Raw genomic sequence first — 115,343 nt, 5'->3', positions numbered from 1 at the left:
CAACAAATTTGTGAACACAATGAAGCAAGAGCCAACGATCGAACAGTTATTACCTTTGCCAAAAGCTGAAGAAGAAGTATCAGCCCACGCTTGGGATTACTTATATGAGCCGAGCCCAGAAGCGATCTTAGAGACGCTACTGGTACGTTTCATTGAGTCACAGGTGTACCAGGGTGTAGTAGAAAATGCTGCATCTGAACAGGCTGCCCGTATGGTTGCGATGAAAGCCGCAACTGATAACGCAGGCGACCTAATGGATGAGCTGCAACTTGTTTACAACAAAGCACGTCAGGCTGCAATCACACAAGAAATCAGTGAGATTGTTGGCGGTTCGGCTGCTGTATAACGCTTCGGCAAAGTTTAACGAGAGGAATAGACATGAGTTTAGGTAAGGTCGTCCAAATTATCGGCGCCGTTGTGGACATCGAGTTCCCACAAGACAACGTGCCAGCCGTATATGACGCACTAAAAGTTACAGAAGGCGACCTAGCTGGTTTGACACTAGAAGTGCAACAGCAGTTAGGTGGCGGTGTGGTACGTGGTATCGCACTTGGTACTACAGACGGTCTACGTCGTGGTATCTCAGTAGAAGGCACAGGCGAGCCAATCAAGGTTCCAGTTGGTACAAAGACCCTAGGTCGTATCATGGACGTATTAGGTCAGCCTATTGATGAAGCAGGTCCAATTGGTGAAGAAGAGCGTATGTCAATTCACCGTGCTGCGCCTTCATACGAAGATCAATCAAGTTCAGTTGAGCTACTAGAAACAGGTATCAAGGTAATCGACCTTGTATGTCCGTTCGCAAAAGGTGGTAAAGTTGGTCTATTCGGTGGTGCCGGTGTTGGTAAAACCGTAAACATGATGGAACTTATCCGTAACATCGCAATCGAGCACAGCGGTTACTCTGTATTCGCAGGTGTTGGTGAGCGTACGCGTGAGGGTAATGACTTCTACCATGAGATGAACGACTCAAACGTACTAGACAAAGTATCGCTAGTATACGGTCAGATGAACGAGCCACCGGGTAACCGTCTACGTGTTGCACTAACGGGTCTAACGATGGCTGAGAAGTTCCGTGACGAAGGTCGTGACGTACTTTTCTTCGTAGATAACATCTACCGTTACACGCTTGCAGGTACTGAGGTATCAGCACTACTAGGTCGTATGCCTTCAGCGGTAGGTTACCAGCCAACTCTTGCAGAAGAGATGGGTGTACTACAGGAGCGTATCGCATCGACTAAGACTGGTTCAATCACTTCAATCCAAGCGGTATACGTACCTGCGGATGACTTGACTGACCCGTCACCAGCTACAACGTTCGCGCACTTAGATGCAACAGTTGTACTTTCACGTGACATCGCGTCTCTAGGTATCTACCCTGCGGTAGACCCACTAGATTCAACTTCACGTCAGCTTGACCCTCAAGTAATCGGTAACGAGCACTATGAGACAGCACGTGGCGTTCAGACTGTACTTCAGCGTTATAAAGAGCTGAAAGACATCATCGCGATCCTAGGTATGGACGAGCTATCTGACGAAGATAAGCAAGTTGTATCTCGTGCACGTAAAATCCAGCGTTTCCTATCTCAGCCGTTCTTCGTTGCTGAGGTATTCACAGGTGCACCTGGTAAATACGTATCTCTTAAAGACACAATCTCTGGCTTTAAGGGCATCCTAAACGGTGATTACGATGATATGCCTGAGCAGGCATTCTACATGGTTGGCTCAATCGACGAAGCAGTTGATAAAGCTAAAAACATGTAATTTAGGAGGTTGTTATGGCAATGACAGTACACCTTGATGTAGTAAGTGCAGAGCAGAATTTATTCTCTGGTGCTGTGGCTACAATTCAAGTGACAGGTAGTGAAGGTGAACTTGGTATTCACCCTGGCCACGCGCCACTCCTGACTGGCCTAAAGCCTGGTATGGTACGTTTGGTTAAAGAAGATGGTGCTGAAGAGTTCATCTACGTTGCAGGCGGTACGCTTGAAGTTCAACCTAAGACAGTAACTGTTCTAGCGGACGTTGCTATTCGTGGTGAAGAACTTGACGAGCAGGCTGCTGAAGAAGCTAAACGTGAAGCTGAAGCACAGCTTGCTTCAGGTACTGCAAGCGAGCTGGATTACCAGCGTGCCGCTATGCAGCTTGAAGAAGCGCTTGCCCAGCTACGACTACTTCGCCAGCTGCGTAAATAAGCAGCCACCTATCTGGTTTGAAACCCACATGCTGACAAGCATGTGGGTTTTTTTATATCTGTTGCTTTATCTACATTATTTATTACAGTGTTTTGGTTAATTTTGGTAAGTGATCACAGATACATTGAGAAGTTGATGCATGTATTGTGAATAAAAAACGAACCGGTAACTTATTACTTTTTAACACAATCCTCTCGTACCAGTTACATCTATTCATATATTCGCTTGAGTAAAACATGGCTTTGAGTAAAATGGGTATTCGTTAGCAGCCTACTCGTTTAATACTCACCATGAATGAAGTAAAATTTTCTAGGCAAGTAAAGGAAGTCAAATTTGGCGAATGGGTGCTTGATCCTAAGCGCCAATGTATTTGTGATGGTGACACTACTCGTGAGTTGGAACCGTTATTATTTCGCTTATTGTGCTATTTGATAATTAACAATGAGCAAATTATTACGCGGCAAGACTTGGTAGACGATGTATGGAGCCAGAATTATGTTGATGATAATGCGATTAATCGTGCCATGTCGGAGTTGCGAAAGATTTTGAAATCTGACAAACAACGCGGCATTGTCGTAAAAACGCATTATCGTAAAGGGTATAGTTTTTTTCTTGAACCTGAAATCATATACTATTCTGATAAGCCCACCCAAACTCACTCAGATTCTCATTCAGGCAGTGTCTCTGCAAGCATACCACCAGTCTCTAAAATTGAACCCACCAGTGATAGTGAAAGGGCGCCTAGTCGTTTTACATGGTTATTTAAAGGGGCTGCACTGTGCTGTGTTGTTGGGCTAACTGTCGCGGCAGGAATAAAGCTTGGTGTTGATGAGCAAGAAACAATCACGCCCAGTATCGTTACTCAAGATCAACCTATAAGGGAACACGTTCTGTCATGGGTGCAAGGCCGCTATACTTTACTTAATCTATCTCCTAATGATGCCATGGTGGCCTATTCCTTTATAAAACGCGATACTAACTATTATTCATTGGTGGTCAAAAACCTAAAAAGTGGCCACGAGCGCAGGTTGGGTGAGCAAGGCGTCAACTATTACCCGGTAGGGTGGTCGGTGGACTCCAATACCATTTATTACAGAATAGTGGATGGTGATAAGTGCCAAGTGTGGCAATTAAATGCGGACTTTAACTCAGGCAGTGAGTACTTATTTGACTGTAAAATAAATAGTATGACAGGTGGCGAGATTAATCAGGGGCGCCTTGTTTATGCTAAAAGTGGCTATCGCAATAGGGATGAATTATCTGCATTAACTAACCGGGATTTGGCTACTGGAGAGGAGTTTCAAATTACTTCTCCAAATTTGAACTCCTATGGCGATCGCTTTTTAACTTATATTCCAGAAAAAGAAATTATCTTGTTTGAGCGACGTCAGTACGATACCAATGAACTGTATATGACGGATCCTGATGGGGGAAATCAGGTTAAAATTTATGATTCACCATCGCGTATTTGGGGGCTCAACTATGACGAAAAGACGGAACAGTTAGTATGGTTCAACAATATTGAGAATGTTGTTTATGGCTTTTCTCTTAGTGAAATGCGTTTAGTAAAAGCGCAGAAATTGTTGACTGATCAGTCTTATGCAAATTATGAGATACTCAATAGCCGCGATTTATTAATGACAAGTTATCCATTCGTATTAGATATCTATAGCTTAAATACACAAGGTAGCGCGCTTGAGCCACTCATTAATAGCAAGCGCGAAGACACCAAAGCGGTAGAAGTCCCTGAAGGGTTTTTGTTCTTAACACGTTTAGGTGATGTACAACAAATACATCAAATGAGCCGTGATGGCAAAGTTAAACTTCTGGGTTTACCAAATGCAAAATATAAGGCGTTGCGCTACAACCAGGCAACGAATGAGATATTGGTTCAATATGCGCGTAAAATTGAAGTGTATAGCCTAAGTGATTTATCTCTAACTATGTCAAAGTCTGTCGATGGCACACTGGTATCAGTAGAGTATTTAAGTGATGAAGAAATTAGCTATACCGTGATTGATGAGCAGAAGGTCAATAGCAGTGCATACGTGTGGTCTAGCGTGGACGGGCATGTGAGAAAACTTCCAATGCAAAGTACATTGTGGTTGGATCGTCTAGATGAAGATACGCTTATTACGCTCTCCTCTAACGACATTATTTCAGCATTTGATTTGCTCAGTGGTGAGGTGATCCATCGCGTGGAATTGCTTCCTGCAAAATATAAGCATTCGGTTGCTATTTTAGACGGGACTGTCTATCACTCAAATGGCAAGCGCATTTTTAAAATTGACTTTTCGTCGGATGTGCCAATTAAGACAATTTACACAGTCGATGACCCTAAACTATTTATAGAGCAAATACGAGGTTCTAAATCAGGTCAACTGATCGCCGATATTATAAAGACTGTAGACAATCAATTGCTAAAAGTGTCGATGATAAACTCAAACAAAGGTCTTAATTAGCTTGGATAGCTCGGCCTTTGTGTGATGGGGTTCCACGGTACTTTATCGCGAATATCTCTTTGAAGGTCTGCTTAGGGCGGCCTTCGGGATGAATTGATTTACTGACCTCTTTTTGGCTTACATTGTGATATTCGCTTGAGCAAGAGAAAAGCCACTAACTAAACAGTGGAGCTCTGGTTACTCGACCGCCAGCTTCCTCATGTTTTGTAGCACGTCTTGTAACCCTGTGTTGTTAACTGCCACCATCTTATTCCTTATCAAAAGAAAAGAGGGCGTAGGTGTGTTAACAAGGCAGTCAAAACAGCTATGGCCAATAACGAATGAGCGATAATCTAAAAGAGGTTCTTGTAGATAAAGACAAGCTTAAAATAGTCGGTACAGTCAGGTTTTTTATAACTCTGTCGTAATATTGTTTGTTTTACTGATCCCCATTCACTATCAAATACATTGACCATAAATCGCGTGCTGTATCCCAAATTATTTTTTGTGCTTTCACTTTTTGCTCAGTTTGGGGGTTGGCACTACCTTCTTTATTCGACCTAGATAACATTCTAACCTAAAGGATTGTCTTTTGTTCTGTCTAAGCACCTATGAATAATGTAACGGCTAAGTGTGGCTACAGGTATCTTTTCTACTTATCGATAAACGGCACTATAAAGAGAGTGAAAAGTTACCTTTTTGTTTTTTGAGCGCTTGCTTCATTGCCTTTGTTGATTTCATTTGGAGAAATATCAGCCTTTTTCTAGGAGGCTATGGCTTTTTTATCGAGTTTTGCACTTTGACTACTCACTTTGTTCACAGCGCCATTTTGTAATAAATCTAGATTTTTTAATCACTTCCCTTTAACGGTATATCCTTACCAAGTTGTGTTTTTTTATTTCCATATTAATCAGTGGTTTATGAATTATTACGAGATATTTCATAAGATTTGATATGTACCAATGTGACTGCGGGTACGCTAATGTAGAAATCACTGAAGCACACGAAGATGTGCAAAAACAATTAATATAAAAACTATCAAGGAACTAAAGCATGTTACTTTCTCTAAAAACAAAAACACTTAAGATTCTTTCTCAAAATGCACAGATTGGCGCAAAGCAAACAAAGCTAATTGGTGGAGGGACTCATTACACTGCACCTAACACAGATACTGTGACACAATTTGCCGTTCCTAACACAGATACTGTGACACAATTCTCTGCACCTAATACAGATACTGTGACACAAATTAAAGGCTAAATAGACTTTTGCTGAATAATGAAAAACAAGCTGTTAGTAAATCAGAAAGTCCCGTGCGGCTTTAAGTAAGTTAAAGTCGTAACACATCTGCATTACGCCTAGGCATCTAAATAGCATATGAATAGACAACTTATAGGAGTTGCTTATTCATATGCTTTATAGATGCCAATCTGCTATTTCAAATATGATATTTAATCAAACTCAGGACATTTATTAAGGAATGATATGAACAGTTTACTGGCTTTTTCTCTTATCTTACCCACTTATGATGCACCTATGGTTGGACAGTTATACTTACAGGCCCCAGCGGTAGAGTATTATTTTACTCGTGAGACAGGAGTTGCGATACGAGCAGAGAAATTAGAAGTAGGTAAACTTGTTGAAAAAGGAGAAGAGTTAGCTAGATTTAAACCAGATACTGATAGTGGCACAAGCAAAGTGTATATCTCTAACATGAAGGGATATATTGAGTTTATCAATGACACACAGTCTTTGCTCGAATCAGGTGAGTTGGTAGCTAAAGTGTCTTCTGATCACGCATTTGGCAATTATTACTTTGACCAGCATTATGACTTAAGTAATATCTCTCAGAGCGTGTGGTTATGCACGGACAAGAAACCAGTTAAATTTAATGTCGATGGTGTATTAAAAAATAGTCTACTGGTATCTGTTGAATTAGCACAAATTAAATACAGTGAATTGACTGAGCTCTCCACTGGTAAGGTGCTTTTATATACAAACTTAAGCGATTGCGGATGATCTATAACTCTGTTACATCCCTACTTTGAATTAACCTCTTCTTTTTTAATCGAGCTTTCACCTCAATACCTTATGCGGCTGTTTAGCTTGGTGAACCAACACTTTCCTAGCATAATTTGTATGTTAGATTACTTTAAATTTACGTTTAACCAATAGCTCTTTTCAACTGTTTATCTAAAACATCAACTAACATATTAACAATGCACAAGAGTGTGTTAGTCCAAGTCTAGGATCCTGATTGTAAAGTGCTTTGACTTAAGTCGCAGAGTGCTGATTCTATAACCTCAAGCGACTTTGTTTGTGCGCTCAGTTTTTCCCCACTTATATTCACCTACATTTCTGATACTCTACATAGGTTATACGAAGGATTTTGATCTAGATAATCCCAAACGGTTTTGCTTGTGTGTTTGTTTTTTGTCCGCTTTTAGTCACGCACGTTTCAGTTACTCTTCACGGGTTATGCGAAGATCCTCGATTTTATAGCCTGAATAATGTGATGATTAGATTTTACGTACATTCACTTTTCCATTTTATCGATAACCAGCAATTACGAAGCGAATCTAATGCTGTTTATCTGTCTTTTTACATTTTCCTCATCGGCTTTTCCAAGTTCTGCTTAGAAAAGTATCCGCTTTTTTAGAGGACGCGGTGCTTTTTTTTGAGCTTTATTCCTTGTATATCCTTTTTTCATTACATCGCTTTGTCGTAAATATGATTTTTTTTTACCGCTTATCAGTAATTGTATTTGCTTATTAAACTGTGTTTTTTTATTTCTTTATTTATCAGTGTTTTATTAAATATTACGAGATGTTTCATAAGATTTGATATGTACCAATGTGACTGCGGGTACGCTAATGTAGAAATCACTGAAGCACACGAAGATGTGCAAAAACAATTAATATAAAAACTATCAAGGAACTAAAGCATGTTACTTTCTCTAAAAACAAAAACACTTAAAATTCTTTCTCAAAATGCACAACTTGGCGCAAAGCAAACAAAGCTAATTGGTGGAGGAACTTATCACACTGGACATAATACAGATATAGTGACACAAATTTCCGCTCCAAATACAGATACGGTGACGCAATTTGCTGCACCTAATACAGATACTGTGACACAAATTAATGGCTAATTTAGTTTTTGCCGAGTAATGAAACATACTCTGTAAATAAATCAGAAAGTTTCGTGCGGCTTTAAGCAAGTTAAAGTCGTAACATATCGGCGTAACGCCTATGCATCTAAATAGCATATGAATAGGTCACTTCCAATGAGTTACCTATTCATATGCTTTATAGATGCTAATCTAATACTTCATCAAACGTAGAGTACTTATTTAAGGCTGATATGAAAGGCATAATCGCTTTTAACTTAGCTTATCGACTTACTGTACTCTTATCATCAGACTGCGATTGCAGTCGAGTATCATTTTATTCAAAAGGCCGGTATTGGCACACAAGCTGAAACTTTAGGGGTGGCGTAAACTCATTGAAAAAGTAGGAAGTTATTTTGATTTAAACCTGATAACGACAGTAGCTTAAGTAAAGTGTATATCGCTAACATAAAAGGATGTAGTGAGTTTCGCCCTTGCTGGAAGCCGGCGAATTTGTGGTTAAAGTGTACAGGGGTCATGCCTTTAGAAATAGTTCCTTCTTGAAGCCTTTTGATTTTACACGTATCGCTCAGAGCAGATGGCTATGCACGAATAAAAAACCAGCCTACTGGTATCTAATATAAATTAGAAACAGTGAATTGGTTAAATTGTCCACAGGGGGAGTGGTGCCATATACTAAATTAAGTGATTGTGGGTAATCGACTGCTCAGTTACATTTCCATATTGAATTAACTCCTTTTTCTAGTAAATCTATACCTCGTTTTAGATATCCTCAATAATGGCCGTTCAAGTTGCTTAGGGATAAATCTGCCAGCAGTAGGCGCTGCTTTATTTTGACATTTTGGCCGCAGGGCTATCAATTATGGATAGGCTAGTTGGCTGTTGTTGATAGTTTACCTATTTACTTAATTATTTGTCGTTGCATGTAGAGTTTTCTTTTTCTAAGCTTTTGTTTTTTCAATGGTTAATTTGGTGGTGGTACACCATGTAACACTCAATGTAGTCAATTTAATAATCACATATCTGCTTAGATTCTAACGAGTTGTTTACTATTTGCTTGTAATTATATGAAAGTGTTTATGAGAAAAGCGCTTAGTATGCGCTTTTACTGTCCATTATTAAACAATACAAAGTTAATTTTAAAGCGAATGTTGTGATTTAAGGCTATGATTTTATTGGTTTTATTTTTTATTTTAATGCTTTGACGGTCGCGGTTTTAAAAGATAAATTAAGGTCTATTAGAATAAAGAATATCCAACACCTTTGAATGTGAGGGAAAAATGAAGCCAACCGAACAAGATAGCTATAACCCATTTAGTGATGTTCAGTCGATCAGAGCTGCAATTGACTTATTTGAATCAATCAGCCAATCAGAGCAATTACAAGATGCTTTAAAAACCATTGCAAATGATGTCGGTTATGATTGCCTGGCATTCATTGACTATTGCTCTTTACCAAAAAAAACGAATCAACTAAAGGTATATGGGCAATATGAAGATGAGATTATGATGCACCTTGAAAATGAAAAGGTGACTTTACATGCGCAATCAGGTATTAGAATTTGTTCTTTAGCTAAGCTCGCAGATACGGATAAATTAGGGACTCATTTGTTTGTATTGCCGCTTAGAGGAATAAAAGGCATTGTTGGTGCTTTGGTATTTAGCATGCCAAAAAATCAACCTGTGCAGCTCAGTGCCGAAGTGATTGATTGGTATTGGACTATTCTATCACCCTATTTATTGAATGCAGCACTAAGATGTCGAAGGGCAAAGTTAGGTATTACTAAACGGGAACGGGATTGTATGTTTTGGGTTTGTCAGGGAAAAACATCTTGGGAGATAAGCCAAATATTAGGGATCAGCGAACGTACTGTTAATTTCCACCTTACTAATTGCATTGAGAAAACACAAAGTGCTAATCGTCAACAAGCGATTGCTAGGTGCATAATTAATAATTTGATTTAGACTGGTTTTTTATAACTCGAGTTAGGTAATATCAATAAGGAAAGTTGTGTTACTAACCAAGTTATGTTCATTGGCTGAGCCCGCCGCTTATTTTTATCAAACGCTGGCCATATTATTCTCTATGAGCTTGAAAAAGTAGGGGATGTTCTAAGTTTCTTTGCCTCGCTCGCCTTCATATTTACTCAGTTAATAATGATGCACCTCTAAGTCGCGTTTACATTTCCTTATGATGACCTTGTTAGTCAGTCAAATATGTATTGGTAATCTTTCATTGATAAGACGCAAAAAGTGGCTTATTTAGTATTACTGTCGTTACGTGTAAATCAATGTGCACTGGTCAGTGAGTTCGTCAATAGCCTGTCGCGATGAGTTACTTAGGCTGTTAATTGTTAATGTAGTGACTTCCCATATCTCCCGTTAGCTTTATCCATTTTTTAGCGAAATGATACTGTGATATTTAACAAAAGATAGCTGGTCAGCATGATAGGCCCATAAGGTATGCAAAGTCTTTAGCCATAAGGTCCCAAAAAAGGTGATATGCACGATAAATTATAAAAATAAAATAGGCTTTGCTTCCTTGCAAAGCCTGTTAGGACACTCGGGTCTGAAGTTATCAATTCGCACAACTAATATTGTGAAAAGGCTTCCTTGCAAGTTCTACCTTGAACTACATACACATGAGAGAAGATCATTCCTTGTATTTGCATTTATTATTTTTAGTTATGTCTTTTATAGTTAGGTGATGTATGAGGGTTGATGGGCGGATATATTACTTATATCTTAGGCCTTAAAAAACCGTCAGTTATTACAGGTAAGTATTTGCGACTGTGTCTCGAACTTGGTGAGGTATCAGGCAATAAAATAATTTTGGGGGAAAAGAAAGGCAACAATACAGCGGGTTCAGCCTCATCGCTTAGTCATAGCTAATAGCGCTAGCTCAATATTTTGTCTGAATTATTCGATGTAGATGCCTTATGACTATCAATTTCGATAAATCTAGTTAAAATATCGGCAATAATTTCTGTGTGATATTGCGTGCTGCGCCTTAGTTTGATTGGGTACATGGAGTGGCAATCTTAAAGTAATCAATAGCGCATAGAAATAGAAAGTTAAAAAAAGGATCCCTCACTGATGGCATTAAATACAGTTATTCTTGCGGCGGGCAAAGGCACCCGTATGCGCTCTAAGTTACCCAAAGTTCTACATTCGGTTGCCGGTAAACCCATGGTTCAGCATGTAATCGACAATTCAAATGCGCTGGGTGCAAGAGCAACAAACCTTGTGTATGGTCATGGCGCAGAGCAATTAAAAGCACACTTATCACATAATGATGTAAATTGGGTCTTACAAGAAGATCAGTTAGGTACGGGTCATGCAGTGGCAGTTGCCAAAGACTATATTGATGATGAAGACACTGTACTGGTTTTATATGGGGATGTCCCATTAACTAAGCAATCAACGCTAGAGAAGTTATTGGCGGTGACACCTGAAAAAGGCCTGTCTGTATTAACAGTGACGCTCGATAACCCAATGGGTTATGGTCGGATGGTGCGCGAAAATGGCAAGCTCGTTGGTATTGTAGAGCAAAAAGATGCGTCAGAAGAGCAGCTTAAAATTCAAGAGATAAATACAGGCATTATGGCAGCAAATGGTGAGCTGCTAAAAAAATGGTTGGGTCAACTTTCCAATAACAATGCCCAAGGTGAATACTATCTGACGGATATTGTGGCGATGGCGCATGCTGAAGGGATTGAGATCACCTCGGCGCAACCTGATGATAAGATGGAAGTTGAAGGTGCAAATAATCGTGTTCAACTGGCTGCACTGGAGCGTGCATATCAAGCTCGCCAAGCGACAGAGTTGATGATCAACGGTGCAAGTTTAGCTGATCCTGCGCGCATTGATGTACGCGGCAAAGTAACAACTGGTCAAGATGTTGAAATTGACGTCAATGTTATTTTTGAAGGTACAGTGACCATTGGCGATAATGTGCGTATTGGTCCGAATTGTGTTTTGAAAGACTGTACGATTGGTGACGGAGTTGTAATTAAAGCAAATTCGGTTGTTGAAGAAGCACAAGTGAAAGCAAACTGCACACTTGGACCATTTGCGCGACTTCGTCCAGGCGCTGTGATGGAAGAAAATGCCCATGTTGGTAACTTTGTTGAGATGAAAAAATCTCGACTCGGCTCTGGGTCAAAAGCCAACCACTTTACTTATCTGGGCGATACGCAAGTCGGAGAGAAAGTGAATATTGGCGCAGGTACCATCACATGTAATTATGATGGCGTGAATAAGTCGCAAACTGTGATTGGAGATGGTGCATTCATAGGTTCTAATTCCTCGCTCGTTGCGCCTGTAAAAATAGGTGCTCAAGCAACCATTGCAGCCGGCTCGGTGATCACCAGCACTGTCCAAGATGAGCAGCTGGCAGTGGCCAGAGGCAAGCAACGCAATATTGCCGGATGGCAAAGGCCTGTGAAAAAGTCTTAATAAGAAAATAAAAAGGGAAATGTGTTTCCCTTTTTTTGTACCTGATTCCTTTCTGGATTCTAAAGTGATACATTAACTTCGAGGTTAATTAAAATTTAACAATAAAAACAATTAATTCGGGTGTACAAGTCATTATGGAAAATCTCTTTCGCAAAGAAGTACTTGAGAATAAGCGACACCGATTAGAAGGAGCTGTGAGTTTAGTTCAGCCACCGGTGTTTAAAACACTCACCTTTCTGATCCTATTTGTGGTGGTTATCAGTATTATTTACTTAACCTTGGGCAGTTATGCACGTAAAGAGCGCGTAACGGGTGTACTTGAGCCTAATACCGGCGTATTGAGCATGGTTGCATCACAAGAAGGGGTCATTTCACAGGTATTAGTCGAAGAAGGTGAGTTGGTTGAAGCCAATCAACCCATTTTACGGATTGCATCTGCCAAGCACAGTACCCAAGCGCTTGAGCTTAACCAAGCTTTACTTAATCAATATTCATTTCAATTACAAAACCTTGAACGATTAATTACACAACAAGAGAAACAGTATCAACTTGACTTGGCTGAGCTTCAACAACAAAAAGAAACGGCTCAAAAGCGCTTGGTGGAATTAGACAATCAATCGCAAACATTTGCCAAGCGTCTTGAGTTAAATGAGCAAATGGTCGGCCAAATCAGCACCCTAAAAGGGACTGGTTATATCTCTGAATTAGAGCTACAAAGGCAAAAGGATACACTTTTGTCATTGCAGCAGCAGTCCTCTAGTATCCGTTCAGAAAAGCTGGGACTTCAAGCGCAAATTGAACAATATGATATGCAATTGGAAAAGTTGCCTTTACAGCATGATGAGCGTATTAATCAGCTAAATTCTCAGCGTGCTGATATGGAAATTCAATTATCTTCGGTTGAGCAGCAGCGTTTAGGTGAGCTAAGAGCACCTAAAGCAGGTGTTGTGACTGGTCTACTCGCAAAAGTGGGTAAAAACGTGGTTACTGGTGAGCGATTACTCAGTGTGATCCCTGAAAATAGTCAAATGCAGGCGGTGATCTATGTGCCTACATCCGCGTTTGGTTTTATCGAGTCTGGGCAGGCGACAAAGTTGCGCTATCACGCTTTCCCCTATGAGAAGTTTGGTATTTATAGCGGCGAGATCAAGCAGATAAGTAGCTCTTTGATTTTACCTGAAGAGGCCATTATTCCCGGGATGATCACTGAACCCGCTTATCGCGTCGTTGTCTCTTTATCTGAACAGCATATTCAGGCGTATGGTAAGTCGACACCGCTGCGTGCAGGTATGATGTTAGATGCAGATATCATTATCGAGGAGCGATCACTACTTCGTTGGTTGTTTGATCCAGTATTTAGTATTAAAGGACAGCTGTAGCTGCAATAACGATAATAAAAAAGGCTTTATATGCACCAGGAAGATAACTCACCGGTACAAAAATTACAGTTTTGGTCAAGGAATTCGCTGCCGGTTATTTTGCAATCTGAAGCAGCAGAATGTGGCTTAGCAAGCCTCGCGATGGTCGCGGCATATCACGGCTATCATAGTGACCTCACGACATTGCGACAAAAATTTAGTATTTCTATTGAAGGCGCTACGCTGCTCGACATCATGCATTTTGCAGAGCAGTTGGAGTTGAGCTCGAGGCCGCTTCGAATAGAGCTTGAGGATCTCGACGCACTGCAAACACCGTGTATTCTGCATTGGGATATGAACCACTTTGTGGTACTCAAAAAAGCCAATGAAAAACGCATTGTGATCCATGATCCCGCTTATGGTGAAAAAACCTATACCATTGAGGAAGCGTCTAAACACTTCACGGGTGTCGCACTTGAATTAACACCTACAAAAAGCTTTGAAAAGAAAGAGAAAAAGCCGACTTTACGCTTTGCGGACTTTTGGAGTCGTATCACAGGCCTAAAGCGCTCATTGCTCCTGATATTTTTACTCTCCATCCTATTGCAGGTTTTCACGCTTGCGGCACCTTATTATATTCAGTTAGTGATAGATGATGTTGTACTCACCGGTGATACCAACCTTTTGACCGTGTTGGCGACCGGCTTTTTCCTCGTACTTGTCTTTGAAATCGCCACCAACGCACTGCGAGGGTTTACGTTGCTGCACTTTGGTAACCAAATGAATATTCAGTTGGGTGCTAACTTATTTCATCATTTAGTGCGTTTACCTATCTCTTATTTTGAAAAGCGACATATGGGGGATGTGGTATCTCGATTTGGCTCACTGCAACAGGTGAAACAGATCTTAACAACAGGGGTAATCGAAGCAATCATAGATGGTTTAATGGCCATTATTACCCTTGCGATGATTTTCTTTTACAGTCCAACTTTGTCTGTGGTTGTGCTCGCTGCTGTCATTGCTTACGCATTAGTTCGTATTGCCATGTACAAGCCATTTAGGAACATTAGTGAGCAAGAGATCATGGCCCGTGCAGAAGAAAACTCTAACTTTATGGAGACCGTACGCGGTATACAAACGATTAAGTTATTTGGTTCTGAGGTTAAGCGTGAGGGGCAATGGCAAAACCGTTATGCCAATGCAATTAACCAAAGTATTCGTTTGGGTAATTTTCAAATTGGCTACGATGCGATTAACCGCGCTTTGTTTGGAATTGAGAACATTCTTGTCGTTTACCTAGCAGCGCACTTGGTGCTTGAGGGCGGATTTAGTACCGGGATGTTATTTGCTTTCATGTCGTACAAGCGCCAATTTATGGATAAGACGGCCAATCTGATTGAAAAGCTCATTGAGTTTAAAATGGTCGGTCTGCATTTTGACCGTATTGCCGATATCGCCTTAACGGATAAGGAAACACTTCAACCTGAGCAGCTTAAGAAGCATGATGTTAAAGGTAAAATCGAGCTGAAAAATATCTGTTTCTCTTATTCAGATGCGACACCTAATGTACTGCATAATTTGAATTTAAACATTGAACCTGGTGAGTCAGTGGCGATTACTGGCCCATCAGGGTGTGGTAAATCAACCTTACTTAAAATTATGCTTGGCCTAAATGACGCGAAAAGTGGTGATGTACTGATTGATGATGTGCCTATCGATCAAATTGGCGCGCGCCAGTATCGTCAGCAAATTGCAGCAGTGATGCAAGATGATGAGCTATTATCGGGCTCTGTTGCAGATAATATTGCATTTTTTGATACCCCAATTGATATGGAACGTGTCGTCTATTGTGCACAGCTTGCCTCGATCCATGATGATATCAGTCAAATGCCAATGGGCTATGAAAGCCTGATAGGAGACATGGGTTCTTCACTTTCTGGCGGTCAAAAACAGCGTATTATTTTAGCGCGAGCGCTGTACAAACAGCCGAAGATTCTATTTATGGATGAAGCAACGAGTCACTTAGATACAACGTTAGAGTCTGATATCAACGAAGCAGTAAGCCGTTTGGACATGACCCGAGTGATCATTGCCCACAGAAAGGAAACCATCGCTTCAGCAGACAGAGAAATTAGGCTGCAAAAAGTACTTGCTGAGGAACTAGAACCTCAAAACGATTAATTCTTAAAGGCAAATCATCTTCATATCAGGTGTTTAGATGTAGGTGATTTGCGCTTAATTGAAAAATGCAGTTACAAACAATATCAGCGTTCAATTGTAGGTAACAAGAACAACCCTCTTGAGCTACAAGATGAATTGCGTTAGCTTTTATTGATAAAAGAAAAAAAATAAAGCTTTATTTATTAAGGAAGACAATGTCAGAGCAACTATCAATCACAGATAATCAACGTCAAGAAATAGGTGAAATTATCACCGTTCTTGCTCAAGAAGTCAGTCGTAATATTCAAACCGATGCGGAGTTAAAAAACGGTCTACTGAGTGGTCTTGCAGGACAGCTTTTGTTCTTATTTAAAGCGTATCAACTGGATCCAAGTACGGTTGATGAGGCGCTTTTCTCAGAAAAGTTGGAGTTATTGCAAGAGCAGTTGGGGGATCAAAGCTTTGAGCTTAGCAATGGTTTGGCTGGCCAAGCTTGGGTTTTGGAGTACTTAAATCAAGCGGATCAAGAAGATTATGATCCTGAGTTACTTGAAGATGTTGATGATCTCTTCATACAGGCGCTTGATTACAACCCGTGGCCGGGAGAAATCGAAATGGTGCTGGGGTTATCGGGCTATGCGCCTTATGCATCCAGACGCAACAAGTTTTCAGACCAATCAAAACTGTTCGAGATTATTGTTAGGGGACTAGAAAGTACCGCTACGCACTTTGATAATGGTCACATCGCTTGGTCACAGCCGAGCAATTCAGTGTATCGTTTTGATACTGACGACAGAGAAAAACCTGAATTTAACCTTGGGCTTGCACATGGTGTACCGGGCATGATTGCGGCGTTAATACCTGCGATGGAAGTACCTGCTTTAAAAGAGCGTGCTGCAAAGTTGGTGTCTGGTGCTTGTGATTGGTTACTAGAGAACCAAACAGGACATGAGCATACCCATCACTCTTGTTACGGCTCATGTGCTGGAGAAAATGATCCAACTTCTCGTCTTGGGTGGTGTTATGGTGATATCACCATCGCGTTGATTTTAGCACGAGCGGGTCAAGCACTAGATCGTCCAAGCTATGTCGATAAAGCCCGTCATATCGCACTGCATGCCGCGAAGCGAGATGATAAGAGCGGTTATATCAATGATGCAGGTTTATGCCATGGTTTTGTTGGTTTGGCTGTGATCTTCCAAATTGTTAATAAATTCATACCGGATCCCAAGTTCGTTGAAGCGGCTCAATTTTGGATAGACTATAGCCTGAACGCTTATAAAGAGCATGGAATAAAGGGAATGTATTCATACAATGGCCTGACTAAAGAGCATGAAGCTGATTTTGGCTTTTTAATGGGGTATGCCGGTGTCGGCTGTGGTTTGATAGGCTTATTAGATGATGATGTGAGCTGGACTGACTGTTTGTTGATGGTATAGGAGTACAAGAATGTCTAGCAAGCAACTAAAAAATGATAACTTTTTTGTAATTAGAACACCACGCCTAGCACTTGAAGAGCTGGTGGCATTTGGTGATGACAATCAAGATACCAATACCTTATTGAGCGCTTGGTTAGCCACGCCAGGTGTTGAAGAAGCGATTTATTTAGCGAGTCCATCATTGCTAGAGCGCATCGAGCAGTGGCGCACTAAACCGGACTCTAAGCAAGGCAAAAAAGTCGCACATGCGTTGATTAAATATATGGTGCGTATGTGTTCTCGACCAACGCCGTTTGGTCTATTTTCTGGCATTCATCAAGGTCAAATCGATAGCCAAACGACGCTAACGCCTGCGCAACATGTGAAAGATACCCGTAAAACGCGTCTTGATATGTTTTACTTATCCGCGCTAAAAGAGCACTTTATTAAACATGCTTCACGCTCAGAGCACCTCACTTATAAGCCAAACTCATCTCATTATTTTATCGCTGAGCAATGCCGTTACATTGAGACCTATCTGTCTGATGACACCATGCAATATCGCTTAAGTGCGGTTGAAAGTGATGAATACTTCAAGTTCGCCTTAGAGCTTGCAAAGCCTGGGTTGAGTTTTAACGAATTAGTGACGCGTTTTTTAGCGCATTACGACGAGGCTGAACAAGAAGAAGTTGAAAACTACATTCAAGACTTGATTGATGAGGGCGTGTTGCTGGCAGATATCCCGCTGCCATTGACCGGAAACTCTCCTGATCTGGCTTTACTTAAATCGATCGAAGGCATTAAGGAGCTCGATGCTGCAGACAAACTGGCAACGGCGTTGAGCCAAATTGAGCAGTTAGATACTAACCGCAGTGGTGAGATCACCCCTTATAAGCAGCTATTGTCTCACTTAGAAAGCTTGCCGGTTAAAGCACAAGAAAACAAATTATTCCAAAGTGACATATACCGTGCATTTGAGCAGTGCCAAATTTCCGAAATGGAAATTAAGCGTGTGCAAAAGCAACTTGAAGTGATTGCAGGACTCACGATTACCAGTTCGGGTTCTGCTTTGAGCCAATTTATGACGCAGTTTAACAGCCGTTTTGAAGGGCAGTTTGTCCCTTTAGATGTCATTTTGGATGATGAGTCAGGCATTGGTATTTCGACAGAGACAGGTTACGAGGCGCCGCTGGTGGCTGGGCTCAACCTTGCGCGCAGTGGCTCAAATCAAAATACGGCGCCTGAGATCAGCATGATTGATAGCATTGTTGAGCGTGCCTTAAGCTTGCCGGAAAATCGCGGTAAAGATTGTATTGTGCTAAAGAGCAAAGAGCTCAAAGGCAAGATCAACAACAAAGATGCAGTGAAGAGCTTCCCGTATTCATTTGCGACCATGATGAGCTTATATCAGGATGATAGAGGCAATCCAATATACAAATTCAATGGCTGTTATGGCCCTTCTGCAGCTAATTTACTTGGCCGTTTTTGTCACCTTGACGCACAGTTAAAAACATCGGTGACGGCGCATTTAGCACAAGAGCAAGCACACAACGAAGACGTTATTTTTGCTGAAGTGGTACACATGCCTGAAGGTCGCCCAGGTAACGTGATTGCACGTCCACACTTGCGTCAGTATGAAATTGTGTTTATGGCTGACAGTGCATTGAGTGATGAATACCAGATCCCGCTCAGTGATTTACACGTTTGGGTTGAAGGCCAAAAGGTGAAGCTGTGGAGTAAGCGATTAAACAAACAAGTCGTGCCGCGCTTATCCAGTGCGCACAATTACTCCGCACGCAGTTTAAGTGCATATAAATTTTTATGTATGCTGCAACACCAAGAAGGTCGTGCGCCTCACTTCAGTATGCCATCGAGCACTGAGCGCGCTGCATTTGTGCCACGTGTCATGCTAGATAATTTGATTTTGAGCGAAAAGGTGTGGCGTATAGAGCGCAGCGAGCTAGAAGCGGTGAATAAAAAAGGTCAATTTAACCGTGAACTGCTAGATAGCTTGATGCAAAAGTATCAGCTCGATGCACAGGTAAGTTTTGCGATGTCAGACAATGTATTGCAGCTTGATATACGCAATCCTGATATGTTCTCGATTTTATTGGGTGAGACCAAAGGCCAGACTACGGTTGAGCTCAAAGAAGTATTAACGAGCAGCTATCGCTCCCGTGTTGTCGACAGTGAAGGTCGCCATTACAACAACGAAGTCATTGTGCCATTTTTCAATGAACATGCAGCGGTACATGCCCATTACTCAGACGACCCCTATGCCAATATCACGGCCACGCCGATTAAGCGTCGCTTTAGCGCGGGTTCTGAGTGGTTAAGCTTGAAGATATACTCAGGTAACTCATTGGTTGAGCAATTACTGACAGAAGAACTTTTACCTCTGATTGAAGAAAATAGCGAATTGTACGACAAGTGGTTCTTTATTCGTTATGGCGATCCTGATTGGCATATTCGTTTGCGTTTCCATGGTGATCCGAGCTTGTTATGCGGTCAATTACTGCCGCGTTTGAATGCATTATTAGATCCGAAGATTGAGTCTGGTGAGCTGCACAAAGTTGAGCTAATGACCTATGAGCGTGAAGTCGAGCGCTACGGCGGTCCTGAGTCAATGAGTTTGGTGGAATCTTTGTTTATGCTCGATAGCCGTTTAATTGCACAAACTTGTGGCTTAATTGATGAGTATGGTGAGGATGTGCGTTGGCGTGTGGCGTTGGCGTGTACACATAGATTGTTTAACCTTTTTGAGTACTCAGATGAAGCTCGTTTTGCCTTGGTTAGCCAGCTGCGCGAAGGGTTTGGCCGAGAGTTTAATGAAACCAGTCTGTTACGTAAGCAGCTAGGTAATCGTTATCGTGATTATCAGCAGAAGCTCGATGATGACTTTGTTAAATTGGTGCCGGAAAACGCGGCCGATTGCGATGAAGTACAGTCAGCAATATTGGCGATTTTAGAGCAGTGGCAAGCCAGTGCAGCGCCTGTGATAGAGGAGCTAAATCGTTTGATTGCTGAAGATCAATTAAATTGTACAAAAGACTCGTTGCTGAACTCTGTTTTGCATATGCATAACAACCGTATGTTTAAAGCTTATGGTCGTGAGCAAGAGTTAGTCATACACGATTTGATGCGTCGTAAATACTTCTCAGCAGATAAAAAATCGTAAAATCATTCATAATTAAAAAAGCGCTCAACTGAGCGCTTTTTTTGTGCTTTGCCGCAGGGCGCACTAGAGTTGAATGCAAGCAAACTCATTTCAGTTAAGTAAGGAGTGACATGATGCGAGCGCTAAAATGCCTTGTGTGTGCAATCTGTTTCTATAATCCGCTTGCTTGGACGGCGGAGCTCGCCAAAGAGTTGAGCGTGTTCTCCCCCTACTTGGGGACTTGGCAAGCCCGTTTTAGCATGGCGGCAGATACGCCTGCAGTGGAAGATATCAGCCATTGGGAGCGGGCTTTGAATGGTACGGCTATTCGGACCTTACATTCTATCAATCAGGGGGAGTATGGTGGCGAGTCGCTGATTTTTTGGGATAAGCAAAAGCAGTCCTTGGTATTTTATTATTTTACGACAGCAGGCTTTTATACCTCTGGGCGAATTGAGGTGATCAGTGACTATGAATTTGCTGCTTATGAGCAAGTTGTGGGCGACCAAAACGGTATTACCCAAGTGAAGTCAACAAGCCGCTTTAAAGATGGTCAGTTCAGTGTCGCAACTCAGTACTTTAAGCAAGGTAAATGGACAGCGCCGCAAACACGTATTTATACGCCAAGCAAAAAGGCAGTGGTATTTAAATAATGATAGGGAAGCGACTGTTTTTTGGTATTGGCTTAGCACCTGAGCAAACGGCACATATTCAACACTGGCTAGATACCTCTGTTATTGCCACTAAAGCATCGACACTGCCGCATAATTGGCATCTGACATTGGCATTTTTGGCTCAGACAGATGCGAGCGCTGAAGAAAAGGTGATCGAATTTGCCCACAGTATAGTGCTGCCATCTTTTCAACTGCGTTTTGATAGCACGGGGTATTGGTCGCACAACGGATTATTTTATTTGCGGCCCGATCACATTAATGAGGCGTTGTGCGGTATTGCAGAGCCTTTGCGCAACTGTGGGGAAGCGCTGGGCTTGTATCGTAACCCCTATCCATTTTCTCCTCATATCACTTTGTTTCGCGGGCTCAAAGCTGAGCCGTCAGTATGTGCCCCCCTAGTGCCATTTACCTTGGACGTCACTGAGTTTCATCTTTATCACTCACACCGGCTTGAAGATGGTTTGCACTATACGCCAATCCACTCATTTGCGCTTAGCGCTTAAAACGAGCAAGGGCTTTGGTCAAAAGAAAGTGGCCAAGTCGCTTAAGTAAACCCACAGAACCGCTTTGTGCGAATAACCGTGCGGTGGCTTGATTGCGCGCAGCGCTGACATACTTGCGTCGACACTCTGTGGCGGCAAGCTGCCAGTTTTCATGGCGAATGGCTTGCAATAGATTTGGCCATGCTCGACTTAAGTTAGGAGTACCTAAATTATAGGCCATATCGAGTAATGCTAGTTGCACATTCGACGGCATACGGCGAAATGGCACATAGCCGTTTTTCGCGCTAAATAGGGTGTCCAGCTCAGTTTCGAATTCGGCGATCTTTTTTTCTAGTAACTTTACGCATGCTGGTTGTGGTAAATACAGTTTGCAGTGGGATTCATACCAGCTTGCTAAGCGTCCTGATGGTAATTTGGCTATGTGTTCAAACTCTTGAATTTTCGCTGCGCGACTTGCCGCTTTTTGTGTCGACTTTTCACGCAGAGGGAGCTTGCTGAGCGCTTTGGCACTGGTAATGTGAAAACCCGCTCCCAAGGTGACATTGCCGCGGGTATCGACATATAAATGGGCAATGACCCCTTCGTATAAACAAATGTGTTTAGCCGCTTTTCGGCGGTTTACTGAGTTAAGTTGGAACAATTCGCAACCTTTTTTACTTCCGACGCTTTATTAACTGTGTAGCATTGCTTGAGCAAAGAGCAATAGCAAGTATTTACTTCAATATCATGGGCGATCTCTCCAATTTTTTCCCACAAATTATTATTAAACTTGCTGCGCACCATAGAAAATAAGACTAAATCATTGCCATCCGCTAATAGAGAGTTGTTTGGATTGCTCGTGACATACCAGCCAAACTGCTTGAGGTAGTTAATATCCCCATTATCGGATTGAACTTCTTTTAGTGCATCTCGATAGGCATTGAGGCTGCAGCAATCGTTTAGGAGCTCAACGAGGGTGTTGTACTGTTCGCCTTGATATGCAAAGTGCATGGATTTGATAAGTGCAGGGCCAGTACCAGAGTTTTTCACTTTAACAGTCATATGGGCGCGCTCAGCTTCGATATCATAGTCGCTATAACTGACCTGCAACCAAGGCCAAGTTTCTGCGTAAAGTTGTCGCTCTGCTGCGGTCACTTGTTCTTGGGCTGCTTTGGCTTGCATGTAAGTGGCATAAAAGGAGGCTGCGGAAATTAAAATCGCACACAGGGCTAAAATGCTGTTCATTTTAGAGCGTGATAATTTTAGCTTGAGTCTAGGCGCTTTAGGTCGCAGCGCTTCTGTTGGCTGATGTTGTTCTTCTATCTTTTGGTCGTGTTCAGATGACATGGTAAATTCCTTTTTATGTACTTATGGCGCCGTTAAAAATAAAGTAAGCTCTTTGCCAATTTGCAGTGTTGAGCTGGATAGCGCGTTCCATTGCTTTAACTTATTAACGGAAACATTAAATTGCTTGGCAATGCGCCATAAGCTATCGCCAGACTTGACGGTATAGGTGTAGTGTTTATCGGCCAGTACGGGTAACACCAATTGCTGACCAATGCGTATGGTATCGGAGCGCAGTTGGTTAAATGACTTGAGCTGCCTAACACTGAGCTCGTAATTGGCTGCAATCACACTCAGGCTATCGCCACGACGCACTGTGTAGGTTTGCCACTGATCACTTGGCATGGTTGGGAGGTTTTTGGCATAGTCCGACCATTGCTGGGCTTTGTCGATTGGCATAATGAGGCGATTGGGGCCGCCAAGCAAAGCGGGAAAGCGTGCGTACCCAGTATTGAGCTCGGCCAGCATCGACCACTGAGGATCTCGGTCTAAAATAGTGGCAGTGGGTAAAGAAACTGTGGTGATGGCTGGGGTGTTGGCAATGGCCGGAAAAGGCATTAACTGCTGTTTGAGTAATTGCGTGGCAGCGATAAGTTTAGGGACATAGTGACGTGTTTGGCGCGGTAGCTGTAGCGCAAAAAAATCTGTTGATTTACCTGCTTTACGGTTGTTTTCTATGGCTCTTAAGACTCTGCCTTCCCCCGTATTATACGCCGCAACCGCGTGGTACCAGTTGCCGTCAAAGCGCTTGTGCAAGTAGGTTAAAAAATCAAGCGCGACACGGGTTGAGTCAATCAGATCTTGGCGACCATCGTACCAAGGGTTGATCTCAATGCCATAATGTTTGGCGATCAAAGGCGTTAATTGCCACAGTCCCGAGGCATGCTTGTGTGAATAGGCTTGCATATCAAAGTCAGTTTCAATCAAAGGCATGAGTGCCAGTTCAATGGGTAAACCGCGCTTTTCAATTTCAGTCACAATGTAATACAGCAAAGGGCCTGCACGTTGGCTGATGGTATCCATATAATTTGGGTGCTGTAGGTACCAATTGACGCGTCGTAGTACCCTAGGGTGGCTTGAGGGGGCAAAGCTAATTTGCTGGCGGATCCGCTGCCAGACATCCTCTTCATGAATGGGCGCGGTTGGAAAAGGTCTTGTCTTGGTCACGCCTGTCGAAGTTTGAATTTGGGTTGGTTTAATATGGGCTTCTTGCATTTGCTGATCAGAAGCATCAGCTTGTGCAGCATCTTGTGTCGTCTGACAGGCCGTAAGAGATAAAAAGCAGGCAATGAGAAGCGGTCGTTTTAGCATAGCGGCACCGGGTTATTATTATTCTTATTACGCTATTTTATAAGTTAGTGAAATAAATACACAAGTTAAAATAATTGGGACATAGGGAGCCTGAGAGATAGTTTCTGTTTGTTTTTTGAACTAAACTGGGGTTGAGTGCGTTTAAGTAGGTAGTTCCACTGTTGAGAGGTGTTTTATGGACCGCACAGAATTGAAAGAACAATTTGAACATAGCTATATGGATCCGGTCATACTCAGTTATGCAGACTCAAACCATTATCTTGCGGGTGGTTTAGATGTGTTGGGTAACTATCATTTGATAACCGATAAAAAAGGTAAAATCGTTACTTACAACTCGTTGCGAGAGGCCGAAGTCGAGTTGGCAGATCTTGGCGCGACAGAAGCCACGCTTGATATGGAAACCGCCTACGATGAGATGGTGGGCAGCGTCAGTGACGGACACTGCCGATTTAAATTGCCGCTCGTCCACTAAGAGAAAGGTGGGGCGTTATGCCCCATTTACAGTTGCCCTAACAGAGATAGTGTCACAACGGGGTCGACTCGTTCATCAATACGACGATTCCCTGTGTATTTGCCAAGTCTATTGGCATCAAAATACTGCTGCACATAACTATACTTTGCCGTATTTAGAGTTGCTATGGCACCACGCACTCTCAGCCGTTTAGACACTTGATACTCCGCGAAAGCACTGAGTTCAATTTGGTCTTTCTCCATGTATATTTCGTCAACGTAATAATTGGTTTCAGTCAGAGGAAGATAGAGTTCGAGCCCCCAGTTATAGGTGCTGCCATCTTGGCGAAATTCAACTGAGGCATCATGTGGGGTGAGCCCGTCAGTGGGCCGTGACCCGGTCAATGGGTCGTCAAATCGGGCACTTGCAAAATCATAGCTTAAGTTAAATTGACTTCCTGTTAGCCACTTTGTGGTATCCCATGTCGCGCTGAGTGCGCCACCCAGCTGTTGCGCTGCACCGGCATTACCTATCATGGTATCGCCATTGGGCAGTTGTATAAATTCATGAATGTCTTTTTGCCACTGATGATACAGATTTAAATTGAAAAATAAGCTATCAAACAATTGCACGTTGAGCTGGGTTGCCAGCTCTGTGAATTGACTTGGCCTGAGGGAAAGGTTGCCTGATTGAGCGCGATTAAACTCTGCATCTTGGCTTTGTACAAAATCATCGAAATCGAGCTGATCAACCTGGTGCTGGGCCGTCATTGTCATATCCCAATTAGATTGAGGATCATAACTGAGCCTAATTAGTGGCTTAATAAAGCCCAATTGGGCTTTATGGTTTTGGTTGGCGCGGCTCTTAAGGACGGTACGCTCTGCATTTAGGCGTGTATACAGCTGCCACTGCTGATTTATTTCGCTGGAGAGAGCGGCATATGGTTGATATCTGACTTCACTCACTTGCGCCTGTTCAAAGTCCCCGTCATTGTTCGTCGTGGCATCCAGTTGGTTGCGACTGATCTCAATGCCAAATTCTGGTGAATAAGTGGTATTTGGCAAAGTGATATTGAGTTGAACCACCTGTTCTTGTTGTGTTTTGTGCTGTTGATAGGGCGTTGCTACGGGAGCGTGGTCAAAAGTAGCACTGTGAATATGTTCTAATTTTCGGTTGTGTAGTGCGATGATCTGCCACTGGTTTTTGTGACGACTTTCTTTTTGCCAGTCCACAGCCATTTCATATTCAGAACGAGACTCAGATTCATCTAATCGCCATAAAAAAGGGCTGCTGTTGTCTCTGGTTTGCTCGATTTGAAAGTCATCGAGGACAGCTTTGGTTGAAAAAACAAGGCGGCCGTCGTCATCGAGATCTGGTTGGCTGGTGAGCGACAATAGCCGGCCATTGCGTTTTTCAAAAAACGCTTCATGACCCTGTTCTATCATGCTGCCAAATGCGTCTATCTCTTGGAATTGTGAGGTAGATTGGCTGCGATCATCTTGATAATGCAGATTAAGCTGATGCTGCCATCCTTCGCTGGGGAGGGCGATTTGCGCAGCCAACTCGCTTGGGCGATAGGCGTGATAAGCGGAGGTCAACTTGCTTCTGGCTTGCCAGTGTGCGCCAAGTTTGGGTGAATGCGTGATGATATTGACTAATTGATTAAATTGGCTTGCCGTACTGAAGGGGTGACCTGCGCTGTAAAGGTGAATAGCAGCGATTTGGTCACTGGGCAACTGCCTTAAAATATCAGACAGAGACTCAGATTTAGAAACCGCAGTTGCGCCATTGATAAGCACGTTTCCGCCTGCGGCACTCAGTCCGCGCTGCTGGTTACTTTGCACTAGCGTAAAGCCGGGTAATTGGTTCACTTTTTCTAATGCGTTTTGTCCGTGTAATGTTTGCAGGTTGTCATTGTCATAGTGTGTTGCAGCAAACTGTTGTTGGTGTGTTGTTTTTGTATCGCTTGCTGCGGCAGTGATACTGAATGTATTGGCACAAAAACCAAGTAATACCATGGTTGAACAATAGGCTTTCATCGAGAGTTGACGTCCATTTTTAACTGACTTGCTGAGTCTATTGAAATAAATCAATCTATTACTATCAATAGCCTAGGGATAGCTGGTGGGTTTTTGGGACGAATGGACTGGGATTGTTCACTCGTCCCTATGGGCTTGGGACGAGTGCAATGTTGCGGGTTAAGCGACGTTTTTTAACTTGGCTCTTAATACCGGTTTAAATGCTTTGCTCAGCGCCACTGATTGACCACTTTTTAGTAGCACTAAACCGCTACCAGAGGGTTTTATATGTATGCGCTCAATGTAATCTAAATTGACTAAGTGTGAGCGGTGCGTGCGTATAAATTGTGTATCTGGGAGCTGTTGCTCAATTTGCTTTAACGTGATCCGCTTTAAATAATGGTGTTGCTCTGTATGTAGCTCAACATAATTACTGGCTGAGTTGATATGGGTGATATCACTAAAGCGTAACCGCGCCGTGGTACTGCCCGTTTCCACTTCTAATGTATTGTGATGAAGGGGTTGCTCAGTGCGTAAAAACGTGTGCCAAAGATAGCTTAAAACAAACAACACCAGTGGGTGAGCAGGCGCAAAGTACAACATGGTGTAAGGGATGGCATCACACAACACCCAGAAGTCAAATATGGCTTGATAGGTCATGGAAATACATAACATCAAAGCAAGGATGCAGATAAATTTTTGCTTAGTCAGGCGGTTTGCTTGATGGTGCTGTGTGAGGAGGCGAAAAACCACGGGCGTTAATAAGTACCAAATTCCCCACTCTTGTAAAGCCCACCAAGGGCGATTATTAATCTCTTCAGCCGGTGGCATGGCCCAATCATAAAGCACATAAGTGGCAGACATGAAGAAGATAAAGGCACTCCACCCTGCAAAGGAGATGAGCCATTCCTTTTTAAGTTGTGCTGTCATCATATAACCCTGAATCAGAAACGCAGTGATAGTGTACGCGAATAATTTAATTTGCCTACATAAAGTGGTGGCATTTTAACCTATTCACTATCCAAATACGCAGCGAAAGCAAGCCCCTTCAGAACGATGAAGGTAAAGCAGTTCGCCTCCGTGTTGCACCATGATCTGTTTTGATAAGCTCAACCCGATACCAGAACCTTGTTGCTTGGTAGTAAAAAAAGGCACAAACATCATTTTACAGGCTTGCTCTGTTATTCCTGGGCCGTTGTCACACACATCCACACAGAGTTGGCCATGTTCATTGTGCAGTGCAATAAGGCGAACTTTTGGTACGGTATTGGGCATAGTGGCAACCGCTTCAATGGCATTTTTGCATAGATTGATCAGTACCTGCTCGATTTGCTTGACGTCAAGCGTGCACATGATATGTGTTATACCACTGACCTCAATATCAACATCTGGGTGTTGGCTGGCGAACAGGTGTTTGGTTGTATCGAGTAAGTCGCAAAGTTGTGTCGCGTGCAACTGCGGTATAGGCAGGTTACTTAACTGTCTAAATTCGCGAATAAAGTCGCTTAGATGGCTACTTCTGGATGCCAATGTGGATAGAGCGAGTGTTAAGTCGTCTTTGTCTTCCTGCTCATCAAATTGCAGCGTATCCGGTATCAGTGCTAAACAGGTTTGCGCCATCGACGCCAATGGCGTGATGGAGTTTGCGACTTCATGGGTAAGGACTTTTGTAAGCTTTTTATAGGCTTGTTGCTCTTTGGCATTGAGTTGCTCGGTGATGGATTGTAGTGTGATGACTTTATACTGAAGGTATTGCACATGTAGTGTGCTTACTTGTACATACAAGGTCTCTGGTTGCTCATTTTTATGCCAATGAAAGGTGCCATGTTGGTTGGTGGTGGCCACGCTGACAAACTCAAAAATGTCTGGGTTACCCTGTTTAAGTGCCTCTAAGTGATTCATCTTAGTACCCAGTTGCTTATTTACAGCGGTGCTTTGCTCAATCACTTGACCGTGTTCATCGCAGATCAACATGGGTAGATTGATATGATTGAATAACGCATTGATGATTTGTACTTGCCTTTGTGCATCCAGTTGGGTGGCTTGCATTTTGCTGCGAGCTTGCTCGTAGTCTTTACGCAGTGGATGGGCTGTGGGCAGGCCTAGAGTATGGTCGCCATTGGCCAGTGCACGAAATAGTTGCTCTGGAAATTGTTGAGCCTGTTGAAACAAGCGAGAGAGCCACATTATTTGAGCGATGATTAACAGGATCATTAACGCAGTGATGGCACTTAATTGATAGTGCATGGCCGCGACAAAGAGTAGCATGCCACTGAGGAGCAAGCTTACTCCACATAGTGTAGCTTTGAAGCGCATGTTCATCACTTACAGTCCATACTTTTCTAGGCGACGATACATCGCACCACGGGTTAGGCCTAATGCTTTGGCAGCATGACTGACATTGCCTTGATGGTGTTTCAGTGCTGCGCGAATGGTACGTTGCTCAATGGTGTCTAAATCGAAGGTATCTGGCGTGTGCTCGGGCGATGAGTTTTCAGGCGTTTGCATTTGGCTTGGGGTGACTAAGACTGAATGAATTGCGAGCTCATTGCCCTCGGATAAAATAACCGCACGCTCAATGGTGTGGGCTAATTCTCGGACATTACCCGGCCAGTGGTATTCGCATAAAGTACGCAGTGCACTAGCGGGAAGTGTTAGCTCGCGACGGTATTTTTGCTGATAAATATCTAAATAGTGCTGGACTAAAAGTGGAATATCCGCTGCCCGCTCTCTCAGTGGTGGGAGACGAATTTCAATGGTATTGATGCGATACAAGAGATCTTGTCTAAATTGCCCTTGGGCAACAGCTTCAGGTAGAGCTTCATTGGTTGCACAGATGAGCCGTATATCTGTGTCAATCACTTGATTGCTACCTATCGGGGTGATCTGTCGATTTTGAATAGCGGCTAACAGCTTCACTTGCTGTGCTAAAGGCATATTGCCCACTTCATCTAAAAATAAGCTGCCGCCATGGGCCAACTCAAAGCGCCCAACACGATCTGATTTGGCATCGGTAAACGCCCCTTTTTTGTGACCGAATAACTCACTTTCAAACAAATTACCCGACACGGCCCCCATATCTAGACTAATAAAAGGCATCTGGGCGCGTGGGCTTTGTGCATGAATGGCATGCGCGGTAAGCTCTTTACCCGTGCCACTTTCACCGGTTATTAAAATATTGGCGTCCGTTTTAGCTGCTTTTTCAAGGGTGTCAAAGACCTGCAACATGGCATCACTTTGCCCTAAAAATTCACTTTGCGGCGTACTGAGCGCTTGGCTTAAGCCTTGAGTTTGCCTTGATAGTTTGTTGAGGGCTTTTTTGTCCTCGGCGTGTGCTAATGCTGTGGCAATTACGGTGAGTAGTTGGTCGTTTTGCCAGGGCTTGGCAACAAAATCAGTCGCGCCGTTTTTAATCGCTTCGACGGCCAGTTGCACATCACTGTAGGCGGTCATGAGGATCACCGCGATACTGGGCGCTTGGTGATGGATTTTCTTCAGCCAATAGAGCCCTTCTTGGCCACTGATGGCATCGCGATCAAAATTCATATCAAGCAAAATGACATCTATTGGGTGGTCATTAATTAAGGACTCAACGTCAAACGGATTGTCTGTGGTGAGGATTTTTTTATGGTGTTTCTTTAAAAGCAGCTTGGCTGCCAGTAAAACATCGGTGTTGTCATCGACGATGAGGATCGTGCCTTGCTTTTCCATGCGCTGAGCTCGTTATTATTATTTGACCAGCACAGCTTAACGTAAAACGCCTAAAACTGTCCATATATGGACAGGAGACTGTGCCATTAACGGACACTTAAAGCCGAAGATATTTTGCTTTAATTTTCAAGTGTATGATTTTGTTTGTTTTTATTTTTGGCATCAATCTTGATTTAGTAACAGTATCTAAGCCAAAGGAGCTGATGCCATGGACAAAAAAATTACTAACACAACACACCGTCGCTTTTTAAAACCTGCACTTGTAGCTGCGGTTGCAGTGTCAATTGGATTCGGTGCGTATAGCATGAACTACTCCGCTGAACAGGGACAATCTCAAACGGTCAACCTTGCTGGGCTTACAGTTAGTGCGGTGGTCAGTGGTGAGTTCAAAAATGCGTTAAGCGTACGTGGTCAAGTGGTGCCTAAAACCACCATATTTTTAGATACCGTATCCGGCGGCCGTGTTGAAGCCAGACTGATTGAGCAGGGCACTTATGTTGAAAAAGGCCAGCCACTGGTGCAACTGTCCAATACCAATTTACAGCTAGATGTGATGAGTCGCGAGGCACAGGTGACTGAGCAACTTAACTTCTTGCGTAACACGCAAATGACGATGACAACCAATGCACTGAATTTAAAACGTGATTTGTTAGATATTGAGCTAAATATAAGCCATTTAGAGCGTAAATTGACGCAGACTGAGTCATTGCTGACAAAAGGGTTGGTGAGCCAAGAGGAAGTGGACGAAATTCGTGAAAACTTACAGTACAACCGCGATATTCATACCTTGACCATCGAACGCCAAGCACAAGAAAACAGTATTCGTAAAGTCCAGCTGGCGCAGTTAGAAGACAGTGCCAAAATGCTGCAAAGTAATTTAGAGTTTGCCCGTAAAAACTTGGAGAGCTTGCAAGTGACGGCCCCAGTATCTGGGTATTTGAGTGAGCTAGATGTGCAAGTGGGTGAGTCAAAGCAAGCAGGTGCTCGCCTTGGCCAAATTGATATACCAGATGAATATAAGTTATCAGTGAGCTTGGATGAGTTTTATTTAAGTCAAGTTACCTTGGGTATGACCATGGAGATCAATCATGGTGGTCAAACCTTGCAGGCAAAGGTGACCAAAATTGATAGCCGTGTGAGTAACGCACAATTTCAAATAGAGGCTGAGTTACCAGCCGGAACGCAAGACATTAAACGTGGCCAAGGGTTGGATGCGCAATTGATGTTCAGCGATGAGCAAACACAGGCAACTTTACTGCCGCGCGGGGCATTCTTTAGCGCCAGCGGCGGACACTGGGTATTTGTATTGAGCAGTGATGGCACGCAGGCCGAGCGCAAGGCGATTCGGTTGGGCAAGAAAAACCAACATTTCTACGAAGTGTTATCGGGGCTGGCGCCGGGGGATAAAGTGATCACTTCCCATTACGGCAACTTTGATAAAGCCGATGTTTTAAATCTAAGTAACTAATAAGAATATAAAGGACAGAACAATGATTAAGCTCTCTCAATTACACCGAGTATTTAGAACTCACGATGTGGAAACAACGGCGCTGGACGATATCAATTTAACCGTCGATAGCGGTGAATTCGTGGCGATTATGGGCCCTTCTGGGTGCGGCAAGTCAACCCTACTGTCGATATTAGGCCTGTTAGATGGCCCCTCAAGCGGCAGTTATTTATTTGATGGTACAGAAGTCGCTGGATTCAGTGAACAGCAAATGGCGACTTTACGAAAAGCATCTATTGGCTTTGTATTTCAGAGCTTTAACCTTATTGATGAGCTAACTGTGTTTGAAAATGTCGCGCTACCTCTACAATACCAAAATGTCTCTAAAACAGAGCGTAAGCAACGTGTGGACGCCATTCTAAAGCGTGTCGGCATCGATCATCGGGCGGATCATTTACCGCAACAGCTCTCGGGGGGTCAACAACAGCGTGTTGCTGTGGCGCGTGCATTGGTTATTAATCCAAAATTGATTTTAGCGGATGAACCAACGGGAAACCTTGATTCCAAAAATTCTCAAGAAGTAATGACTATGTTACGCGAGCTTAACCGTGAAGGCACAACGGTGATCATGGTGACGCACTCAGAAACCGAAGGCGAATATGCTGACAGAGTGATCCGTCTGCTGGATGGCCGTATTTTAGTGGATAAGGCAAGCCAAGTTACCCAATCAAGTCATGTGGCTTAAGGAGATATTATGTTTTCGAGTTATATCACCACAGCAATGCGCGCGTTTGCCAAACACAAGCAACATTTTGCATTGAATGTGATTGGCCTGAGTATCGGATTAGCGGCGGCGATTGTTGTTGCTTTGTTTGCGGCTTATGAACTTTCTTTTGATCATCAACATCCTAATGCTGAGCGCGTTTATCGTGTGCATACAGATTACCGCAGTTGGGGGCTACAGCTCATTGGTAATGCACGATCTCAGCACCCGATGCAAATGAAGCAACAGAGTCAGGTTGAAGATGTACTGATGCTCGCAGATGCTGAAAGTATTGAATATAACGGCGGGTCTTTACCGCTGACAGTCAAAATATCCGATAGACAAGTGCAATTGCCGCACTTCTATGCGGCAAGTGGCAATTTACTGGATTTTGTGTCGCTCAATGTCCTTTCGGGCTCAGTACAGACAGCGGTTACGTCGCCGAATCAACTGGCGTTGAGTCAAAGCACTGCGATCCGTTTATTTGGGCACGATAATGTCGTGGGCGAGCGATTAATTCATGACGCAGGCACCTACACGATTGCCGCTGTATTTGCAGATCTGCCAGACAATACCCACTTTTATTTTCATACACTGACCGCAATTCCTGCGAATGCGCAAAATAATGTCAGTGGTTATGTATATATGCGCATGGTGCCCGGTGCCAATGTTAATAACATACAAGCCGATTTAAATGCGCTGTTTACTGAGCACGCGACAGGTCGTGAAAAGACCTTATCTTTGCATTTAATCCCTTTATTAGATGTCCACTTTAATAGCCGTGGTCCATTTGAAATGAAGCAAGGTGGTTCAAAGCAGGTAATGCTGGTGAGTGTTGCTTTGGCTTTAATATTATTACTGGTGGCGAGCACCAATTTCATTAATTTAAATATTGCAGCCGCGGCCAAGCGCGCAAAAGAGGTTGGCGTACGAAAAGCGCTCGGCGCGACTCGTTTTCAGTTGATCCAACAATTTTTAACGGAAGCATTATTGGTGGTGGGCTTTGCGGGGTTAATTGCATTAGCCATGGTTGAGCTGTCTTTGCCTATGGTAAATCAAGTGCTAGATAGATCATTAAGCTTAGACTTCTCTATGTGGTTTTTAGCGGCTGTTGCCGGTGTCATTGTTCTGGTTGGCATCTTATCGGGGTTATATCCTGCACTGTTTATTTCTTCTTTCAGTGCTAAGCGTGTACTCAGTGGTGATTTACAACGTGGTCAAACCGCGATTTGGGTACGTAAGCTGACTTTGTATTTTCAAAGTGTGTTGTCTATTGCCTTGATCATTGCGGCTGTGGTGATTTACAAGCAAATGGCGTTGGTGAATACACTGGATGTTGGTTATGCAAAAACGGACAGGCTATTGGTGAAAGACTTGCCAGCTGAGCTTATCTATAAGGCTGAAAATAACCGTTTATTTGACAGTATTGGTGGTGTTGCGGGTGTGTCATCTGTCACGGTCAGCAATACCAATCTAACCGTAGACATGAATGCGGGATTACATTTAACTTGGCCTAATGGGGAGCGCTTGCAAGGCACTCAACCTACGGTTTCAACGGGCTACTATGCTGTTGAAACACTGGGCTTAACTTTGCTCGCAGGGCGTGATTTTTCTCCTCAATTTGGGAGTGATTGGTTTCGCCGTGATGGGCAAGATATTCACCGTTATGCTGTATTAGTCTCTGAAAGCTATATGAAAATGGTGGGCTACAGCAATCCAGAAGAAGTGATCGGTAAGCAAGCTACATCGCACAATGGTCGCACGCAAGTCACGATTGTGGGTGTGGTGGCAGATGTAAAAATTGGTTCAGCTAAACAGCAAGCGTTACCGATTTCATTTCGCGCAGGTGTGGTTAGTCGCCCATTTGCAGATATCGTCGTCAAACTCGATGGTACCGTGTCTGCACAAAGTGTATCTGCCCAGATCCGCGATTTGGTGTCGAGTCAGCTGAAGTTACAAGAAGTCTCGATTTCTCGTATTGAAGATGAATATGAACGTGCGCACATGAGCGAGCGACGCATACAGCAGTTGGTTTTATTTTTCAGCGCATTAGCGGTTGCATTAACGTGCTTGGGTGTATTGGGGCTCGCTTCTTTCTCAGTGCTGCGCAGGCAAAAAGAAGTGGCTGTACGCAAGGTCTTGGGTGCATCACGCGTCAGTATTGTAAACTTATTAGCAAAGGAGTATGTGGTGTTGATTGGTGCGGCGGTATTGCTGTCTTTCCCACTCAGTTACTGGGTACTTGATGGATGGCTAAACCATTTTAACGAGCGTATCTCACAGGCGCTCTGGGTGTATGTACTGAGTGCTGGGTTTGTGGCGCTAAGTACTTGGCTTACGGTTGCTATTTTAGCCTTTAGAGCGGCAACAATCAGGCCATCGCAGATCTTACGCTACGAGTAACAAACACAGCCAGCGCGATAAGCGCTGGCTGTTTGGCTTAAAGTTGCTCTTTTGGTACACCAACGTGTAAATTTCCGTTTTTGAGGTCCATGGTCATCACAAAGTGTTTGAATACATCGTAGCCGATAGTGCCTTTGACTTTAGCTCCTTTAACATGGCTGCTTGAGTGACTATACTGGCTGGAAACCTTTACTTTACTGCCTTTTTCTGGAAAAGCGACTTTAACATTCGACAGCGTATAAGGACCAAATTTTACTTCTTTTGCTCTGACAGTTTCCATTGACTCTACGCTGTTAACGCCCGCAAAATCTACCCGCTCATTTTCAGTGTCAAGCCAGCCAAACTTTTTTGCAAAGCGGCGCTCAATGATAATACCCCCTGAAAAACCGGTATCGAGTAACATCCAAGCTGATTCACCCTCTAATTCTACTTTCACAATGGGCTGATCGTATCCTTTTTGCATTTTGAAGCCGATATTTTCAAACTTTTTCAAGTCAAGGTGGTCGTGTGTTAGCAGTCTTATACGTCGATTTGGGTAATCAATTTGAGTATTGAATAACTTAAAAAAGCCGCGACCAAAAAGCAGTGAATTTTCAGGTTCGCCAATATCTACTTCTGTAATATGCTCAAGCTGGGTCTCAATACCAAAAAACGACACAGGTACTTTTTGATATACCTTGTTGCGTTTGACATCGAATGCCCCTTGGATATTTACATTGCCGCTGTGGGTATAGGTAAGTTTATTCGCTTCAATAAAGTTTTGATTGATTGAATTGTCTGAAGCACCGGTATCTAGCACCGCGTAACTTTCAATGCCTGATACTGTTACAGGTATCGTGACCAGTCCATTTTGATAGGTAAAGTCTAACCAGGGTGTAACCGCTGCGTGAGCATATGCGTTAAACAATAGTCCAAGCGAGAGTAGTGTGTATTTCATGTGATGATACTTATATACATGTTTTGTTATTTTTATTATTGCTATTTTAGGTATTGCTTGGAGGCGTATCAACGCATTTTCGTGGTTGCGGAGTATCTTTAGCATTGGCATTTAATTCCTTTTTAAATGTTGTGGGTAGCCGCCGTGATTGATGGCTTCATAAAATTGTAAATTATTTAAGCAAATTTAAACTTGAATAATCTTCAATATTTCGACTAGAATACACGTAAATTTCGAATCGAAACTTATGTGAAAGATAAATGACCAAACGCAACACTCAGCAGCGCCGCCATACCATAGTTAGCCGTGTAAACAGCGAAGGTGAAGTCAGTGTAGAAGCTTTGGCTGCTGAGTTCGAAACATCAGAAGTTACGATTCGAAAGGACTTAACCGCTCTAGAAAAAAGCGGCCTATTACTGCGTCGTTACGGTGGCGCTGTGGCGCTGCCCAAAGAGATTGTGGCAACGGGGGGCGATAAGCAAGATCCGCTGCGTAAAGTCGCGATTGCCAGCGCTGCCGCGGCTTTGATCCGCGACCATAACCGCATCATTATCGACAGTGGCAGAACAACCGCGGCTATGATCCCAGAGCTTGCGACCAAGCGTGGCCTTGTCGTTATGACCAACGCCATCAATATTGCTAACCGCTTATTATCACTCGAAAATGAACCCACCTTATTGATGACCGGTGGTACTTGGGACCCGCATTCTGAGTCCTTCCAAGGCCAAGTTGCCGAACAAGTGCTACGCTCATATGACTTTGATCAACTGTTTATTGGTGCTGATGGCATTGATGTGGCGAGGGGAACCACCACATTCAATGAGTTGATCGGGTTGAGTAAGGTGATGGCGGAGGCCGCAAGAGAAGTTATTGTGCTGGTTGAGTCTGAAAAAATTGGTCGAAAAATTCCAAATTTAGAGCTGCCATGGCAGCAAGTCACCACCTTGATCACCGACAACACCTTGGCACCAGAGATGCGCCAAGCGATTGAGGCACATGGCGTAAACGTGATCTGTGCAGAGATCACACAAGAGTAAACACACAAACGTGCAACGAATGGAGAGATTATGTGTGGCATCGTAGGAGCTGTGGCAGAGCGCCCGGTTAACCGAATTCTAATTGAAGGTTTAAAACGTCTAGAATACCGTGGCTATGATTCAGCAGGTGTAGCACTGAGCAGTGCTGGCACATTAAACACGGTTAAAGCAGTAGGTAAAGTGGCTAATTTAGCCAGTGCACTTGAACGTGCAGAAGTCAAAGGCACGACCGGTATTGCGCACACGCGCTGGGCTACACATGGTGGTGTAACCGAAGCGAACGCTCACCCACATTTATCTAATGAGCAAATTGCATTGGTACATAATGGCATCATTGAAAACCATGAAGCACTACGCCATGCGTTAAAAGAAGATGGCTACACGTTCTTATCGGATACAGATACAGAAGTGATGGTGCACCTTATTCACCAATTGCGCCAGCAGCATGGTAGCTTGCTTGAGTCTGTACAAGCTGCAACTAAGCAGCTTGAAGGTGCATACGGTACGGTTGTTTTTGACAAAGAAAACGACAATGAAATCATTGTGGCACGCTCAGGCAGCCCGTTGGTGATTGGTCTAGGTCTAGGTGAAAACTTCATCGCCTCTGATCAGCTGGCGTTATTGCCTGTGACACGTAGTTTTATCTTTCTAGAAGAAGGTGATGTTGCACGTATTACTCGCGATACGGTTGAGATTTTTGATGTAGATGGCAATCCGGTAGAGCGTGAAGTCGTTGAGTCGAACATTACGCAAGATGCATCAGGTAAGGGCGAATATCGTCACTACATGCTAAAAGAGATTTACGAGCAACCGTTGGCTGTGCGTAATACCCTTGAAGGCCGCCTTGAGAACGACCGTGTGACAGTGGATGCGTTTGGTGACAGTGCAAACCAAATTTTTAAAGATGTGAAGCACGTGCAGATCATTGCCTGTGGTACGTCTTATCACTCTGGTATGGTGGCGCGTTACTGGCTTGAGCAGTTAGCAGGGGTAAGCTGTAATGTCGAAATTGCCTCAGAATTCCGTTATCGTGAGTCGTTTGTACACGAAAATAGCTTATTAGTAACGATCTCTCAATCTGGTGAAACAGCGGATACGTTAGCGGCATTACGCTTAGCAAAAGAGCAAGGTTATATGGCGTCTATGACCATTTGTAACGTACCTGGCTCATCACTGGTACGTGAATCTGATTTGGCGTTTATGACCAAAGCGGGCGCTGAGATCGGCGTTGCTTCAACCAAAGCGTTTACAACGCAACTTGTTGGCTTATTAATGCTAACTGCCTCTATCGCGCAAGAAAAAGGTCGCGATCAGAGCGTGATTGTTAATGCTATTAAGACTTTACCTAACAAGCTAGAAGAAGCGCTAGGCATGGCTGAAGGCATTGAAGCATTAGCAGAAGAGTTTGCAGACAAGCATCATTCTTTATTCCTTGGCCGTGGCTCACAATATCCAATCGCAATGGAAGGCGCATTGAAGCTTAAAGAGATCTCTTATATTCACGCAGAAGCATACGCAGCAGGTGAATTAAAGCATGGTCCGCTAGCGTTGATTGACGCGGATATGCCAATCATTGTTGTGGCACCAAACAATGAGCTACTCGAAAAGCTGAAGTCTAACGTCGAAGAAGTACGCGCACGCGGCGGCATCATCTATGTATTCGCAGACAAAGACTCTGCATTTGCATCAGATGATACGATGCGTGTCATGAACGTAAACCACGTTGAAGACATCATTGCGCCAGTTGTCTATACAATCCCGCTACAGCTGTTGTCATACTATGTGGCTGTCATTAAAGGCACTGACGTTGACCAACCGCGTAACCTAGCAAAATCGGTCACGGTTGAGTAATTAAGGTTGAGTATGTTTTCGATATTGTGGCTTAGGAATAAAGAATCATACTAAGTATTAAAGTATCATCCTAAGTAATATAGTTTCATACTGCATTGAGAGAAAGCCGATTAAGATGTAATCGGCTTTCTAGTTTGATATACCCTCTTATTTTCGAACGGCTAGTGCAGCCTTCATTGGTAAATCCAGTGCTAGGTTACCCCAATTTTCAAAATAGGGACTGGTTGCATTTCTTGCTGTTTTTGGGTGCCTAATAGCCCACTCTTGAAGATGTAAAAAGAGTTCCGACTCCGTAATTTTTTTGAAATACGGTTCCAAAGGTGAATTTAAATCTTCCGTAACAAAATCAATAAGTAAATGTTCAGATAAATTGTATGCCACTTGTTTGCTTAATAGGGCGAGAGGTATGCGAGGTTCCCCACTAGAATATTTGCATATGTGTAGGGCGAATAAATCAATATCTTTGTCTCGACGATTAAGTGGAGAAGGATATGTGATTTTAAGCATGTCACCATATGACACGCTACCTAAAGCGTATTCAGTTGACCTATGGACACAATATAATGGGGAGTTATAACCAGTTATAACTAAATCTCTAATATTGCTATTTGGATACCCCCTACCTACAGACAGAGAAAAGACTAAGCCATCTAGGCATACACGGTGAAACTCATCTTTCTGCACTGGTATTCTGCATGCATAAATGATTTCTTCAATGTTGTGCAGTGCAAGTCTCTCAGCAGCTCTTCTGTAAGCGACTTCGAGTTCAATGCCTTCTTGTTTCCGAAGTTTTCTGCTCAGATTTATAACTTTAAGTAGAGTGTTTGAGTTGAATGTCAGAAATCCAGAATGATGTTGGTTTGAATAAACGCCATTGCTCTTCAATTCGGCTTTAAGTGTATTGATATTATAGTTGTCAGGTTTCCCAGGTAGAGACTCTGCTACCATAGCAGATAAAAAAGTAGGCTTTCTACGGTATTGCCCATTTGAGCCATCTATTAACTTTTCATTTAGGGCCGAAATAAACTCTTTAAATGACTCATTACATTGAGGAAAAATAGAATTTTGCACAGTGTTCACTCTTTAATTAGTGAGAATTTGTCAAGGTGGCTTTGGTTTTCAACTCAACATTTCTCAATTAAAGAAACATAGTGAATTAGAGCTTAAGAAATTTACCAAAATCCAGTTTTCTGGACCCAAAGCAATACGCAGGCTTGTGAAACCTACTTCAAAACGACCTAACGCAGTAGTGGATAGGCGGTTAGAAAAGAAGCATAGTTAGACTAAACGGCTTAAAAGAAATGGTCAATACTTAACCTTTACATTGCTACTAAGTTCTATGTTTTTTATTTTATATTAATGCTATTGTTTTAACTTTGCTGGGGTTTCAATCAGTTATAGCGGTATATTATGTCTAGGAAGATTGGCCATACTGAGGCCCAATATCGTAAGTGGATTAAAGAAAAGCGTGGCTTAGGTGAGTATCAGGACTATAAGCCTTGGCTCACAGTTTATGACGACCCTTCAAAAGGTCGTGTACATCGGGTTTTTGGTTATAAATCCAAACGCACTCATCATTTATTATCCGATCTGGAACTCTCTATGTTCTATTTGCTCGAGTGGCGGCAGGATGTGCTGCAGGTCAAAGAGCAATTCCCACTTGAACGAGAGATTACATTAGAACTTGCTGAATCGGCTGGTATCAAGCACCCAAATGTTCGTGGTGTTGACCAATACCTTTCAAGTGACTTTCTTGTTGAAACAACCTCAAGGGACCTTCCTTACTTTGCGCTACAAGCTAAATATGTCAGTTCATTTGAAGATCAGCGAAAAATAGAAATACTCGAGCTCGAGAAACGCTTTTGGCTTGAAAAGCAGATCCCCTGGCAAATAGTCACTGAGCAAGAGATCCCCAAAGTGGTTAAAGCGAATGTTGAATGGATTTATCCATTACAAGGGGAACATGAAACAGCTGAAGACTCCGCAGTTGCGCAAACCAGATTCTATGCTGATTACTTTGCAAAGCACCCTACCAAAACACTTATCAATGCCTGCAAGGAGATAGATACTGCTTATGGGCTAGACTTAGGGGAGTCGTTGTTTGAAATAAGAGCTTTACTGGCTGATCGTTACTTTACCTTCGATATTTTTACGCCAGTGCAAAAGCTGCAAGTTGGCCATTTAAAACTAGGTGATGTTGAACACATTCAGGAGGTGTTTCGTGTTTCAAATCAATGAAGTATTGCAATACGATCAAACCTTATACCGAGTCCTCATGGTGTTTGATTATTATGTGCTTTGGATAAAAGTTCATAATGACAAAGCCTTTCCTGAGTTTGTTGAAATAGCGGAACTAGAGCAAGGCTTTCAAGATGAAGTACTCACACGTACAGATGACCCTTATGGTGATATTGTAAAAGTTACGCCAGAGTTTGGCTCTACTGCTCAAATAAAACGAGACGATAATTATGCTGCGATTAGACCATTGGTAGAATTAGAAGACTGCTATGAACCTAAAGCTCGTGGCAGGATGGTAAATCAAATCGTAGCTGAAACAGGCAAAACGAAGCAGTCTATTTATCGTTTTGCACGTAGGTATTGGCAAAGAGGACAGGTGCCAAATGCATTGCTGCCTGATTATAAGAACTCTGGCGCGAAGGGTCAGAAACGTAGAGCGACAACTAAAAAGTTGGGTCGTCCACGTAAATATATGCCTGGCATAGGTGCTTTGATTGATGACTTTACTGAAAAACTATTTCGAATAGCCATTGAACGCCATGTACTGACCGACAAAGGTAAATCATTTACCTATGCACATAACCGCCTTAAAGATATATATACCCAGTACTTTCCTGAACTACCTGAATCGGAATTGCCGACGTATTGGCAAATGGAGCATTTCTATAAACGGGAGTACCGCCAGGTAGAGAAGATTGAGAAGCAAGCTGGTGATATTAAACTGAACAAAGATATTCGACCGCTAACAGGCACCGCTGCCGCGGATGTTTTGGGCCCGGGAATGCGCTACGAGATTGATGCCACCATTGCAGATATTTATCTAGTCTCTGATACAGATAGGGGAAGTATCGTTGGTCGCCCAGTGATTTATATGGTTATTGATGTATTTAGCCGTATGGTAGCTGGGTTCTATATTGGTTTTGAAAACCCCTCATATGCGGCCGCTATTCAAGCGTTACATATGGCTTCTACAGATAAATCTGAATATTGCTGTGAACAGGGCTTTGAAGTATCGCCTGAGCAATGGCCATGCATTGGATTACCTTCCGCTTTATTAGCTGACAGAGGTGAACTAATGGGCCACCAAATTGAATGTTTGGAAAAAGGTTTTGGGGTGCGCCTTGAAAATACGCCTCCTTTTAGGAGTGAGGCCAAAGGCGTTGTTGAAAGGTCATTTCGCACGTTTCAGCAAGCGTTCAAACCATTTGCTCCAGGTGTGGTTACCGGATCTAAAATTAAAAAACATGGCGACAGAGATTATCGCCTAGATGCTAAATTGACGATTAAAGAGTTCACCAAAGTAATATTAGCTTCAGTACTTTATCACAATCAATATCACGTAATGAAAGATTATGACAAAGCTGCTGATATGCCCACAGACTTACCAAACAACCCCCTAGCCATATGGAATTGGGGTTTGCAGTATCGCACGGGTCGTTTGAGAAAACCTGAAGCAGAACATCTCCGTGTAGCATTAATGCCGAGAACACGTGCAACCATTTCCGATTCAGGAGTCTGCATATTTGGCGTGTATTACACCAGTGCAGAGCTATTAAAATTGGGCTGGATGCACCGCGGTAAGGAAGTTAAACGTCCTAAAACAATTGAAGTAGCATATGATTTGGCTATAGCTGATTACATCTACCTTTATCCCGGCTCGAATAAAAATGAATACTTTGTATGCCAGCTTGCAACGCGTTCAAGACAGTTTACTGGGGCTAGTTTCTGGGATGTATGGCAGCAAAGTGATGAGTTAAAACAAACGCATGCCGAAGCAAAATTGATAGCTGATGAGCGTAAGCGAGCGCTAGAGCGTCAAGTGATCGAGGTGGTTAAACAGGCAGAAAAGGCCGCGCCAAAACATAACGGCTTGTCAGATGCAGAGCGTATTCGCAATATTCGTGGCAACCGTGCAGAAGAAAAAGACAAAGAACGTAAAGCACGGGCTTACAAACCCGTAGAGATCGATACCAGTCAGTCAGCCGAGGTGCATTATCTTGCAGAGCCGGATGACGATTTAGATTTTCCGGATTTCTCAGCTCAACTTTTTAAGGATGATGAAGACTCATGAACTTGCCAGCTAATATCTTCCGCGCGATGTATCAGGAGTCTGAGATTGAGCGCTACAAAGGCAATCCGTTTATCGAAGCTTTACCCAGAGTGAGCAAAATAGAGGAGCTAAAAACCAAGTTGGAGGGTAAAGTAAAATACAATCCCGCAGCAGGTTATTTAGATGCAAGGCAGCGTGCTCATGAATTATGTGGCTTGCTTGATGACTTTTTTCAACCTTTGTCGATGCATGTGGCGTTAGAAGAAAAAATAGCGCTGATGATCCGTGGTGGCTATGTTGCCAGAAACATCGCTACTGGCCAGCTACAACAACATTTACAAAATGGCTACGAGCGGCTGATGACGGGAGACATCAGTAGCTTTCGTTTTGCCGAAGCGCCCTCAACGGCACGTTGTTTATCGCTTATTGGTTGCTCTGGATGTGGTAAAAGCTCCAGTGTGCTAAGAATATTGGCCACTTACCCGCAAGCGATCTATCACGAGCAATATAATACTTACCAACTCACCTATCTGCGTATCGAATGCCCTGTGGATGGGTCATTGAAAAGCTTATGCTTAAATTTCTTTCAGGAGGTCGATAAACATCTGCACACCGATCTTACTGAAAGGTATGGACGCAAACGTCACAGTACTGAGGTGCTGTTGTCATTTATGGGGCAAGTTGCCAATCAATACGCCATTGGCGTGTTAGTGATTGATGAAATTCAGCGTTTAGGCCGTAAGCAAAAAGAAGGGCAAGAACGAATGCTCGAGTTCTTTGTGGCCTTGGTGAATATTATTGGTGTGCCGGTGATTTTAGTTGGCACACCTAAAGCAAGGCCCATATTTGAACTTGAGTTGCAATCTGCAAGGCGTAGTACTGGGATTGGCTCTATGGTGTGGGAACCCCTGCCACAGCATAAAAATAGAATCGATAAAACAACGGGTAAGCCAAAGCCCACCGAGTGGCGATTGTTGACCGATAAGCTTTGGCAGTATCAGTGGCTGATCCATCGTGATGAGCCGCTCACAGAAGAGATCCGCAACACCTGGTTTGAGTTGTCTCAAGGTGTGCTGGATATCGTGGTTAAGTTATTTGTGCTTGCACAACTTCGTGCAATTATCACGGGGGTTGAACGGTTATCTTCAAAGTTACTTGTGAAGGTGTATGAGTCTGAGCTTCAGCCTATTCATCCGATGATTGAAGCACTTAAATCGGGTAAAGTAAGAAGTATCGCCAAATATTCAGATTTGAAATACAAAGAGATTGATAAGCGATTGCTAGAATTGAGCAAACAGATCTCTGAAGTTGCCGCTACAAAGTCAGACTCATTGCCTTTTGCCAGCGACTCAGAGGCCATGCGGCTGTATAACCTTTTGCTAGGTATGGGATGTGAATCCGAGTTATTGGTCCCGTTAGTGCAAAGAGCCATTGAAGATTATCCAAACCTTCAGGTAAGAGGGCTTATTCCACTCGTTCTAGAATGGTATGAGCAAACGTCAAACGAAGTGGAAGAACCCAAAGAGAAGCCTGCACTCATCAAGCTTAAGGAGTGGCACACACTGCCTAGCGACGATTTGCGTTTTGGTTACTCTCAACACAAAAAGCAATCGGGCGAGCTTTACCAATATTATAAACAACAAGGAAAGATATTTGATATGACAGCTTGGCTGAAGCAAAACGTGTAGTATGGCGTGCTTACCTATACCTTATCGTGATGAACTGGTTTTTAGTGTCATTGCAAGGTTTGGCGTATATAGCTTATCGCTTTCTTCTAAGCTGTTATTAGATGATGTCTTTAGGAGTACAACAGTAGTGGCTTCAGTGGCTCTACCAAACCACTTACAACAGATAGCCGCTCATTATCAACACAACTCTCAACTGACAGCTGAGAAGTTATTAAGAAAGCATACTCTCTACCCATTGTACTCCCCATTTGTTCATCCTGATATTGCAAAGCGTGCCAAGAGCAATATGCTATTTGGTTGCGAAAGTTCGGCAGAATTGCAGCTTGGCAAAGCTGCTTCCATTGTAAAAAGCCCGCTGTTTTTAAAGTACTGCCCCCAATGTTTAGCTATGCAGCAAGATGTTCATAAAGAATGGTACTGGCATCGCCTTTGGCAAATGCCTGGTGTGATGAGTTGCCCGCACCATGGGACACTTTTAAATAGTAAGGTGTATGTGCACTCAAATCAGAAGCATGCTTTTTCACCTGTAAATCCAGTTAATGTACAAACGGCCATAGCCCAAAGGGCATCTAAAAATCATCAACGACTTTCCAAGCATGTTCAAACTTTGCTAAATGCACCTGAGGTGTATATACATCCCAAACAATGGGGTTCTTTTTATCGCACAGTGGCACATACATTGGGCTTGCATCACGGTAAACATATAGACCACCAAGGATTAAGTTGCTTGCTAAACACATATTGGGGCAAGCCTTTTTTAACTCAGTTAGGATTGAATATTGATAATAACGTCGAGTCAAATTGGCTGAGAACTCTGTTTAGAAAGCACCGGAAATCTTTTAGCTACTTGCAGCACTTATTGGTATGGCAAGCATGTTTTGAGGAACACCTAGACCCAATTGCATTACTGAATGATGTGGCAAAGGGCGTGTATGCTGAGGACCTTAGTCGGCAAACAGCTTTACCTACCCAATTAGTCGATCAAGATAAACGCGAACAATGGCAGCAAGCTGTGATTGATTTTGGCGTAAAAGGTGCTCGTAAGAATGGATTTTCAGGGCTGTATATCTGGCTTTATCGTTATGATAGAGACTGGCTTTTGTCATTTAACCAATCATATACCCAGCAACGTACGAAGCGACTAGATAAAGTCGACTGGCACGAACGTGACCTGATTTACGTAAAGCAGTTTATTAAGTTGCGAAATGCCATAGAGCTGAACCTTCAAGCCCCTCGACTTACAAAAAACTGGTACTTTTTGCAGTCTAATATTTCTTTATCTCAGATCAAACACCTAAAAAAGTTACCCTTATGTAAATTGTTTTTAAATAAATTTTGTGAAACTATAGAGGAATACCAATGCCGTCGTATCGCTGTGGCATGTATTTTTTGTGATCAACATCATCAAAATTATAGACATTGGCATATTCAGCGTTTAGCACGGCTCAGTAAGGATAGGATCCGCCCTTTAACGGCGGAATTATTGGGATGTGTTGTATCGAATGTATCAAGCGGATAGGTTTAAGAAGCTGCCAGACAACGCCAGAATTCAAGGGCTAGGCAATCTATTTAAGTACCATGGACGAAAAACATGGGATATTGGCGTACGTATTCATAATACGACTCGTGGATCTTTGAAGTTTAGCCAGCTTCCATACTTAAGCCGACAGGTCGTGCTTAACCAAACTGTTTCAGCTACCCCACTAGGTTTCCCAGTTGAATTTAATTTCCCCGATCGCGCTACTTGGCAAACCGCTTTTGTGAGAGACAGTGGGTTAGTAAAGTTTAAGTTGGGAGATGAACAATCGCAAAAATGCTTTAAGTTTGATAGTGAAGAAAAGACCGTTTACTTACCTCAGCTAGAGCTTGCTAGGGCTTTGTTCTTTACAAATAACTATTTAGCAAATGCAGCGTTAATTAATAGTGCGCTGGATTTTGAATTTGACGTTGATTATAGCCCTAGAAATGATGATGAAGAATTCCCTCTCGATATCGTGATTAATGCCCTACCGACAACACAATGCCCAAAAGTATTATTTGAAAACGAAGGCTTTAGGCATCAAATCGCTTGGATATTACTTAACAGCGATATTAAAAGCGCATTTAACAGTATTTATCAGTATTTTTCGCAAGAGTTAGTGACAACACCTAAGCATCAACGTTGGACGTTCCGATTCGATCCTCCCCAACTTGAAGGGGTAAAAGTTGCTGCAAGGGGTTGGAAGTCTCCAGATGAAAATAAATGGTTTATCAATAGAGTAGAGTTACTAGAGGGGTTGTACTTTCCTGACATCACAGATATTGGCTTTTCGCATCCCAATGCGACTGAAAGAAAGCCAGACTCTGGTAAAGGAAAAGGGGGCACCTATCCTCAGTTGCCCACACAGAGGGAAATAGATGAAGAAAGCGATGGCAGTGAAGACAATGAGTCTGCATTGATTTTTTGTGAAGCTACGCAGCGCATATACAACAGAGTCCCACGCACCCGCAAAGTTAATGCAAAACCTAGAAAATCCTCTGGGGGTAAAGAAGATGAAGATAAACCCAGCGCCTTACCACCCGAAGTCAGCACCGATGATCCGAATTCTAGAGGTGATACACCTAGGGCTGCTGTCGATGGTTTAGATGATCAAACAGATAATGCCCATTTATATCTCAACAAATTCGATAGCTTCTTCAAAATGCTGGATATATTAGAAAAAGAGCACGGAGTTAAACAAAGTAAGCCCATCGTTCGCAAGCTACCAGAAGTTGGCCGCAGTGAGAGTCACCTTATGGTAGATGGTTCGCCTAGATGTATGGCTATTGTGCGGATTGAACATCAAAGCGAAGGTTATTTTTTATTAGAGGTGGATACCTCGGATGGCAGAGCTTCCATAGCCACCAAAATCATTTTAGTTCGAGCATTAGCGCCAAAAGGCAAGTTACGAGACTTTATACCCGAGATAGAAAGAAGATTGCTCAGCAATCAGTTTTGTTGGCCAAAGAAATACTTTGATGAACTGGTTGGTGAAGGCAATCACAAGAGCATTTCGCATCAGCAGTCTAAGAGTGAAGGTCGGCTGAGTGAGGTGGATGTGAATAGGTGGGCTGAGCGATTATTTGTAGTCGCTCATATTCTATCTGCCACTAGAGCTTGATAGATTTAAACTTTCTCAGACCGCTTTGTGCAAACAGAGGGGTTGTCATGATAATAAAGGTTTATTGATTAAGTTGTAAAAAGCTGACGGATGATCAACCAACTCATTCCTATCCAAAAGTTCATTTATGTAAAGGTCTACTAATTAAGTTATGTTGAATTGTCAGCAACCCTAAACATAGAAAACAGGTGGCTATTGACGTAAATTGAACCACATCTTATTTTTTTATTGCTTGAGAGGGGTTTACTTTTTAATCCAAATGGAATAGCCTTGATGAGTATTTTATTTGAGATTTTTATGTTCAAATCACTTTCACAAGTTTTAGTAGTCACGGCTATGCTTATTACCTTTTTAGGTCAAGCATTGGCGTATTCTTCTATGTCTTGCGAAATGTCTAATGGCTCACACGAGTCTCATATGAATATGAGCCATGGCTCTATGGACCATTCTGTTATGAGTCATGCCTCGATGAATCACTCTTCTGTTGACCAAAGTGGGCAACAAAACCATGAAGAGTGCTGTGGTTCAGATTGCGTATGTCCAGCCAGTGCGTGTATGAGTATTAGCATTGTGGGCTCTGAACCCAAAACTGCATATTTGGCTCGTTTAAGCGAAAGTGTATCTGTCCAACCACTTAACCAAACTAAGTCACGCCCCACTTCTCTATATCGTCCACCGATTTTTGCCTAACACAGGATCAGTGCGCCTGCTTTATTCGTTAAAGCGCTCTTTCTCGCACACTCTTTATACAAAACGTTAAACCTCAAACAAACATTTCTTCCGAAGTTTTGTTTGAAATAATCCAGAGTAATCTGGGGGCAAAATGATTATTAGATTTTTTAGCATTGCATTGTTTGTCATGCTTTTACCTCTATCCGCACAAGCTGAAGAGAAACGACAAGAAGAAAAGTTATTCGAACTATTGGTTTACAAAACCCCAACCTGTGGTTGCTGTAAAAAGTGGATAAGCCATATTGAAGAAGAGGGGATTGTTGCCCATTCAAAAGACTACCGCAGTATAAGCTCTATCAAGAATAAATATGGTATCAAGCCAAACTACCGCTCTTGCCATACAGCCGTGAGTCGAAGTGGTTTTGCCTTTGAAGGCCACGTCCCGGCAAAGTTTATCAAACAATTTCTTAGCGAAAATCACGCTGATGCTATAGGTCTGTCTGTTCCAGCCATGCCTGTTGGCTCCCCAGGAATGGAAGTGGACGATCACTTTATGCCATTCAAGATCTTTGTCCTTTTTAAAGACGGTACTAGTAAGGTTTACGCAGAAGTTAATACTTACGAGGAACAATTCTAATGAAGACTTTCACCTCAACCGGCAAGACGTCGACTATTTCAACATTGGCTTTAAGCTTAATGTTAGGCACGTCAGTCTTCTCTGCTCATGCACAAAAGACGATATCACTCGATCAAGCAATAGCTCTTGCAGAGCAAAATGATCCTTGGTTGCATGGTAGTAAGCTAAAGCAGTCTGCTGTGGAACATCGAAGTGTCGCAACAAACTCTCTACCAGATCCTAAAGTTTCAATAAGCATGATGAATTTGCCTACTAATTCATGGGACTTCGACCAAGAAGGTATGACGCAGTTTAAAGTTGGTGTATCTCAAATGTTCCCTCGAGGGGACAGCTTAGAGATCAAAGAAAATCTGTTAAAAATGGAAGCTTCTAAATTCCCGTTAATGCGTGAAGACCGAAAAGCAAAGTTAAAGACTAAAGTATCTGAGCTTTGGTTAGATGCTTATCAAGCACAGCAAACGATCGAGTTTATTGAGTCAGATTGGGTGCTATTTGAACAAATGGCTGAAGTAGCGAAGGCTAGCTATTCGAATGCAGTAGGTAAAACAAGGCAGCAAGATGTCATTAGAGCACAACTAGAAATTGTTCAGTTGGAAGATAGGCTTACAGCCCAAAAGCAAAAGCTCGAAACGACAATTGCTCGTTTGAATGAATGGTTGCACGTATATGACAGCAGCAATTTAGAAGGCACGTTTGATTTTGATTCGCAACCGAATGCATTTGGGGTATCAGATCAGCTCCCGACAATAAGGCTAGAGAACCCATCTCTCTTGAAATCAATAAGGTACTCAAGAAATAAGCTTGCGATCGAGTTTTCAGACCACCCTGCAATATTAGCAATTGATGTGAAGAGGAAGGTTGCAGAAAAAGGGATTGAACTCGCGAAACAACAGTACAAGCCTCAATGGGGTGTTAATGCAAGTTATGGATATAGAGATGGTATGCCTTCGGGTGATGAACGAGCAGACCTATTTTCTGTAGGTGTATCGTTCGATTTGCCACTATTCACCGAGAACCGGCAAGATAAACAAGTTGCTGCATCGATTGCTGAGTCAGAAGCGGTGAAGACGGAGAAGTTATTGCTGACAAAGCAAATGATTAGTGCGGTTGAGAAAGAGTTAAGACAGCTCAGTCGTTTGTCGGAACGTCAGTCACTCTATAAAGATCAATTATTGAAACAAATGCATGAACAAGCAGAAGCTTCGTTAACCGCTTATACCAACGATGATGGTGATTTTGCTGAAGTGGTTAGGGCCAGAATTGCTGAATTGAACGCCAGAGTAGCTGCATTAAAAATTGACGTAGAAACGCTAAAAACAGTTGCACGAATCAACTACTTTTTCGCAGCCGTGCCTTCACATCAGATTGGTGACGGATTTAAAAATGGCTCAAGTGCGAAAGTTGGAGACAAATAATGTCAAACAGTAAACCTCAATTCAAATTAATTACCGCAGCCATAATTGGTGCCATTTTAGGTGCTGGGGCATTGAATATGTTCCAAAGTTCGCCCATTTCATCTGATCAAAGAGAAGCGTCTGGCGAGAAGAAACCTTTGTATTGGGTAGCACCAATGGACTCTAACTATCGAAGAGACCAACCGGGTAAATCGCCGATGGGGATGGATTTAATTCCGGTATATGAAGAAGGATCGAAGAATGACGACTTTGGTCCAGGAGCGGTTACTATCTCTCCTCATGTCGTCAATAACCTTGGGGTTAGGACATCATCAGTTGAGTTGAAAACAATGCGCTCAGAAATCAACACGGTGGGCTACGTTCAATATGATGAAGATCAACTCGTACATATTCATCCCCGAGTTGATGGTTGGATTGAAAAACTATTTGTTAAAGCAGCTGGTAACCCAGTTGAGAAAGGGCAGCCCTTATATACACTTTACTCACCTCAGCTCGTTAATGCGCAAGAGGAGCTGCTAATAGCGTTAAATCGTAACAATAAGTCTTTGATTTCTGCTGCTAAAGATCGCCTTAAGGCACTGCAATTATCTAACGAATTTATTGAACAGTTATCGCGAGATCGAAAAGTTCAACAAAGCATCACGTTCTACTCACCTCAATCAGGCGTAGTTGATGGATTAAAAATCCGTGAAGGATTTTTCGTCAAGCCAGGAAATACGTTATTAAGTATTGGTAAATTGGAACAAGTTTGGGTCGAAGCCGAAGTCTTCGAGCGAGACGCAGCATTAATCAAAGAAGGGCTGCCTGTTTCAATGACACTTGACTACCTACCTAGTCAAGAGTGGGCAGGCATTGTTGATTATGTTTATCCAACCTTAAACAGTAAAACAAGAACACTTAGAGTGAGATTGAAATTTGATAACCCGGAGCATCAATTAAAACCCAATATGTTTGCACAAGTATCTATTAATGCTAACCAAGGCGAAAACGTAGTTTTGGTGCCTAAAGAAGCGGTTATAAGAACGGGCAAACAAGATCGCGTAGTACTAGCTCTAGGTGATGGGCAGTTTAAATCTATTGAAGTTTCAATTGGACAGGTGGATCAAGAGAGCATAGAAATTCTGGAAGGCTTAAATGAAGGCGATGTTGTTGTAACATCAGCTCAATTCCTTATTGATTCAGAATCTAGCAAAAGCTCTGACTTTAAAAGAATGACACATGAAGAAGTTCCTGAGTCAGTTTGGATGGAAGGAGAAATAAATAGTGTTATGGCTGGACATAGAATGGCCAACATTACTCATGGTCCAGCTGAAGCTTGGGATTGGCCAGAAATGACGATGGATTTCAATGTAGCTGATAGTGTTGATATCGATTCATTAAAAGCAGGCCAAATATTGCACTTCGAAGTGTCAAAAACAGACGACGGAGGCTATGAAGTTACGGGTATTCATATCATGTCAGAGCCAGAAGTTTCATCAGCAACAGTAACCGGAACAATTAACTCTATCGAATCCACATCTCGCACGCTAAACATTAGTCGAGGCCCAATTGAAAAGTGGGACAGAGCTGCTGCAACAATGGATTTTTCATTGGCAGATGACCTTGATATTTCAAGCGTTAATGTCGGCGATGAAATTAGTTTTACATTTGAAATTAGGGATGATTTTGTCATTACAGAGATATCTCTTAATGCAACTATGCCGCATTCGAATGAACAAAACAGCTCTGCTGTTGAACACTCACATCACTAATACGGAGACCAGTAATGATTGAATCAATTATTAGGTGGTCTGTGGGCAATCGATTTTTCGTTGTACTCATAACGTTAATCATTGCCTTCGGCGGACTATTTTCATTAAAGAATACTCCTGTTGATGCGATTCCTGATCTATCGGATGTGCAGGTGATCATTAAAACTAGCTATCCGGGTCAAGCACCACAGGTTGTGCAGGATCAGGTTACATTCCCGTTAACAACAGCCATGTTATCTGTGCCAGGTGCTCAAACCGTTCGAGGTTACTCGTTTTTCGGCGACTCATACGTTTACATCATATTTGATGATGACACGGACTTGTATTGGGCAAGAAGCCGGGTTCTAGAATACTTAAGTCAAGTAACCTCTAGTTTACCTGATTCGGCCAAACCGCAATTGGGGCCTGATGCTACAGGTGTGGGTTGGGTATACATTTATGCTTTAACGGATAAGTCTGGTAATCACGATTTAAGCCAACTAAGAAGTATTCAGGATTGGTTTCTAAAGTATGAACTTCAGACTGTACCCGGTGTGTCTGAAGTCGCCGCAGTGGGCGGAATGGTTAAGCAATACCAAGTTCAAGTTGACCCTGACAAGCTGAGAGCCTACAACGTACCATTAAACCATATTCAAATGGCGCTTAAACGAGGTAATAAGGAAACTGGTGCATCAGTTGTCGAAATGGCAGAAGCTGAGTATATGGTTACCGCTACAGGTTACATCCAATCTGTACAAGACATCGAGAAAATACCATTAGGTATTAATGAGCAAGGCACACCACTTCGTATAGGAGACGTCGCAAACGTCAACCTAGGCCCTCAAATGCGTCGAGGGATAGCCGAACTTAATGGTGAGGGTGAAGTTGTTGGTGGTGTTGTAGTAATGCGCTTTGGTGAAAATGCGCAGCAAACTATCAATGGTGTAAAAGAGAAACTTGCATCACTTAAATCTTCACTGCCTGAAGGCGTTGAAGTTGTCCCTGTTTACGATAGATCTAAGTTGATAAACAACGCTGTAGACAACCTTTGGAAAAAGTTACTCGAAGAGTTAGTCGTTGTAGCCTTAGTTTGTGCAGCATTTTTGTTTCATCTTCGTTCTTCAATGGTCGCCGTAATCACGCTGCCGTTAGGCATCTTGGTGTCTTTCATCATCATGTATATGCAAGGGATTAACGCAAACATCATGTCTCTTGGCGGTATTGCTATTGCAATTGGTGCTATGACAGATGGTGCAATTGTCATGATTGAGAATATGCACAAACACATGGAGGCTCTTAATAAAAAGGGAATACCTTTGACCGATGAGAACAGGTGGCAACTCGTTGCTAAAGCGGCAAGTGAAGTTGGACCTGCACTGTTTTTCAGTTTACTTATTATCACTGTCTCATTCTTGCCTGTATTTATCTTGGAAGCTCAAGAAGGAAGAATGTTTTCACCGCTCGCTTATACAAAAACGTACGCAATGGCAGCATCTGCTGGTCTAGCAATTACATTAGTGCCGGTCTTAATGGGTTACTTTATCCGAGGGAAAATAGTCTCTGAAAAGAAAAACCCGTTAAACAGGTTGCTTATTGCCATGTATATGCCGGTTTTAAGATTGGTGATGAAGTTCCCGAAATCGACTATTGTCGCAGCTATTTTAGTGACAATTGTTGGCTTCTGGCCTGTTGATAAAATCGGTAGTGAGTTCATCCCCCCGTTGGATGAAGGCGATTTAATGTATATGCCTACCACTTATCCTGGCATTTCAATTGGTAAAGCAAGGGAGTTGTTACAGCAAACGGATAAGCTTATCCGCACTGTACCTGAGGTTGAAAACGTATTTGGTAAAGTTGGCCGAGCTGAAACAGCAACAGATCCAGCACCATTAACCATGATTGAAACCTTTATACAACTTAAGCCAAAAGATCAGTGGCGTGAAGGAGTGACAACCGACTCATTGAAAGCTGAGTTTGATAAGTTAGTAAAATTTCCGGGCTTAACCAACGCGTGGGTAATGCCAATCAAAACACGTATCGACATGCTTGCTACTGGGATTAAGACGCCTGTAGGGATTAAAGTTGCAGGTCCTGATTTGAATACCATTCAGGATATTGGCCAGCAAATAGAACAACTGCTGCCGCAGGTTGCAGGTACAGCCTCAGTGTACTCTGAGCGCGTTGCCGGAGGTCGATATATTAAAGTTGATATATCCCGCGATAAAGCGAGTCGCTTTGGTCTTAATATCGAAGATGTTCAACAAGTTGTATCTACAGCAATAGGCGGAATGAATGTTACCCAAACCGTTGAAGGACAAGAGAGGTACCCCGTCAATTTGCGTTATCCGCAGGATTATCGTGATTCTCCAGAGCAGCTTGCGAGGTTGCCAGTTGTTACGCCTAACGGTCAACGAATAGCACTAGGTGATGTTGCAGACATTAGAGTTGAAAACGGGCCTCCAGGTATTAAGAGTGAGAATGCTCGAATTAATGGTTGGACATTTATCGACATTGATGGCGTAGATGTTGGTACTTATGTTGAAAATGCAAAATCTTATTTGGGCAATAATCTAGAGCTTCCAGCTGGTTACTCGATTACATGGGCTGGTCAATATGAGTATATGGAACGTGCTAAAGAGAAGCTTTCATACGTATTGCCACTAACCTTTGCAATCATTGTCATATTGCTTTACCTAAATTTCCGTTCATTTAGTGAAGTGGCGATTATTATTGTTACCTTGCCTATGGCCATGATTGGAGGCCTATGGTTGATGTATTTAGAAGGTTTTAATTTCTCAGTGGCAGTGGGTGTTGGTTTTATTGCTCTAGCTGGGGTGGCTGTGGAAATTGGGGTATTAATGCTCGTTTATTTAAATCAAGCCCTTTCGGATCTAAAAGAAAAAGCCAAAGAGAATAAAGTACAAATATCAGATAACAAATATAGAGATGCATTACTACATGGCGCTGGTTTACGTGTTCGCCCGGTTATGATGACTGTAGCAACAATTATAATTGGTTTGCTTCCAATATTATATGGTACAGGCACGGGGTCTGAGGTTATGAGCCGAATTGCAGCTCCTATGGTTGGTGGAATGACAAGTGCAGTAATACTAACTCTTATTGTTTTACCCGCTATATATTCAATAGTTAAAAAATCGGAAGTAAATTCCTTTAATAATGAATTATCAAACAAAGAATAACTTTTTCGTAGAGTTGAGGTCGATATATGGATAACTTGAATTAACTATGGGCGACTGTTTTTGACTAACGAAACCATATTAAAAATAGTTTAGTTGTTAATTAAATTAAAAAGAGGTAATAACATGAATACATTAATCAAAATTCTAATCGTTGTTAGTATGACATTTAGCATAAGCGCACTGGCTCATGTCAGCTTAAAAGAGTCTATGCCTGCGAATAATGCAATGCTTATGAAGTCTCCAGAGGCCTTATCTTTAAGCTTCACTAAAAATGTAAAGATCGTAAAACTGTCACTTAAAAATAAACAAGGTGAAAAGATTAAGTTTGGTTTTAAGCCGACGAAGGATTCAAATAATGAATTCTCATGGAAACTCCCTAAATTGGCACCTGCAAGTTACATCGTTGAGGCCACATTTTTAGGTAAGGATGGCCATAAAATGAAAGAAAGCTTTGGCTTTATGGTTCATTAATTTGGAGTGGTAAATTCTATGGAAATGTATATCTGGAGTACGCTAATTGTACTGTCAAAATTTTCGTTTTACCTTGGCTTTGCAAGTATCTCTAGTTATACATTTCTTGGAGATAGTATTGCTACAATCCAAAAGAAAACGACAACAACACGTTCGACCTTTTTAATGCTAATCAATGGTACGATTTTTGTTGGACTCGTAGCCAATTTTATATGGTTTATAGCTAGCACAGGCGCAATGGCTGAAGACGGTATTAGAGGAGCTCTGGATAAGGACATGATTGAGATCATGTGGGACTCCTCTATTGGCGAAGTGACGTTTTATCGCTCTATTGGCTTTACAGTTGCAATATTTGCATTTGTATTTTCTGTATATACTAAACCTACCAAGATAAAGCGCTATGTTCTTTGCTTACTTTATTTGTGCAGTTTGATAATATTGGGGTACTCATTTTCATTATTGGGACATGTCTCCGAATTAGCTTGGCTAGAAAGAATAACCCTAATTTTTCATGTCCTTTTAATCGCATGGTGGATGGGGGCATTGTTACCATTGAGGTTGGCTTGTAACGTTTTAGCGCATAATGAGCTTTTTATATTAATGGAAAAGTTTGGCAAGCAAGCCGTTACTATGGTAGCACTGTTACTTATTGCAGGCCTTTGGCTATCGATTCAGCTTGTAGGCAGTATTGCCGCTCTTGTGAGTACGTCTTATGGGCAAGTCCTTCTCTTCAAATTGATTTTAGTTATTTCAATTTTATTACTAGCAGCAATGCACAAATTTAAGCTAGTTCCTGCACTTAAAAATTCAACTGGCAGAGAAACGTTATCAAAATCTATTTCTATTGAAATAGTGATAGCGCTCGCCATTTTATTAACTACGTCAGTGCTAACAAGTTTTGTTGGTCCTGAAAGCTACCCGTAAAAGAGAAATAAAAAATGAAAATAATAAAGATAATACTTGGCTTATTAGTGACAACTAGTCTACTAGCCAATGCACATGGTGATAAAAGTAAAGAGCAAGGTTTATTTAAAGGGGTAGATACTCCGGCTGCGAAAGTAGTTGTTGCATTTCATCGAGCACTAAAAACTGGCGACAAAAAAGCAGCGAGAAGTCTGTTAGCAGATGATGTCACGATATATGAAGGGGGGAGTGTGGAAAGAAGTGCCAATGAATATGCACATCACCACATGCTGTCAGATATGAAATACCTAGCTGCTGTCGATAGCAATACATTAGAACACCAAGTGACTATTCTTGGTAATATAGCGATATCTGCTTCACGTTCTCACACTAAAGGTTCCTACAAAGGCAAAGATCGCGATTATCAAGGTATGGAAACTATGGTGCTTGAAAAACAAAGTGGTGAGTGGAAAATCAAACACATTCATTGGTCACATTAGACCCATAACTTAAAATTAGTATTGACCTGTGCCCATACACAGGTCTTGACTCAACTTAACTACCCAAATATTTTAGGTTACGAGGTTTTATGAATGCCCGAACGAGCTAAGGCTTACGACACAATGCCAGCTACAGTAAGGTATTACACGCGTTTGAAGTTGTTTCACTCCTTAAAGTCGGAAAATGGCTACAAATATCATCCCACTTACAGAATTTCCCTATTTAAGTTTCTCTTAAGCGCTAGGTAATTTGGCTTTTCTGCGTCCGATATTCAGCAAGTAGTTGATGAAGTTGGCTGTGGCAAAGCTGTGTACACACCAGTTCGAACGCTTATTAAGAAACGGTTAGCTGAAACAGAAAACCAATTTCAGGCAATGCTAAAGATACGTGAGAATATGAGTAGTGCCCTAGAGTAATGGGAATGCAAAGAGGGAAAGGTAACTTATCATCGAAGGCTCAGGTAGTGCTACCAAAATGGAATTCGTAATTCAAGCAACAGTGGGTGTTGCTTCAGCTGAAATGAACTTTGTAGATAGAACTGTTGTAACTTCTAGCTCAGTGAAAGTAAGTGAATTAATAAAAGCGGTCGAGCCTGTTTACTATAATGCAAAACTATTAGATAACTCTATAGTTGAACAAGTATTGGATGAGAAAGAAGTGCTAGCTGGGGGCTTTGCAAGAAGTTACTTCGAGATACTTTTATTGCGCACTCTGTAGGTATTTCGCTGGTGATTTATAGATTATTCATTGGTGAGACGGCCATTGTTACAACAACTGAAATAATATCATGACATGACTTATTCTAGGTATTGCCACTTTGGGTGTAATGTATTTTTTTAAGGTGAAGCTCTTTTATGTTGATAGATGGAGTAGTTTCAAAAATCACTTTACCAATATGAATACACTTATTGCATTAGGTACAGCTTGAACTTATTCAATGGCTATTGTGCTTTCATCTGACGTACTTCTCTTAATAGCTTGCTATGTATGCATCGAAGCCAGGTACTAAGTTATTCATGAGGCTTTTAGTATGATACTTTATTGCTCAATATATTAACGTTTCTACTGAAAAGAAAAGTTTAGTATGAATCTTTATTTTAAAAATCATAAATAATGTAACAGTAAAGTAAGCTCTGTTGAGAAGAATAGTATGAAACTATATTACTGGATTACAGATATTGTGGGTGAACAATAAAGATATACCTACTCTCCAACAGATATGTATTTATAAAGTGCGGGGCCACAGATGGTGTGGCTTAGGAATAAAGATATACTTATAAAGTACGGGCCCACAGATGGTGTGGGTGAATAATACAGTTTAACCCGTAACAAAAAGGTCTCATACTGACTGTATATCGGCAATTGCCCAGTTTCTATAGACTACTGGGCAATTTTTTTATGTTCACACAGTCATTAAGTTAAGAGCGTGCTGTAAAACCAAATCTGGATACTTCCCTAAAAGGACATTGTTCATAGTCCATAGGTGAACAATTACCATGACTTTCTGAATTGTCATAGTACTTATCCGCATTACCGTCTGTCTATTTACACTTGGGCTGTTCTAGGCTCACTGCTACTCGCACTTTTTGTTCTATGACATTCTGGTAGCTGAATTATGCTTTGTTACCAAAGTATCTTTTACTATTCGAGTAGACTATCAATTTGATGACCGAAGGGTACACATAATGAGCTGATAAAGTGTGCCTGCCTGAGTTTTTAGCAAATATATTAATAGTTTAAGCGCGCTCATTGGTGTTTTTTAGGTAAAATATAGCCTTGATAACTTTTGAGGGCGGCCAAGGTTTCTTCATAGCCTGTGATTGGTTGGCCGATACTGCGATTATATTCAATTCTGCGCTCTAAAGTGCCCAAATAGTCTTTGTTCTCGACTCCAACAAGTGTATTCCCTGTAAACTCAAATTCTTCAAACGGGATTTACTGCCATATGCGATCATCTCCGGTGATTTTCGCTAATGTTCTGATGTCTTCTTGAGACACGTTTCGCATATCGAAGCCATTGCTATACACAGCTTTAGTATTTGCTATATTCATAGAGATCTCCTTTCGTTTTGCCCTCAATTTGCACGCAAAAATCACGCTTTTTTTGTCAGGAGTGACCTAGTTTCTCTTTATTTCCCTGAGCTTGTTAGCATGTATTTTGTGTCCATTTTAAATAGTGAATTACTTGCTATTTTCTTAAAGCTAATTGAGCGCTAGATATGAAATAATACATTTTTCCTACTTTATAAATGCATTTATAAATTACTAATATAAATAGAGTTTTTTGTTATGGCTTTGTTGATTTGCAAAAAGGGTGCTGATAAGTTGACACCACCTGTTAAGGAGGAGAAATCAGTGTGACACCCAATTCACGGCAGATAAAAACTGAAAACTTTAGGGCTTATGTGCAGCGCTCAATGCGGCGTTTAAGAAAGGAAAAAAAATGGACTCAAGAGCAACTTGGCAAGAAGCTTGGCGTTGATCAAGCGACCATTTCTAATTATGAGTCGGGTAAAACCGACATGACCTACATTCATCTCTTTGAGCTATTTTTAATTTTTGGTAAGGACTTTTCAGCAGTATTTGACCTGTTTAACGTGACGACTCACACATCTTCGGCTGATATAAAGCAAAAAAAGGAGTAACAAGATTATGAAAGAGTTTTATTCGCTTGTTGAGTTCTTGCCTTTGACTGTGATCACTATATCGCTACTCTTAACATGGAAAGTACCTACGGCTAGGTGGTTTTTAATATGTTATGCAGTATTGGATATCGTGATTATTTTATTACACCCTATCATAATGCAGTGGAGGACACATTATTATCTGGCAGATCTTTTCATGTGCATTGCTTTAGTCTTACCGATAGTTTATCGAAGACCACTGGCTCTATTCTTGTATGAAAAGACCCAACTAAATTACTTTTTACTTGTGTTTAATAGGCAGGTATTCACTTTACAAGAATGTGGCATTATTTTACTCATGTTATTTGGCGCATTCATCAATTTAGTGTCTTGGCTGGAAATTTTAGCCTATAAGTATTATTGGATTGATGTACCTTATTTCAAACTATACGTTCGCAACAATGCAATGATATTGGTCCATGTCGGTGTTTGTTGTGCGATATTTAGTTATTCATTAAAAGCAGAAGAGCGAGAGAATGAGGTCGTGACACATAGGTCAACGGACTAACCAGCATTATTGAAGCAATAATAGTTAAACTTCATTATGCTGTGCTTGTCTATACAACTTATGATGCAAGTAATCTACTCGCTCTAATTATTTGTTTTAAATCGACTGTTTTTTTAGGTGTGTGGGGAGAACTAAGCGTGTCCCAAATAAAATAAGCGCCAGTGTAACAGGCGCTTATTTGTAAATTGAACAGTTGTACATCAATGTGCTCGCAGCGATTGGCACGATAGTGCATCGCTAAGTTATGGTTAAGCAGCTGACCTTAATACCAAAAGCGACTGCTGTATATACGCCGCTGTTGCTCTCTCATATTTACTTTACACCACATTTTAGTAACATAAACGGTATGTAAATTTTCATTTATCTAGGCAAAAAATAGTGGCAACCTTAAGTAAGTTGCTTATTTTTTGCTTGTAAGATCAACATGGTGAGTAATAACCCACACGTCAGAGCCATAATAGCTGAACCAACAAATGTATAGATGTCATAAATCAATGTCAAAGATAGCCAACCAAGGCCATTTCTTAACGCATTTTCAATCAAGGCTAATACATTCATAATACCTGCTACTATAAATAGCCAATGAAAAAGACCATCAAAGTCAGTAAGTACAATCTTGCTTGAGCTTGAGAAAAACCGTGAAATTTGCACTCTAAAAATAAAAAGCGCAATAGCAAATAGGTTGATTAACAGTTGTATGCCAAATATTTTGGTACCCACAATGAGGTAGTCATCGTCTGGCGCTCCTAAATCTATGAGACCGGTACTAAATAAACTATATTCAGTTAATGCAACAACGGCGAGCATAATAGAGATATGGCAAATATTAGGCTCTTTTTGCAGTAAGCCAAATATAAAGCAGAAAGCTAGTACTGGAAGGTAAACGTGAAAGACTACCTGAGGGTCATCTATTTGCAGATAAAAAGCGATAAGTGCAATGACTGAAACAAGTATCAAATGTACCATTTTCATAGAGTTAATTACTTATATTTGAGCTTTATTCAGTAATGTATTCTAAAGCTGAGATTATATAAATTCTGAGCTTGATAAAATACGCCAATAAATAGTTTTAACCTAGTGGAGTTATAACTTGAATCTCATGAGGTTGCTTTGGCATAAATAATGAGCCTCCAATGACTTTTTTTAGAGATTCTTGGTTGAGTGATTTCATAATTATTCCTTATCGTTAATGTCTTTTGGATCGTTTAATTTGCTCGATACATTGCTAATTTGTATCATCAGTGGGTTAATGTCAATTTTACAATAAGCTAGCCATTTGAAAAAATGACTCATCCGTGGCTCACCGACCCCAAGCTCATAATTGCTCACCGTTTCTCTGGTGATATTGAGCTTATCGGCCATTTGCTTTTGAGTGAAGCCTGCTTTTTTGCGCATGGCTTTGAGGTCGTCACCGCTTATCACATTTGATTTCCTTTTGGATAAATATCAAAGGTTCTATCTCATGGAACTGTATAAGGCATTATGTTTTACGTTATGTCTTAAACAGTGTGATGAGATTTGTTATATCAAGCTTTGAATTTTTACAAAAATGCTGAAGGTAAGAAAATTTCTCATAAATATTCCTTTTCATAAAATTCGAAGATTTTTCCACATTAACCATTTTATATTATTAACAATACATTTTCATAAGTAAATATGGAAACTGATTTTAGAGTAGTATGTTGGTGAATTTTCGAGGGAAACGATGAAAAATAATGTCATAAGAAGAAAAGTAACAGTGAACGACTTAATGTCTGAGGTTCAACACAATTTACGCAGATTAAGAAAAAAGAATAATCTGACGCAAACCCAGTTGGGAGCAAAACTCTGTGTAGATCAAGCAACTATCAGTAATTTTGAAACCGGCAGGACGGTGATGACGGTGGCCCAGCTTTACGAAATGTATTTGATTTTTGGCGATGAATTTGATTGCCCATTTATTCAATATACAGGTAAAGACAACAGCATGGCGGCTAGGCTGTAAAGTAGCCGCGTCGAGTGATTACTTTTTTAATTACGTTTGTACCACATAATGAAAATCTCGTTTTCATAGTGTTTAGATACTTAGTTATGTAAGTATAAATTATTAATATATAAAGCTCTGTTTAAAGTAGGTATCTATTAAATTGGTTTTTGGTAGATCCTTCATGCTTGGCAGCCTTTATTAATTAATGTGACCTTCTGCTTATTTTGGAATAAACAGTACATTGATTAAAGTGGCAAGGTAGCTTGTTACCTACATTAAATAAAATCGCACGGGCACCATGACGGTATGCTCGCGCATTGTCGGTGGTGGTAGTGGTAGGGGTTGTGCGCGTTTAACAACGCTTTTGGCTTCTTTATTGAGTAGCGGATAGCGGGATGATTGCACAATTTCAATATTGCGCGCCTGGCCTTTATCGTCGATGTCAAAACTGACCATAATCGTTGCTTCTTGGCCTCTTTTACGGGCCACTGTGGGGTAGCGTTTTTTCTTCGCAAGGTGGGCAATGAGCGCCGCCTGCCAAGTTTGCTTAGCGACTAATGCAAGCTGGGTATCCTGACCTTGCTGTAGAGCCTGATTTTGCTGTGCAGTGGCATCTGCTGCAATTTCTTTGGCGCGACTGGCGACACTTTCTTGCTTTGCTGGCTGTTCAGCGTCTTGCTTGGGTGATTCAAGCAGCTGCTCTGGCTTGGGAACTTGAGGTGGTTGTTCAGTCACTTGTTCAAGCTTGGGCATATTGTCTTGTGTTGGCTTAGGTTCAGGATCTTGTGGTTGCTCCGGTTTTTTGGCCATGGCTATCTTCCCATCGTGGGCTAAAGCGATGTCGCTCGATGAGGGGGCTGCAAGCGCTTTTAGTGGCGGTGTGTTGGCTGATTGAGCCTGTGCATTTTGCAGCTCTTGAGACTGACTTTTGGCTTTAGCTAAGGGCGCTAATTTTACCACAAATGGCGCTTTTGATATGGCGGGTTTTGCAGGCGTATGGGGTTGCCAGTGCCAAAGCGCCGCACCAAGTATGACAAGGTGTAAGCAAACAGCCCAAAAAAATCCTAACAACCAATCATGGCGAGTGAGCACTTAATTTAAATCCTCTTCACCAATGAGAGACACATTGAGATAGCCGATACTGCGTAATGTATTGAGTACGCCTATTACATTGCCATAATCTACTTTTTCGTCGGCTCGGATAAACACGATTTGCTCAGGGTTATTGTGGCTCGCTATATTGAGCGCGGCTTCAAGCCCGTCTTTGGACACCGCTTGATCGCCTAAAAATAGCTGTAACTCTTTGTCTAATGACACGATAAGCTGGTTTTGTTCTAACGTTTGCGCCTGTGCATCGGCGCCGGGGAGCTCAAGCGGCACAGAAACGGTCGACAGAGGGGCGGCTACCATGAAGATGATCAATAATACCAACATGACATCGATAAACGGCGTCATGTTGATCTCATTATTGAGTGCAAACTCATCTTGGTCGCCATCATTCATCATCGCCATATCAACGCAGCTCCAGTTGGCGGCCAGCCAAAACTAAAAGTTGGCTTGAAAATGCATTAAGTTGCTTGCGATATAGTGCGATATTGCGAGTAAAGTGGTTGTACATTAAGACCGCGGGTATAGCTGCGACTAAGCCTAAAGCGGTGGCTAGAAGGGCTTCTGCGATGCCCGGTGCAACCACGGCTAAGTTGGTGCTATTGGTTGCGGCAATACCGATAAAACTGTTCATAATGCCCCAAACGGTGCCAAACAGGCCAATAAAAGGGGCGGTGGAGCCAATAGAGGCTAAAGAACCCGTGCCTTGAGTGAGGCCATCCGTGAATTCGTCGGCACGGGTTTTCATGCGCTGCAGAGATCTTTCCTTGACCCCTTCAGCTGTGGCATTATTTTTAGCGCCCCAGTCCATTTCGATTAAAACCTCTTCGACGAGTTGCGCTTCTAATACATCTGCATTGTTTAGCTTTATCAGATCATCTTGGTTGCGGCTTTGTGCTAATAAGTGTGAGAGGCGCTTTTGAGCGAGTTTAATTTGCTTCTGCTTGGTAATAAATACGGCCCAGCAAGCAACAGAGGCGGCGACTAACATCAACATCACACTTTTGACCACCCAGTCTGCTTGCATAAACATGGCATAGGCTGTGAGCGAACCTGTGCCGCTCGCAGATGCACTAAAAGTGGGTGCGAGCGCCAAAAAGGCGAAAGCTTTTTTCATTATTATAAACCTCTGACTTCACTAAAAACGAACCCCTATAGTTAAAGAACGCATGAGATTAAAAAAACAGTAATGCCTTTTTAACTTTTTATTATGTGGCGAGAAAATATCCGCAATGGCTCGGTCACAGTTTGATTATATTGGATGGTAGTCTTGAGCTTGGCCATGGCTGAATAAGATGTGTTGGTAGCTGCCTTACTGAAAAAGGCGCGCGATCAAAATAGGCCCGCCGATGATGCAAAATGACATCGGGGAAATGGCGGGCACTATGACCAAGTTAGATAAATGTATCAAAACAGGTACATATTTTAAATATCTGCCATGGCACTGGGAATTCTGTCAGTCAGCGGTTTGAGTAGGTAACTGAGCATGGGGCGCTCCCCATTTTTAACAAACGCTTGCACTGGCATACCTGGTTGCAATACTAATCGGTCACTTAGTGCATCTTGATTAACACGGATCGCCACTTGGTAATAAGGCTGTCCAGTGCGTTCATCATTGATGGTGTCTTGTGCCAAGCGTTCAACCTGTCCTTTTACTTTCGGGGTTGTGCTGGTATTGAATGCGCTGAATAACAGATCGACATCTTGACCAAGGGCAACACTGTCTATCAAGTTACTTGGGATTTTGGCATTCACTATCAATCTTTGCCCTTTAGGAACAATTTCCATCAATAATTGAGATTGAGACACCACATCACCAAATGCGTCCAAGCCAACAACTTGACCTGCAACCGGCGCACGAATTTCACTGTTGTCCAAACTAAATTGTGCTGCTGTCATTCTTTGTTTGAAGTCACTGATGCTAGATTGGTTTTTCGCTCTTTGCTGACTGACTTCTTGACGATAGCCTTTGAGGGTTTGCTGGTGTTGAGTATCTAGCTCTAATAGTCTGGCTTGTTGAGACAATAGCTCGGATTGCGCATTGGCCAAATCGGCACGAATTTCAGCGGCTTGTGCTTTTAGCTGATACAGTTGTTCTTGTGATTGAAAGCCTTTTTTAACCAAAGCTTGGGTATCGTTCACCCAATTATCGTACACCTCTGCTCTTTGCTTATGGCTATCAACAACATGCGTAAGACCCGAAATGCGAGATTGCGTAGTGTGCTTATTGTCGAGCATTAACTTAAGTTGCGCTTTCAAGGCCGCGCGACGTTGCTCGAACAATTGCTGATTTAGCGCCATCGCTTGAACAGCTTGCGGTAAATCCACGCTTGTCAGAGTATCCGAGTAAATGAGCTGCTGCGCATCGCGTAACTCTGCATCTAGGCGCTCTTTTTCAGCCAGTGCTAAATAGTACTGTGTGGTTGCAGCGGCAAGCTGACTTTTTGCCACCTTGCTATCTAGGATCAGCAGCGCCTCACCTTGCTCTACCCACTGTCCATTTTGCACCAATAATTGGTCAAGTACGCCGTGTTGCGGAGCTTGGATCTGCTTTTTGTGGCCAGAAACGATGATTTGGCCCTCAACGACCACGCCTTTGTCGAGTGGGGCAAATGCACCCCAGAGTAAAAATATGCCCAAGCTTAGCGCGATGATCGTCCAGCCAAGTCGAATATGTTTGCTTCCCGCGATAGTGTGCTGTGTTGTCACGTTACGCTGCTCCTCTTTGACCTTGCTTGGCTTGCTGCATTGCTCCAAGTACTTGCTGTTTAGGGCCAAAGGCCTGAACATGGCCCTTGTTAAGTAACAAGATCTTATCGCTTAGGTTTAAAATATTGGCTCTGTGGGTGATAAAGATAATGCTAGAACCAGATTGCTTGAGTGTTTTAAGGGTGCTAGCCAATGCGGCTTCACCGGCATCATCTAGGTTAGAATTAGCCTCATCTAAAATGACCAGTTTGGGGTCGCCATACACTGCTCTGGCAAGGCCGATACGTTGCTTTTCACCGCCGGATAAGCCCATGCCCCCGTCACCAAGCACAGTATTGTAGCCATCGGGTAATTTTAAAATCATCTCATGCACGCCTGCCAACTTCGCGGCTTTGATGACTGCAGCGTCGTTAATATCGCCAAATCGGGCAATATTCTCACTGATGCTACCTGCAAATAAGCCCACATCTTGAGGCAAATACCCCAAGTGTGGGCCTAGGCTCTGCTTGTTCCATTGAAAAATATCGGCACCATCTAAGCGCACTTTGCCCATTCGCGGTGCCCAAATACCTGTAATAAGGCGCGCAATTGACGATTTGCCAGCGCCGGAAGGGCCAATGATCGCTAAAATTTCTCCGGGATTAATCTCAAAGTTGATGTTACTCAGGGAAGGAGTTTGCGCCATCGGTGGGATCAAAGTGGCATTTTCTACACTGAGTTTGCCCGTCGGGGTTGGTAAATCTAGTCCAGTTTGAGGCTCTGGGTACTGATGCAGCAGGGCATCGAGACGTTGACGAGAGAGTTTCACGCTTTGCCACTGTTTAAATGCCCCGACGAGTTGTTCAACGGGTGATAACATGCGCCCAGCGATAATTGAACCTGCGATCATCATGCCTGCGGTGATCTGGCCGTCAACAGCAAGCCAAGCGCCTGCCCCTAAAACAACCGATTGCAGTGCAAGGCGTAATATTTTACTGGTTGCGGTGAGCACTGAACTGAGATTACTGGCTTCACTTTGATGGCGAATCCCCGCTTGATGTTGTGCTTGCCAGCGGCTTTGCAAACTGTGTTGCATCCCCATCGCTTGCGCAACTTCAGCATTGTTAATGATGCCACTGGCAAGGCGCGTGGCATTGGCAGTGGCTTGGGAAGATGCTTGTAAGGGCTTTTTCGCCCAAACTTCGTTGAGTAGCGCGAGCACCAGTAAAATCACCGTACCGACGAGGGCAATTGTGCCCAGTAATGGGTGAAAGAAAAACAATACAATGAGGAAAAGCGGGGCCCAAGGGGCATCAAAAAACGCAAATATGCCCGTTCCTGTCATAAACTGGCGAACTTGGTTAAGGTCATTAATCAACTGGCCAGGGTTAGCATTACCAACCTTGATTTGATGTTGATAAACGGCGTCAAATACTTGCGTATGTAGTTCGTTATCAAAATGCTCGCTTATGCCAATCAGTACGCGGCTGCGGATCCACTCTAGTGCGCCCATTAATAAAAAGAAGCCCGCAACTATGATGGAAATCAACAATAAAGTATCTATATTCGCAGAGCTTAAAACGCGGTCGTACACTTGCAACATGTAAATCGCGGGGATCAACATGAGCAAGTTGATAATGGCGCTGAATCCAGCAACATGCAGCAGGCTGCGCTTTTGCTTATGTAAGGCGCGCTTTAAAGCGTCACTTGGCACCATCGTGGGTTTCATGATTGGCTCCTACGACGGCGAAGTCGTCCCACACCTAGCGCACTTAAGAATGTCAAAGCTGCGAAACCAAGTGCGCCACCATTGCCATAGCTTAAGGTTTCTTCTTGTTTTATTTTTGCTTCTGCATTGACGTAAAGCGTCGATAGCGCACCTAATCGTGAACCAACATCGGCATCTCGACAGTTAATTGTAAAGGTGTAAACACCTGACTCAGGTGAGATTTTAATACTGCCTTGCGGCTCGATTTGTCCACCTGGCACCCAATCACCGACAGCCGTGCCGCCAATCGCAACACAGTCAGCTGCATTGTGGCTACTCCAAGTGACTTCGACTTCTTCACCAAGTTGGGCATTGCCAGGCGTAATACTGATAGACACAGAACCTGTTGGTTTTAAACCACTTAAATCGACCTCAAAAACCGTGCCTCGGTTGTCGGCGAGAACAGTTCTACCATATTGATCTGAGTAGCCTCTACCACCATATAGTGTCGTACCATACAGCTTACCGTTTTCAGCTAACATGAGTCCGGTTGGTACCTTGCCATCTGAGTCTTCGGCAATTCCAGCTTTAAACGCATGCACATGTTCAAACCCACTTTGAATGACTTGGCCGTTTTCAATCTGTATATCCGCTAACTTAAGTCGATAAATAGTTCCATCGAGTGTCATATTTCCTGAGTGGTTTGGATACTCATTGCCTTCAAGTACTTGTGTATTTTCACTCTTATGTATGCCACCGCTCATGGTGGTGCCATACAAAAAGCCTGTATCTGTTATCACCATCGGGCCACGGGGTTGGCTGCCGTTTTCGCCATTGAATGTATGCAGCAAATTAAACTCAGAGCCATCTTTTTTAATTCTAAAGAGTGAGCCATGGGGATTACTGCCTTCATAATGTGGATACTCTGTGTGGATCAAGCGCTCATTTCTTTCAATGACATTGTGAACTTGGGAGTCTCCACCACAGAGACCGCTGGCAAAACCGATGGCTTTACCGCTATAACTAATAATTCCTTTGGACCTGCAGCTCCCCACGGTCGTCGAACCATATAGAAAGCCCGCTTCATCTTCAACTAGGTAGGTGGCAATACGGCCTTCATCACCGCTGCGGGTGTGCCAGGGGACTTCACCTTGGCTGAGGGTAAATTCATGGATCAAGGGCAAGGCTGTAATGGGGTTTTCACCGAGCTCTACGGCATAGAGTGCACCGACGACAAAGTCATCATCGATTGAGAGTGTATTGAGATACGGTATGCCACGGGGGTAACCTATGTAGCCATAAAGTATATTACCACTCAAAAGCATGCCGCCAGCCGCGGTGAAGTCGCCATGGGGGTTGTTGTTAAATCTATATAGCTCCGTTAACGTGTTGTCTTTTTCTAAACGCATTAATCGAGAGTAAGTTTTATGATCGGTATCGATAAATAGCAGTCGTTCTTGATTATCGAAAATAGGCTGTACATTTGGCCTGTTGTTGAGCTCTTCTTCTGTGTTGTCAAATAGAATGACTTTGTTACTGCCATCTGAGTGCACAGAAAATACATTGCCCTTGAGATCGATACTATAGAGCTTGTCTTCTGTCGGGTGCTCTGCGAAGCCAACAAAGCCTGCAACCTCTTTTGCAAGTGCGAAGTAATGTCCTTGTACTGGTGCTAGTCCCCACATGCTTGGAGCTGTCTCATCTTTATATCCAAAGTAAGATAATCCGATGAGTTGATCACGCTCAGCGTTATAAATTGGCGGCGCAAATGGCTTACCTGCGGTTGGCCAACCGACAGGGCCTGTAGAGTGTAAAGATGTCAGGTGATTAACACTGATCCCTTTTACAGCTGTGGTTGCAAGACTAGAGAAAGACAGGGATAGCAAGCAGAGGCAAAGTTTTTTCATAGTAGACTCAATAAATGGCAAATTGCACTGCAGCAAAGCTGCAGTGCACAGGAGGTTAAGCGACTAGGTCAAAGTCAGCTAGGCTTGAAACACCAACTGTATCGTTTGTTGTCAGATCGATACCGTTTTGAGTTAGCACGTTCATGAAGTAGCCGAAGTCAGAGTCTTTCATGCCATCAACAATGTTGTGGGTTGTGTTAGTCCCTTCATGGCGACCAATGACACCGCCATTTGCATCAAAGCCAGCGTTAAGATTGATTGTATCTAAGCCGTCGAAGCTCACTAGATCTTCTGTGAAGCTGTACTCACCGTTTGCACCTTGTGTTAGACCGCGGCCGAATGAAATTGATGCAATTTCACCATACATAGTGTGCGAAGGACCTGCGAAGAAGGTGTAATCGATGTAAGAGCCATCAGCTGCTTGAATAATGAAGCCTAGGTTGTCTGCACCTACTTGACCTTCTTGCGCGTATTGAGTACCAGAGAAAGTACCGAATAGACCCCAGAAACCAAGATCAACAGTAGGGTTAGGGTTCTCAGCACCCGCGAAGCTGCCAATGTTCTCGTTGTAGTTTGTATTTGTGAAGAACTCTGAAGCATGGCCAAAGAATGAATCTAGGCCTGAGAAAGAGTAGCTAGCACTGTATGTTACTTGTATAGACATGGTAAATCCTTAATTTTTGATTATTTAATAATATTGACCTAAAGGTCGTTAGGAGAAATATCAGCTGCGCGCCATGCTGATATTTCTGTTGTTTTCAGCACGGGTTTCCCCGTGCAATTTGAAATTGGTTTACTTGGTTTTTTTATAAAAACGACGGCCCATTACCAATGCACCGAGTGCCAATATCCAGCCACCAAATGAACCACTGCTGCCTTTGTCTTCTTCAGGCTCTGGCGCTGGCTCAGGGGTTGGTTCCGGATCTGTGCTTGTATCTGGCTCAGGTGCTGGATCAGGCGTTGGTTCCGGCTCTGGCGTTGGTTCAGGTGTCGGCTCTGGTTTTATACCTATTCCCGGTTCTGGCTCCGGTTCTGGCTCCGGTTCTGGCTCCGGTTCTGGATCAGGAATCGGTGTTGGCTCTGGTTCTGGCTCTGGTTCAGGCTCAGGTTCTGGCTCTGGTTCTGGCTCTGGTTCTGGCTCTGGTTCTGGCTCTGGCTCTGGTTCTGGCTCTGGCTCTGGCTCTGGTTCTGGCTCTGGCTCTGGCTCTGGCTCTGGCTCTGGTTCAGCGCCAACGAGTAATTCAAGCGATCGGGTGTAGATCTTTTGATCGGTATCTTTACAGGTCAAAACATAAGACTTTTCACCTTCTGTATCGGGCGTGATCGATTCCTGACCACTGGCTTCTTTTGCGCCTTCCCAGTCACCACTCGCTGTACAGTCGCTGATATTGATCGACTGCCAGCTTAACTCAAGGCTTTCGCCCAGAGTGAGTTCTTCGGTTTCTGTGCTAAAGCTTAAAGTGTGTTGGTTGACTGTAAATTCAAAGATGCCGCCAGCTTCCGTGCTATTGTCACCATTGGTTGCACCATATAATGTGTGCTTTTCGTCCGCGAGTGCGCCAGATGTGAGGCCGACAGGTCGAATAGATGCTTGCTCATCAAAGGATTGAATAATTTCAAAGTCATCTTTTTCTCTGTTGACGTCTGTTGCATCCGCGCTCACGTTAATGCGGTACAATACGCCAGCGCCTTGCTCATCACCACCACTTGCTCTGGTTGTACCATAAATATTGCCATCCGCCGCAGCGACAAGTGGACCTGCAGGAATATGACCATCTTGCGCAGCGTCTATACCGTTATCTTGCTCACCAAATGTATGGATGACAGTAAAGCTATTTTCTGTGTTTTTATGAATGCGCCATAGCGTCTTAGCTGACGTACCGTATAACCACTCTCCTTGTTCAACGACTGAATGGGTTGCCAGAGAATGATCGTCAATTAAACCATGTAGATTGTTTGAAAAAGAGTTAAGCACCATGACTTCTGTACTACCGTCAGTGGCGACGTTAGCTAAATCGATTTTAAATAAGGTACCACTCGCGAAATCGTCCCCATCTAGTCCTGCATTGTCGCCGGCACCTGCCGAGTTTGCATTTTTATGCGCAAGTCCATAAATTGCGTTGTCATCAGCACTGAAGATAAGTGCCGCTGGTGATTGGCCTTTGGTATAAATAAAAGAGTCGCCCGCGGCTTCTTTGTATTCATCGCGACCAAAGTCGACTATTACAGCCAGCTCGCCATCATGGCTTAAGCGCACAAGCGCGAAAAAGTCATCGTTTCGCTGAGAAGCTGCGAAGTAGACATTATCCTGTGCATCAACAGTCAGTAGGCCGCTGATATCGAAGCTACCGCCATTGAGTTCAGTCAGGTCAATGCCATCAAACGCATCTTGCATGCCGTCTTCTTCTGTCCACTTAAAGAGACTAGATTTCGCGCCGCCAAAAGCAACGCCTTGGCTATTAATGACGACATTCGTGGTAAATGCACCAATGTCATTATTTACTGTGTTGATTTGCGTGTTGAAGTCAGTGAGCTTGCCTTCAGTCAACTCGGGCGTAAAAGAGTAAATACCAGATTGTGCTAATGTTGCAAAATCACTGCCAGCACCAGACATCATGGTGCCAATTAGCTTGCCGCTTTGTGGGTGTAATGTGGGAGGCTTAGCTGGTAGCATGCCTTTTTCTCCGCCAAACATGATAGTCTGGACAGTCCCAAATACATGTAACTGTTGCAGGTTGATTTCAGCGGCACTCGCTAAGTTTGCGCTCATTAAAGCGCTACTGATGAGTGCCAGCTTAAAAGCTTTTTGCATGATTTTTACCCTTGTCTTTAATTAGAATTTTATGTTGATTCGTCCGATCACACTGCGTCCTGGTGCGATCCAATATGAGGTGCCATTAGCTTCTGCGTAATTGAGGTCTTTTAAGTTATCGATAGATAAACGCAGTTGGAGGCGCGGTGAATACTGATAATCCAGCCATAGGTCATATATTTCCCAATCCACAACATCCTCATAAGCGGTGCCTCCACGGCCATCGTTATCTTCCACTCGGATACGTGTACCAAACTTCAATTTGTCATTGAGGAGTTTTACGCCCAGTGTTAAAGCACCACTGTGTTTAGCGGGCTGTATATAAAGCAGGCCGCCTGATTTTGTTTTTCCTAGGTTTGTTTCTGGGAAGCCAACCTGGCTGCCTAATGGGAATGGGTCATAGTCTCCTTGTCCCGGGTCAAAGTTCATCTTGGTATAGTTAAGTTCGGCAAAGACAAAGTTGGACTCATAATCTGCTTGCAGCTCAATGCCTTCAAAGCGCACCTCATCAAACAAGTTGACATAGCTGCGTATACCACTTTTATCTGCTACTGAGGTGGGGCTCATGACAGTGCCCTGAACAATAAAGTTATCAACGGTATTATCGAACCAGCCTGCTTTGATAAATAGGTCGTGCGCATCCGCCAGTTGGCTGAACTCGAAATTGACGCCCACTTCATTATTGTGGGATTTCTCTGCTTTTAAGCCTGGGCTTGGGTAAAATGGGAAGCTATTACCCACATGCATACCAAATAGCAATGTTTCTGTGATTGCAGGATGCCTCACCCCTTTTGACGAACTTATATATGCTTGTATTTCGTCCGTGAAACGATAGGCAAAACGCAGATTAGGCGAGACATATTCGTCATGGCGTGCCACTTCAAAGTTAGTGAAAACAAGCGTTCTAGCTGGGCGGACGCCCGGCGGATTGAGGATGGAGCCTGAGTTGATCTCGCCTTTTCCCTCAATAGAGAAGTGTTCGTACCGAGCACCGGCTTCGATTGAGATATGCTCACCATACTGCCATTCTGCTTGGGTAAAAATACTGGTAACAGCACGTTCACCGCCCGGCGTTGCGCCAGTAAACCAAGTTGGGTCGCCAGAACCTGGTGTTTGCTGAATGGCTTGAGGTTGCGTCCAATCTCTAAAATACTCGGTGCCTGTGTTAAGCATGAGCAGTGAGTCTGTTTCTGGTAGCCAACTGTGATCAAGGCTAAAGAATGCAAGGTTTTCGATGACCATACCAACAGTGTTGGTTTCGAACTCTAGTTCAAATTCACCGTAAGGGTTGGCTGTGTCACCCGATTCAAATTGGTGCTGACGCATTTTTGTACGGTTATAGTAAATGCTGGCATTTAAATCTAGATAGTCAGCATTTGGGTTCCAGACATAATCTAGTTTAATGGTGTCATTATTCAGTTTGCTGGTGGCGCTTGGTTTATTGTCAGGGTTTGATTGATCTGTGGTTGAGCCTTCTTCAAAGTTGGCGTAAAAGCCAATATAGCTTAGCTTCACCGCTTGCTGATCGTTAATTTTATAACTGGCTTTAAGTAGCGAAGACCATTGATCTTGCTCTGTAAATGCACTTAATGCGTCGAAGTATTCACTTTTACCTGCGTTACCACCACTTTGTCCAGGCTCAAATCTGCCGACGTTTTTTCTGCCAACGGCAGCAACCAGCTCTAAATCGTTTCCCACGCGCACAGCTGAGGCTAACAGCCCTTGCATGTGGTAAGCATTACTGCCTGTGGCGAGTGATAGCTTAGTGCCGTGGTCTTGGCCTTCTAAAGCAAGATCATCAAATTCAAGCGTTTTAAAATTAACAACACCACCGATGGCGCCTGCGCCACCCACATCACCAACAGGGCCTTTGGCAATATCAACACTGGATAATAATTGTGGGTCTAAATAGACTGTGCCATTTGCTCCGTGACCACTGCGTTGAAAGTTTTGTCTGGCGCCGTCTATCATAACGTTCACACGGCCAAAATCTTGTATGCCTCTGACATTGACAGCGACACCGGGTTCTTGTCTCGATTGTGAAGTCGCAACACCAGGTACATTGTAAAAAATATCAGAGGCATCACGTGGTGCCACACGAGTCAGTTGTTGCTGGCCCAGCTTAGTATCAGAAGATGCTGATTGGTAAATTTCAGTGTGGGCATTGTTGCTGGCATATATGTCTAATGTATCAAGCAATACGGCCTGATCTGCGGCTATCGCACGAATTACATAGCTGCCATTTGCGGTTTTTTCGGCATACAAGCCGGTGCCCGTAAGTAGCTGTTCAAATCCATCACTCAGCACAAATTCGCCCTTGAGCCCCGAAGTTTGTGCACTGCCAATTTGATTAGGATCGAATTGCAATAATACACCTGTTTGCAGTGCTAGCGTGTTGAGTGCTTCCGCCAAACTCCCTTTGGGAATATTTATTTGGTGCGCCTGCTGTGCCAAAGCTGCCGTGGGTAGAGCAAGTCCAGTACATAACAAAGCGGTCAAAATTGAGCGAGGAGTCCTATCGCCTATCATAAATGGTTCTCATTTTTATTTAGAGCTACATATAGGACGGGGCAGTCAAAAAAAACAGTACCCAAAAACTAAAAAAAATCAGATTATTTTTTAGTTTTTGGGTAAGTTTAATTATTTCAATGAGATAACGTGAAGGTAATTGGCAATTGAATGATGCTGGATTGCTGGATCTGAGGCGAGCATTTTCATTGCCAACTCAATATTGTTGGTTGGGTAAACCCCAGACACACGAATGTGATTAAGCTCAGCATGCTGGTACATCAGCACCCCAGGGTAGTGTGTTTCAAGCGCTTCTAATAAAGCGGAAAGGCTAATATCATTGGCGACTAACCTATGGTTTAACCACGCCAATCTAACACTAGGGTTGGTATCGTAAGGTCCAATTAGTTGCCCACTAGCCACTTCCATTGCCTCGCCTTGTTGGCCAATCACACAGCTGTTTTGTTTAAAGTAGCAAAGCTTTACTTTTGATTCGGTGACAACCACATAAGTGTCTTGCTTACGCGCTTTAACTGAAAAACGAGTGCCTAACGCCGTTGCGCTGGTGTTTTGTGTTTGTACCACTAAAGGCCATGCAGGGTTGGTGGTGGCATCAATGTGTATTTCACCTGTGTACAGATGAATCAAGCGCTTTTCGTCGTTAAACTCGATGTCTATTTGCGTTTGCGCGTTGAGCGTCACGCTACTGCCATCTTGGAGCTGGATGGTGTGAGTTTGCCCCTTCAGGGTGTAATGATCTGCGGTTATACCGCTCAACCCCAAGTGGTTGAGCAGCAAGCCAAATCCTGAAAACAACGCGATACTGAAAAAGGCTTTTACTGTGCCATGAGATTTTGGCTTATCTTTTTCTAATACGTTATTTAAAACACGTGTGTTTAAGCCTTTATCGTCAGGTGCTTCAAATTCACTCCACAGTGCGGTTAGTTCATCATACGCTTTTTGATTATCAGGATGTAAATTTAACCATTGGTGAAAAGCTTGAATATCTTCATCGGCAGGTGCATCAGAATGCAAGAGCGCACACCACTGGGCTGCTTGCTTAAGTTTATGTTGATAACTATTGTTTTTTGCCGACATCAGAATTTTAAACTTGCTGGTCCATTAATTGACTGTGGCAATGCAACAGCGTTTGCGCAATATACTTTTGTACCATGCTTTCCGAGACATTGAGCGCACTCGCAATCTCTTTATATTTCATACCATCCAACCGTGCCATTAAAAAAGCACGTCTTGGTTTATCAGCTAACCCCTCAAGTAATCGAGATAATGCTTCTAGTCTTTGCATGGTTTCTAATACCGCTTCACAGGAAGGGGCTTGCTCTGTTTGTAGCTCAGCTTGAGCTTCAATGTAAGCTTGTTCAATACGTCTACGGCGCGCTTTGTCTATAATGAGGCGGTTTGCAATCGTCGCCAAATACGCTCGAGGTTCTTTGACTTCAAGTAGATCAGTAGATGATGTCAGGGCCCTAATAAAGGTATCCTGAGATAAGTCCTGTGCATCATGAGGAGAATGCAATTTGAGTTTGTTTTGTAAAAATCTTACTAACCAAAATTGGTTCTCACGAATAAACAGATCCATGCCAGCGGAATTTGACACCGTTGTTCCTTTCTATAGTGCGTAAATGTAAATAATTATCATTAACGGTATCACTAATAAAGTATTGGAGCAAGCTTCTTGTTCATAAGATAAAAATTAGGTAATGACAGTGTTTGGTAAAATCAAGCCTTATCGTGTTATTTATATGGCCAATAAATTAGTTGACGCATCGAGTATCATCTATTTTTTGTAAAATGTATTAGTTTGTCTTTAATATTGTCGAACGTGTGTAGATATACCGATAAATAGAGTGGAAAAGCAGTGCTATGATCTTATGTGGGAGCCATCATCATTTTATAAAAAGCATCTTTTAAATTGGTTTGGAATGATGCTTTTACTGAGTGTCGAAGCTGGTCTTTAGTCTTGTTTTTAGGAAACTATTGTTTTTTATTAAGTATTAATTATTTAATTTTTTTCAATACTTGGTGGTTTTGCAAGCAAAACATCAATGTGAGTACATGTGCACAGGTTGAGTAGTTTCAGCTAATGCCTGTATATCAAGTGGTAAAAATGAGTGTAATGGCGTGTTTTATCGTTCGGAGATTTTTCCGCACGGTCGAAATTATAGTTAGGCTCAGGTAAGGGTTAATAGATTAATTAAAAATATAAAGTAGTGTTTGACGAGGAAGTCGATGAAAAACAACATAGTAACAAGAAAAGTTAAAATAAATAGCCTGATGGAAGAGGTGCAATGCAATTTACGTCGCGTGCGTAAGAAGAATCAGCTTACGCAAAGTCAGCTGGGTGCAAAATTGAATGTTGACCAAGCAACGATCAGTAATTTTGAAACCGGCAGAACAGTGATGACGATGGCGCAGTTGTATGAAATGTATCTGATCTTTGGTGATGATTTTAACTGCCCTTATATTAATTACACCGGACAGGATAGCCAAATAACCGGCTCAATGGTGAGGTAGTGCGCCTGTCCAAATTGGTATAGAACACATGATTGGATTAGACCAGTTAGTATTTTTTGCAGCGGTTATAGTCCAATCGCGCCACTTTCAGCCATGCTTGTGATGTGAATTCATCAGGACGGGTTTACTTAAATGTATGCTCTGTTATTAAGTTAAATGATATGCAGTGTTGCCCAATAAAAAAAAGTAGGAAATGAGGCTATCAGCAGCAGTTGATTGATGCGCTTTTCTCTTGCGGTATTAGCCGCTGAGTTAATGCAACTTGCCTTGGCAAAAAGGTAATTGCAAATAAACGCAAACAATAGAAATAGCGCAACTTGTAACCACCCGAATGAAAATATAAAGCCAGAGATAAGCAAGCTTAGGCCCATGCCTGTGGCAGCAAAGTATTTTGCTGGCTTTGGCACAATTTTATGTCGTTGCCAGTTACTTAATATATGGCCGAACTTGGGGTGGGTTAAAAGCCAATGCTCCAGTCGAGCAGATGATTTTGAAAAACACCAAAGCGCAATGATCAAAAAAACCGTGGTTGGCATGATAGGTAAAATTGCGCCAATCAATGCGAGTCCAAGTGAAATAATGCCACCGAGTAGGTAGGCATATTTCACTAAGTTGTGATGTATGTTACGCGACATGGGCATTTTCTGATTGCCCATAACTTAGTTCTACCAGCTCATTGGCAAATTTAAACGCGGCTTGCGCGCCTTCAAGCATGGCATGTTCTTGCGATTCGCTCAGTGGCGCATCTTCAATACCTTGCATAAATTGACGCCAGTTGGAGCCTCGGTTTGAACCCGCTAAAAACCGAGCTCCAAACTCGCTGTGTAAGCCGAGCTTTTCCGCTTCTTTGGCTAATATGGCAGCACCAAGCTTTGAGCCTTCAATCACGTATAGCCAACCTAAACTCTCGAATAGAGATGCATCAAGTTGAGAAAGTGTTGTTAAAGGTTGAGGCTGTGTCATACCTAAATCTTGAAAGTCATGTGCCAGTTGCTCGCACCGATCTCTGTCTTGCAGGTCTGGGATCATTTGGGCAATCTGCGGGTTGCTATATAGCACAGTAACGTAATTCATTAAATAATACTGATAGCGCAAAAACAGGCCGTAATTTGCTTTGTTTTCGAATGGTGATTGCGCCATGATTTTTTTATCTAGTTGGTCATGGACACTGGATGTGGATGCCCTCAGTTTGCTCATTCTTGGGTAGTTAGCAGATCGTAAGTTACTCATTTTCTTTCAATTGAATTCATCATATAAATAAGAACGCATGAGTCGTTGAAACCCATAAAGAGATGTATAAAAAAATTGTAACTATATGATTTTTATGACCTAGCTATTTAATAGATAATTGGGAAGACAAGTCAAAACGGCTGTGAAAACTTAGGAATGAGTTTTATGTATTACGGCGATTTTCAGCACATTTCAATCAAATTTCAATACTTTACGATCAATTTATCGAAAAATAATAGCCATTTAGTTTGGTAACCTCTATATCTCAATCAGGAACAACAATGTAAACAACATGTAAAGGTTGAAATATGAAAAAACAGTATTTGAGCGCTATCTCGTTAGCTGTTGGATTGATATCCAGTCAGGCTTATGCTGCTGATTGCAGCGCCGTAAATACCTACCCAGATTGGCCGCAAAAGAACTGGCAAGGGCAACCAAGCCACGCCAATACCGGAGATAAACTGGTTCACAATAATACGCTTTATCAAGCTAAGTGGTGGACCAGCTCGGAGCCCGGTACGGGGTCCGCGTGGCAATATGTGGGTCGCTGTGACACTGGCGTCCATATTACGCCGGTTGAAAAGTATGGCCGCTTGCAAGTGTGTGGCACGGGCTTGTGTAGTGAAGCTAATCAGCGTATTCAATTGCGTGGCATGAGTAGCCATGGGTTACAGTGGCATGGTTTGGGTAAATGTTTGACTGACAAAAGCTTAGATGTGCTGAGCTATGATTGGCAAGCCGATGTGTTGCGATTGAGTTTATATGTGCAAGAAGGCGGCTATGAAACAGATCCGGTTGGTTTTACCAATCAAATGCATACGCTTATTGAGATGGCGAGTGCGCGCGGGCTTTATGTCTTAGTGGATTGGCATCAACTCGACCCAGGTGACCCTAATTATAATGTTGAAGCCGCCAAAACATTTTTCACTGAGATAGTGACAAAACACAAGCATCGCAATAACCTCATCTATGATATTGCCAACGAGCCCAATGGCGTGCCTTGGTCTGCGGTGCGTCACTACGCCGAGCAAGTGATCCCTGTGATCCGTAATATCCAGCCTAATGCTTTAATTATGGTTGGTACACATGGTTGGTCAACGTTTGGGGCTTCCATGTCAGATGGCGATTTACAGGATGTAATCGATGATCCAGTGCCGTTTGATAACATCATGTATACCTTCCACTTTTATGCTGCCGCACACACGGATTATCACCGTAATATGCTGGATAGAGCGTCAGATATTTTCCCAGTGTTTGTCAGTGAGTTTGGTACACAGCATTACACAGGGGGTGGTGCAAATGACTTTGTGAGTTCACAGAAATACATTGATTTGATGGCGAGAAAAAAGATCAGTTGGACAAACTGGAATTACTCAGACGACCCACTCAGTGGTGCGGCGTTTAAGGTAGGGAGTTGTGCGTCGCAAAATTTTGCTGATTCGGAGCTTAAAGAAGCCGGTGCATGGATCAAAGCAAAAATATTAGAAGGGCGCTAGTTATTCTTCAAGCAGATTTAGCTGTGGTAAAAGAGTGCAATCGCGCTCTTTTACCACTGTTTTTTTGGTCACTGTTCAATACGGTAAGGTCTACGGATATCTCATTCATATTATTGCTATATATGCACTTTTATACCTTTTATCGGTATTTTTGGCGTTTCATAATTAATTTATTTATTTTCATTTAGATACGCTTGAGAAATAAATAATTTTGCAATTGAGTGAGCTGTACTATAGTTTACTTCGTAAAAAAAATGTTTAAGAAAAATAGTGGTGCAGTAATGTTACAAGCAATTGCTCGATTGGTTTCTAGCCATATGACAACCGTTGTATTACTACCATGTTTACTCTTAGGCGCAGTGATTTTTTACGATGTATCCATGTCGGCTAAACGGATGAACGACGCCTATGATGCAGAGTACAATGCGTTTTTGAGCCATATGGTATTAAGTGTTATCCATGAGACGCAAAAAGAGCGCGGAGCCTCAGCGGGCTTCATCGGCTCTAAAGGCGCTAAGTTTAAAGATAACTTGCGTCAGCAGCGTACTCAAACAGATAGATTGATTGCCACGCTTAAACAGGAAAAACTGAAGTGGGATCTGATCCCCGACATAGCCAAAGAGTTGGCCGAGTTTGAACGCATGTTTGGCAATTTGTTGCAAATCCGCAGTCGTGTAGATGCCTTGTCTATTTCACTTCCTGAAGCACTGAAGTTTTACACTGATATCAATCTTAAAGCATTGCATATGGTGATCACCGCATCGCGGCTGAGTAACGATCACACCATTGCCACTGAATTGGTGGCCATCTACAACTTTTCTAGCGCCAAAGAGTCCGCGGGGATTGAGCGCGCCGTATTATCTAATGTATTGAGCCGAGACAGTTTTACGCCAGCACTGAAAACCAAACATGTTGCACTGATGACTAAGCAAGACGTGTACTTAGAAGAAGCGCTTGAGGCCTCGCCTCTAGAAATGAAACGTATCTTAGAGCAGGCACTCAGTGGCAGTGCCTTTCGCGAAGTGGCCCGTTATCGCAGTGGCGTTGAAAGTAAAAATGACAATTTTGGACTGGATGCGGAGAGTTGGTTCAAAGCAGCCACAGATCGTATTAACGCACTGAAAGCAGCGGAAGAAAAAGCACTGAACTTGGTGGATGAAACGGCCATTAAAATTCAGCAGCACGCGGTGTGGGTGCTGGTTATAGAGCTGATCATTTTAGTTGTTGGTCTAGTGATCACCGCGGCATTATTTTTTGCGATACGGCTGCGTCGCCGCCAGTCAGCAAAAATTGCCGAAGGCATAGACATTGCCATGCTAAACAAAAACCTTGGCCATGAGATTGGCGTCATCTCTAAAGATGAGCTGGGTAAGTCTGCTAATAATATCAATAAATTAACCCGCCAATTTGAAGATGATTTGATTGAGTTTGCCAGGGTGTCTTCCAGCATTGCAAATGCCTCCCAAGAAACGGCTACGGCGATACAGCAAAGCCAAGAAAATTTAGTGAGTCAGCAATCTGGTATTCAAACGATTGCATCTGCCTCTGAGCAGATGAGCGCCAACATTCAAGTGATTGCCAATTCGATGAACGAAAACGCGGCGGCTGCAAAAACCGTGACCCAAGAATCATTACAAGGTCAGCAAGTGGTGGCTGATGCAGTGCAAGTGATCCAGCAAGCCTCAGATGATATGGCACGCTCTGCACAATCGGTGGATGCACTGAATGAGCGTGTAGGCAGCATTTCTTCCATGGTTGAAATGATAAAAAGTATTGCAGAGCAGACCAATTTACTGGCATTGAATGCCGCCATTGAAGCGGCCCGTGCGGGTGAGCAAGGGCGTGGTTTTGCCGTGGTGGCTGATGAAGTACGAAGTCTTGCCAGTCGTACACAAAAATCAACAGAAGAAATTTCAGCCTTGGTGAGTGAGTTACAAACCAGTTCTTCAGAGGCGTCTGATGTGATCACACAAGGTAAAGAGAATGCGTTGGAAGCAGCGCAGCGCGCTGAAGAAATTAAACGGGCGCTTGAGCAAATAGTTGAACAAGCTCAACAAGTTGAATTGGTGACCGAGTCTGTATCGAGTAATACTCAGCAGCAAAGCAACGCCATTGATGAAGTGAGCAAAAATATCAACGGCATATTCCAAAAAGCCACAGAAAATGTCAGTGGCGCCGAGCAAATCAATATTGCCGCCACAGACATTGCCAGAGCCGCACAAATGATGGATAAATTAATAGCTGAATACACGGTGAGTCAATCAGTGCGCTGATCCTATGTAGGCGTGCTGATCGGGTATGCCTGTTGTCATGTTGATCTGGGATGACAAATTTGGCGTATCAAACAGCAAATTAATTGTAAACTTTATTTATGCAGCACACACTTACTCCAAAAAAGTTGCTCCACAGTAAGTGGACGTCAGTGAGCCCAGCGCACAAAGAAAAGCACTTTATGGTCACGTCAGTCGAGTTTGATGAAGATGGCAAAGTGATAGAGTGCATTATTGAAGCCTTGATGACGAAACGTGAAATTGCCATTAATTGGCGCGCGCTCAAAGACCCTAAAGTTTGGAAAATGGGCTGGAAGTAGACCTAAGCTAAGTTTCCTTTTTTCGGTAGGCAGTGGGTGTCATGCCGGTGTGTTTTTTAAAGGCGGTATAAAAAGCAGACTTAGAATTAAAACCGACCGACATGGCCACATCCAATATGGTTTTATCACTGTGTATGAGGCTCTGCTTTGCTGCATCGACACGGTGCTGATTTACAAAATCGAAAAAGCGGATATCTAGCGTTTCATTTAAGGTTTGAGAAATGTAATGACTCGGTGCATGAATGTGCGCTGCGAGTTTTGGCAGTGATAAAGCAGCGTCAAGATAGAGCTTATCACTGTGCATTGCATGCTGTAATTTTGTGGCAATTCTTTGCGCTTGCTGAGTGCCTAAAGCAGAGCGCTGATACTTTTCTTCATTGCTGGATGTCGGTTCGTCCGTCAGCGTTTGATTGGGCACAGAGGTGCTCTCAAGGTGATAGCACTCCGCAAACCCCGGCTTTTGTCTCAATCCCCACAGAGATAAGCTATATACAAGCAGTAATAGTAAAGTGGCATGCAGATACGGGCTAAGCTGAATTGGACTTAGCAGGTTATCGAGTACTAAGTTCGTTGCGATGAATAGCCACACTCCGCCGACAGAAGCTAATAACCAGACCAGCCAGTGCAGCTCTTTTTGCTCGGTAGATGCAAACACATCTTTGAGCCTGATATGGTAATCACGCAGCAGACTGAGGATTTTGTAAAAGTACCAAGCTGATTGTACCACCCAACCGAGCACGCAGACAAACGTCATGATCAGTAAGCCATAGATGATTATTTGAAGCAGGTTGGGGGCGTGCGCAATGACGGTGAGCTCATCACTCATTAAAATCCCATGTTGATAGCGTGCAGGCAAACACAGTGCAATGAGGGCAATGAGGCTACCAATACATGCGGGGATCAAATGCCTCATATCATGACGTGAGAGTTGCCAAGGGGTACTACTGGTCAATGCATGAGCGTATAGCCATAAACTTGGCGCGATCAGTAACAAGGCGGGTAAGGACGTAATGAGGTTGAAAATTTGCCACTCTATTGGCAGTAATACTTTGCTGATGGGCAGCATGGCAATAAGTCCAATGGCAAGCAAACAGACTGCCAAAGGCCAATAAATGTGATAAGTACGCACCCGCAAAATCAGTTGATGTGCACTAAAAATAATGACACATAATGTGGCCACATTGAGGGCAAATAGACTGGGTTGTTCTACAATCATCCGTCTGGCTGAGACCTTATTGTCAAAATAAAAATAAGCATATAAAACAAAATGCTAAATAAGTTTCAAACCATGATTAGCGCCAAGTTTTTTTGCTGTTTTTGTCCTGCCCAATCAGCTAGGACGACCGCTTTTTAATCATCTTACATAATCATCGCATCCTTCACCAGATGAATTAAGTGAGTAAATAATGACGAGCAACAATCAACCCGTCGCATTTAATTGGCCAGTGATCAGTGGCCTGCTTTTAATCATGGCGATCCCCGGTATACCCGCCATCATCATTATTGCGTTAGTGCTGTTAGGTCAAACTGATGTTTTAGGCATGGCTGATGTCATAAACCCTCAGTACTTAGCTGCGCCTGCAGCGATATTAACCCATGCGATGGCGGGGGTAACATTCTTTTTAACCATGCCTTGGCAGTTTTCGCCTCGTCTTCGTATACGCTACCCGCGCTGGCACAAGCTTGCTGGACGCATCGCGGTGATAGCTGGTTGCACTATGGCGTTATCTGGAATTTGGCTACACCTTGTGTTGTCTCCAAATGAGTTAGGTGGGCGCTTTATTTCGTTGGTTGTGATGAGTATCGCAATTGTGGGGGCGTTTTCAGTGGCAGTTTGGCAGATAGTACGCGGACAAGTGGCTGGTCATAAAAAGTGGATGATGCGCGCGGTGGCGATAAGTTTAGCGGCCATTACACCGCTATTTCTTGGCATGATAGTACATTTGCTATTGAGTCCTTGGCAAGAGACATTTGCGCCTCTGCTCAGCCTTTACCATGATTACGACAGATTGGTCGCCATGTTGATTAACCTAGTCGTGGTTGAGTGGTTAAGTAAAAAGCCTCAAAAAGCGGGCGAGCCAAACAGGTCTGCCATGTCAGCACCATTGTGTGAAAAATAAAGACGCCGTGTTTGAAAAAAGCGTTAGAGCGTGGTTTTGATGTTCATTATCAATTTATTTTTGAAACTGATTTAAAAATATACACCATTATCAATATGAGTTAGGTGTATTAAAGTGATCCGCAGACATGATTGACACGGTTAAAGGACAAAGGGGAGCGCAATGAGCAAAACCATATTAATTACCGGATCGACAGATGGCATTGGCAAAGCCTGTGCAATTACCTTGTTGATGCAAGGGCATCGTGTGTTATTACATGGTCGTAATCAAGATAAGTTAGATGCATTGTGTGATGAGCTCTCAACGCGCTTTGGCAGTGATCGTGTAGCAGGTTATTGTGCGGATCTGTCTGTGATGGCTGAGGTCTCTTCGCTGGCAAAGGCCGTCACTGAAGATAACACCCAGTTAGATGTATTGATCAACAATGCTGGCGTGTTTAAAACCACACAAACGCTGACTAGTGATGGCTATGATATGCGCTTTATGGTCAATACCATTGCCCCTTATATTTTGACAAACGCCCTGCTCGCCATTGTGCCAAAACAAGGGCGTATTATTAACTTATCATCTGCTGCTCAGTCGCCGTTTGAGGCGAGCGAGTTATTAACTCCCAGCAACCTATCGTCGGGGGCTGTGTATGCAAAAAGTAAATTAGCGCTGACCATGTGGTCGATGTGTTTAGGTGCGCAATTAAAAGTGAGTGGGCCGTGTATGGTGGCAGTGAATCCCAAGTCTTTTTTAGGCAGTAAAATGGTCCAAGAAGCTTATGGTATGCAAGGCAGTAGTGTGCAGTTGGGCGCGGATATTTTGGTTGAAGCGACCCTGGGTGAGCGTTTTGCTGACGCTGGCGGGCTGTATTTTGACAATGACATTAATCAATTTAGCCCACCCCATCAAAGCGCCATGGATCAAAGCTTGATGGCCGACTTAATGGAGACTTTGACGCAGTTACAGCAACAAACAAAGCTCATTTAATCCCAGTAGGGCACATCTCCGATATAGGCTTTGAGATAGTCAATAAACACGCGCACTTTGGGGGCCAGCATGCGAGAGCTTGGATAAACGGCCCACAGTGCGGTGTCATTGACAAGGGGCGCTTCTTTTAACACTTGCACCAACTTGCCTTCTTGCAGTGCTTGATAGGCACACCACATTGAGCACAGTGTGATCCCCATACCGCGTATGCACGCATCCCGAATGGCTTCGCCATTGTCTATTTGCAGTCCACCGATGGGCTTAAACTTGATGTGCTCTGTCGCACCTTCAAAGACCCAGTGATCTATGCCGGTTAAGTTAATCAGGGGGTGAGCGCTTAATTGTTCAACTGAGTTGGGCATGCCGTGCTTGGCAATATACTCAGGGGATGCACATAAAATACGGGTATCGCTGGCAAGTTTACTGGCTATTAGGGAAGAATCACTCAGTGCCGCATTGCGAATAGCCACATCGAAACCCCCTTCAACCATATCAACGATACTGTCGCTCAAGCGAAGATCTATTTTCAGTTCAGGGTAGCGCTGTGTAAATTCCACCAACGCGGGCACGATGTGCATACGCCCAAATGAGGCCGGGGCGGTGATCCGCAATGTCCCTTGCGGTGTGTGGCTGCCTGCGCCGATGGCGGCTTTAGCGACTTCAACGCTCTCGAGTACAGACTCTGCATGGGGTAAAAAAGCCAACCCTTCTTCAGTTAAGGCCACTTTTCGGGTGGTGCGATAGAGCAGTTGTGTTTCCAGCGTCTCTTCTAATTTATTGATATGGGCGCTGGCAACCGCTGCTGAGAGCCCCAGCTCTTTACCTGCTAGGCTAATGTTATGTGTAGCGGCGATGCGGGTGAATAATTTTAAATGCGAAATGTTCATTATCAATCAAATCTAAAAACTGATTGTATTTATATCGATATTATCAAAAGTATAGTTAAAAAATATACTGTTTGTATTCACTGAACGAGGATTTAATCATGAAAGCAATGGTCATCAATGAATTTGGCGGTACAGATGTATTTACACAAACAGAAGTGACAAAGCCGGAAGTCGGCACGGGACAGGTTCGCGTGAAGGTAATGGCGAGCAGTATCAACACGGTGGATATGATGATCCGTGAAATGGGGCCGGCGCTGCCACTCTCGCCTGCACTGCCCGCTATTTTAGGTATGGACTTTGCTGGCGTGATTGAGTCAATCGGTGAGAGCGTAGATGGTTATCGCGTTGGTGATGAGGTCTATGGTTGTGCGGGGGGCTTAGCTGATCTGCCAGGCGCATTGGCTGAATACATGATTGCCGACGCCAATTTAATTGCACATAAGCCGAATTCATTAAGCATGCGTGAAGCCGCAGCCCTGCCACTAGTCGGGATCACCGCATATGAAGGCTTGGTACGTGCAGGCGTTGCAGATGGACAGCGCGTACTTGTACATGGTGGTGCAGGTGGAGTCGGCCATGTGGCGGTGCAGTTAGCGGCTCATTTTGGTGCAGAGGTGTTTGCAACGGGCTCTAAACCAGACCAATTGGATTTAATCACGCGTTTAGGTGCAACCCCCATTAACTATCAAACAGAATCGGTGGCGGATTATGTCGCCACGCATACACAAGGGGCGGGTTTTGACTTGGTATACGACTCGGTAGGTGGAGCAAACTTATTGAACTCATTTGAAGCGGCTGCACTGAACGGCCAGATTGCGACGACGGTGTCGTTGGCTGAGATTGATTTATCTGTGGCGCATTTTAAAGGGTTGTCATTGCATGTGGTCTTTATGCTTATCCCTATGCTGCATAATGTGAAGCGCACTGAGCATCACCATATTTTGGCCAGTATGGCTGACATTGTCGATGCAGGTAAACTTAAACCTGTGCTTGATGCTGCGGATTTGAGCTTTGCACAGGTCGGTGATGCCCATGCACGATTAGCCAGTGGTCAAGCGATGGGCAAGGTTGTGGTGAGTAACCTTTGGTAAAAAGAAATCGGCACTGGCTGTTGCTGCAATTAAAATAGGTGCAGATTTGACAATGTACCGCTATGATAAAATTATGAATCTAAGCGTATGAGTTGTCAGTGTCTTTTTATTTATTATCGCTATTGTTGATGTTTGCGTTATTCGGTGTGGCATCGACTTATTTGTTGCGCTTTATGTATTGTTACTGGTTCAAAAAGCGCTTGGTGCTGTCTTATTTGGGTTCTGCGGGTTTGTGTGTTGTTTTGGTGGTGCCATTGCTACTGCTGAACCACTTCTTCGCGGGATAGGCAGTGATAGGGCTCACTGCCTATAAACTTATTTCAATACGATTGATTTGCAAGTATTGCTGATACACAGTGCTTGAATGGGTAGCACTGGTTCGCAAATTTCGCTAGCGATCTTATCTTTATTATCGGCTTGCTCAGCTAGGGTGACTGCTTTAGCCGCGCGTTCGACATCGTCTTCATTCACATTACGTGACGAGTACACTAGGTATCGGCTTGGCCCACCACAGGTTAGTCGCTCGCCAACTGCAATGACTTTGCATTGAAAGCTGGCATCACAGCCTTTATCTGCAATGACCTGTTCAAGCGAACTGCTGGAATGGTTCTGAGTAAGTTGTGCGCCTGTTTCGGTGGTTGCACAGCCCGTCAAAAATATCATTGATAGACCAAAAACAATGCCGAGTTTACACTTCATCGATAGTCCCTAGTTGGTGATTTGTTCGTACCACCTAGTGTAACACAAGTATTTTCAACACATTGAGTTGTTGGTTGACGTAAATGCTCACAGATGCTGATCATGCCATGTTTGGCATTATACTGAGCTTCACTGTCAGTGAGTTTTTTAGCTAGTTCGTACACTTTGTTTTGATCTGCGGTTTTGGTAGAGAATACCAAGTAACTTGAAGGCCCACCGCATGCACGGCTACCTACAGGAATGGCAAGACATTGGCTATTACTGTCACAGCTTTTGTCTTTGGTAATGAAGTTTAAATACTTATGCTGATTTTGGATCCCAGCTTGTGAGATTTCATCTTCGTTGTAGTGGGCAATGGGCTCAGCTTTGGTGATCATTTTCGCCGGAGCTGGCTTACCATGGCCAGTATCGTGACGCACTGCTGACTTGGTTTGTAGTTGTGCTGGTGCCAGTTGTTTTTTGTTTTGCTTAACCGGTTGCTCAGCGACTTTTGATTGTGTTTGTTGTGACTGGGTTGTTTCAGAGTCTGCTTTTGTACTGGAACACCCTGAAATAACCAATAGGCTAGCGAGCGTTAGCTTAAATGCGTTCATAATCTATCCTGTTTTTTTTTTAACAGTGTGCCGTGCTTTGTGATGAGATACAAGAGCCAGCACGCTATGGGTTGAGCAACTTAATGGGTGAAAACTGTCCCAATTCAGTGAGCCATAGCTCGCCTGTATCATAGCTGAATAGCCTCAGGCGAGCGTGCATAAACCCAATATAAGATTAGAGCGCTTTTTGCTTACAGACCACCCTCAGTGAGTTTTTGTGGATCAAGCAGTGTTTTAAGCTCATCTTCACTCAGATCCGTATGCTCTGCGGCCACTTCAATAATTGGGCGTCCTTCTTTATAGGCTAGTTTCGCAATGGCAGCTGCTTTTTCATAGCCGATCACCGGATTCAGTGCAGTCACTAAAATTGGGTTACGCGATAGTGCACGCTGAATGTTCTCTTCGTTGACTTTAAACGTTGCGATGGCTTTATCTGCGATTAGGCGAGAGATGTTTGCCAACAACTCAATGCTTTGTAAGATGTTGTAGGCAATCACAGGCAGCATGACGTTAAGCTCAAAATTACCTGACTGACCACCGACTGTGATTGTGGCGTCGTTACCGATCACCTGCGCACTGACCATGGCCGCTGCTTCAGGGATCACAGGGTTGACTTTGCCCGGCATGATTGAAGAGCCAGGTTGAAGTGCTTGCAATTCAATCTCAGCTAAGCCAGCCAATGGGCCTGAGTTCATCCAGCGTAGGTCGTTGGCAATTTTCATGTTTGCGACGGCCAAAGTTTTTAACTGGCCAGAAAGTGCAACGATGGCATCTTGTGAGCCAATGTTATAGAAGAAGTTTGGACTTGGGTTAAAACGAATACCCACGTTGCTGCTTAAATATGTATTAAATGATGCTGCGAATTGCTTATCAGCGTTAACGCCTGTTCCCACAGCGGTGCCACCTTGGCCTAGCTGATACACTTTTTCTAGAGAAGACAAAATGCCTTCGTATGCTGAGTCAATTTGCTGTTGCCAGCTGCTGAGGGTTTGAGCAAACGTCACAGGCATCGCATCCATTAAGTGTGTACGACCTGTTTTTACATGGTGACCCACTTCTTTGCTCTTTCTTTCAATGGTTTGTGATAAATGCTTAAGCGCTGGAAGCAGTTCATAAACCGCCGATGTTGCGCTACTGACGTGGATTGCCGTTGGGATCACATCATTCGAGCTTTGCCCCATGTTGACATCGTCATTGGGGTGGATGTTTAAGCCACTTTGTTGGCTAGCAAGTGTCGCAATCACTTCATTGGCATTCATGTTTGAGCTGGTGCCAGAACCAGTTTGAAATACATCAACAGGGAATTGATCTAGGTGAGCACCATCAATGATTTGCTGACAGGCTGTTGCAATGGCTTTGGCTTTATCTTGATCTAGGTGACCTAACTGTGCATTGGCTTCTGCTGCAGCTTGCTTGATATAAGCAAGGGCACGAATAAAGCTGGTTGGCATGGTTAAGTCACTGACAGGGAAGTTGTTCACAGCGCGCTGTGTTTGTGCTTGATACAGTGCTGTTTCTGGTACTTCTAAAGTGCCCATGCTATCAGATGCGGTGCGGTAAGTGGTCATACTGACTCCTAGTTAAAAGGATTAAATTCGTGACTGATGATCCTAGCTTCGCGCTCAAGGCGGTAAAAAGGCGCCATAGAACGGTGTTGTTTTTTATAAAAACGTTTTAATGCTAGAAGCGGTTTATGAAGTTGCTCGAAACATTGTTGGCGAAAGCTCTGGTGAACGAGTGGATCTGCAATGTGATTGAGTAATTCAAAAAAGACACGTCGTAAATAGAGTTCTTGTAATAACACGCATGGTTTTTTTTCATACCACTTAGCCAGCTTGAATCCATCTTCGATAAAATTGGCTACATGTACAGGGGCCTCTAAGTAAGGGCGTTCACATTGTGTATCTAAGCGGGGTTGAAACTGACATAGAACTTGCGGTGTAACCATGACGTATTATATTTTAGTGTAACGATAATTATTATCATTACACTAAAATAGGAGATTAGCAACCCTTATGCGGATTGTAAGTGATGGTGTTATTGTCAGTTATAACCCAAGATAAACTGTTCTGTGGTTTGATCTTTTTCCTGCTCTTTACTGCTGAGCAGATCAGCGACTTCTTGCTGATAGGTTTGCTTAGACTCAGCGGTTTCTTGCTCTGGGATATGGCCTAAGCTTTGGTTGGGCATATGTGTCACTTTTGAGTACTTCATTTTTGGCATCTCCATACAGGGTTTTTGAACGGGTACACTAGGTACTTATAGTCAATACCTATGTTTTTTGCATACCATATACCAAAATTTTTTTATCTATATTTATCAGCACAGTAAATAGACATTGAGAATAACTCGTTGCAAAATGGGAATCACATTGCGCCAACTCGGCGCGTAAGTGGTCTATTTAGGTGCAAAATGACAAAGCCATTCTCTCAAGCGTGTGAAAATAATAAAGGGCCGATTTTAGCCCATTTGGCACCCTTCGTAGGTGAGGCACAGAGCGTATTGGAAGTGGGCTCTGGGACTGGCCAGCATGCAGTGCATTTCGCTAAAGCACTCCCCCATGTGATCTGGCAAACCGCTGACTTGCCTTGCAATCATGACGGGATTATCAGTTGGTGTGAAGAGGCAGCGTTGGATAATTTGCGCCTTCCATTAGCGTTGGATTTAAACCAACAATGGCCTGTGGCAAAGGTGCCTGTGATTTATACGGCCAATACTTTGCACATCGTTTCTAAAGCGCTGGTCGAGCGCTTTTTTACCGGTGTTGAGCGTCACCTCGATACTGACGGGAAAGTCATAATTTATGGCCCTTTTAATTATCAAGGCGCATTTACGTCGCAAAGTAACGCCCAGTTTGATGCTTTTTTAAAGTCTCGTGACCCTGACAGTGGGATCCGTGACATTGAATGGCTCACGGCCCTTGCGACGGCTGCAGGCCTTAAGTTAGTGGCTGATCATGCCATGCCAGCCAATAACCGGCTACTGTGTTTTAAACGGCAGTAATGTTGTGCACTGGCGTGCATAATTGGCAATCTGGCTGCGCTCGGTATTGATAAAATCGTCTATTGCTTGGCTAAATAAAGGGTGGCAGATGGTGTGATACGAGCGCGTAAACACGGGTTCAAATCCTCTTAGCAGTTTGTGCTCCCCTTGTGCGCCAGCGTCAAAACGCGCCAATTTATGCGCAATGGCATAGTCGATCCCTTGGTAATAACAGAGCTCAAAATGTAAGTGCTCACTATGCTCTAGTGTTCCCCAATACCTGCCATATAATGTGTCTTTATCTTGAAGGTATAAGCTGGCAGCAATCAATTCCTGTGCATTGGGTTGGTCGTGTTTTCGATAGGCACAGCAGAGTTTTACTTGCTCTGGAATGGCATTAAACAGCAGCTCAAAAAATGCGCGAGTTAAATAGCCATTGTGTCCGGAACGTTTACGATAGGTTTGACAGTAACATTGATAAAAAAGATCTATGATATTTTTATCAATGTGCGATGCATCCAGCCAGACAATGGACAGTTCTGAGCTTTTAACCTTGTCACGTTCTTTTTTTATCATTTTGCGCTTACGCGCTTTCATCGTCGCTAAAAAGGCATCAAAATCCGCATAATCTTGATTATGCCAATGGAATTGCACACCATGGCGTTCAAGTAACTGGGCACTGAGCCAAGCTTCTTCTTGGCGCGGGAAATTGACATGCCAGCCAGACCAAGCTTGTTGCGCCGCTTCGTCATCGAGAACAGATTGAATGAATTGATACAGTGTCTCTGTGGGGGCTTCACATAAGAGCCGCGCGCCGACTACTGGCGTAAACGGCACACCAGATAACCACTTGGGGTAGTAATCTAGGTTGTGTCGCTCATAGGCTTCTGCCCATGCCCAATCAAATACATATTCCCCGTATGAGTGGCTTTTAATATATCCAGGCAAAATGGCGACCGGGTGCGCGGTGTCTTGCTGGTATACCACCAAGTGATAAGGCTGCCAGCCTGTTTCGCGTCTTACACTGCCACTGAGTTCAAGGGCTGATAACCACGCATAGCTGGTAAATAAACTATCACCTGCTAAACGCTGCCAATGTGATTGCTCTACGGCACTGATGCTGGTTACAAATTGATGACGATACGACTTAATGGACATGATGATTTAAGAACTCACTGAGTTGTTTGACCAAACCGGCGTAGTCAGGATTAAAAGTGACTCTGGCAAGTGGTGTGTGTGCCGCTTTATTGGTGCTGTGGTGTTCGCCAAAGGTAATTTGCTGTGCAGATTTACATGCTTGATAGGCGGCTTTATCGGCAAAATAGCTGCCGCAGTGGCGATACGCGCCCTGCTCGCCGTAGTAGGGGTGATGTTGTGGTATCAGCAAACCAACGTGCGACATATCAATGACCTTGTCAAGTTTATCAATGCGTGTGAGTGCTATACGTTGGTCAAGCTCTATGGGATTATTTGCATAGAGCCGCAATGCCAGTGGGGCGCTGTGTGTTTTGGCCCATCGAGTTAGCAAATTCAGTGTGGCTTGGCTATCTATGGTGGCATCAACATCGCTCATTATGGTTAAAATAGGCAGATCTGTTGGCACGCTACTTTGCATCATATCCATCATAACATTATGTACTAAGGCTGCTGCGGCAAGGGGGAAAGACTCATACTTGGCAAAATCGAGATCGGCATCTTCATCCAGCCAATTCATCAGCGGTAGCCAATCAACCCACTGTGCCATCCAGCTGTTTTTGTTATGTGACTCTGTGGCTGGCGCAACCAATGCTAAGGCTTTGAGGTTAGATGGTGTGCGCTTTTCAATCTCAAGGGTCGCTAATGCCGCACCGGTTGAGAAGCCCATAACGGCAAAGTGCTTGAAATCTTTGCTGGTACGCTCAATGGCGTAACTGACATGACGCTGCCAATCGCGATTGGATACGCGTCGTAAATCATCTGCTGCCGTGCCATGGCCTGGTAACAGCAAGGTTCTGACATTAAAGCCCTGGCGATATAAATCTTGTGCAATGGTATTAAAAATATAAGGTGAATCGGTTAAACCATGGATCAGCAAAATGCCTTTGTCTTGGTTGTGATGTAAAAGCTGGTAAGGGGCGATGTGATCAATGACTTGAGCTTGCTTCGCTTGCACAGGCACAGCTGCTGGCAGTGGACAGGGAAGCGTTGCCCGTTTGTTGCGCTTTAATATCAGGGCTCTGGTGGCATCGATATACTCAGCGTAAGCCATATTTTTTGTTAGTCTAATGGTGGCGGGACCTATGTTATTCGCATTGCGGTATTCGCCAGTTTGGATGCCTTTTACGTACTGTTGATGATCTGTGGGCAGTGTTGTGCAGTCGTGTGCAGAGGCACTGACTACCCACAGTGTTGAGATTAAGCCGATGAATTTTTTGAGCATATTTGAGCGTAATGAGCCAGACATGCTCCTAGCTTATCGCGATCAAGGGGTTTTGCAAGATGGCTGTTAAATCCAATGGCCAAGGCATAAGATTTGTCCTCAGGCATGACATCTGCAGTGAGCGCCACAATGGGTAATGCTTTTTGATCGTATTGCTGACGCAGTGTCGACGTGGCTTGATAGCCATCTAATATCGGCATTTGGCAGTCCATCAGTACTAGGTCAAACTTGCCTTGTTGGACGGTCGCAATGGCTTGTTGACCATTGGCGACTAATTCATATTTCACGCCAAAAGAGTCTAACATGGATCTGATCACGATTTGATTGACAGGGTTGTCCTCTGCCACCAAAACGCGGAGTTTGGCAATCTGCGTTTCATCGAATTGCGGGCGTGAGACACTGGTTGCTTCACCAAATGGACAGCGGATAGCAAAGTGAAAGTGGCTGCCAACATCTATTTGGCTTTCGACATGTAAACTGCCGCCCATTCTATCCGATAGCTCCTTGCTGATAGCTAAGCCCAATCCCGTGCCGCCAAAACGTCGTGAGGTTGAATCATCCGCCTGCACAAACGGCGAGAAAATATGTTTGATCTGCTTGGCATCGATGCCTATGCCAGTGTCTGAAACGCTGAATTGGACCCGATAATCGGCATCGCTTTCTATTACTTCACAGTGCAAACTTACTTGACCATGCTGGGTAAATTTAAGCGCGTTACTACACAAGTTGATCAACACCTGCTCTATTCTCAGTTCATCACCTTTAAGCCAAACGGCATGGTCAACGTTACTGTACAATCGCCAACTTAAGCCCTTTTCTTTGGCATTGGCAGAGAATAGATTATCCATATGGGCAAGTAACTTTTGTAGGTCAAAGTCATGGTGCTCTATGTGTAGTTTATTCGATTCAATTTTGGTGATATCGAGAATATCGTTTACAAGGCCCAGCAATGTTTTGGCGGACATATTGATATGCTCGATATACTTTTTAATGACATCGAGGGAGTGTGAGGTATTTGTCAATGAGGCAAAGCCGATCACCGCATTGAGTGGTGTGCGGATTTCATGGCTCATATTGGCAAGAAAGCGACTCTTTGCTTGGTTTGCTTGCTGTGCATCCTGCAGGGCAACATTAAGCGATTCAGTGCGCGCTGCGACCAAGTGGTTGAGGGCGATATTTTGGTAATTGTAGAGCAACACGATAAAGGTGATGAGCGCACAAATACACAGCTGTAGGGTCAATAGCCAAATCGTTTGCTGATGGTTTAAGTGACTTATATAGCTGTCTTTAATTGCCAAAGTTAAACGCCATGTTTGGCCCGCAAAGCGAATTTGAGTACTGTAATGGGTATCAGCATGATAGGGTTTTTTGGCTGTATCATAGTTGCTGAAAAAAGGGGTTTCACTGTTGCCATCATAAAAGGCGAGGTCGTAGTTATTCGCCAATGTCATTTTGAGTACTGAGGTGAGCAAGACATCCGTTTGCACTACGCCAATGGCATACCCGACAATATCTGCATTGAGTGTTTGCTGTGTCGTGTCGTTTTGATGAAAGACTGGTGAAAAAAGTACATAGGCAGGTTTGGCTGGCTGTGTTTGTACCAGCTTAACCACATTGGTTGCTCTGGGCTGCAGAATAATTTCTGGGTCTTCTAAAGCGGCTTTGCGATTGGCCCGAGAGTAAATGTTGAAACCGAGCGAGGCAAAATTTTCTGCTTGCGGGGAGACATATTTCACTACCACCATGGGGTCACTACTATTGAGTGGTGGACCATGCAATAACACTTCCTTTCGATACAGTGTATCTAGCTCTGCTTGTAAGGTCTGTGCGTCTGACTGCGCAATGCGTTGCCCCCAAGAAACAGCAAATAAAAAGGGATAGCGCTCCCTTTGCTGTTGGGCAATTTGCATAAATTTATCTTGGCTAAATTGGGGTTGAGACTGCAATTTAGCAGCGACACCTTGTACTGCAAGCATACTGAGATTGACATGTCTGAGTACGACATTTTCGATAATATCGACTTCGCGCAGTGCCTCTCTTTGCGCTGCTGTTAAGTTAGCCTGGTTCGATAAATAGGTGGTGGCGGTGACTGACAGAAATAAGATTGCGCAGGTTGCCAACATGATGCGCTTGTGTTGGTAACCACGCGGTTTAAACACCGTCATATTCAGCAGCATGAGTAGTAAAGGGGTAAAAATCAAAATGCCAAGGCTGTCCCCTAGCCACCAAGCAATGACATTTTGCCAGTGTTGTGAAAAGGCATATTGGGGGTTAAACAGGCTTAAAGCGAGCATGCCGATATTGGCTGACGTGACATTGGCCAGTATGCCAACCAGCAACACATAGTAAGCGATGTTCTTTCTTGAGCGCATTAATAATGGGTCGCCAAGCCACAACCGCATTAAATATCCCCCCAATAAGCCCTGTATTACTGCGCCTGAGGCGACCACCGTTACTTGGACAATATCACTGTAGTGATTGATGTGGGTTTGCAGCCCAAAATAGGTGGTCCAATTAAATAGGACAGAAGCGAAAAATATTGCAGGGGCAAAGCGCCACCCCCATAAAAAGCAGCCAACAAGGGCAATACCTGCTGGTAGCCAAATTGGCAGTACCTGATCTTCAAATGCGATGAGGGTGAAGAGTTTTCCAAAGCCAAAGTAGCTGAGTGCCAACCCGATATAGGCAAGCACATGATGCAATGACGAGCGGAATTGAATGTGCATAAACTAAATGCCTTTAAAACTCATAGTGGAACGCCGCGTTTATTGAAGGTTTGCTTCAACACAATGGTTGATTCAACAGCTGCAATAAAATCTAAAGATGCGAGGCTGTGCTTAACAAAGTGTTCATAACTGGGTAAGTCCTCAGCAATGATCTCCAGTAAGTAGTCATGACTGCCAGATACCACAGAACAACTTCTGATCTGTTGCAGTGCATCAACATGGTTTTCGAAACTTTCTGCCGCTTTGACTGAGTTTTTGGTTAGTCGAATAAATGCATAAACAAGAACAGAGTAGCCGACAGCTGGAGGTGATATATCGGCATGATACCCCAAAATGACACCATCTTGTTGTAATTTTTTAACTCGGCGTAAGCAAGGTGTATCGGATAGGCTGGCTTGCTCGGCAAGTGCCGCGTTACTCAGTCGCGCATTCTGCTGTAATGCGCTAAGTAAAATCCTATCTTTGTTATCAATGTCAGCCATATTAGTTAATTCTGCTACTTTTTTGTATTTAAAGTTGGTATTCCTCTAATAGAGTTTAACGATTAATAAATAATTGGCAAATATTGCTTCTGGTGTTTTGTTAGCCTGTTACTAATGCAATTTTCAGGATTTTAACAATGACAAAAAGAACAAAAGAGTTTGATCACTGGATTAGAAATGAGTTCGTCATACTCAATGATACGTTAGAGGGTATGTACCGTGAGCAAGCAGATCCGGCGAATGTGGTTGGTGTGGGTGAAGAGGTAAAACAGCAATTACTGTCACAAGGGCAGAAATATATTGAAGCGCTGCTCAAAGAGGGGAACACCGATGAAGGGTTTGACAACGCATTTGATCTACTGGGTAATGTTGGCTTGTATATGGCTGCATGTCGTAGGCATGAGTTGACAGAACCAAGTAGAGAGCGACATTCTCCATTAAAAGAGGCATCCGCACTTGCTATGCATATTGGCTCATCTATTGGTGTGACGCCAAGGTTTGCAACAGCACATTTAACAACACACAATACTTCTATTAATGGGACATACAAGCGATTTACCAGCGATCCGGCTGAAAAGCTTTTTATCGATTATAATACACGCGGCATTTTGGCGTATAAACGTGCTGCAGAGGCGCTGTTAAAAGTGCAGCCGCTGGGTATTTCACACCCTATGACACCGGTTTTGCTGGAGGAGGTAAAGCGTGCGCTGGTGGACGTGATTAATTCGAATCAGGCCTTATTTAAGCAGTTAGATACAACCTCATTTTTTTATGTCGTCAGGCCATATTACAAGCCATATCGTGTTGGGAAAGAGGTTTATCGTGGTGCGAATGCCGGTGATTTCGCAGGGATTAATGTGATTGATATGATGCTGGGCTTGTGCCAAGCCAATGATGTGGATTACGCCCAAATCTTAGTCGAAAAGTTACTATATATGATGCCCGAAGATCAGGCGACGTTAAAAGAATGCATGCGCTTACCAAATTTACTTGATGCATTTTTAGCTGCGCAATCACATTGTCATGAAAGCTGGTATCAAGAGGCGCTTAAAGTCTTTTTGCAAGCGTGTAAATTACATGGTGATACGGCAATACAGCATCATAATCAACTAGTAGAAAAGTATATTTGCGGGCCTGCTAAAAACTTAGCCAATCAACATCTAGATAAAGTGACTGCCAGCGGCCCACCCTTACAGGTGTTACTGGGTCAGCTCGAAACCCTGCGAGATAAAAGAGCGGCTGCAAAACGCGCTGATCTAGATACGCGTCATGATGACTTAAAGGTATTGCGACAGTCTTTGATAAAATCTGAGGTTCACCATGCAAGCGAATGATTTTTTTATGCCAGAGGGCACTTATTTATTAAGCCACTCGGTGGGGCGTATGTTAAAGACAGCGCCTGCGCATTTTACAGAGCAATTTTTTAATCCATGGCAGCAACAAAATCGTGAACCTTGGGCGCAATGGTTAGCAGGCGTGATGCAGTTTAATCAGGCATTGGCAAAGTTATTAAATAGCCATGCAGATAATTTTTGTCCTCAAGCAAATTTGTCCAGTGGATTGACAAAGTGGCTCATGAGTCAATCATCGCTGCAAAATAGGCGGGTGCGTGTTTTGCTTAGTGAAGATGATTTTCCGAGCATGGGGTTTGTATTGCAACAGGCACTTGATGATGTTGAATTGTGCTTTATACCTGCCGGTGAAGATATGAGCGCGCTATCTACTTGGCAGGCACATTTAAACCAGCATTATGATTTGGTGTTTGTCAGTCATGTGTATTCTAATACTGGTCAGCAAGCACCTGTGCTAGACATTATCCCTGTGGCTAAACAGCTTGGCTGTAAAGTGATTGTAGATATTGCGCAATCCGCGGGTATTTTGAATGTGGACTTGTCTTTATGGCAAGCCGATTGTGTTCTTGGGTCGTGTGTAAAGTGGTTATGTGGTGGCCCCGGTGCCGGGTTTCTTTGGGTGTCTAACGAGTCTTTGGCTATGTGCGCGCCGAAAGATGTCGGTTGGTTTTCTCACCAAAATCCATTTGAGTTTGATATTCATCATTTTGCTGCACATGACACTGCGCTGCGTTTTTGGGGGGGAACACCTTCAGTTGCTCCTTATATTATGGCCGCTAATAGTATTGATGCTTTGAATGAGTTTGGCATTGAGCGAATACGAGCACACAATTTGCAATTATTAGCGCGGATCTGGCAGGCGTTACCACAGCTGTGCACTTCGCCAAAAAATGCAGAGCAATGTTCAGGAACCCTGATTATGAATACAGGCAGTAAGCTCGAGGCTTGCTTACATGCTTTAACTGAGCAGAATATTGCTGTTGATGCGAGGCGTTATGGGCTGCGTATTTCGCCGCATATATATAATAATGCCACGGAAGTTGAGCAATTCATTGAGGTGATAAACTCACTGACATAAATCAAAATTATTTAAAACCAAGGGCTTTTTTGGTTTTGGCTTTGACTGAACGCCAGTGTGTGACTGGTACTTTGGGTGCCAGTTTATCAAGGTGATCAAAATTAATGTCACTGAATGAGAGCTCACCTTGATGCGCTAAAATAATGTGAGTTGGTTTGATCTCCCTGATCCTTTGTAAAGAATGACGATACCTGTTTGGATAAAAAACTGGATACGGGGGAATGAGCTGGCCTTTGACTTTAACTAAGAGATCAGCAACGTATAGGCGTTGTGTTTCATGATGAAAAAGGGAAAGATCTCTGTCAGTATGACCTGGCGTATGCAACACTTGCCACTGAGGAAAGTCAGGTAGATAGTCGCTATCGGATAGGTAGTAATCAGCATTTAGCTTGCGGCTATACCATAAGTTTTTGCGCGCTTTGTTTTTACGTCCTGCAACCCATAGGGCGAGGAAAATATCAGACCAATGCATCAATATCCCATCGATACCACTGTACCAATGGCCATCAACTTTCGCTGTGGCGATTTTTGCGCCCGTTCGCTTTCTGAGCAAATGGGCTCCGCCTGCATGATCCGGATGCATATGGGTGACGACGATCAGTTTAAGATCGCTCAATGATCTTAACAGCACGTGACCGATGAAGTCACAGACAAGATCAACATCTGCACGTGTGCAGCCGTCAAGTAAGAGTAATTTTTCAGGATATTCAACTAAGTAAATTTGCTGAATATAGCCATCGATAAAGTGGATCTGCATCTGGGTTATCAAGTTTGCGACTAGTATCTATATTCATAACACATCTGACCAGTTTGTGAAGCGCAAATATTAATGAATGGAAAAAGGGATCGAAAATAGGGGTGTAAATTTCAGACATAAAAAAACCGTCCATAGGACGGTTTTTTTACAAGATAATGGCGGAGGGGGAGGGATTCGAACCCTCGATAGGGCTACAAACCCTATACTCCCTTAGCAGGGGAGCGCCTTCAGCCACTCGGCCACCTCTCCGGCGCAAAACTTTAAATATGGCGGAGAGATAGGGATTTGAACCCTAGATACGCTATTAACGTATGCCGGTTTTCAAGACCGGTGCTTTCAACCACTCAGCCATCTCTCCATGGGCAACGATAATACTTATGGAATGAGTCGCTGTAAATAGTTTTTTAATCGTTTGCTGAAAAAATAGACAAAAAAGCGAAGTTATTGAATTGTTTGCCTGAAATTTATACTTTCTGGTAGGCTGTGTCTAAAATATAGACGCACATTCTACCTTGATGACCGGTGTAGGTTGGTCATCAAGGGAGTGGAGCTTGTTGTTTACTTATGCATGACCACGTGGCTGAGACTCAGTGTACGTCCAATTTTGCTAAACCAAGCCATCCATTTGATCTGAGGTTTAGTTGCAATTGGGTTTATTGATTCTTCAGTGGTCTGAGTATGGCCGCACGCAGCAGCTGAGTTAAGCATAGTTTTACTCCAAGTTGTTGACGGATTAATAATTTACTTGGCCATTTTGCATGCGATTTGGTTGAATTTAAAACGATAAAAATTGCCTCTGAAGCATTAGAAAAAGTAATGAATAAATTATCCTTGAAGGTTCAATATTGAGCTAGTGAATATTTATGCAATGGTTTTTTGTGGTTTATTTGGGTTTTGCGGTTTTAATTTTGATCGTTTGAATAGTTATTCAGATAAAAAATATTGGGGTTTTTTGTATTGTTAGTTGTTTATAGGCCGCATCGCGGAAAAAAAATGTTGGCGCACAAGGCATGGCTGGAAAAAATGGCCATGCAGCGACAATTAAATCTGCAATGGTACGCAACGTGTGGCTGTTTTGATAAGGATGTTGCACAGGTCAAGCTGCTGTTGATGTATCATCAGCAAATCACTGTATTAGGGGGGGATGGCACATTAAATATGGTCGTGAATGCGTTATTTGATGGGGAGCAAGTATCTCAGTCTGCATCAGATAAGCGAATGGCGATATTACCGTGTGGCACTGGTAACGACTTTGCAAGGTCATTTGGGTACTCATTAGCTCAGTGGCGTAGTGCAGTATTTTCTGAGTGTAGCCGTCAAGTTGATGTTGGCTGCGTGGATCAGCGCTACTTTATTAACATGGCGGGAATTGGGTTTAATGCTGAAGTTGTGGAGTCTATGGCTGGCGAAAAACGCTTTGGTGCAATGAGCTATACCTTTTTTGGTATAGCAAAATTACTGACCTATGGTGGCATGGATGTGAAAATTGATGGTGTTAAGCAATCTGTCATGATGTGCCTTTTTGCCAATGGGCGTCATTTTGCGGCTGGGTTGACACCAACGCCGAGCGCGGCACTAGACAGTGGCGCATTGCAAATGTTGGCGATACCTGCGTGCTCATTGCCGAAGCGATTATTGAGCTTTGCGTTGATGTTGGTAGGTCTGCACACTAGACTGCCTTGGGTGAAAGTCAGCAGTGGGCAATGTTTTGAAATAAGCTCACAGGGGGCGAAAATTGAAGCGGATGGTGAATTAATTGCAGTAACGCCAGCTAGGGTAACCACACATGCGGCGTTACTGAGACTTAATGTGCCTAATTCGTTTGATATTGCTTAGCGGTCGAAAATGGTGTGTATTTAACAAGTAATTTTTTAGGCAACAGCACTAATAAGTTACCTGCGCAGATCAAGCCAAAGCCGATAAATGTATTTACCTGCCACGTAAATCCTTCAAACAAGGTACTGAGCACCACCGCAACGATCGGAAATAACACTATGATGTAGCTGGCGCGTTCTGGCCCGATGTTTTTTAGCAATGAGAAGTAACAGGCAAAGGCGATGACCGTACCAAAAACAGCAAGGTAAAAAAGAGACACCCAATAACTTGTATCCGCTTCAATTGTAAAAGACAGTGGACTGATTGCAGTATACGCGCCAAGTAATAGACTACTATAAAGCATGCCCCACGCATTACCTTCTAGTACACCGATTTCGCGATTGGAGTTACGGATACTGACCATGTTGCCGAGTGATGCGGCAAACGTACCGAGCAAGGCTAATGCAAGTCCTGTTAATGTGGTTGTTGATAAATCGGTGCCACCAAGCACATGCCAAAATAGGCTTACAATCCCTAAAATGCCAAGACCTGCGCCGATGTAACTCTTAAAGGCGATTGGCTTAGCAAAAAAGATGCGTGTGTTGATCATGTTTAAGATCAGCATAAACGAGAAGGCAATGGAGGCCATCGCGGAAGATAAAGTGCCCTGTGCCCAATATAAAAATAAGTAGTTCAGGCCAAAATTACCTATGGCTAAGAGTATAAAAAAACCGTGGTCGATAAGATTGAATCGCATTGGTAATTTTCGCCAAAGGACAAATCCCCACATGCACATGGCAGAGATAGCAAAGCGGTAAAATAGCGAGACGACTTCGTTGACCTGACCCAGTTGAAATTCAATAGCCAGCCAAGTAGAGCCCCAAATAAGAACAGTCATGATGTATAACAGCCAATTTCTCATTGCTGGTCCTTGTGTGAGTTGATTATTGCAGCAGGTAGCAGTTTACTCGGATAATCTGTGTATAATAGATACAGAAAAATACAATTTTTACCTATACAGATTTGACGGCAGGGCATCTATGCAAAACGGTCAGTTTCTTTATCAGCATGTGATTGAAGTCATCAATGGCATGGTTTCTCAGCAAATACTTAAACCGGGTGATAAGTTGCCTTCATTGCGAAAATTAGCGCAACAATTGTCTGTGAGTATCCCGACAGTGAAACAAGCTTATTATTATCTTGAGGGACAAGGTCGAATATATTCGCGAGAAAAATCAGGGTATTTTTTATCTGAAGATGAGCAAACGACGCTGCCCCGCCGATGCAAGCTTGCGATGGCGCCAACAGAAGTAAACAAGCAATCTTTAATCGAGCAGGTATATGAGGGGATCCACGGACAACATGAGGCGAAATTCGGCATTGCTAACCCTGTGACGGCGATGAGTGATGAAGCTGTATTGGCGAAAATGATGCGCAGTGCTCTGAAGCAAGCGGGCGATCAAATGCTTCAATATGGTGCGATGGATGGGTTGTTAAAACTGAAGCAGCAAATTGCCCAGCGTTATTTACGTATGGGCTTATCGGCTTCTATTGACGATATTGTAATTACCAATGGCGCCCAAGAAGCATTAGCGATAGCGCTGCAATGTGTCACGCAACCTGGTGATGTTGTGGCGATTGAATCTCCGGGCTACTTTGGCATCATCGAGCTTATTGAAAACTTAGGGCTACGCGCATTAGAAATCCCTGTTTGTCCAGATGATGGGTTATGGCTTGAAGATTTGGCGCAGGCGCTTATTCAGCACGATGTTAAAGCGTGTATATGTTCGACCAGTATTAATAATCCAGTGGGCAGCGTCATGCCTGAGGATCGTCGCCAAAGTTTACTTTCAATGTTAGTAGACAATAATGTTACCTTGATTGAAGATGATGTTTATGGTGATTTGCACTTTTCTCAATACCGCGCCAAGCCGATTCAGTATTACGCCCAATCTAGACAAGTTATCACGTGTGACTCATTTTCAAAAACAGCCGCGCCGAGTTATCGCATTGGGTGGATGTTAGCACCTGGATATGCACAAAGGGCAAGGCGTTTTAAACGTGCATTAAGCTGCTCTTCTTCATTGATGAATCAATGGGTTTTGGCAGATTACTTAGCATCAGGCGCGTACGACAGACACCTTAAAAAGTTGCGCCTGAGATTACAAGAAAACAAGCAAAAAATGCTGGGTTGTATTCGTCGACATTTTCCAGACAATACCAGGATCAGTGATCCCAAGGGCGGTTGTGTTGTCTGGATTGAGCTGGATAAAAGTGTGGATGGTGGTGTGTTATTCAATTTAGCGATAGCGCAGGGGATCAGCCTAACACCTGGGCAGTTATTTAGTGCAACAGAGCGGTTTCAAAACTGTATTCGATTAAGTTTTGGTTTACCTTGGCAGGCTAAACATGAAACGAGTTTAAAGCAATTAGGAGAGATGGTATCTGCCGCATTAAGTCAGCCAAAATAAAGACTCACTTAATGCGTAGAGCAGAGGTTTATTGTACCGAGTAGCGCATTAGTGCGTACCCAGAAAGGGTAGGCATAGATTGAGATAACCTTTCCTCTTGTATCGCAATTTTTTCAAATTGATGGCAAAGCGACTCTGCGCGTGACTCTAGCTGCTCTGCTTGTACGGTAACACGTTGTTCGATGCTCTCACCTAGTTTTTCCATTCGTTGTTCAAAGGTGTTGAAGTCACCATTGGCTTGTTTCATTTCAGAGCCAATGGACATAAGTAAGGTACCGATTGACTCAAACATAGCACTTTTCACGGCACTTTCGACACGAGACTCAAATTCATGCTCAAATTTTTCACCAAAGTTTGACATTACTTCTTCACCCATCACAAAGCTCCCTTCTTGATAAAAGGTATTGTGTACTTCATCGTTGAGCTCGTCTAACAAGCCAGATAAGTCATCTAAGCTATCTAGATTAAAAGCCGTTGCCACTTCATCCAATGCGACACTGGCGATGCCGACAGCTTCAGTCGCTACGTCAGCGACTTTTGGCAGCTCTACACGCAATGTCTCCGCATAAAGTGCAAGTGCTCTTTGCTGCTCTGGTGTGACTTGGATCCCTTGGTCATTGATATATAACGTACCGTTTGCCGTTATCATCATTTGCTGATTGCCACTTTGCGTAATAAATACTTCCTGAGGCGTTATTTTAACATTGTTATGAAACTCGACTTGGCAATTATCATTGGTAATTGAAAACTCATGATCATTGTGTGCATATACGGAAGTTGAAGATAAAATTGCGAGAGAAATAATTGTGTTTTTCATGGCTTAGCTCTTATTTTGTTGATGACGATAAATATTAACCAAGGATAATGCCAATATTATAAATTTAATATTTATCAATAACTTATATTTTCATGTTGGTAGTGAAAGAAGGTGTTTGTTAAATGTTTTAGCCAAGTTTTAGTGGTTTTCATTAATATTTAGTTTGATTGTTTTTATTCATCGTAACGATAAAAATCATTCACTGTAAAAGTGACCTGTTTAGAGCTAAATAAGGTATTAATCGGAGTGTGCCTGTGTAGGTTGTGACTCCGACGTGGCAACGCGTAAGCTGATATCCGTGTTTAAATGGTTGAGCTATTTATGTAAATAGGAGCACATCATGGGTAAAACATATTCCTATGATCCATGGGATGATGAATATCAAGATGAACTGGGCGCATTGAATGAGAAAGATGCGAACCAGCAGCGGCAAAAAGTGCGCAAAAAGCTAGATGACTATCTTGAGCAAAAACGATTGCGAAGGCATTTAGGAGATGATGAGTTTGATTTTTATGACGATTGATTTTGTAGTAGAAGGGCGCAAAAAATTGCGCCTCTTTTATTATCGATGACGTGCAAGGTAATTAATCTTTAAACGACTTATGACAGTCTTTACAGCCTTTAGCCCAGTTTCTAAAAGCACTTGCAATGACTTTTTTATCCCCAGATTCTGAAGCTTTAGCGAGCTCTTGTGCATACTGTGCGAACTTAGAGGCTTTTTCATCAAATGCCTTTCTGTCGCTCCAAATTGCAGGTAATGCGCTGGTGTCGCCTTTATCAGAGCCAGCAACAAATGCTTCCCATGGCATGCTCGAAAGCTGTGCGGCATTATGGGCGCGTTGTTTGAAGCGTTCGGCATCAAAAGGCACTTTACCCTTCAGCATGTCACCCATGTCGCCGATTTGATAGCGGATGAGCTGAAATGCCGCTTTACGATATTCAATTGCGTCTTCTTTTTCTTCAAAGAGTGTATTGGCGTTTACTTGCATGCTCATTCCTGCAAGCAGCGCTAATAATGTTAATGACTTCTTCATGCGTTGCCCCTTAAATAAATAGTCCCTACCTTTTTAAGGGTTTCTAATATATTTAGCAAGATTATTAGTCTAATAACTAGACGCATTTACAATGATGAAAACAATTTGTTGCTTTTTGGGGGACTAGTTTTTTCAAGTGTTTACATATGCGTCACCCCCAATCTGTTTACTTTTGTTTACATGGGTGTTTTTTATTAATTAACAATAACTTGCGAACTTGAATAAAATTAAAGTTTAAAAAATGTAACTTAATTGAGTTTCCATTATTGCAATTAACCATGTAGTCACATTATATTGATGAGTGATTCTACTCTCTTAAATATAAATAAACACCAAATTAAACAAAAAGTCCTAGGGGAAACTATGGCCAAGTATTCATTCAAAGCGACAGCAGTAGCTATTGCTGTCTCAGGCGCACTGACAACAGCGGCTGCGGGTGCTGCTACATTAGAAAATCATGCGCGTGTACTTAGTACTGATGTAACTAAATTCTCACAAACAGCCAAGCAAGAAGCACGTATTACTGCTTTCATGGTTGTACTAAAGCAAGAAACTGCTGCTGACCTTATGGAGCGTGGTAACTACTCTGTTAGTGATGCACGTGCAACGTACGCGTCAATTGAAGCTGCACAGCAAGACGTTACTCAACAGCTTGTGGAAGAGGTTGAGGGTATCAAGGTCGTTGGCTCAACTAAGCTACTGGCATCTACTTTAATCGTTGAAGCATCAGCAGAAGCGCTAGCGAAAATTAAAAAAAATAAAAACGTAGCGCGCATATTACCACTTCGTGATTACGAGCTACATGTTGCCGATGCCAATGAGTACATCAAAGCTGCACCAGTAAACCTATCTGGTTATACAGGTGAAGGCCAAAGAGTTGCTGTACTAGACACTGGTCTTGATTACACGCACGCAGCATTTGGCGGTGAGGGCACTAAAGAAGCTTATGAAGAAGCCCAGTCAGATCCAAGAGCTGTCACATGGCCACAAGGTCAGGCTATTGGTGGTTATGACTTTATTCGTGACGACCCAGATCCGATAGAGAATGATCCGAATTTCCCTGATCCAACAAGTCCTGATGATGGTGCATCTTCACACGGTACATCAGTATCTCACTCAGTAACAGGTATCGCACCAGATGTTGAGCTTTATGCATATTCAGTATGTGGCGGTGGCTGTCCGTTTGCAGCTCAGTTAGGCGCATTAGAAGCTGCAATGGATCCAAATGGTGATGGTGATATCAGTGACCGTGTTGATGTTATTAACATGTCACTGGGCGGTGAATTCGGTTCAACTGTGACTTCTGAAATGGACGGTACACAATACCTAATTCATAAGTTCGTTAAATTAGGCACAAACGTTGTTATCTCTGCAGGTAACGATGGTAACAACCCATTCCGTATTGGTGGTCCAAGTACGACGCCAAATGCACTGTCTGTTGGCGCAATGGGTCACCCAACGATTAATGATCTATTTGCTGTTGGTACGGTTGCTGGCAATCGTGTTGAAGTAGGTACTGCCGGTTTTGGTTTCCAAGGTGAGTTTGCATTTTCTAGCGATGATGTTGAACTTGTATATCCGGAAGCAGCGCCAGAAGGTTGTTTAGTTGAAGATCAAAACAACCCTGGTGAATTTTTAAATCCTTTCGCGGATATGGACTTTACAGGTAAAGCTGTACTGATTGACCGTGGTGCATGTGCATTCACTGAGAAAGCGCTTAATGCCCAAGAGCGAGGTGCTGCATACGTTATTATCGCAAATAATGGTCCAGGTGAAGCACCTGGGTTAGGTGGCTCAAACCCTGCGGTAACAATTCCTACTATTTCTGTTCAGCAAGCTGTTGGCACGCAAATCAAAGATATTCTTGCTACAAATCAGCAGCCAGAGTTCAACTTTAGCGTTGAATCACATCTTGCGATTGATACTGTTGCTGACTTCTCATCACGTGGCCCTTCAATGGACGGTTTACTTAAACCAGAAATTACAGCTCCGGGTGTTAACATCCAAGTTGCAGCGACAGGTACGTATACCGAGCTAGCTGGCGCAACAGGTACCTCTTTCTCAGGTCCAATTACAGCGGGTGCCGTTGCTCTAGTGCGTGAAGCAAGGCCTGAGCTAAATGCTGAAGAAATCAAAGCAGTTCTGATGAACACAGCAAACCTAAATGTGATCATGGAACCTACTACGGTCTCAGCTGAGCCAGTATTAGCACCTATTAGTTTAATTGGTGCAGGCTTGGTCGACGTGGAAAAAGCGGTGGCTTCAGAAGCGGTTGCTTGGGTTGCACAAGAAGAGTTTGATACGAACCAAGGCGCATTGTCATTCGGTTTTGATGTACTTGATGAGACGACTTCTTATACTAAAACGGTAACACTTAAAAACTTCTCAGCTGAAGCGAAAACATATAGCTTACGTAAAGAAGCGCGTTACGCCAATGATGACGAAACAGGCGCTCTAAGCTGGGATTATCCAGAAGAAGTAATGGTGCCTGCAGGTCAAGCTATCGAGTTTGATGTCACTATTACGATTGACCCAAGCAAGCTGCCTGAATGGGATTTACCAAATCCACAAGACTATGATGGTCAAAAAGCAAGACCGACTGCGCTGACATTGTCAGAGTTTGACGGTGCACTTATCTTTGATGATGCGTCGACAGACGGCGATCATGATATTCACCTTGTTTATCATGTGTTACCGAAAGCTGCTGAATCTCTAGAGTTTAGCTATGACGATGATAACAAGTTAGCCGTAGTTAACACTGGATTCGATACTCTGCCTGTATACACAGAGCAGCTTGTTGCTATGAATAGCGAAGCTGGAGAGGGTGATGAGGCCTTTGCAATTAAAGGGGTTACATTCACTGCAGTTGCATCTCAAAATTGTGGTTCTGGTGCGTTCTTCACTGCATCTGTTGTCCTAGAGGACGAGCTGTTAATGCACCGTCAAGCAGGTTATCAAGTAAATCTTGATATCAATAATGATGGCGTTCATGACTATGCGTTAGCAAACTATAATGATGTGGGTAGAAGTGCTGCAGTTATCGGCCGTATGAGGACAGTAAGTGGTCAGATTGTAGATGGTAACCCTGTATGGGCATTCTTAACTGCTGGTTATCATCAAAGTGGTACAGACACTGTCACTTTCTCAGGCTGTACAGATATCATCGGTTTAACGTCAGCTGACTTCTCAAATGATACCCAGCAAACAACAATTGGTGTTGAAGCGTTAGTGGGCTATGACAATTATCAATTAGGTATTTCTTCAGTAACAGATTCTATCGCTGGTACCGCGAATTTCACTAACTTGGCAACTGCAGTGTTAGAGGATGCATCAGGTCAACGTGTAACTCGCTTAGAGCCTGGTCAAAAAGCGTTCGTTAATGCCGTCGGCGCGTTTGCTATCACAAGTGACAACGGCATTGTGACTGCAGTTACAGAGCAAAACTTAGCTGGCCCAACAGAACCAGAAACACCAGCACCTGAAATTGTTGAAGCATCATTCGATGTTGCTGAAAACACTGAAACGGGCACTGTGTTTGGACAAATTGAGCTTGTAGAACATGAAGGTGCAGCTGATATCTCTGAGTTCTTAGTACGTTCGAGCAACCATGCTGGTGTGACTGTATCTAAATCAGGTGAATTAGTTGTTGCTGACGCTAAATTGCTTGACTATGAAGCTGGTCACATGGCGACGCTTTCAGTTGTTGCAATTGATGTTGAAGGCAACATGTCTGATGAAGCTGAAATTGCTGTAAACATCACCAACGAAGTTGATGAAGTTGATGAGATGACGCCGATTATCGCAGAAGGCCAAGAGTTCAACGTTCAAGAGAATGCTGAAGCAGGTACTGTGATTGGTCAACTTGCGTTTATGGATCAAGACGACAATGTTGTTAAGTTTGTAGTTGAAGGCTTAGATGCAATTGCAATTGATGCTGAGGGTCAAATCACAGTAGTGGGTGAAGTAGACTTCGATTCAGGCGAAACAATTGAAGCAATGGTTGTTGCTATGGATGCTGACGATTTAGAATCAAAAGCTGTGACCGTGGTATTCAACATTGAAGAAGATGAATCCGAAGGCAAGCCGATGATCGAAGAAGATCAGAGCTTTGATATTGAAGAGAATAGCCCAATTGGTACAGTGATTGGCCAGCTAGCTTTCTCTGATTTCGACAATGATGTCGTTGAGTTCATCGTATCTGGTAGTGAGCTAGTCACTGTAGATGAGAAAGGCCAAGTGCTTGTTGCCGGTGACTTGGATTTCGAGTTTGACCGCCAGTTCAGCTTTGACGTTAAAGCAAAAGACGCACAAGGTAAGTATTCAGACAAGGTGCGTGTTGAAGTCCGTTTAACTGATGTTGATGAAGACGCAGGCACGCCGATGATCGAAGAAGGTCAGAGCTTCAATATCGAAGAGAACAGCCCAATTGGTACAGTGATTGGCCAGCTAACGTTCTCTGATTTAGATAATGATGTTGTTGAGTTTATCGTATCTGGTAGTGAACTAATCTCTGTGAATGAGAAAGGTCAAGTGCTTGTTTCTGGTAACTTGGACTTTGAATTTGACCGCCAGTTCAGCTTTAACGTGAAAGCGAAAGATGCACTAGAGCAGTATTCAGAGACGGTTCGTGTGGAAATTCGCTTGATTGATGTTGACGAAGACAATGGTGACGATGATGATTCAGGTTCATTAGCTTGGTTAACATTACTTGCTGCACCATTTGCTGCGCTACGTCGCCGTAAGCAAAAGTAATTTGTTTATATCAACTTAAGTTGATAATCATAAAATGAAAAACACCGGCATTAGCCGGTGTTTTTTTATGTGTGGTGAAAGCTGCGACAACGCGTTGTGAAAAAAGGGCTTTATCCCTCCTTGTCTTGTTTTTCACCTTATTGAAAGTATTAGAGGTTAGTCAGTATCGTAATTAAACTACCCTATATCTTTGAAAATCATACCGCGTCGCATACTGCGTGTCGCTAACATGACTTCGGCCAATAGCGCTAAAAAAGCGCCTATTAAGAGTAACATCGCGGCGATGAAGCAGCTTGAAATTGTCACACCAAGTGCCCAGGTATATAAATGGGAAATAAATAACAAGACGACGACAGCACACACCATGAGTGCACTGAGCACACTCATACTAAATGCGACATGGATACAGCGAGAGCGTTTTAATAAAGCACGCATCTCTTGTGTGAAAGTAAAGTGTAATGCCTCATCCAAGTTTGCATTGAGCTTTCTATCAAGCAGCCTTGCCCTGTCAGTGATCCGTGCTAAACGATTAGATAAAACCCCAAGAAAAGCGGCAATACCCGTTAATAAAAAAACGGGTGCAACCGCAGTTTGGATAACTTTGGCCATCGTTAAAATGCTGACCACATCTGAATTTAATTCCACTTGACCTGCTCAATAATATTGTCTGTTTCGCCTATTAAAGTGTTAACTACACGGTTATTTTCATCAAGTAGGATTAGGCGAGGTACGCCTTTATTTGCATATTGGCTGTATATCGTGCGTTTTTCATCGCTGATAAGGGGAAAGTCCAGATTATATTCTTGAGCAAACTGCGTGAGAGTGGCGGTGTTCTCTTCTCGACCAATAGCAAGAATAGTCAGTGTTTTGTCTTCGATAAGATTAGAAGCATTGAGCTGTTTAAACAGACGTTGCGAGTCAGAGCACCATGTCGCAAAAAGTATGACTAACTTTTTTGATGATTGATCACGCAAATTAATCGTTTGGCCATGAATGTCTGTCAATGAAAGATGTTTAAACACTTCCCCTTGGCTTATATAGGTTTCATAATCAGGGTTTGGTGTCACTTCTGTGGTGCCACATGCACTGATCGATAAACACAAAGCAGCGGCAGTGCCGATTGTGAATAGACTTTTTATCATTATGTATTTCCTTATGTTAGGCTGGCGTTATTTACGCGTATTTTGCATCACTTAGCAAGCTTTGTGGTGGGCGTTTTTTGGCAGGGTTGTAGTTTTTTATATATGGCTTATTTCAGTCTTTTCTTTAGCGCCTTCATTGCAGCTACGTTGCTACCTGCGTCATCGGAATTGTTGCTTTCGGGCATGGTGGTTAAGCAAACAGGCTTGTTGTGGTTACTATGGTTGAGTGCGACTTCAGGCAATGTGATTGGTAGTTGCGTGAACTATTATTTAGGCACTCAGGTCGATAGATTAAGCCACCGTCGTTGGTTTCCAGTATCACCAAGTGCGTTAGAAAAAGCGCGTAGTCATTTTCAAAAATATGGCACAGCGAGCTTATTGTTTGCGTGGCTGCCCATTATAGGCGATCCTTTAACGCTGGTTGCTGGCGTTTTTAGAATAAAATTCGGTCTATTTTTGCTATTGGTCAGCCTAGGAAAGGGGTTACGATATGCCTTGGTGATAGCGTTAGCACTGGAGCTCTTTTGAATGAAAGTAAAGCCTTAAAGTTGGCGCTATAAGGCTTTACCAATATCAATCAATATTACGCTTTTTTTGCCACTCTAATGTTAATGATACGGAATCTGCAAACCTCAATGCATGAGGTTTATCGACCCGCACACGTGCAAACGTCACATCAGGGTGAATATGGCATTGTGCCAAGATATCGGCCACGAGTTTTTCTAATAATAAGAAGTGACCGTTCTCTACTAACTTGATAACTGACTTGGTAATGGTTTTATAATTTAACGCATGTTCTACTTCATCTAATTGCACACACTCAGTATCGGCTGGGTAATGTATTTCGATATTGATGACGACATCTTGTTTCTTTTCACGCTCTTCTTCATTAAATCCGATAAAAGTACGTAGTCTCAGGTTAGTTATATTGATAATTGCATTGTGCATCATGGCCTATCCTTGCAAGCTAGCCGTATTTTACGAGCTGTAAAAACTCGTTACGCGTTTTTGCATCTTCTCTAAAGTTACCGAGCATGACTGAAGTACGCATTTTCGAGTTTTGTTTCTCAACACCGCGCATCATCATACACATATGTTTTGCTTCAACAATGACTCCCACACCTCTTGCACCTGTAACTTCCTCAACCGCTTTAGCAATTTGGTGAGTGAGCTGCTCTTGGATCTGAAAACGACGAGCAAACATGTCTACAATTCGAGCAAACTTAGATAAGCCTAACACTTTACCATTTGGAATGTAAGCAATGTGGCAACGCCCAACAAAAGGCAGTAGGTGGTGCTCGCACATTGAGTACAGTTCGATATCTTGAATGAGGACCATATCATCTGCATCAGATGAAAATACGGCATTGTTGGTGATTTCATCCAGTGTTTGTCGGTAGCCTTGAGTTAGATACTCCATTGCTTTGGCAGCGCGTTTTGGCGTATCTAGTAGACCTTCGCGATCGACATCTTCACCTACCGCGTTAATGATTTCTTTGTAACTGTTTTTTAAATCTTCATGCATAATATGACTCGCAATTCATTATCTGATGAGTTCAAGCGAAATATCAGCGTCGCTGAACTTTACTTAAGGTGTCTTCCACCATCTACGGCAAGTGTTCTACCTGTTATATAGTTGCTATTGAGCAATAGCTCAATGCTCGCAATGACTTCTTGGCATCCTGGTTCAATGCCCATTAAAGACTTTTGCAGTGTTTTTGCTTTATAGGCCTCATCATCATGTTCATTAAAAATAATGAGCGATGGTGAGACAGAATTGACTTTAATATTAGGGGCGTATTTTGCGGCAAATGAACGGCTCAAGTTGTCTAGGGCAGCTTTGCTGGCAGCGTAGGCTATGTGCTTGGGGCTGCCTTTTTCTGCAACGTAGTCTGTGATGTGAACAATATCGCTGACCTCATTTGAAGCCTGCAGTAGAGGTGCTAAGGCCATATTGAGCAAATAAGGTACTTTTGCGTGAATACGCATCATGTTATCAAACAAAGCATCATGATCAGGGTT

99 protein-coding genes and 2 tRNA genes (2 of these 101 running past the window's edge) are annotated in these 115,343 nt (G+C 43.1%); 54 read left to right on the top strand and 47 right to left on the bottom strand.

All coding sequences use genetic code 11. The features are described 5' to 3' along the window. From atpG to thpR, 15 genes are all read left to right on the top strand, one after another. Positions 1-346 carry the end of a F0F1 ATP synthase subunit gamma gene (gene atpG, locus AC2CZC_RS06280; protein ID WP_039611157.1) on the top strand. It extends 515 nt beyond the left edge of the window, so 346 of the gene's 861 nt are visible here — the last part of the coding sequence; the start codon falls outside the window, past its left edge; its stop codon occupies positions 344-346. A 32-nt stretch (positions 347-378) separates the two neighbouring features. Next, positions 379-1,764: a F0F1 ATP synthase subunit beta gene (gene atpD, locus AC2CZC_RS06275; protein WP_023400934.1), complete on the top strand. Its 1,386-nt coding sequence runs from the start codon at positions 379-381 to the stop codon at positions 1,762-1,764. Positions 1,765-1,778: 14 nt separating this feature from the next. Next, positions 1,779-2,195 (top strand): F0F1 ATP synthase subunit epsilon, encoded by a 417-nt coding sequence (locus AC2CZC_RS06270; RefSeq protein WP_039611158.1) that lies wholly within the window; start codon positions 1,779-1,781, stop codon positions 2,193-2,195. Between the two features lie 290 nt (positions 2,196-2,485). Then, on the top strand, positions 2,486-4,657 hold the full coding sequence (locus AC2CZC_RS06265) for a winged helix-turn-helix domain-containing protein (protein WP_484584220.1): 2,172 nt from the start codon (positions 2,486-2,488) through the stop codon (positions 4,655-4,657). Between the two features lie 1,032 nt (positions 4,658-5,689). Then, positions 5,690-5,896 carry a hypothetical protein gene (locus AC2CZC_RS06260; protein ID WP_484584219.1) on the top strand — a complete coding sequence of 69 codons (207 nt, stop codon included), beginning with the start codon at positions 5,690-5,692 and terminating at the stop codon, positions 5,894-5,896. Positions 5,897-6,121: 225 nt separating this feature from the next. Beyond that, a complete protein-coding gene (locus AC2CZC_RS06255) occupies positions 6,122-6,655 on the top strand; it encodes a hypothetical protein (protein ID WP_484584218.1) in 534 nt (177 codons plus the stop codon). 925 nt (positions 6,656-7,580) lie between these two features. Beyond that, on the top strand, positions 7,581-7,787 hold the full coding sequence (locus AC2CZC_RS06250) for a hypothetical protein (RefSeq protein WP_484584217.1): 207 nt from the start codon (positions 7,581-7,583) through the stop codon (positions 7,785-7,787). Positions 7,788-9,046: 1,259 nt separating this feature from the next. Then, positions 9,047-9,730: a helix-turn-helix transcriptional regulator gene (locus AC2CZC_RS06245; RefSeq protein WP_484584216.1), complete on the top strand. Its 684-nt coding sequence runs from the start codon at positions 9,047-9,049 to the stop codon at positions 9,728-9,730. A 1,131-nt stretch (positions 9,731-10,861) separates the two neighbouring features. Next, positions 10,862-12,223, top strand: a complete 1,362-nt coding sequence (gene glmU, locus AC2CZC_RS06240) for a bifunctional UDP-N-acetylglucosamine diphosphorylase/glucosamine-1-phosphate N-acetyltransferase GlmU (RefSeq protein WP_484584215.1) — start codon at positions 10,862-10,864, stop codon at positions 12,221-12,223. Between the two features lie 134 nt (positions 12,224-12,357). After that, positions 12,358-13,602 carry an HlyD family secretion protein gene (locus AC2CZC_RS06235; RefSeq protein WP_484584214.1) on the top strand — a complete coding sequence of 415 codons (1,245 nt, stop codon included), beginning with the start codon at positions 12,358-12,360 and terminating at the stop codon, positions 13,600-13,602. Between the two features lie 30 nt (positions 13,603-13,632). Then, positions 13,633-15,762: a peptidase domain-containing ABC transporter gene (locus tag AC2CZC_RS06230; protein ID WP_237137823.1), complete on the top strand. Its 2,130-nt coding sequence runs from the start codon at positions 13,633-13,635 to the stop codon at positions 15,760-15,762. A 194-nt stretch (positions 15,763-15,956) separates the two neighbouring features. Beyond that, positions 15,957-17,180, top strand: coding sequence for a lanthionine synthetase C family protein (locus AC2CZC_RS06225; RefSeq protein ID WP_484584213.1), 1,224 nt, complete (start codon positions 15,957-15,959; stop codon positions 17,178-17,180). Positions 17,181-17,190: 10 nt separating this feature from the next. Next, positions 17,191-20,337 carry a lantibiotic dehydratase gene (locus AC2CZC_RS06220; RefSeq protein WP_484584212.1) on the top strand — a complete coding sequence of 1,049 codons (3,147 nt, stop codon included), beginning with the start codon at positions 17,191-17,193 and terminating at the stop codon, positions 20,335-20,337. Positions 20,338-20,450: 113 nt separating this feature from the next. Further along, positions 20,451-20,969, top strand: coding sequence for a hypothetical protein (locus tag AC2CZC_RS06215; protein ID WP_484584853.1), 519 nt, complete (start codon positions 20,451-20,453; stop codon positions 20,967-20,969). After that, a complete protein-coding gene (gene thpR / locus AC2CZC_RS06210) occupies positions 20,969-21,493 on the top strand; it encodes an RNA 2',3'-cyclic phosphodiesterase (RefSeq protein WP_484584211.1) in 525 nt (174 codons plus the stop codon). Before AC2CZC_RS06215 ends, thpR begins: the two co-directional genes overlap by 1 nt. On the opposite strand, the gene AC2CZC_RS06205 is transcribed toward thpR, so the two are convergent. The 3 genes from AC2CZC_RS06205 to AC2CZC_RS06195 are packed head-to-tail and all read right to left on the bottom strand — an operon-like array spanning position 21,483 to position 24,127. After that, positions 21,483-22,133 (bottom strand): glycoside hydrolase family protein, encoded by a 651-nt coding sequence (locus AC2CZC_RS06205; protein WP_484584210.1) that lies wholly within the window; start codon positions 22,131-22,133, stop codon positions 21,483-21,485. The genes thpR and AC2CZC_RS06205 overlap by 11 nt on opposite strands. After that, complete coding sequence (locus AC2CZC_RS06200) at positions 22,112-22,819, bottom strand: hypothetical protein (RefSeq protein WP_484584209.1); 708 nt, start codon at positions 22,817-22,819, stop codon at positions 22,112-22,114. The genes AC2CZC_RS06205 and AC2CZC_RS06200 overlap by 22 nt, the downstream gene beginning before the upstream one ends. A gap of 21 nt (positions 22,820-22,840) precedes the next feature. Continuing rightward, a complete protein-coding gene (locus AC2CZC_RS06195) occupies positions 22,841-24,127 on the bottom strand; it encodes a LysM peptidoglycan-binding domain-containing protein (protein WP_484584208.1) in 1,287 nt (428 codons plus the stop codon). Positions 24,128-24,302: 175 nt separating this feature from the next. Between AC2CZC_RS06195 and AC2CZC_RS06190 the strand changes: the two genes are divergently transcribed. Continuing rightward, a complete protein-coding gene (locus AC2CZC_RS06190; protein WP_063363308.1) occupies positions 24,303-24,599 on the top strand; it encodes a DUF6482 family protein in 297 nt (98 codons plus the stop codon). A 26-nt stretch (positions 24,600-24,625) separates the two neighbouring features. Here AC2CZC_RS06190 and AC2CZC_RS06185 read toward each other — a convergent pair whose 3' ends face one another. The 4 genes from AC2CZC_RS06185 to AC2CZC_RS06170 all read right to left on the bottom strand — a co-directional run bounded on the left by AC2CZC_RS06185 (position 24,626) and on the right by AC2CZC_RS06170 (position 30,307). Beyond that, positions 24,626-26,617, bottom strand: a complete 1,992-nt coding sequence (locus AC2CZC_RS06185) for a TonB-dependent receptor (RefSeq protein ID WP_484584207.1) — start codon at positions 26,615-26,617, stop codon at positions 24,626-24,628. A gap of 159 nt (positions 26,618-26,776) precedes the next feature. Then, positions 26,777-27,529, bottom strand: a complete 753-nt coding sequence (locus tag AC2CZC_RS06180; protein ID WP_484584206.1) for a LytR/AlgR family response regulator transcription factor — start codon at positions 27,527-27,529, stop codon at positions 26,777-26,779. An 84-nt stretch (positions 27,530-27,613) separates the two neighbouring features. Beyond that, complete coding sequence (locus AC2CZC_RS06175; protein WP_484584205.1) at positions 27,614-28,912, bottom strand: sensor histidine kinase; 1,299 nt, start codon at positions 28,910-28,912, stop codon at positions 27,614-27,616. Positions 28,913-28,921: 9 nt separating this feature from the next. Then, the gene (locus tag AC2CZC_RS06170) at positions 28,922-30,307 is read right to left on the bottom strand and encodes a sigma-54-dependent transcriptional regulator (RefSeq protein ID WP_484584204.1); all 1,386 of its coding nucleotides are present in this window, start codon (positions 30,305-30,307) and stop codon (positions 28,922-28,924) included. A 208-nt stretch (positions 30,308-30,515) separates the two neighbouring features. Between AC2CZC_RS06170 and AC2CZC_RS06165 the strand changes: the two genes are divergently transcribed. Genes AC2CZC_RS06165 through AC2CZC_RS06155 form a run of 3 tightly spaced genes read left to right on the top strand, consistent with a single transcriptional unit; the run spans position 30,516 to position 34,920 of the window. Beyond that, positions 30,516-31,775 carry an efflux RND transporter periplasmic adaptor subunit gene (locus tag AC2CZC_RS06165; protein WP_484584203.1) on the top strand — a complete coding sequence of 420 codons (1,260 nt, stop codon included), beginning with the start codon at positions 30,516-30,518 and terminating at the stop codon, positions 31,773-31,775. Positions 31,776-31,797: 22 nt separating this feature from the next. Further along, a complete protein-coding gene (locus AC2CZC_RS06160; protein ID WP_484584202.1) occupies positions 31,798-32,499 on the top strand; it encodes an ABC transporter ATP-binding protein in 702 nt (233 codons plus the stop codon). 9 nt (positions 32,500-32,508) lie between these two features. Next, on the top strand, positions 32,509-34,920 hold the full coding sequence (locus tag AC2CZC_RS06155) for an ABC transporter permease (protein WP_484584201.1): 2,412 nt from the start codon (positions 32,509-32,511) through the stop codon (positions 34,918-34,920). Between the two features lie 37 nt (positions 34,921-34,957). Here AC2CZC_RS06155 and AC2CZC_RS06150 read toward each other — a convergent pair whose 3' ends face one another. Further along, complete coding sequence (locus AC2CZC_RS06150; RefSeq protein ID WP_484584200.1) at positions 34,958-35,857, bottom strand: pepsin/retropepsin-like aspartic protease family protein; 900 nt, start codon at positions 35,855-35,857, stop codon at positions 34,958-34,960. Positions 35,858-36,117: 260 nt separating this feature from the next. Here AC2CZC_RS06150 and AC2CZC_RS06145 point away from each other — a divergent pair, with 260 nt between their 5' ends. Further along, positions 36,118-36,894: a DeoR/GlpR family DNA-binding transcription regulator gene (locus tag AC2CZC_RS06145; protein ID WP_484584199.1), complete on the top strand. Its 777-nt coding sequence runs from the start codon at positions 36,118-36,120 to the stop codon at positions 36,892-36,894. 30 nt (positions 36,895-36,924) lie between these two features. Then, positions 36,925-38,745, top strand: a complete 1,821-nt coding sequence (glmS, locus tag AC2CZC_RS06140) for a glutamine--fructose-6-phosphate transaminase (isomerizing) (RefSeq protein ID WP_484584198.1) — start codon at positions 36,925-36,927, stop codon at positions 38,743-38,745. Between the two features lie 147 nt (positions 38,746-38,892). On the opposite strand, the gene AC2CZC_RS06135 is transcribed toward glmS, so the two are convergent. Further along, complete coding sequence (locus AC2CZC_RS06135; protein ID WP_484584197.1) at positions 38,893-39,816, bottom strand: hypothetical protein; 924 nt, start codon at positions 39,814-39,816, stop codon at positions 38,893-38,895. Positions 39,817-40,155: 339 nt separating this feature from the next. Between AC2CZC_RS06135 and AC2CZC_RS06130 the strand changes: the two genes are divergently transcribed. From AC2CZC_RS06130 to AC2CZC_RS06055, 16 genes are all read left to right on the top strand, one after another. Further along, positions 40,156-40,983: a TnsA endonuclease C-terminal domain-containing protein gene (locus tag AC2CZC_RS06130; protein ID WP_484584196.1), complete on the top strand. Its 828-nt coding sequence runs from the start codon at positions 40,156-40,158 to the stop codon at positions 40,981-40,983. Next, entirely contained in the window at positions 40,967-43,054 is a 2,088-nt protein-coding gene (locus tag AC2CZC_RS06125) for a Mu transposase C-terminal domain-containing protein (protein ID WP_484584195.1), read from the top strand. Before AC2CZC_RS06130 ends, AC2CZC_RS06125 begins: the two co-directional genes overlap by 17 nt. Beyond that, positions 43,051-44,721, top strand: coding sequence for an AAA family ATPase (locus tag AC2CZC_RS06120; RefSeq protein ID WP_484584194.1), 1,671 nt, complete (start codon positions 43,051-43,053; stop codon positions 44,719-44,721). The genes AC2CZC_RS06125 and AC2CZC_RS06120 overlap by 4 nt, the downstream gene beginning before the upstream one ends. A 1-nt stretch (position 44,722) precedes the next feature. Next, positions 44,723-46,240 (top strand): TnsD family Tn7-like transposition protein, encoded by a 1,518-nt coding sequence (locus AC2CZC_RS06115; protein WP_484584193.1) that lies wholly within the window; start codon positions 44,723-44,725, stop codon positions 46,238-46,240. Further along, positions 46,212-47,861 (top strand): Tn7-like element transposition protein TnsE, encoded by a 1,650-nt coding sequence (locus tag AC2CZC_RS06110; RefSeq protein WP_484584192.1) that lies wholly within the window; start codon positions 46,212-46,214, stop codon positions 47,859-47,861. The genes AC2CZC_RS06115 and AC2CZC_RS06110 overlap by 29 nt, the downstream gene beginning before the upstream one ends. 273 nt (positions 47,862-48,134) lie before the next feature. Continuing rightward, complete coding sequence (locus tag AC2CZC_RS06105; protein ID WP_484584191.1) at positions 48,135-48,551, top strand: hypothetical protein; 417 nt, start codon at positions 48,135-48,137, stop codon at positions 48,549-48,551. A gap of 133 nt (positions 48,552-48,684) precedes the next feature. After that, the gene (locus AC2CZC_RS06100; protein ID WP_484584190.1) at positions 48,685-49,170 is read left to right on the top strand and encodes a DUF411 domain-containing protein; all 486 of its coding nucleotides are present in this window, start codon (positions 48,685-48,687) and stop codon (positions 49,168-49,170) included. Further along, the gene (locus AC2CZC_RS06095) at positions 49,170-50,585 is read left to right on the top strand and encodes a TolC family protein (protein WP_484584189.1); all 1,416 of its coding nucleotides are present in this window, start codon (positions 49,170-49,172) and stop codon (positions 50,583-50,585) included. Before AC2CZC_RS06100 ends, AC2CZC_RS06095 begins: the two co-directional genes overlap by 1 nt. Beyond that, the gene (locus AC2CZC_RS06090; RefSeq protein ID WP_484584188.1) at positions 50,585-52,336 is read left to right on the top strand and encodes an efflux RND transporter periplasmic adaptor subunit; all 1,752 of its coding nucleotides are present in this window, start codon (positions 50,585-50,587) and stop codon (positions 52,334-52,336) included. The genes AC2CZC_RS06095 and AC2CZC_RS06090 overlap by 1 nt, the downstream gene beginning before the upstream one ends. Positions 52,337-52,350: 14 nt before the next feature. Beyond that, on the top strand, positions 52,351-55,515 hold the full coding sequence (locus tag AC2CZC_RS06085; protein WP_484584187.1) for an efflux RND transporter permease subunit: 3,165 nt from the start codon (positions 52,351-52,353) through the stop codon (positions 55,513-55,515). A 123-nt stretch (positions 55,516-55,638) separates the two neighbouring features. Beyond that, complete coding sequence (locus tag AC2CZC_RS06080; RefSeq protein ID WP_484584186.1) at positions 55,639-55,986, top strand: copper resistance CopC family protein; 348 nt, start codon at positions 55,639-55,641, stop codon at positions 55,984-55,986. A gap of 18 nt (positions 55,987-56,004) precedes the next feature. After that, a complete protein-coding gene (locus AC2CZC_RS06075; RefSeq protein WP_484584185.1) occupies positions 56,005-56,910 on the top strand; it encodes a copper resistance D family protein in 906 nt (301 codons plus the stop codon). 14 nt (positions 56,911-56,924) lie between these two features. After that, a complete protein-coding gene (locus AC2CZC_RS06070) occupies positions 56,925-57,389 on the top strand; it encodes a YybH family protein (protein ID WP_484584184.1) in 465 nt (154 codons plus the stop codon). Positions 57,390-57,864: 475 nt separating this feature from the next. Then, entirely contained in the window at positions 57,865-58,107 is a 243-nt protein-coding gene (locus tag AC2CZC_RS06065; protein WP_484584183.1) for a hypothetical protein, read from the top strand. Between the two features lie 1,640 nt (positions 58,108-59,747). Further along, complete coding sequence (locus AC2CZC_RS06060; protein WP_484584182.1) at positions 59,748-60,035, top strand: helix-turn-helix transcriptional regulator; 288 nt, start codon at positions 59,748-59,750, stop codon at positions 60,033-60,035. Positions 60,036-60,042: 7 nt separating this feature from the next. Further along, on the top strand, positions 60,043-60,582 hold the full coding sequence (locus AC2CZC_RS06055) for a hypothetical protein (protein ID WP_484584181.1): 540 nt from the start codon (positions 60,043-60,045) through the stop codon (positions 60,580-60,582). A gap of 387 nt (positions 60,583-60,969) precedes the next feature. On the opposite strand, the gene AC2CZC_RS06050 is transcribed toward AC2CZC_RS06055, so the two are convergent. After that, a complete protein-coding gene (locus tag AC2CZC_RS06050; protein WP_484584180.1) occupies positions 60,970-61,554 on the bottom strand; it encodes a hypothetical protein in 585 nt (194 codons plus the stop codon). Between the two features lie 201 nt (positions 61,555-61,755). Then, positions 61,756-62,004 (bottom strand): helix-turn-helix domain-containing protein, encoded by a 249-nt coding sequence (locus tag AC2CZC_RS06045; protein WP_484584179.1) that lies wholly within the window; start codon positions 62,002-62,004, stop codon positions 61,756-61,758. 283 nt (positions 62,005-62,287) lie between these two features. On the opposite strand from AC2CZC_RS06045, the gene AC2CZC_RS06040 reads away from it, so the two are divergent. After that, a complete protein-coding gene (locus tag AC2CZC_RS06040; RefSeq protein WP_484584178.1) occupies positions 62,288-62,566 on the top strand; it encodes a helix-turn-helix domain-containing protein in 279 nt (92 codons plus the stop codon). Between the two features lie 252 nt (positions 62,567-62,818). Here AC2CZC_RS06040 and AC2CZC_RS06035 read toward each other — a convergent pair whose 3' ends face one another. The 11 genes from AC2CZC_RS06035 to AC2CZC_RS05985 all read right to left on the bottom strand — a co-directional run bounded on the left by AC2CZC_RS06035 (position 62,819) and on the right by AC2CZC_RS05985 (position 76,896). Further along, complete coding sequence (locus AC2CZC_RS06035; protein WP_484584177.1) at positions 62,819-63,640, bottom strand: energy transducer TonB family protein; 822 nt, start codon at positions 63,638-63,640, stop codon at positions 62,819-62,821. Beyond that, the gene (locus AC2CZC_RS06030; RefSeq protein WP_484584176.1) at positions 63,641-64,060 is read right to left on the bottom strand and encodes an ExbD/TolR family protein; all 420 of its coding nucleotides are present in this window, start codon (positions 64,058-64,060) and stop codon (positions 63,641-63,643) included. 1 nt (position 64,061) lies between these two features. Next, positions 64,062-64,772 carry a tonB-system energizer ExbB gene (gene exbB / locus AC2CZC_RS06025; protein WP_484584175.1) on the bottom strand — a complete coding sequence of 237 codons (711 nt, stop codon included), beginning with the start codon at positions 64,770-64,772 and terminating at the stop codon, positions 64,062-64,064. A gap of 308 nt (positions 64,773-65,080) precedes the next feature. After that, a complete protein-coding gene (locus tag AC2CZC_RS06020; RefSeq protein ID WP_484584174.1) occupies positions 65,081-66,364 on the bottom strand; it encodes an HlyD family type I secretion periplasmic adaptor subunit in 1,284 nt (427 codons plus the stop codon). Position 66,365: 1 nt separating this feature from the next. After that, positions 66,366-68,072 (bottom strand): type I secretion system permease/ATPase, encoded by a 1,707-nt coding sequence (locus AC2CZC_RS06015; RefSeq protein ID WP_484584173.1) that lies wholly within the window; start codon positions 68,070-68,072, stop codon positions 66,366-66,368. Next, entirely contained in the window at positions 68,069-69,958 is a 1,890-nt protein-coding gene (locus AC2CZC_RS06010; protein ID WP_484584172.1) for a hypothetical protein, read from the bottom strand. Before AC2CZC_RS06010 ends, AC2CZC_RS06015 begins: the two co-directional genes overlap by 4 nt. Before the next feature lie 55 nt (positions 69,959-70,013). Beyond that, positions 70,014-70,622: a heme acquisition protein HasA gene (locus AC2CZC_RS06005; RefSeq protein WP_484584171.1), complete on the bottom strand. Its 609-nt coding sequence runs from the start codon at positions 70,620-70,622 to the stop codon at positions 70,014-70,016. A 129-nt stretch (positions 70,623-70,751) separates the two neighbouring features. After that, entirely contained in the window at positions 70,752-72,770 is a 2,019-nt protein-coding gene (locus AC2CZC_RS06000; RefSeq protein WP_484584170.1) for a hypothetical protein, read from the bottom strand. A 21-nt stretch (positions 72,771-72,791) separates the two neighbouring features. After that, a complete protein-coding gene (locus tag AC2CZC_RS05995; RefSeq protein ID WP_484584169.1) occupies positions 72,792-75,299 on the bottom strand; it encodes a TonB-dependent receptor in 2,508 nt (835 codons plus the stop codon). A gap of 111 nt (positions 75,300-75,410) precedes the next feature. After that, positions 75,411-76,376, bottom strand: a complete 966-nt coding sequence (locus AC2CZC_RS05990) for a FecR family protein (protein ID WP_484584168.1) — start codon at positions 76,374-76,376, stop codon at positions 75,411-75,413. Positions 76,377-76,383: 7 nt separating this feature from the next. After that, a complete protein-coding gene (locus tag AC2CZC_RS05985) occupies positions 76,384-76,896 on the bottom strand; it encodes a sigma-70 family RNA polymerase sigma factor (RefSeq protein WP_484584167.1) in 513 nt (170 codons plus the stop codon). 632 nt (positions 76,897-77,528) lie between these two features. Here AC2CZC_RS05985 and AC2CZC_RS05980 point away from each other — a divergent pair. Next, positions 77,529-77,813, top strand: a complete 285-nt coding sequence (locus tag AC2CZC_RS05980; protein WP_484584166.1) for a helix-turn-helix transcriptional regulator — start codon at positions 77,529-77,531, stop codon at positions 77,811-77,813. A gap of 152 nt (positions 77,814-77,965) precedes the next feature. Here AC2CZC_RS05980 and AC2CZC_RS05975 read toward each other — a convergent pair whose 3' ends face one another. After that, on the bottom strand, positions 77,966-78,448 hold the full coding sequence (locus AC2CZC_RS05975; RefSeq protein WP_484584165.1) for a YbaN family protein: 483 nt from the start codon (positions 78,446-78,448) through the stop codon (positions 77,966-77,968). Continuing rightward, complete coding sequence (locus AC2CZC_RS05970; RefSeq protein ID WP_484584164.1) at positions 78,438-79,043, bottom strand: biliverdin-producing heme oxygenase; 606 nt, start codon at positions 79,041-79,043, stop codon at positions 78,438-78,440. Before AC2CZC_RS05970 ends, AC2CZC_RS05975 begins: the two co-directional genes overlap by 11 nt. Before the next feature lie 308 nt (positions 79,044-79,351). Between AC2CZC_RS05970 and AC2CZC_RS05965 the strand changes: the two genes are divergently transcribed. The 3 genes from AC2CZC_RS05965 to AC2CZC_RS05955 all read left to right on the top strand — a co-directional run bounded on the left by AC2CZC_RS05965 (position 79,352) and on the right by AC2CZC_RS05955 (position 83,129). Then, a complete protein-coding gene (locus AC2CZC_RS05965) occupies positions 79,352-80,539 on the top strand; it encodes a cellulase family glycosylhydrolase (protein ID WP_063363349.1) in 1,188 nt (395 codons plus the stop codon). 281 nt (positions 80,540-80,820) lie between these two features. After that, positions 80,821-82,812, top strand: a complete 1,992-nt coding sequence (locus AC2CZC_RS05960; protein WP_484584163.1) for a methyl-accepting chemotaxis protein — start codon at positions 80,821-80,823, stop codon at positions 82,810-82,812. Between the two features lie 98 nt (positions 82,813-82,910). After that, the gene (locus AC2CZC_RS05955; protein WP_484584162.1) at positions 82,911-83,129 is read left to right on the top strand and encodes a TIGR02450 family Trp-rich protein; all 219 of its coding nucleotides are present in this window, start codon (positions 82,911-82,913) and stop codon (positions 83,127-83,129) included. Positions 83,130-83,136: 7 nt separating this feature from the next. On the opposite strand, the gene AC2CZC_RS05950 is transcribed toward AC2CZC_RS05955, so the two are convergent. Further along, positions 83,137-84,345 (bottom strand): helix-turn-helix transcriptional regulator, encoded by a 1,209-nt coding sequence (locus AC2CZC_RS05950; RefSeq protein WP_484584161.1) that lies wholly within the window; start codon positions 84,343-84,345, stop codon positions 83,137-83,139. A 190-nt stretch (positions 84,346-84,535) separates the two neighbouring features. Here AC2CZC_RS05950 and AC2CZC_RS05945 point away from each other — a divergent pair, with 190 nt between their 5' ends. After that, positions 84,536-85,249, top strand: a complete 714-nt coding sequence (locus AC2CZC_RS05945; protein WP_484584160.1) for a DUF2306 domain-containing protein — start codon at positions 84,536-84,538, stop codon at positions 85,247-85,249. Positions 85,250-85,411: 162 nt separating this feature from the next. Beyond that, the gene (locus AC2CZC_RS05940; RefSeq protein WP_484584159.1) at positions 85,412-86,224 is read left to right on the top strand and encodes an SDR family NAD(P)-dependent oxidoreductase; all 813 of its coding nucleotides are present in this window, start codon (positions 85,412-85,414) and stop codon (positions 86,222-86,224) included. On the opposite strand, the gene AC2CZC_RS05935 is transcribed toward AC2CZC_RS05940, so the two are convergent. Further along, positions 86,221-87,111, bottom strand: a complete 891-nt coding sequence (locus tag AC2CZC_RS05935) for a LysR family transcriptional regulator (RefSeq protein WP_484584158.1) — start codon at positions 87,109-87,111, stop codon at positions 86,221-86,223. The two genes, AC2CZC_RS05940 and AC2CZC_RS05935, sit on opposite strands and share 4 nt — an antisense overlap. Before the next feature lie 98 nt (positions 87,112-87,209). Between AC2CZC_RS05935 and AC2CZC_RS05930 the strand changes: the two genes are divergently transcribed. Continuing rightward, positions 87,210-88,202, top strand: coding sequence for a zinc-dependent alcohol dehydrogenase family protein (locus AC2CZC_RS05930; RefSeq protein WP_484584157.1), 993 nt, complete (start codon positions 87,210-87,212; stop codon positions 88,200-88,202). 98 nt (positions 88,203-88,300) lie between these two features. Next, positions 88,301-88,489 carry a hypothetical protein gene (locus tag AC2CZC_RS05925; RefSeq protein WP_484584156.1) on the top strand — a complete coding sequence of 63 codons (189 nt, stop codon included), beginning with the start codon at positions 88,301-88,303 and terminating at the stop codon, positions 88,487-88,489. Between the two features lie 28 nt (positions 88,490-88,517). Here AC2CZC_RS05925 and AC2CZC_RS05920 read toward each other — a convergent pair whose 3' ends face one another. From AC2CZC_RS05920 to AC2CZC_RS05900, 5 genes are all read right to left on the bottom strand, one after another. Next, on the bottom strand, positions 88,518-88,901 hold the full coding sequence (locus tag AC2CZC_RS05920) for a hypothetical protein (RefSeq protein ID WP_063363357.1): 384 nt from the start codon (positions 88,899-88,901) through the stop codon (positions 88,518-88,520). Then, positions 88,898-89,494 carry a hypothetical protein gene (locus AC2CZC_RS05915; RefSeq protein ID WP_484584155.1) on the bottom strand — a complete coding sequence of 199 codons (597 nt, stop codon included), beginning with the start codon at positions 89,492-89,494 and terminating at the stop codon, positions 88,898-88,900. Before AC2CZC_RS05915 ends, AC2CZC_RS05920 begins: the two co-directional genes overlap by 4 nt. A 191-nt stretch (positions 89,495-89,685) precedes the next feature. After that, positions 89,686-91,062 (bottom strand): class II fumarate hydratase, encoded by a 1,377-nt coding sequence (locus AC2CZC_RS05910; protein WP_237137902.1) that lies wholly within the window; start codon positions 91,060-91,062, stop codon positions 89,686-89,688. 8 nt (positions 91,063-91,070) lie between these two features. Beyond that, positions 91,071-91,442 (bottom strand): hypothetical protein, encoded by a 372-nt coding sequence (locus tag AC2CZC_RS05905; RefSeq protein WP_063363359.1) that lies wholly within the window; start codon positions 91,440-91,442, stop codon positions 91,071-91,073. Between the two features lie 95 nt (positions 91,443-91,537). Then, positions 91,538-91,708, bottom strand: coding sequence for a hypothetical protein (locus tag AC2CZC_RS05900; RefSeq protein WP_484584154.1), 171 nt, complete (start codon positions 91,706-91,708; stop codon positions 91,538-91,540). 198 nt (positions 91,709-91,906) lie between these two features. Between AC2CZC_RS05900 and AC2CZC_RS05895 the strand changes: the two genes are divergently transcribed. Beyond that, positions 91,907-92,497 (top strand): DUF938 domain-containing protein, encoded by a 591-nt coding sequence (locus AC2CZC_RS05895; protein WP_484584153.1) that lies wholly within the window; start codon positions 91,907-91,909, stop codon positions 92,495-92,497. Here AC2CZC_RS05895 and AC2CZC_RS05890 read toward each other — a convergent pair. From AC2CZC_RS05890 to AC2CZC_RS05875, 4 genes are read right to left on the bottom strand one after another with little or no spacing between them, the layout of a single operon-like run. Next, positions 92,474-93,628 (bottom strand): GNAT family N-acetyltransferase, encoded by a 1,155-nt coding sequence (locus tag AC2CZC_RS05890; RefSeq protein WP_484584852.1) that lies wholly within the window; start codon positions 93,626-93,628, stop codon positions 92,474-92,476. The two genes, AC2CZC_RS05895 and AC2CZC_RS05890, sit on opposite strands and share 24 nt — an antisense overlap. Beyond that, positions 93,624-94,919, bottom strand: coding sequence for an alpha/beta hydrolase (locus tag AC2CZC_RS05885; protein ID WP_484584152.1), 1,296 nt, complete (start codon positions 94,917-94,919; stop codon positions 93,624-93,626). The genes AC2CZC_RS05890 and AC2CZC_RS05885 overlap by 5 nt, the downstream gene beginning before the upstream one ends. Next, positions 94,871-97,621, bottom strand: coding sequence for an ATP-binding protein (locus tag AC2CZC_RS05880; RefSeq protein ID WP_484584151.1), 2,751 nt, complete (start codon positions 97,619-97,621; stop codon positions 94,871-94,873). Before AC2CZC_RS05880 ends, AC2CZC_RS05885 begins: the two co-directional genes overlap by 49 nt. Before the next feature lie 20 nt (positions 97,622-97,641). After that, positions 97,642-98,103, bottom strand: coding sequence for an Lrp/AsnC family transcriptional regulator (locus AC2CZC_RS05875; protein WP_063363363.1), 462 nt, complete (start codon positions 98,101-98,103; stop codon positions 97,642-97,644). Between the two features lie 137 nt (positions 98,104-98,240). Between AC2CZC_RS05875 and AC2CZC_RS05870 the strand changes: the two genes are divergently transcribed. Both AC2CZC_RS05870 and AC2CZC_RS05865 read left to right on the top strand, forming a co-directional pair. After that, positions 98,241-99,437 (top strand): PrnB family protein, encoded by a 1,197-nt coding sequence (locus AC2CZC_RS05870; RefSeq protein WP_484584150.1) that lies wholly within the window; start codon positions 98,241-98,243, stop codon positions 99,435-99,437. Next, positions 99,424-100,533 carry an aminotransferase class V-fold PLP-dependent enzyme gene (locus tag AC2CZC_RS05865; RefSeq protein WP_484584149.1) on the top strand — a complete coding sequence of 370 codons (1,110 nt, stop codon included), beginning with the start codon at positions 99,424-99,426 and terminating at the stop codon, positions 100,531-100,533. The genes AC2CZC_RS05870 and AC2CZC_RS05865 overlap by 14 nt, the downstream gene beginning before the upstream one ends. A 7-nt stretch (positions 100,534-100,540) precedes the next feature. Here AC2CZC_RS05865 and AC2CZC_RS05860 read toward each other — a convergent pair whose 3' ends face one another. The 4 genes from AC2CZC_RS05860 to AC2CZC_RS05845 form a co-directional block, all read right to left on the bottom strand. Then, positions 100,541-101,290, bottom strand: coding sequence for an MBL fold metallo-hydrolase (locus AC2CZC_RS05860; RefSeq protein WP_484584851.1), 750 nt, complete (start codon positions 101,288-101,290; stop codon positions 100,541-100,543). A gap of 156 nt (positions 101,291-101,446) precedes the next feature. Further along, positions 101,447-101,539, bottom strand: a tRNA-Ser gene (locus tag AC2CZC_RS05855). An 18-nt stretch (positions 101,540-101,557) separates the two neighbouring features. After that, positions 101,558-101,648, bottom strand: a tRNA-Ser gene (locus tag AC2CZC_RS05850). A 200-nt stretch (positions 101,649-101,848) separates the two neighbouring features. Continuing rightward, positions 101,849-101,998 carry a hypothetical protein gene (locus AC2CZC_RS05845; RefSeq protein ID WP_484584148.1) on the bottom strand — a complete coding sequence of 50 codons (150 nt, stop codon included), beginning with the start codon at positions 101,996-101,998 and terminating at the stop codon, positions 101,849-101,851. Between the two features lie 234 nt (positions 101,999-102,232). Between AC2CZC_RS05845 and AC2CZC_RS05840 the strand changes: the two genes are divergently transcribed. Next, the gene (locus AC2CZC_RS05840; protein WP_484584147.1) at positions 102,233-103,126 is read left to right on the top strand and encodes a diacylglycerol/lipid kinase family protein; all 894 of its coding nucleotides are present in this window, start codon (positions 102,233-102,235) and stop codon (positions 103,124-103,126) included. Here the strand turns inward: AC2CZC_RS05840 and AC2CZC_RS05835 are convergent. Then, entirely contained in the window at positions 103,104-104,027 is a 924-nt protein-coding gene (locus tag AC2CZC_RS05835) for a DMT family transporter (protein WP_484584146.1), read from the bottom strand. The genes AC2CZC_RS05840 and AC2CZC_RS05835 overlap by 23 nt on opposite strands. Before the next feature lie 118 nt (positions 104,028-104,145). Between AC2CZC_RS05835 and AC2CZC_RS05830 the strand changes: the two genes are divergently transcribed. Next, positions 104,146-105,576, top strand: a complete 1,431-nt coding sequence (locus tag AC2CZC_RS05830) for an aminotransferase-like domain-containing protein (protein ID WP_484584145.1) — start codon at positions 104,146-104,148, stop codon at positions 105,574-105,576. Between the two features lie 28 nt (positions 105,577-105,604). Here AC2CZC_RS05830 and AC2CZC_RS05825 read toward each other — a convergent pair whose 3' ends face one another. Further along, entirely contained in the window at positions 105,605-106,393 is a 789-nt protein-coding gene (locus AC2CZC_RS05825) for a DUF2884 family protein (protein WP_484584144.1), read from the bottom strand. A 340-nt stretch (positions 106,394-106,733) separates the two neighbouring features. Here AC2CZC_RS05825 and AC2CZC_RS05820 point away from each other — a divergent pair, with 340 nt between their 5' ends. Continuing rightward, the gene (locus tag AC2CZC_RS05820) at positions 106,734-106,916 is read left to right on the top strand and encodes a PA3496 family putative envelope integrity protein (RefSeq protein ID WP_484584143.1); all 183 of its coding nucleotides are present in this window, start codon (positions 106,734-106,736) and stop codon (positions 106,914-106,916) included. Positions 106,917-106,977: 61 nt separating this feature from the next. On the opposite strand, the gene AC2CZC_RS05815 is transcribed toward AC2CZC_RS05820, so the two are convergent. Next, positions 106,978-107,427, bottom strand: a complete 450-nt coding sequence (locus AC2CZC_RS05815) for a c-type cytochrome (protein ID WP_484584142.1) — start codon at positions 107,425-107,427, stop codon at positions 106,978-106,980. Between the two features lie 363 nt (positions 107,428-107,790). Here AC2CZC_RS05815 and AC2CZC_RS05810 point away from each other — a divergent pair, with 363 nt between their 5' ends. Continuing rightward, positions 107,791-112,179 carry a S8 family serine peptidase gene (locus AC2CZC_RS05810; RefSeq protein ID WP_484584141.1) on the top strand — a complete coding sequence of 1,463 codons (4,389 nt, stop codon included), beginning with the start codon at positions 107,791-107,793 and terminating at the stop codon, positions 112,177-112,179. 177 nt (positions 112,180-112,356) lie between these two features. On the opposite strand, the gene AC2CZC_RS05805 is transcribed toward AC2CZC_RS05810, so the two are convergent. Further along, positions 112,357-112,788 (bottom strand): DUF2721 domain-containing protein, encoded by a 432-nt coding sequence (locus AC2CZC_RS05805; protein ID WP_063360913.1) that lies wholly within the window; start codon positions 112,786-112,788, stop codon positions 112,357-112,359. Positions 112,789-112,814: 26 nt separating this feature from the next. Then, entirely contained in the window at positions 112,815-113,321 is a 507-nt protein-coding gene (locus AC2CZC_RS05800) for a TlpA family protein disulfide reductase (RefSeq protein WP_484584140.1), read from the bottom strand. A gap of 102 nt (positions 113,322-113,423) precedes the next feature. On the opposite strand from AC2CZC_RS05800, the gene AC2CZC_RS05795 reads away from it, so the two are divergent. Then, complete coding sequence (locus AC2CZC_RS05795; protein WP_484584139.1) at positions 113,424-113,849, top strand: YqaA family protein; 426 nt, start codon at positions 113,424-113,426, stop codon at positions 113,847-113,849. A 45-nt stretch (positions 113,850-113,894) separates the two neighbouring features. On the opposite strand, the gene folX is transcribed toward AC2CZC_RS05795, so the two are convergent. The 3 genes in view from folX to folM are tightly spaced (at most 59 nt apart) and all read right to left on the bottom strand, a layout consistent with a single transcriptional unit that may run on beyond the window. Continuing rightward, positions 113,895-114,269 (bottom strand): dihydroneopterin triphosphate 2'-epimerase, encoded by a 375-nt coding sequence (folX, locus tag AC2CZC_RS05790; RefSeq protein ID WP_063360915.1) that lies wholly within the window; start codon positions 114,267-114,269, stop codon positions 113,895-113,897. Positions 114,270-114,288: 19 nt separating this feature from the next. Then, positions 114,289-114,846: a GTP cyclohydrolase I FolE gene (folE, locus tag AC2CZC_RS05785; protein WP_484584138.1), complete on the bottom strand. Its 558-nt coding sequence runs from the start codon at positions 114,844-114,846 to the stop codon at positions 114,289-114,291. Positions 114,847-114,905: 59 nt separating this feature from the next. After that, positions 114,906-115,343: the 3' portion of a dihydromonapterin reductase gene (gene folM / locus AC2CZC_RS05780; RefSeq protein WP_484584137.1), read on the bottom strand. It continues 270 nt past the right edge of the window; only the last 438 of its 708 coding nucleotides appear in the window; its start codon lies beyond the right edge, outside the window — the gene reads right to left on this strand; the stop codon is at positions 114,906-114,908.

This window comes from Pseudoalteromonas sp. MMG033, assembly GCF_057197785.1.
This window is presented reverse-complemented; position numbering and strand designations above follow the sequence as displayed.

Bases quoted from the DNA above. Each gene is read 5' to 3' on its own strand.
- AC2CZC_RS06260 (WP_484584219.1), top strand. From the start codon at position 5,690: ATGTTACTTTCTCTAAAAACAAAAACACTTAAGATTCTTTCTCAAAAT.
- AC2CZC_RS05805 (WP_063360913.1), bottom strand. From the start codon at position 112,788: ATGGCCAAAGTTATCCAAACTGCGGTTGCACCCGTTTTTTTATTAACG.
- AC2CZC_RS05900 (WP_484584154.1), bottom strand. From the start codon at position 91,708: ATGAAGTACTCAAAAGTGACACATATGCCCAACCAAAGCTTAGGCCAT.
- AC2CZC_RS06170 (WP_484584204.1), bottom strand. From the start codon at position 30,307: ATGGAAAAGCAAGGCACGATCCTCATCGTCGATGACAACACCGATGTT.
- AC2CZC_RS05940 (WP_484584159.1), top strand. From the start codon at position 85,412: ATGAGCAAAACCATATTAATTACCGGATCGACAGATGGCATTGGCAAA.
- AC2CZC_RS05910 (WP_237137902.1), bottom strand. From the start codon at position 91,062: ATGACCACTTACCGCACCGCATCTGATAGCATGGGCACTTTAGAAGTA.
- AC2CZC_RS06040 (WP_484584178.1), top strand. From the start codon at position 62,288: ATGAAAAATAATGTCATAAGAAGAAAAGTAACAGTGAACGACTTAATG.
- AC2CZC_RS06095 (WP_484584189.1), top strand. From the start codon at position 49,170: ATGAAGACTTTCACCTCAACCGGCAAGACGTCGACTATTTCAACATTG.
- AC2CZC_RS06245 (WP_484584216.1), top strand. From the start codon at position 9,047: ATGAAGCCAACCGAACAAGATAGCTATAACCCATTTAGTGATGTTCAG.
- AC2CZC_RS06015 (WP_484584173.1), bottom strand. From the start codon at position 68,072: ATGAAACCCACGATGGTGCCAAGTGACGCTTTAAAGCGCGCCTTACAT.
- AC2CZC_RS05935 (WP_484584158.1), bottom strand. From the start codon at position 87,111: ATGAACATTTCGCATTTAAAATTATTCACCCGCATCGCCGCTACACAT.
- AC2CZC_RS05980 (WP_484584166.1), top strand. From the start codon at position 77,529: ATGAAAAACAACATAGTAACAAGAAAAGTTAAAATAAATAGCCTGATG.
- AC2CZC_RS05880 (WP_484584151.1), bottom strand. From the start codon at position 97,621: ATGCACATTCAATTCCGCTCGTCATTGCATCATGTGCTTGCCTATATC.
- folX (WP_063360915.1), bottom strand. From the start codon at position 114,269: ATGCACAATGCAATTATCAATATAACTAACCTGAGACTACGTACTTTT.
- AC2CZC_RS05835 (WP_484584146.1), bottom strand. From the start codon at position 104,027: ATGAGAAATTGGCTGTTATACATCATGACTGTTCTTATTTGGGGCTCT.
- AC2CZC_RS05895 (WP_484584153.1), top strand. From the start codon at position 91,907: ATGACAAAGCCATTCTCTCAAGCGTGTGAAAATAATAAAGGGCCGATT.
- AC2CZC_RS06155 (WP_484584201.1), top strand. From the start codon at position 32,509: ATGTTTTCGAGTTATATCACCACAGCAATGCGCGCGTTTGCCAAACAC.
- AC2CZC_RS05865 (WP_484584149.1), top strand. From the start codon at position 99,424: ATGCAAGCGAATGATTTTTTTATGCCAGAGGGCACTTATTTATTAAGC.
- AC2CZC_RS06225 (WP_484584213.1), top strand. From the start codon at position 15,957: ATGTCAGAGCAACTATCAATCACAGATAATCAACGTCAAGAAATAGGT.
- AC2CZC_RS05970 (WP_484584164.1), bottom strand. From the start codon at position 79,043: ATGAGTAACTTACGATCTGCTAACTACCCAAGAATGAGCAAACTGAGG.
- AC2CZC_RS05875 (WP_063363363.1), bottom strand. From the start codon at position 98,103: ATGGCTGACATTGATAACAAAGATAGGATTTTACTTAGCGCATTACAG.
- AC2CZC_RS06190 (WP_063363308.1), top strand. From the start codon at position 24,303: ATGGACCGCACAGAATTGAAAGAACAATTTGAACATAGCTATATGGAT.
- AC2CZC_RS06235 (WP_484584214.1), top strand. From the start codon at position 12,358: ATGGAAAATCTCTTTCGCAAAGAAGTACTTGAGAATAAGCGACACCGA.
- AC2CZC_RS05965 (WP_063363349.1), top strand. From the start codon at position 79,352: ATGAAAAAACAGTATTTGAGCGCTATCTCGTTAGCTGTTGGATTGATA.
- AC2CZC_RS05860 (WP_484584851.1), bottom strand. From the start codon at position 101,290: ATGCAGATCCACTTTATCGATGGCTATATTCAGCAAATTTACTTAGTT.
- AC2CZC_RS06215 (WP_484584853.1), top strand. From the start codon at position 20,451: ATGCGAGCGCTAAAATGCCTTGTGTGTGCAATCTGTTTCTATAATCCG.
- AC2CZC_RS06220 (WP_484584212.1), top strand. From the start codon at position 17,191: ATGTCTAGCAAGCAACTAAAAAATGATAACTTTTTTGTAATTAGAACA.
- AC2CZC_RS06055 (WP_484584181.1), top strand. From the start codon at position 60,043: ATGAAAGAGTTTTATTCGCTTGTTGAGTTCTTGCCTTTGACTGTGATC.
- AC2CZC_RS06030 (WP_484584176.1), bottom strand. From the start codon at position 64,060: ATGGCGATGATGAATGATGGCGACCAAGATGAGTTTGCACTCAATAAT.
- AC2CZC_RS06075 (WP_484584185.1), top strand. From the start codon at position 56,005: ATGGAAATGTATATCTGGAGTACGCTAATTGTACTGTCAAAATTTTCG.
- AC2CZC_RS05885 (WP_484584152.1), bottom strand. From the start codon at position 94,919: ATGTCTGGCTCATTACGCTCAAATATGCTCAAAAAATTCATCGGCTTA.
- AC2CZC_RS06120 (WP_484584194.1), top strand. From the start codon at position 43,051: ATGAACTTGCCAGCTAATATCTTCCGCGCGATGTATCAGGAGTCTGAG.
- AC2CZC_RS06065 (WP_484584183.1), top strand. From the start codon at position 57,865: ATGGAATTCGTAATTCAAGCAACAGTGGGTGTTGCTTCAGCTGAAATG.
- AC2CZC_RS06085 (WP_484584187.1), top strand. From the start codon at position 52,351: ATGATTGAATCAATTATTAGGTGGTCTGTGGGCAATCGATTTTTCGTT.
- AC2CZC_RS06150 (WP_484584200.1), bottom strand. From the start codon at position 35,857: ATGAAATACACACTACTCTCGCTTGGACTATTGTTTAACGCATATGCT.
- AC2CZC_RS05930 (WP_484584157.1), top strand. From the start codon at position 87,210: ATGAAAGCAATGGTCATCAATGAATTTGGCGGTACAGATGTATTTACA.
- AC2CZC_RS05815 (WP_484584142.1), bottom strand. From the start codon at position 107,427: ATGAAGAAGTCATTAACATTATTAGCGCTGCTTGCAGGAATGAGCATG.
- AC2CZC_RS06165 (WP_484584203.1), top strand. From the start codon at position 30,516: ATGGACAAAAAAATTACTAACACAACACACCGTCGCTTTTTAAAACCT.
- AC2CZC_RS05920 (WP_063363357.1), bottom strand. From the start codon at position 88,901: ATGAAGTGTAAACTCGGCATTGTTTTTGGTCTATCAATGATATTTTTG.
- AC2CZC_RS06080 (WP_484584186.1), top strand. From the start codon at position 55,639: ATGAATACATTAATCAAAATTCTAATCGTTGTTAGTATGACATTTAGC.
- AC2CZC_RS05960 (WP_484584163.1), top strand. From the start codon at position 80,821: ATGTTACAAGCAATTGCTCGATTGGTTTCTAGCCATATGACAACCGTT.
- AC2CZC_RS06160 (WP_484584202.1), top strand. From the start codon at position 31,798: ATGATTAAGCTCTCTCAATTACACCGAGTATTTAGAACTCACGATGTG.
- AC2CZC_RS05825 (WP_484584144.1), bottom strand. From the start codon at position 106,393: ATGAAAAACACAATTATTTCTCTCGCAATTTTATCTTCAACTTCCGTA.
- folE (WP_484584138.1), bottom strand. From the start codon at position 114,846: ATGCATGAAGATTTAAAAAACAGTTACAAAGAAATCATTAACGCGGTA.
- AC2CZC_RS06105 (WP_484584191.1), top strand. From the start codon at position 48,135: ATGAGTATTTTATTTGAGATTTTTATGTTCAAATCACTTTCACAAGTT.
- AC2CZC_RS06115 (WP_484584193.1), top strand. From the start codon at position 44,723: ATGGCGTGCTTACCTATACCTTATCGTGATGAACTGGTTTTTAGTGTC.
- AC2CZC_RS05915 (WP_484584155.1), bottom strand. From the start codon at position 89,494: ATGAACGCATTTAAGCTAACGCTCGCTAGCCTATTGGTTATTTCAGGG.
- AC2CZC_RS06050 (WP_484584180.1), bottom strand. From the start codon at position 61,554: ATGAAAATGGTACATTTGATACTTGTTTCAGTCATTGCACTTATCGCT.
- AC2CZC_RS06100 (WP_484584190.1), top strand. From the start codon at position 48,685: ATGATTATTAGATTTTTTAGCATTGCATTGTTTGTCATGCTTTTACCT.
- AC2CZC_RS05990 (WP_484584168.1), bottom strand. From the start codon at position 76,376: ATGTCGGCAAAAAACAATAGTTATCAACATAAACTTAAGCAAGCAGCC.
- AC2CZC_RS06270 (WP_039611158.1), top strand. From the start codon at position 1,779: ATGGCAATGACAGTACACCTTGATGTAGTAAGTGCAGAGCAGAATTTA.
- AC2CZC_RS06090 (WP_484584188.1), top strand. From the start codon at position 50,585: ATGTCAAACAGTAAACCTCAATTCAAATTAATTACCGCAGCCATAATT.
- AC2CZC_RS06265 (WP_484584220.1), top strand. From the start codon at position 2,486: ATGAATGAAGTAAAATTTTCTAGGCAAGTAAAGGAAGTCAAATTTGGC.
- atpD (WP_023400934.1), top strand. From the start codon at position 379: ATGAGTTTAGGTAAGGTCGTCCAAATTATCGGCGCCGTTGTGGACATC.
- AC2CZC_RS05800 (WP_484584140.1), bottom strand. From the start codon at position 113,321: ATGATAAAAAGTCTATTCACAATCGGCACTGCCGCTGCTTTGTGTTTA.
- AC2CZC_RS05945 (WP_484584160.1), top strand. From the start codon at position 84,536: ATGACGAGCAACAATCAACCCGTCGCATTTAATTGGCCAGTGATCAGT.
- thpR (WP_484584211.1), top strand. From the start codon at position 20,969: ATGATAGGGAAGCGACTGTTTTTTGGTATTGGCTTAGCACCTGAGCAA.
- AC2CZC_RS05950 (WP_484584161.1), bottom strand. From the start codon at position 84,345: ATGATTGTAGAACAACCCAGTCTATTTGCCCTCAATGTGGCCACATTA.
- AC2CZC_RS05795 (WP_484584139.1), top strand. From the start codon at position 113,424: ATGGCTTATTTCAGTCTTTTCTTTAGCGCCTTCATTGCAGCTACGTTG.
- glmS (WP_484584198.1), top strand. From the start codon at position 36,925: ATGTGTGGCATCGTAGGAGCTGTGGCAGAGCGCCCGGTTAACCGAATT.
- AC2CZC_RS05905 (WP_063363359.1), bottom strand. From the start codon at position 91,442: ATGGTTACACCGCAAGTTCTATGTCAGTTTCAACCCCGCTTAGATACA.
- AC2CZC_RS05830 (WP_484584145.1), top strand. From the start codon at position 104,146: ATGCAAAACGGTCAGTTTCTTTATCAGCATGTGATTGAAGTCATCAAT.
- glmU (WP_484584215.1), top strand. From the start codon at position 10,862: ATGGCATTAAATACAGTTATTCTTGCGGCGGGCAAAGGCACCCGTATG.
- AC2CZC_RS06145 (WP_484584199.1), top strand. From the start codon at position 36,118: ATGACCAAACGCAACACTCAGCAGCGCCGCCATACCATAGTTAGCCGT.
- AC2CZC_RS05820 (WP_484584143.1), top strand. From the start codon at position 106,734: ATGGGTAAAACATATTCCTATGATCCATGGGATGATGAATATCAAGAT.
- AC2CZC_RS06195 (WP_484584208.1), bottom strand. From the start codon at position 24,127: ATGCTAAAACGACCGCTTCTCATTGCCTGCTTTTTATCTCTTACGGCC.
- AC2CZC_RS05995 (WP_484584169.1), bottom strand. From the start codon at position 75,299: ATGATAGGCGATAGGACTCCTCGCTCAATTTTGACCGCTTTGTTATGT.
- AC2CZC_RS06130 (WP_484584196.1), top strand. From the start codon at position 40,156: ATGTCTAGGAAGATTGGCCATACTGAGGCCCAATATCGTAAGTGGATT.
- AC2CZC_RS06070 (WP_484584184.1), top strand. From the start codon at position 56,925: ATGAAAATAATAAAGATAATACTTGGCTTATTAGTGACAACTAGTCTA.
- AC2CZC_RS06010 (WP_484584172.1), bottom strand. From the start codon at position 69,958: ATGAAAAAACTTTGCCTCTGCTTGCTATCCCTGTCTTTCTCTAGTCTT.
- AC2CZC_RS06175 (WP_484584205.1), bottom strand. From the start codon at position 28,912: ATGCGCTTCAAAGCTACACTATGTGGAGTAAGCTTGCTCCTCAGTGGC.
- AC2CZC_RS06255 (WP_484584218.1), top strand. From the start codon at position 6,122: ATGAACAGTTTACTGGCTTTTTCTCTTATCTTACCCACTTATGATGCA.
- AC2CZC_RS05870 (WP_484584150.1), top strand. From the start codon at position 98,241: ATGACAAAAAGAACAAAAGAGTTTGATCACTGGATTAGAAATGAGTTC.
- AC2CZC_RS05975 (WP_484584165.1), bottom strand. From the start codon at position 78,448: ATGTCGCGTAACATACATCACAACTTAGTGAAATATGCCTACCTACTC.
- AC2CZC_RS05845 (WP_484584148.1), bottom strand. From the start codon at position 101,998: ATGCTTAACTCAGCTGCTGCGTGCGGCCATACTCAGACCACTGAAGAA.
- AC2CZC_RS06230 (WP_237137823.1), top strand. From the start codon at position 13,633: ATGCACCAGGAAGATAACTCACCGGTACAAAAATTACAGTTTTGGTCA.
- AC2CZC_RS06000 (WP_484584170.1), bottom strand. From the start codon at position 72,770: ATGCAAAAAGCTTTTAAGCTGGCACTCATCAGTAGCGCTTTAATGAGC.
- exbB (WP_484584175.1), bottom strand. From the start codon at position 64,772: ATGAAAAAAGCTTTCGCCTTTTTGGCGCTCGCACCCACTTTTAGTGCA.
- AC2CZC_RS06180 (WP_484584206.1), bottom strand. From the start codon at position 27,529: ATGATGACAGCACAACTTAAAAAGGAATGGCTCATCTCCTTTGCAGGG.
- AC2CZC_RS05955 (WP_484584162.1), top strand. From the start codon at position 82,911: ATGCAGCACACACTTACTCCAAAAAAGTTGCTCCACAGTAAGTGGACG.
- AC2CZC_RS06005 (WP_484584171.1), bottom strand. From the start codon at position 70,622: ATGTCTATACAAGTAACATACAGTGCTAGCTACTCTTTCTCAGGCCTA.
- AC2CZC_RS06250 (WP_484584217.1), top strand. From the start codon at position 7,581: ATGTTACTTTCTCTAAAAACAAAAACACTTAAAATTCTTTCTCAAAAT.
- AC2CZC_RS05810 (WP_484584141.1), top strand. From the start codon at position 107,791: ATGGCCAAGTATTCATTCAAAGCGACAGCAGTAGCTATTGCTGTCTCA.
- AC2CZC_RS06200 (WP_484584209.1), bottom strand. From the start codon at position 22,819: ATGTCATCTGAACACGACCAAAAGATAGAAGAACAACATCAGCCAACA.
- AC2CZC_RS06185 (WP_484584207.1), bottom strand. From the start codon at position 26,617: ATGAAAGCCTATTGTTCAACCATGGTATTACTTGGTTTTTGTGCCAAT.